This window comes from Streptomyces sp. NPDC001787, from assembly GCF_040297465.1.
Classification (GTDB): domain Bacteria; phylum Actinomycetota; class Actinomycetes; order Streptomycetales; family Streptomycetaceae; genus Streptomyces.
The window spans coordinates 54,925-137,360 of the sequence record NZ_JBEOZE010000025.1; the positions used below are offsets into that span (position 1 = coordinate 54,925).

An 82,436-nucleotide genomic window follows, 5' to 3' on the forward strand; every position below is an offset into this window, starting at 1 on the left:
TCTTCTGGATCTGGTCGAAGCTGAGCTCGACCGGGGTCTCGCGACCGAAGATCTCGACCAGGCCCTTGACCTTCTTCGAGTCGGCGTTGATCTCGTTGATCGTCGCCTGCAGCGTCGCGAACGGGCCGTCGGTGACGGTGACCGAGTCGCCCACCTCGAAGTCCAGCACCTGGACCTCGACCTTGCGGGACGGAGCCGGCTTGCCCTCGGCCTCGGCCGCCTCGCGGGCCGCCTTCTCCTCGGCCTCGGGGGCGAGCATCTTGACGATCTCGTCCAGGGTCAGCGGGTACGGGTCGTAGGCGTTGCCCACGAAGCCGGTGACGCCGGGCGTGTTGCGGACGACGCCCCAGGACTCGTTCGTCAGGTCCATGCGCACCAGGACGTAACCCGGGAGCTTGTTCTGGCGGACGTTCTTGCGCTCACCGTTCTTGATCTGGACGATCTCTTCCTCGGGCACTTCGGCCTGGTAGATGAAGTCCTCGACGTTGAGCGAGACGGCGCGCTGCTCCAGGTTGGCCTTCACGCGCTTCTCGTATCCGGCGTACGTGTGGATGACGTACCACTCGCCGGGAAGACCGCGGAGCTCGTCGCGCAGGGCGGTGACGGGGTCGACGGCGGGGGCCTGCTCGGCCTCTTCCTCGTCGGACTCGTCGGCGCTCTCGTCGTCGGAGGCCTCGGCCTCGTCGTCCTCGTCCGCCTCGGCGCCGTCCTCCTCGGACGGTGCCTCGACATCGTCGGACTCCTCCGACTCGACGTGCACGGCGGCCTGCTCGGCGGGCTCGCCCGCGGCCTCGTCGGCCGCTTCGGCCTGGTCCGGCTCCACGGAATCAGCAGCCTCAACGATGTCGAGCTCGTCCTTGGCGGACTCGAAGGCGCCAGCCTCGGGCTCGACGGCGTCGTTCAGGTTCGGGTCAGACACGATGGCTGCTTCTTCCTGGATACAAAGGGGTGGAACATGCGAAAGGGGCGCCGGTTCGGACGCCTTCCGCGGATCAGCCGAAGACGTACTTGATGACCCGCGCGAATCCCATGTCAATGACGGTAACAAGACCAATCATGACAACGACGAACACGATCACCACGGTGGTGTAGGTCGTCAGCTGGTTGCGAGTCGGCCAGACAACCTTGCGGAGCTCGGCGACGATCTGGCGGTAGAACAGCGCGAGGCGCCCCAGAGGGCCCTTCTTGCCGCGCTTGCCGCCCTTCCGGGTCTTCTTCTTCGACTCGGGGACTTCATCCTCGGCATCAGGCATGTCGATGGAGCCCACGGCGTCCGTCACGCTACTCACCTGATTCCGGGTCGTGGCCGTGCCGCGCCCGGTGGAGCCGCACGGCTGTGCAATGAAGTACGTACATGCGCACACATCCTGGCGAAGGAGTGTGTAGCAGGGCCGGAGGGACTTGAACCCCCAACCGCTGGTTTTGGAGACCAGTGCTCTACCAATTGAGCTACGACCCTTTGTGGTTTCCACCAACCTACCGCATGCTCCCGGGTGACCGGATGCGTGAACGGTGCGGCTGGTGAAGGCCAACGACAGGTGAGTGTACGTGCTCGGGGCCGTCGCGTCGAACAGAAAGGAACCGACCGGTCCCGTCCGCATGCTGTCCACGTCCTGTCCGGTCCCTGAAACCCCTGTGCCGACGGCGATTCCTGTCTGGGACCATGGGGGCATGAGCGCTGCAACTTCTCCCTCCGAGCGCCGGGTTTCCGCCCGCATCGGTGCGATTTCCGAGTCCGCGACCCTCGCCGTCGACGCCAAGGCCAAGGCCCTCAAGGCCGCCGGGCGCCCGGTGATCGGCTTCGGCGCCGGTGAGCCGGACTTCCCCACCCCCGGCTACATCGTCGACGCCGCGGTCGAGGCCTGCCGCAACCCGAAGTACCACCGCTACACCCCGGCGGGCGGGCTCCCCGAGCTCAAGGCCGCCATCGCGGAGAAGACGCTGCGCGACTCCGGCTACGAGGTCGACGCCTCCCAGGTCCTGGTGACCAACGGCGGCAAGCAGGCCATCTACGAGGCGTTCGCCGCGATCCTCGACCCGGGCGACGAGGTCATCGTCCCCGCCCCGTACTGGACCACCTACCCCGAGTCGATCCGTCTCGCGGGCGGTGTCCCGGTCGAGGTCGTCGCCGACGAGACCACCGGCTACCGGGTCTCCGTCGAGCAGCTCGAAGCCGCGCGCACCGAGCGCACGAAGGTCGTCCTGTTCGTCTCGCCGTCCAACCCGACCGGCGCCGTCTACAGCGAGGCCGACGCCGAGGCGATCGGCCGCTGGGCCGTCGAGCACGGCCTGTGGGTGCTGACCGACGAGATCTACGAGCACCTCGTCTACGGGGACGCGACGTTCACCTCGCTCCCGGCGATCGTGCCCGAGCTGCGCGACAAGTGCATCGTGGTCAACGGCGTCGCCAAGACGTACGCGATGACCGGCTGGCGCGTGGGCTGGATCATCGGCCCGAAGGATGTCGTGAAGGCCGCGACCAACCTCCAGTCGCACGCCACCTCCAACGTCTCCAACGTGGCCCAGGTCGCCGCACTGGCCGCCGTCTCCGGCCCGCTGGACGCCGTCGACGAGATGCGCACCGCCTTCGACCGCCGGCGCAACCTCATCGTGCGGATGCTCAACGAGATCGACGGCGTGCTCTGCCCCGAGCCCGAGGGCGCGTTCTACGCCTACCCGTCGGTCAAGGAGCTGCTCGGCAAGGAGATCCGCGGCAAGCGCCCCGCCACCTCGGTGGAGCTCGCCGCGCTCATCCTGGACGAGGCCGAGGTGGCCGTCGTACCGGGCGAGGCCTTCGGCACTCCGGGTTACCTGCGGCTTTCGTACGCCCTGGGCGACGACGACCTCGTCGAGGGCGTCTCGCGGCTCCAGAAGCTGCTGGGCGAGGCCAAGGCCTGACCGGCACGCCCACCCCATGAGAAGTGCCCCCCGGCCGCGGCCGGGGGGCACTTTTTGTTCGATCGGTGCCCCAGGAGGGAAAGCGGCTTCCGCTCCGGGCCGCCCGTGCGGCAGGATCTTCCAATGGAGCGTGATGTACGTCTGTTGCCCAAGGCCCACCTGCACCTGCACTTCACCGGGTCAATGCGGCCCACCACCCTGCTCGAACTAGCCGACAAGTACGGCGTGCACCTGCCCGAGGCGCTGACCGGCGGCGAGCCGCCCAGGCTGCGGGCGACCGACGAGCGGGGCTGGTTCCGCTTCCAGCGGCTCTACGACATCGCCCGGTCCTGTCTGAGGTCGCCGGAGGACATCCAGCGGCTCGTGCGCGAGAGCGCCCAGGAGGACGTCGTGGACGGCTCCGGGTGGCTGGAGATCCAGGTCGACCCCACCTCGTACGCCCCGCTGCTCGGCGGACTGATCCCGGCCATCGAGATCATCCTGGACGCCGTGGACAGCGCCTCCCGGGAGACCGGTCTCGGGATGCGGGTGGTGATCGCCGCGAACCGGATGAAGCACCCGCTGGACGCCCGGACCCTGGCGCGGCTCGCCGTGCGGTACGCGGACCGGGGCGTCGTCGGCTTCGGACTCTCCAACGACGAGCGCCGGGGCATGGCCCGCGACTTCGACCGCGCCTTCGCCATCGCCCGTGAGGGCGGTCTCCTCGCGGCCCCGCACGGCGGTGAGCTGTCGGGGCCGGCCAGTGTGCGCGACTGCCTCGACGACCTCGGCGCCGCCCGGATCGGACACGGTGTACGGGCCGCCGAGGACCCCCGGCTGCTGCGCAAGCTGGCGGAGCGCGGGGTGACCTGCGAGGTCTGCCCCTCCTCCAACGTGGCGCTCGGGGTCTACGAGAAGCCCGCGGACGTACCGCTGCGCACCCTGTTCGACGCGGGAGTCCCGTTGGCCCTCGGGGCGGACGACCCGCTGCTGTTCGGTTCCCGGCTGGCCGCGCAGTACGACCTCGTGCGCCGCCACCACGGCTTCACCGACGAGGAGCTGGCTGAGCTGGCGCGGCAGTCCGTACGGGGGTCGGCGGCACCCGCGGACGTGGCGCAGAAGATGCTGACCGGGATCGACGAGTGGCTGACGGCTGTCCCGTAGCTAACCGATTCCGCCCAGCAGGGTGCGGGCGATCGAGGCGGCGAATTCATCGAGCGGCTGCGGCGGCGTGCGGCCGGGTGCCATCTCGTAGACGAAGGCGCGCTGGGCGCAGGCGCCCAGCAGCAGCGAGGCCGCGGCATAGGTGTCGGCGTCGCCGCGGACACGGCCCACCCGCTGTTCGGCCCGGAGATAGGCGTCGAGGCCCTGGATCGGCTTGTGCGGCCCGGTGTCCATCTCCCGCATGGCCTCCTCGTGGCGGCGCTTGAGCTGGGGCTCGGCGTACAGCGACGCGGCCATCGGGAAGCTCTGCTGGTAGAACAGCGCCGCCTGGCGGGCGATCTCGGTGAGGTTGTGCTCGATGTCCCCCTCCCCCGGTTCTGCCTCCAGGGCGCTCAGGAGGCTGCCGAGCTTGGGCAGCCTCTCGCCGAGCACCGTCACGAACAGCTCCTCCTTGCCGGAGAAGTACTTGTACAGCGCCGCTTCCGAGCAGCCCGCGGCCTTGGCGATCTCCTTGGTGGTGGTCCGGGCGAGGCCTATGCCGAGCATCAGTTCATGGGCGGCGTCGACGATGCGGACACGGGTCGGCCTCTGTTCCATGGGTGCTCCAACCAACCTTGACGAGAGGGTGAGTATCCACTCACCCTATGGGTGAGTGAGTACTTACCCACCCGAGGAGTGCACCATGAGGATCACCGTGTTCGGCTCGACGGGCGGCATCGGCCAGGAGCTCGTGCGCCAGGGGATCGAGACCGGCCACGAGGTGACGATCGTGGTCCGTGACCCGGAGAGACTCCCGGAGGGGCTGGCCGGGGCGGCGGTCCACGGCATCGTGCGGCTCGACGACCCCGACGCGGTGCGCGCGGCGGTGGCGGGCCGGGACGCGGTGCTCTCCGGGCTGGGGTCGCGCGGCCGGAGGGCCGGCGGGGTCGCGGAGCGGCTGACCGGGCTGGTGCTGGCGGCGATGGAGGCCGAGGGGGTGCGGCGGCTGCTGGTGGTGAGCGCGGCGCCGGTCGGGCCCGAGGCCGCCGGTGACCCATGGGTGGACCGGCTGGCGCGCAGGGCGGTCGGGGCGGTCCTCAGGGAGATCTACGCCGACCTGACGCGGATGGAGGAGGCCCTCGCCCGGTCCGCGACGGACTGGACGTCCGTACGGCCGCCGAAACTGACGGACGGGCCGCGCACGGGGGCCTACCGGACGGTCATCGGCGGCACCCCGCGCAGCGCCCGGTCCCTCTCACGGGCCGACGTGGCGCACGCGATGCTGGCGCTGATCGACGATCCGGCGGCCGTGAAGCAGGGCGTGGGTGTCGCCTACTGAGCGCCCGTCGGCTCCCCGTGCCGCCCCGCCCCGCTCCTACAGGCTCACGCCGACGGTCACGGGTTCGTTGACCAGGGTGACGCCGAAGGCCTCGTGGACCCCGGCGACGACCTCCCGGGCCAGGGCCAGCAGGTCCTCGGTGGTCGCCCCGCCCCGGTTGGTGAGGGCGAGGGTGTGCTTGGTGGAGATACGGGCCGGGCCGGTGCCGTAGCCCTTGGTGAAGCCCGCCCTGTCGATCAGCCAGGCCGCCGACGTCTTCGTACGGCCGTCCCCGGCGGGGAACGCCGGGGGCACCGTGCCGTCGCCGAGCCGTTCCCGTACACGGTCCAGGAATGCCTCGTACTGGGCCGGGCCGAGGATGGGGTTGGTGAAGAAGGAGCCGGCCGACCAGGTGTCGTGGTCCTCGGGGTCCAGCACCATGCCCTTGCCCGCGCGGAGCCGGAGCACCGTTTCGCGGGCGGCCGAGGCGGGAACGCGTTCGCCCTGCTCCACGCCCATGGCGCGGGCCGTTTCGGGGTACCTGAGGGGCGCGGACTGGCCTGCCGCCTCTTCCAGCTCGAAACGGACACGGAGCACCACGAAGCGATCGGGTTCCGCCTTGAACCGGCTGTGCCGGTACGAGAAGGCGCACTCCGCGTTCGGGATCGTGACCGTTTCACGCGTGTACCGGTCGTAGGCGACGACCTCCGTGATCGTGGAGGACACCTCCTGGCCGTACGCGCCGACGTTCTGGATCGGCGTCGCACCCGCGGAGCCCGGGATACCGGCCAGGCACTCGATTCCCGCGAGACCGGCCTCGACCGTACGGGCGACGGCGTCGGTCCACACCTCACCGGCCGCCAGCTCCAGCGTCGTACCGGACAGGGTGAAGCCCTCGGTCGCGATGCGCAGGGCGGTGCCGTCGAAGCCCTTGTCGCCGATGACCAGATTGGATCCGCCGCCGATGACCAGGAGCGGGGTGCCGCTCCCGTCGGCCTCGCGCACGGCGGCGATCACCTCGGCGTCGGTGGTGGCCGTGAGAAGGCGGGCCGCGGGGCCGCCGAGCCGGAAGGTGGTCAGGGGGGCGAGGGGGGCGTCGTGGATTTCCTGCACGGGGACAAGGGTACGGTCCGCGCCCCCGCCTCCTCGGCCGGGCCACGGACCGTACGTACGCGACGGGCTCTCAGGCGAGCCGGACGACCGCCCGGGACATGCCGAGCACCTTCTTGCCGTCGCACACGGCGACCAGATCGACCCGCACCTGGCGGTCGTCCAGCTTCGCGGCGACCTTGCCGCTGACCTCGATCAGCGCACCCTTGTCGTCGTTCGGCACGACGACCGGCTTGGTGAACCGCACCCCGTAGTCGACGACCGCACCCGGATCCCCGGCCCAGTCCGTGACCACGCGGATCGCCTCGGCCATCGTGAACATGCCGTGCGCGATCACATCCGGCAGCCCGACCTCGCGCGCGAACCTCTCGTTCCAGTGGATCGGGTTGAAGTCGCCCGAGGCACCCGCGTACTGCACCAGCGTCGCCCGCGTCACCGGGAACGACCGCGCCGGCAGCTCCGTGCCCACCTCGACCGACTCGTAACTGATCTTCGCCGTCATCACGCCTCCTCGGCGGCGCGCGCCACCAGCTTCGTCAGCGCCGTCACCACGAGCGCACCGGACTCGTCGTGCACATCGCCCCTGATGTCCAGGATGTCGTTGCCCGCCAGGGACTTGATGCCCTCGATCGTCGACGTGACCGTGAGCCGGTCCCCCGCCCGCACCGGGCGCACATAGGTGAACTTCTGGTCGCCGTGCACCACGCGGCTGTAGTCCAGCCCCAGCTGCGGGTCCTGCACGACCACTCCGGCGGCCTTGAACGTGATCGAGAAGACAAAGGTGGGCGGCGCGATCACATCGGAATGCCCGAGCGCCCGTGCGGCCGCCGGATCGACGTACGCCGCATTGACGTCGCCCACCGCCTCGGCGAACTCGCGGATCTTCTCCCGGCCGACCTCGTACGCCGGAGTGGGCGGATAGGTCCGCCCCACGAAGGACTGGTCGAGCGCCATGAGCTCGCTACCTCCTGATGAAAGACGAATAACAGCGGGGAACAGCCCCATACAACGACACGAGGCCGCCCCCCAAGGGGGACGGCCTCGTGTACGAGCCTGATTCAGCGCGTTTCGCGGTGCGCGGTGTGCGAGTTGCAGCGCGGGCAGTGCTTCTTCATCTCAAGACGGTCCGGGTTGTTACGCCGGTTCTTCTTGGTGATGTAGTTCCGCTCCTTGCACTCCACGCAGGCCAGCGTGATCTTCGGGCGGACGTCGGTGGCAGCCACGTGAGTGCTCCTTGGACGGACGGATGGACGGATGAACGCATAAAAGAGTAGCCGATCGAAGGACCGACCCCACAATCGGCTACCGTTAGTAGCGGTGACCGGACTTGAACCGGTGACACAGCGATTATGAGCCGCTTGCTCTACCGACTGAGCTACACCGCTTTGATGACGAGTCCCCCCGCCGAAGCGGGGTTTCCCGATCACCAGAGCCCCAATGCGGAATCGAACCGCAGACCTTCTCCTTACCATGGAGACGCTCTACCGACTGAGCTATTGGGGCGAGCGATGAAGACATTACACGGTCCTCCGCCGATCGCCCAAATCCGTTTCGGCGACCCGCGCCGGGCCCCGGAACCGCGCCCCGCCGAGCCCCCCGGGCGGGCCGTGAACAGCGCCGTGATCAGGGCCTTGATCGAGTTCCCGGCACCGCCCCGCCACAGCCTCGTAGCGGCACTCGGCACGCCCCACGAGCCACACCGGTACGACTATTCCGCTCCTCCTCGAAGCGGGCCCGGAGCCCCCCTAGGCTCGACCCACTCCAAGTGATCTTGTACCCCTCCCAGGAGCGCGATGCCCGACAGCCAGCCGCGGCGGCCCGACGACAACGTGCCCGGCGGCGCCGACGCGGCCACCGATGACGCCACCACCGGCGACACCCCCGCGCTCGTCCTCTCCGGCGCCCGGCTCACCGACGGCCGCACCGTGGACGTACGCCTCGGTGGCGGCCGTATCGAAGCCGTCGGCACCACGGGCAGCCTCGGCGCCCGTGGGCCCCGTGTGGACCTGCGCGGGTACCTCCTGCTCCCGGCCCCCGCCGAGCCCCACGCCCACAGCGACACCGCGCTCACGGCCGACAGCACGGGCCCCGGCAGCCCCGGCCCCGCCTCCCACCGCGCCGAGGACATCCAGCGCCGCGCCACCGAGGCCGCCCTGCTCCAGCTCGGCCACGGCGCCACCGCCCTGCGCTCCCACGTGCGCATCGGGGACGTCCAGGGCCTGGCCCGCCTCGAAGCCGTCCTCCAGGCCCGGCGGGCGCTGCGCGGTCTCGCCGATCTCACCGCCGTCGCCGTTCCCCGCCTGCTCACCGGCGTCGCGGGCGCCGACGGCCTCGCCATGCTCCGCGACGCCGTGAAAATGGGCGCCGGGGTCGTCGGCGGCTGCCCCGACCTCGACCCCGACCCCACCGGCTACACCGAGGCCGTCCTGGAGATCGCCGCCGAGCACGGCTGCCCCGTCGACCTGCACACGGACAGTGACGATCCCGCCCGGCTCGCCCGCCTCGCCGCCATGGCCGGCGGACTGCGCCCCGGCGTCGCCATCGGGCCGTGCGCCGGCCTCGCCCAGCTCCCCCACGACGCCGCCACCCGCGCCGCCGACCAGCTGGCCGCCGCCGGAGTCACCATCATCTGCCTGCCCCAGGGCGGCTGCTGCGGCGCGGAACGGCGCGGCACCACGCCCGTACGCCTCCTGCGCGCCGCCGGCGTACGCGTCGCGGCAGGCAGCGGGGCGCTGCGCGACGCCTCCAACCCCGTCGGCCGGGGCGACCCCCTCGAAGCCGCCTACCTCCTGGCCTCGCAGAACGGCCTGCGCGCCGAACACGCCTACGACGCCGTCTCCGTCACCGCCCGGGAGGCCATGGGCCTGCCCGAGGTGCGGGTCGAGGCCGGCTTCCCCGCCGAGCTCCTCGCCGTCCGGGGGGACACGGTCGCCGGGGTGCTCTCGCTCGCCTACAGCCGGATCGTGGTGCACCGGGGCCGGGTGGTCGCCCGTACCAGTGCCGTACGCGAGTACTGCGACTCCGAGACCACGGTCGCCCTCGGCCTTCCCCGCCAGGGCCGTCCCGACTCGCAGCCCGGCGGCAGGCCTTGAGCGCGCCGCCGCACTCCGGCGTACGGTCGTGAGTATGCGCATTGTCATCGCAGGTGGACATGGTCAGATCGCGCTGCGGCTGGAGCGTCTGCTCGCCGCGCGCGGAGACGAGGCCGCGGGCGTCATCCGTAACCCGCAGCAGAGCGAGGACCTGCGGGCGGCGGGCGCCGAACCGGTCGTACTGGACCTCGAATCGGCGTCCGTGGAGGAAGCCGCGGAAGCCCTGCGCGGCGCCGACGCGGCGGTCTTCGCGGCCGGGGCGGGCCCGAACAGCGGCTCGGAACGGAAGAACACCGTGGACCGGGGCGCGGCGGTGCTGTTCGCGGACGCGGCCGAAAGGGCCGGAGTGCGGCGCTACATCGTCGTCTCCTCCATGGGCGCCGACCCCGAACACCCGGGCGACGAGGTCTTCGACGTCTACCTGAGGGCGAAAGGGGCCGCCGACGCGGACGTGCGGTCCCGGGACGCACTCGACTGGACGATCCTGCGCCCCGGGATGCTGACGAACGACGCGGGCACCGGGCAGGTGCTGCTGGCCGCCTCTACCGGGCGTGGGCCGGTGCCCCGCGACGATGTGGCGGCGACGCTGCTGGAGCTTCTGGACACCCCGGCGACGGCCGGCCTGACGCTGGAACTGATCGCGGGAAGCGTGCCGGTGACGGTCGCGGTGAAACACGTCGCGGGCAACTGACCGGGCCACCGGGCACGGCCGCGAAAGGTGCGGCGCACCTGAACGGAAACGAAAGAGCCCCCGACCAGACGTGCTGGTCGGGGGCTCCGTTCGCGTGGCGGCGCCAGGGTTCGAACCTGGGTAGGCTGAGCCGGCAGATTTACAGTCTGCTCCCTTTGGCCACTCGGGCACACCGCCTCGAACGACGCGTCGGAACTCCACTCGGGTGCTCCTTGGCGACGACGTAAACGATACCCGATGCGTAGGGGTGCTCCGCCACCTGATTGATCAGCACTCGGGGCGGGCGGCGATAGCTAGGCTTTGGGCTGTATCCCAACGCATCGACACAAGGAGCCACACGTCATGGCCGACTCCAGTTTCGACATCGTCTCGAAGGTCGAGCGGCAGGAGGTCGACAACGCCCTCAACCAGGCCGCCAAGGAGATCTCCCAGCGTTACGACTTCAAGGGCACGGGCGCCTCGATCTCCTGGTCCGGCGAGAAGATCCTGATGGAGGCGAACGGCGAGGAGCGGGTCAAGGCCATCCTCGACATCTTCCAGTCCAAGCTGATCAAGCGCGGCATCTCGCTGAAGTCGCTGGACGCCGGAGAGCCGCAGCTGTCCGGCAAGGAGTACAAGATCTTCGCCACGATCGAGGAAGGCATCTCCCAGGAGAACGCCAAGAAGGTGGCGAAGATCATTCGCGATGAGGGTCCGAAGGGCGTCAAGGCGCAGGTCCAGGGCGACGAGCTGCGGGTCAGCTCGAAGAGCCGGGACGACCTTCAGGCGGTCCAGGCGCTGCTCAAGGGCCAGGACTTCGATTTCGCGGTGCAGTTCGCCAACTACCGGTAGACGGCTCACGCGGTTGTCCGGTCCGCGGCGGGCCGAGGGCGGGGCGGGCGTGCCGGTCGGCGCGGACCGCCCCGCGGGCGTTCCGGAGGCATCCCGGTCGCGGGGCCGGGTGGTGCGTCCCGGTGGAGGCCCTGGACGCGATGTCCGAATACCGCCAGTGGGGGTGCCGTGCACGGCGCAGACTGGTCGGTGCGGGCTTCGTGGCACAGGCCTCGGTTCGCCGGGCGAGGAGGAAGACACATCATGACGACCGTGTACGCGAAGGTCGGCAGCCCGCTGGGCGAGCTGCTGCTGGTCGGCGAGGTGCCGGCGGGCGCGGAGAACGCCGCGGCGGTGGGTACGGCGTCGGCGGCGGCGGGCGGTGTCGGACTGGTTTCGCTGTCCCTGCCCGGCCAGAAGGGCGGCGCGGTCGTCCAGGACGGCTGGCGGGAGGCTCCTGAGCTGTTCGACGGGATCGCCGCGCAGCTGGAGGCGTATTTCGCGGGCCGGCTGACACGCTTCGACATCCCGTACGCGGAAGGGGCGGGTACGCCCTTCCAGCGGCGGGTCTGGCGGGCGCTGGACGCGATTCCGTACGGCGAGACGGTGTCGTACGGGCAGATCGCCGAGCGGGTGGGTTCCTCCGGCGCGGGGGTGCGTGCGGTGGGGACGGCGATCGGGCGCAATCCCCTGCTGGTCGTGCGGCCGTGTCACCGGGTCATCGGGGCGGACGGGGCGCTGCGCGGGTACGCGGGCGGGCTGGAGCGCAAGGAACGGCTGCTGGAGCTCGAAGGCGCGTCGGCCCCGGGGCCCCGAGCCGCGGACCGCTGAGCCGTGGCCCGGTGAGCTGGCCGTTTTCGCCGTGCTCCGGTCGCCGTGCTCCGGGGGCCGCCGGGCTCCGGGGCCGCCGGGCTCCGGGCTGTGGTTCTGCGAGTGGTGTGGTGCGAGTGGTGAGGATGGTGGGGTGAGTGGTGTCGCGCGTGGATCCCCCACCGTCCGACGGTCTCTTTCCCCGGCCGCGGAGGGTCGTCGCACCGGGCGCCGTTCACGTACCGGAGTGGCTGTCACCGGACCTGCGGCGGGAGTTGGTGACGGCGTGCCGGGAGTGGGCGCTGGGGCCCGTTCCGCTGCGGCGTACGGTGCTGCCCGGCGGTGGGGTGATGTCGGTGCGGACGGTGTGCCTGGGGTGGCACTGGCAGCCGTACCGGTACGGGCGTACCGCCGATGATGTGAACGGCGCGCGGGTCGCCGGATTCCCGGAGTGGCTGGCGGATCTGGGGCGTGCGGCGGTGGCCGAGGCGTACGGGGACGCGGACGCCGCCGCCTCGTTCGCGCCCGACACCGCGCTGATCAACTTCTATGACGGCGCGGCGAGGATGGGCATGCATCAGGACCGGGAGGAGCGCTCCGGTGCTCCTGTGGTGTCGCTGAGCATCGGGGACACATGTGTGTTCCGGTTCGGGAACACCCGGGACCGGGGGCGGCCGTACACCGACGTGGAGTTGGCGTCCGGGGACCTGTTCGTGTTCGGCGGACCGTCACGTCTCGCCTTCCACGGAGTGCCGAAGGTGTACGCGGGGACGGCCGGCCCGGAGACGGGGCTGCGGGCCGGCCGGCTCAATCTGACGTTGCGCGAGACGGGGCTGGGCGATCGGTGAGGCACCGAGCGCCGCGGACCACGCCGCGTGTGCCGTGCGGACGGCTGGGTGTCAGCGGCGTCCGCGTGAGTTGCCGAAGAGCAGCCGGTAGGCGATGAGCAGGACGAGGGAGCCGGCGACGGCGGCCACCCAGGTCGCGGTGTCGTAGAAGTCGTTGCTGATGGGGCGGTCGAGGAACCGGCTGGACAGCCAGCCTCCGACGAAGGCACCCACGATGCCGATGAGGGTCGTTCCCACGATGCCGCCCGGGTCCCGGCCCGGGAGCAGGATTTTGGCTATGGCGCCCGCGAGCAGCCCCAGAATGATCCAACCGACAATGCTCATACCGCCGCACCTACCCCTTGCCTCGTCCTGGAATCCAAGACGCGGCCGAGGTGCTGCGGGTTGCCTGGCGCGGGCACGCGGTCCAAGGGCTATCCCAGGACGTGTTCGGGCGCTCCGGCGACACGGCGGGGTGCCGTGGCTGTCGTCGCGCGCCCGCCAGGGATGGCGGGCCGGCCCTCAGCGGCCGGCGAAGGGCTGGTCGGTGCGGACGATCTCCTTGCCGAAGGGCATGAGGGAGACCGGGATCAGCTTGAAGTTCGCGATGCCGAGCGGAATGCCGATGATCGTGACGCACAGGGCGATGCCGGTGAAGATATGGCCGAGCGCGAGCCACCATCCGGCCAGGATCAGCCAGAGGACGTTGCCGACGCAGGAGGGCGCCCCGGAGTCGCGGCGGTCCACGACCATGTAGCCGAAGGGCCACAGGGCATAGACGCCGATCCGGAAGGCGGCCAGACCGAAGGGGATGCCGATGATCGTGATGCACAGCAGGAGGCCTGCGGCGAGGTAGCCGAGGAACATCCAGAAGCCGCACAGGACGAGCCATATGACGTTCAGGATTGTCTTCACGGGCGATGACCTGCCATCTGCTCGAGTCGGGCGATGCGCTCCGCCATGGGCGGGTGCGTCGAGAACATCCTGGCCATGCCCCGGCCGGGGCGGAACGGGTTCGCGATCATCATGTGGCTCGCCGTCTCGATCTTCGGTTCGGCGGGCAGCGGAAGCTGCTTCGTACCGGCGTCGAGCTTGCGCAGGGCGCCGGCGAGTGCGAGGGGGTCGCCGGTGAGCTGGGCTCCGGAGGCGTCGGCCTCGTACTCGCGCGAGCGGCTTACGGCCAGCTGGATGACGGAGGCGGCGAGCGGGCCGAGAATCATGATCAGGAGCATGCCGAGGATGCCGGGGCCCTCGTCGTCGTTGGACCGGCCGACAGGGATCAGCCAGGCGAAATTGACGAGGAACATGATGACGGAGGCCAGGGCTCCGGCGACGGAGGCGATCAGGATGTCGCGGTTGTAGACATGGCTGAGCTCGTGTCCCAGGACTCCTCGCAGCTCTCGTTCGTCCAGGATCTGGAGGATGCCGTCGGTGCAGCAGACCGCGGCGTTGCGAGGATTGCGGCCCGTGGCGAAGGCGTTGGGTGCCTGGGTCGGCGAGATGTAGAGCCGGGGCATGGGCTGGCGGGCCTCGGTGGAGAGCTCCCGCACGATGCGGTAGAGCTGTGGCGCCTCGAATTCGCTGACGGGGCGGGCCCGCATGGCCCTGAGTGCCAGCTTGTCGCTGTTCCAGTACGCGTAGGCGTTGGTGCCGACGGCTACCAGGAGCGCGACGATCAGGCCCGTACGTCCGAAGAAGCTGCCGATGACGATGATGAGTGCGGACAGTCCCCCGAGGAGTACGGCGGTCTTCAGCCCGTTGTGCCGGCGGTGCACGGTACGCCCTCCAAGTGGTGCAGCAGGGGAACCCTTTGCTTGGTGGTGCTCCACTCTCCAGTGGAGCCTCCCGTACTGGTCAACGCCAGGCGAGGGGAGCTAGTTCCCTTGTGCGCACGGCCGGAGGGCGGGGTGTTCCCGGCCGCTCCGGCCTCTCTTCGGGCACCGTCGCCCGTACGGGACGGCCTTTAGGCCGTACGGGTGTCCCGGGGGGCCTGCGGGGGCCACGGGGGGCTTGCGGGGGCTGCGGGGGGCCTGCGGGGCCGCAGGGGGGTCAGCGCTGCGCGGGCAGCCCGGCGAGGGCGAGTGCCTCGGGGTCGGGCTGGACGTCACTGGTGCAGTGCCCGCAGCGGGAGGCGATGGCGGGGATCTCCGTGTAGCAGCGGGGGCAGTCGCGCACGGCGGCCTTGATGTCGGCCTTCTCGTCGTTCTTGGACGTGAAGCGGTTCTGGACCTTGGCCATGGGGACGACGACGCAGAAGTAGAGGACCGCGGCGGTGATGAGGAAGGCGATGGCGGCGGCGAGGAACTTGCCGTACGGGAAGATGGCGCCCTGGACCGAGAACTCCGCCGCGCTGAAGTCACCGACCGAGCCGGTGGCGAGGCCGATCAGCGGGGTGATGAAGGCGGTGCTGAAGCCGGTGACGACGGCGGTGAAGGCGGCTCCCACGGCGAGCCCGATCGCCATGGAGATGACGTTTCCGCGCAGGATGAAGTCCTTGAACCCGTTCAGCACTGCTCTTCGCTCCTCTGTACCCGCTACGTGACGTCCTTTACGTGACGTATGCAGGCATGAACCCTGCCCTGTGGGGGCCGCCGCGGGCAAACCGATCTTGGGGCTTCCGGGCGGCTCCCCGGGGGCGTCAGAAGAGACTGACCGCGGCGAACCTGAGGACGAGCTGCGGGGCACCCGAGAGGACCACGCCCGCGAGCGTGGTGAGAGCGATCGCGGTGACGAGGGGCGCGGGGGCGCGCAGCCGGTGCGGGGCGGGCCCCGGGGCGCCCTCGCCCGCCGTTTCGCCGGTCCCGGTCGCGGCATCCGCCCCGGCGGGGGCGGCGGCGTCGGTGGCGGCCGTGGCGGCGGTTTCCGGGCTCCGGAAGAGGACGGCCGTCCACTGAAGGTAGTAGTAGAGGGCGATCACGACGTTGACGGCCATGACCACGGCGAGCCAGCCGAGCCCCGCGTCGACGGCCGCCGAGAAGACGGTGACCTTGGCGAAGAGGCCGATGATGCCCGGCGGCAGCCCGGCCAGGCAGAGCAGGAAGAAGCCCATCGCCAGGGCGGCGAGGGGGCGGGTGGCGTACAGGCCCCGGTAGTCGGTGATCCGGTTGCCGGGGTTCGTACGCGCCACGAGGGCGGCGACGGCGAATGCGCCGAGGTTCACCACGGCGTACATGAGGGCGTACGCGACGGTGGAGCCGATCCGCTCGTCACCGGCGTACGCGGCGGCGGCGATCGGGACCAGGAGGTAGCCGGCCTGCGCGACGGACGACCAGGCCAGCAGGCGGACGGCGCTGCGGGCGCGGGTGGCGTTCTGGCGCAGCGCGGCGACATTGCCGATCGTCATCGTGAGTGCGGCGAGGACGGCGAGGGCCGGTCCCCAGACGTCGGCGTAGGCGGGGAACGCGACCACGGTGACGAGGATGAGGCCGGAGAACCCGACGGCCTTGCCGACGACGGAAAGATAGGCCGCGATCGGCAGGGGCGCGCCGACATAGGTGTCGGGGACCCAGAAGTGGAAGGGTGCGGCGGCCGTCTTGAAGGCGAAGCCGACGAGCGTGAGGGCGACGCCCGCCTTGGCGAGGGTGTCCAGCTGACCGGGTACGCCGTCGAGGCGGGTGGCCAGCTCGGTCAGGTGCATGGTGCCGGTCGCCGCGTACACGAAGCTGACGCCGAGGAGCATCACGGCGGTCGCGACGACGGAGGAGAGGAAGAACTTCAGGGCGGCTTCCGAGGAGCGCCGGTCGCCGCGCTTGATGCCGACCAGGGCGAAGGCGGGGAGCGAGGCGACTTCGAGTGCGACGACGAGCGTGGTGAGGTCGCGGGCGGCGGGCAGGAGCGCCGCGCCCGCCGCCGAGGACAGCAGCAGGAACCAGAACTCGCCCGCCGGGAGCTTACGGGTGTCGTCCAGGGAGAGCAGCGCGGTGAGGAGGGCTCCGCCGAGTACGAGTGCCTGGATGACGAGGGCGAAGTGGTCGGCGGTGTAGCTGCAGGCCCGGGTGGTCTCGGTGACGCAGAAGGTGGAGCGGTCCCCGGCGCGCAGCGGGACGAGGAGGGCGAGGGCCGCGAGGAGTCCGGCGATGGTGCCGTAGCCGAGGTACTGCTTGCGGTGCTCGGGGAGGAAGAGGTCGGCGACGAGGACGATCAGGGCGCAGGCGGCCACGATGACGGGCGGTGCGATGGCGAGCCAGTCGATGGACTGGACGAGGCTGGGGGTGCTGTCGGCCGCGGCGGTGAGCAGCCCCGGGACTCCCGCGCCTGCGCCCGTGCCTGCGCCCGTGCCTGCTGCTCCTGCTCCTGCTCCTGCTCCTGCGTCGATTGCCGGGCGGACGGCCCCGGCTGCTGTGGTCACGAGGTCCGCGGTCACGACTTGCCTCCTGCGAGGAGCTTCTGCACGGCCGGGTCGGTGAGGCCGAGGAGGACGGCGGGCCAGAGTCCGGCGAGGACGGTGAGGGCGGCGAGCGGGGTCCAGGCGGCGAATTCGTACGCCTGGATGTCGGCGAGCTGCCGGGTGCCGCCGGGGTGCTGGGCCTCGCCGGGATGCCGGGTCTCGGTGGGCTCACCCATGCAGACGCGGCGTACGACGAGGAGCATGTACGCGGCCGTGAGCAGGGTGCCGAACGCGCCGATGGCCATGAAGGTGCGGAACGCGGGGCGGCTGAGGCCCTCGGCGGGGTCGAACGCGCCGAACAGGGTGAGCATCTCGCCCCAGAATCCGGCGAGTCCGGGCAGCCCCAGCGAGGCGACGGCGGCGAAGGCGAGCAGGGCGCCCAGGCGGGGGGCCCGGCCGTAGAGCGCCGCTCCGGTGGCACCGGCGAGGGTGTCGAGGTCGGCGGTGCCGTACCGGTCCTTCACCGCGCCGACCAGGAAGAAGAGCAGGCCGGTGATGAGGCCGTGGGCGATGTTGGCGAAGAGCGCGCCGTTGACGCCGGTGGGGGTCATGGTCGCGATGCCGAGGAGCACGAAGCCCATGTGGCCGACCGAGGAGTACGCGATCAGGCGCTTGAGGTCGCCCCGGGAGCCGGGGCGGGCGAGGGCGAGGCAGGCGAGGGATCCGTAGATGATTCCGGCGACCGCGAAGGCGGCGAGGTAGGGCGCGAAGGTGTGCATCCCGTCGGGGGTGATGGGGAGCAGGATGCGGACGAACCCGTAGGTGCCCATCTTCAGCATGACCCCCGCCAGGAGGACGGAGCCGACGGTCGGGGCGGCGGTGTGGGCGTCGGGGAGCCAACTGTGCAGCGGCCACATCGGGGTCTTCACGGCGAGGCCGATGCCGATCGCCAGGACGGCGATGACCTGCACGGACGAGGTGAGACCACGGCCGTTGTCAGTGGCGAGTGCCACCATGTCGAAGGTGCCGCTCTTCAGTCCGATGAGGAGCAGGCCCAGCAGCATGACGACCGAGCCGAGCAGTGTGTAGAGGATGAACTTCCAGGCGGCGGCCTGCTTCCGGTCGCCGCCCCAGCGGGCGATGAGGAAGTACATCGGGATGAGGACCATCTCGAAGGCGAGGAAGAACAGCAGCAGATCGAGGACGGCGAAGGTCGCGAGGGTGCCGGACTCCAGGACGAGGATCAGGGCGACGAAGGCCTTCGGGGAGGGGCCGGAAGGCATGGAGAAGTAGCTGTACAGCGCGCAGAGGAAGGTCAGGAGCGCGGTCAGTACGAGAAGGGGGAGCGAGATGCCGTCGATGCCGAGGTGGATCCGCACGTCCAGCGCCGGGATCCAGCTGATGTCGGTGGTGGCCTGCATCTTCGACGGGTGGTCGTGGTCGAAGCCGGCGGCCAGGACGATCGCGGCGATGAGGACGACGCCGGTGACGGTCACTCCGTGGCGGAGCACCGCCTGGTCGGGGTTCCTGCCCCGCAGTCCGGGCGGTGCCGGGAGAAGGGCCGCGACGGCGCCGAGGAGCGGGGCGACGACGATGAACGCGAGAAGGAACTGCATCACGGATTCGCTGATATCGATCACGGCTCACGACCCGGCGTTGACGGTGGCAAAGACGACGGCGGCGATCGCCAGGACAAGGGAACCGGCGAGCAGTGCGCTGAGGTAGGTCTGCACGTTGCCGGTCTGGGCGCGGCGGACGGCGGTGCCGAGCCAGCGTGCGCCGGTGCCGGAGCCGCGTACATAGGTGTCGACGACCTCACGGTCCAGGAAGCGGACGACGCGGGCCGCGGCCAGCACGGGGCGGACGAAGAGCGTCGCGTACAGGGCGTCCAGGTGGAAGCCGGCGGCCGCGTGGCGGTGGAGCGGGCCGAGGAGCAGACGGCCGGGGTCGGCGGGATCGGGGGCGTCCCCGTCGTGGCCGTAGGCGGCGGTGTGCGAGGTCATCGCCTCGACCTCGACCAGGGCGGGCTCGGCGTCGGGGTGGGCGACGACCGCGCCCATCGGGGTACGGGCGGCCAGCGCCGTGCGGTGCCGCCAGGCGGCATAGGTGACCAGACCGCCGACGAGGCCGACGCCCGTGGAGAGGACGGCGGTGGCGAGGGAGGGGGTGAGGCTGTTGCCGTCGAACCAGTCGGAGATCGTGCCGACGGTGAGCCCGAAGGCGATGGTGGGGACGGCCAGGAGCCACAGGACCGAGGTCATGGCGACGGGCTGCCTGCCGTGGTCGGGGGCCTCGGCGCCGCGGCCCCGGAAGGCCAGCAGCCACAGGCGGGTGGCGTACGCGGCGGTGAGGACGGCGGCGAGGAGTCCGGCGACGAGGATCGTCCAGCCGGCGGCGGCCGGGGCGACGTCGCGGTCGCCGAAGGCGGTGTGCTCGGCGGCGACGAGGACGGCTTCCTTGGAGAAGAAGCCGGCGAACGGCGGGATCGCGGCGAGGGCGAGGAGGGCGACGGTCATCGTCCAGTAGGCGTCCGGGATGCGCTGGGACAGCCCGCCCATACGGGACATGGCGGCCAGTGAGTTCGTCCCGGCGGCGTGGATGACGACCCCTGCGGCGAGGAAGAGGACGGCCTTGAACGCACCGTGCGAGAGGAGGTGGAAGACGGCGGCACCGCGGTCGCCGACGGCCAGAGCACCGGACATGTAGCCGAGCTGCCCGATCGTCGAGTAGGCGAGGACCCGCTTGATGTCGTCCTGTGCCAGGGCCGCGATTCCGGAGCCGATCATCGTGACGGCGGCCATCACCGCGAGCACGACGAGGGCCGCGCCGGAGGCGGCGAAGACGGGGAGGAGCCGGGCCACGAAGTAGATACCGGCGGCGACCATCGTCGCTGCGTGGATGAGCGCCGATACGGGCGTGGGACCGGCCATCGCGTCGGGCAGCCAGGTGTGCAGGGGGAACTGCGCGGACTTGCCCGCGACGCCCGCGAGGAGCAGCAGGGCGATGAGGGTCGGGTGGTCGAGTCCGCCGTTCGCGACGGCTCCGAGGATGCCCGTGATGCGGAAGGTGCCGGTGTCGGCGGCGAGCGCGAACAGGCCGATGAGGAAGGGGACATCGCCGAGCTTGGTGACCAGGAAGGCCTTGAGCGAGGCCGCCCGCGCTTCGGGCGTCTCCCAGTAGTGGCCGACGAGGAAGTACGAGCAGATGCCCATGATCTCCCAGCCGACCAGGAGCACCATCAGGTCGCCGGAGTAGACGACGAGGAGCATCGCGGCGGTGAAGAGGGAGACGAGGGCCGCGTACGAGGGGTAGCGGGGGTCGTCGCGCAGGTAGGCGGTCGAGTAGATCTGCACGCAGGTCGCGACGAGCCCGACCAGAACGGCGACGAGGACGGCGAAGCCGTCGAGGTGCAGGGCGAGGTCGATGGGGACCGAGCCGGTGGGGGTCAGCTGGGTCGCGGCGTCGATGGCCCGGCCGCCGCCCTGGCGTGCGGCGACGATCACGGCGATGACGGCCGCGCCGAGGGTGGGGAGGATCGCGAGCGGGCGTACGTAACCGGGGGCGGTGCGGCCCAGGAGCAGGCCGGCCGCCGCGCCCAGGAAGGGGAGCAGGGGAACGAGGGCGGCGAGGGTCGTGGTGGTCACGCGGTGGCCTCCGCCTTCTTTGCCTTCCCTGCCGGAGCAGTGGCCTGGTCTGCGTCTTCGGCGGTGTCCGCCCGGTCCGCTTCTTCGGCCGCGTCCGTCTCGGCGGTGTCGCGGAGGCGGTCGATGTCGGAGCTGCCCCGGTTGCGGTAGACCGCGAGGACGATCGCCAGGCCGATGCCGATCTCGGCCGCGGCGATGGCGATGGTGAAGAGGGTGAGGGCCTGGCCGGAGTGGAGTGCGTCGCGGAGCCAGACGTCGAAGGCGACCAGGTTGAGGTTGACGGCGTTGAGCATCAGCTCGACGGACATCAGGACGAGAATCGCGTTGCGCCGGGCAAGTACGCCGTACAGCCCGGTGCAGAAGAGGAGGACGGCGAGCACGGCGGGATAGGCGAGGTGCATCAGCTCTTGTCCTCTCGGGCCGTGTTGTCCTTGCGGGACAGGACGATCGCGCCGACGAGGGCGGCGAGCAGCAGGACCGAGAGCGCTTCGAAGGGCAGCACCCAGTGCCTGAAGAGGAACTCGCCCGATGCCCGGGTGGAGCCCTGGGCCGGTCCTTCCAGGTCGATCCAGGTGGTCCGGAAGGCATCCACGACCACCCAGACGAGGGCGGCAGCGGCAGCGGCGGCCACGCCGAGGGCGACCCACCGGTTGCCCGAGTCGGCGTCCGGGGAGCGGCCGATGGGCGCTCTGGTCAGCATCAGTCCGAAGAGGAGCAGGACGACGACGGAACCCACGTAGATCAGGACCTGGACCCAGGCGATGAACTCCGCGGTGAGCAGGAGGTACTCGACCGCCAGACCGCCGAGTGTCACGACCAGCCAGAGGGCGGCGTGGACGAGCTGCTTGGTCGTGACGGTGAGGAGTGCCGCGCCGAAGGTGGCGAGGCCGACCAGGAGGAAGGCGATCTCGACACCGGTCGGGGAGAGGAAGCCGGGGTGGTCCGCGGCGGTGGTGACGGTGGCAGCCGTCGTGGCGGCGGTGGCGGCGGTGGCGGCGAGGGTCACTGATCCCCCTCCTGCGTCGGTGTCTGCCGCGCTTCCCGCGTGGCCTGTGCTTCCTGCGCCTGCTGGGACTGCTGCGCTTCCTGGGCTGCCTGGGCTTCCTGTGCTGCCTGGGCGCGTTGGGTTTCGAGCTTCTCCGCGGTCTTGCGGGCCGCGGCGATCTCCTTCGGCTCCTCGGCCCCCGGGTCGAGTGCGGGCGGCTCCGGCACGGTCCACATCCACTCGCGGAGCTTGTCCCGCTCGTGGGTGAGTTCGTGGATGTCCGTCTCCGCGTACTCGAACTCCGGCGACCAGAACAGCGCGTCGAAAGGACAGACCTCGATGCAGATACCGCAGTACATGCAGAGCGAGAAGTCGATCGCGAAGCGGTCGAGGACATTGCGGCTGCGTTCACGGCCGCCCGGGGCCGCCGCGGGCACCGTCTCCTTGTGGGAGTCGATGTAGATGCACCAGTCGGGGCACTCCCGGGCACAGAGCATGCAGACCGTGCAGTTCTCCTCGAACAGGCCGATGACGCCGCGGCTGCGGGGCGGCAGCTCGGGCTGGACGTCGGGGTACTGCGCGGTGACGGTCTTCCTCGTCATCGTGCGCAGGGTGACGGCGAGGCCCTTGGCCAGGCCGGAGCCAGGGATCGGAGGCACTAGTTGATCGCCACCTTCACGATGCCGGTGAGCGCGATCTGCGCGAGAGCGAGCGGGATGAGCGTGGTCCAGGCGAGCTTCTGCAGCTGGTCCTCGCGCAGGCGGGGATAGCTGACGCGCAGCCAGATGACGACGAAGGCGAGGATGCCGGTCTTGAGGAGGGTCCAGACCCAGCCGAGCCCGTCGGCCCCGAGCGGACCGTGCCAGCCGCCGAGGAACAGCACCGTGGTCAGGCCGCACAGGACGACGATGCCCGCGTACTCGGCCAGGAGGAACAGGGCGAAACGGAGCCCGGTGTACTCGGTGTACGCGCCGAAGATGATCTCGGAGTCGGCGACGGGCATGTCGAACGGGGGACGCTGGAGTTCGGCGAGTCCGGCCACGAAGAAGACCAGGGCTCCGACGATCTGCCAGGGGAGCCACCACCACTCGAAGGCGTTCAGGATGCCGGGGAGCGAGACGGTGCCCGCCGCCATGGCCACGGAGGCGGCGGCGAGCAGCATCGGCAGTTCGTAGGCGAGCAGCTGGGCGGCGGTCCGGAGTCCGCCGAGCAGCGAGAACTTGTTGGCCGAGGCCCAGCCGGCCATCAGCGAGCCGAGCACCCCGATGCCCATCACCGCGAGGACGAAGAAGATGCCCGCGTCGACGACCTGGCCGACCGCGCCCTCACCGGGGCCGATCGGGATGGCGACGAGGACGAGGAGGTACGGCAGGAGCGCGACGGCGGGCGCGAGCTGGAACACCCGGCGGTCGGCCTCGGCCGGGACCACGTCCTCCTTCTGCGCGAACTTCACGCCGTCCGCGACGAGCTGGGCCCAGCCGTGGAAGCCACCGGCGTACATGGGGCCGAGGCGTCCCTGCATATGGGCCATCACCTTGTGCTCGGTCTGGCCCACGACGAGCGGGACGACCATGAACACGGCGAAGACGATGACGAGCCGGAGGGCGACGTCGAGTACGTCGTTCACGCGGAATCCCCTCCGGCGGGACGGTCGGGACGGTCGGCCTGATCGGGACGGTCCGGGCGGGTTTCTGTGCCGGGGTCCGGCTCGGCGTCCGGCTCGGCGTCATGCTCGGGAGCGGGCGTGCCGCCGGTCGACCGGGACGTACCGGCCCCGCCGCCGTCGGTGTCGTCGAACGCGGGGCGGGCGTCGTGCCAGGGGGCGTCGGTGCTGCGCGGGGGGCGCGGGGCGCGCGGGGGCGTGGCCCCGGGAGCGCTCGCCGTGTCGTCCTGCGCGGACGCAGTGCTCGGCCCGGCCCCGGTGTCCTGCCCTGACGCGGTGTCCGGTTCAGGGGCCGGGGGTGTCGCCGCGCGCTGCTGGCTCGCCGAGCCCTCGGACACGCTGCGCGAACGCCGCGGCCGGGCGGCGGGAGCCGCAGGGGCCACGGGAGCCGCAGGCGTCGCGGACTCTCCGGCCGCACCCGCCGCCGTGTCCGCCGCCGCCTCCGTGCCCGTCGCCGCGCGCTGGGCGGCCGAGCCCTCGCTCGCGCTGCGGGCCCGGCGTACGGGGCGGTCGCCCGCCGCGGCGCGGGCGCCGCGGGCCGGGCGGGAGGGGGCGGGCGGGAGCTGGCCCTTGAGCGGGCCCCATTCGTTCGGGTCGGGGACGCCGGGCGGCAGCATCGTGCGGCGCTTGGGACCTCCGTGCTCGGACTCGCCCGGCTCCTTGGCCCCGGGCCATGCCTTGGCGACCCGGGCGGCCAGGACGAAGTCCTTGCGCAGCGGGTGGCCCTCGAAGCCCTCGGGCAGCAGGAGCGGGACGAGATGAGGGTGGCCCTCGAAGCCGATGCCGAACATCTCGTGGGTCTCGCGCTCGTGCCACTCCGCGCCCGCGTAGACGCCGATGGCGCTGGGCAGGACCGGGGCCTCGTGCGGAACGGTCGTACGGATCAGGAGGCGGCGGACCGTACCGGTTCGCGGGGCCGCGACATGGGCGCAGACGCGGAAGCCGGTGCCGGGTTCGTCGACGGCGCTGAGCCAGTCGAAGTAGCCGCAGCCCAGTCGGTCGCGGGCCGTTTCGAGGGCGTCGATCCACGAGGCGGCGGGAACGTCGACGGTCAGCAGGTCGTAGGCACGCTCGGCGGTGGCGTCCGCGCCGAAGATCTCGGTGACGGCGTCCGGCAGCCGGTCGTACGCCTCCGGACCGGCCGGGACCGCCGGAGTCGTGTCGGCGGGCGGGGCCGCTGACGTCGCGTCGGCGGGCGTGGCTCCGGAGGCGGGATCGGGGTTGGTCACTTCCCCTCCTCCCCCGGTGCGGTGGGGGCGGCGACCGGTGCGCTGCGCAGCGCGGCGGTGGACGCACGGCCCGTACCGGCGCCCTCGGGGGCGTCCGGCCCGGTGGCGTACCGCTCGGCGAGCGACTCGCGGGCGATCTTCTCCTGGAGCTTGAGGATGCCCTGGAGCAACGCCTCGGGCCGGGGCGGGCAGCCGGGTACGTACACATCGACCGGGATGATCTGGTCGACGCCCTTCGTGACGGAGTACGAGTCCCAGTAGGGGCCGCCGCAGTTGGAGCAGGCGCCGAAGGAGATGACGTACTTCGGCTCGGGCATCTGCTCGTACAGGCGCTTGACGGCCGGGGCCATCTTGTCCGTCACCGTGCCGGACACGATCATGAGGTCGGCCTGGCGGGGGCCGGGCGCGAACGGGATCACCCCGAGCCGGATGAAGTCGTGGCGGGCCATCGAGGCGGCGATGAACTCGATGGCGCAGCAGGCGAGTCCGAAGTTGAAGACCCAGAGGCTGTAGCGGCGGCCCCAGTTGAGGACCACCTTCATCGGCTCGGGGGCGAGCCGGGAGAGCACTCCGAGCCGCTTGGGCTCCGGCAGCGGGACCGGCTGCGCGACCGGCGTCGCGACCGGAGCCGAGGCCGGTGGCGAGTCCGGGGTGGATGCCTGTCGCGGCGTCGGACCGGGCTGCGGTTCCGGGGTCGTCCGGCTCGTCACGCCCATTCGAGGACGCCCTTCTTCCATGCGTAGAGCAGTCCCACGGCCAGGAAGCCGAGGAAAATGAACATTTCCACCAGCGTCGTCGCACCGTATCCGGGGGCCGCGAATACCGTCGCCCACGGAAAGAGGAAGATCGAATCGACGGCGAAGATCACGTACAGGAAGGCGTAGACGTAATAGCGCACCTGTGTGTGCGCCCATCCCTCCCCGACGGGGTCCACGCCGCACTCGTAGGTAAGGAGTTTCTCCGGCGTCGGAACCACGGGCCTGAGCAGTCGGCCGGCCCCGAAGGCGACGGCGACGAACAGCACGCCGATCAGGGCGAGCAGTCCGACCACTGAATAGCTCTGGAAGTACTCCGACGCGAGAACGGTCGATTCGGTCCTCACGTCCGCCCCTCGCTCCCTCGAACACACCGGTCCGGCCATCTGTACGCACGGGAGTCTAGGCCCTGTTAAAGAACTGGTAAGCAGCCGCGTCGGGCAACGGGGTGGGGTTATCCCTACTTCACGCCGCCCACGAGCCCCATGGCGTGCGCGTGCGCGGCCCGGCAGGCTGGTCGTATGACCATGAGCCCCTCTGTACCCGACAACGACCGGCCGCCACCCGCGCGCTTCGCCTTCGACCGGTGGACCTGGAAGGAGATCGCGTACCTCCTGGCCAACCTGCCCATGACGATTGCCGGTTTTGTCTACGCGGTGTTCATGCTCGGTGTCGGCGTGGGGTTCTCCGTCACGGTGATCGGCCTGCCCCTGCTCACCGTCGGGCTCCAGGGCGCCCGGCTGCTGGGACGGGCGGAACGGGGCCGGGCGCGGGCCCTGCTGGGTCTGCACGTCGAGGAGCCGAGCTCGATGGCGCGCAGCCGCCGGGACGCCGGGTTCCTCTCCTGGCTGTGGACGGGGCTGAAGGATCCGGTGGGCTGGCGGGCGCTGCTGTTCGCGTTCGTCCGGCTGCCGTGGGGCATCGTGACGTTCGTGGTCACCCTGGTGAGTCTGTTCGTCCTGTGGCCGGTGCTGCCCTTCATCGCGCGGGCGCTGAGCAACGCGGACCGGGCGATGGTACGGGGGCTGCTCTCGCCCTCCGACGAACTGGAACGCCGAATCGCGGAGCTGGAGTCGGACCGGGGGGTCGTCGTGGACACCGCGGCGGCCGACCTGCGCCGCATCGAACGCGACCTCCACGACGGCGCACAGGCCCGGCTCGTCGCCCTCGCCATGGACCTCGGCCTCGCCAAGGAAAAACTCACCGCCGACCCCGAAGCCGCCGCCCGCATGGTCGACGAAGCCCACGGCGAGGTCAAAGTCGCCCTCCAGGAACTCCGCGACCTCGCACGCGGCATCCACCCCGCCGTCCTCACCGACCGAGGACTCGACGCCGCACTCTCCGCCATCGCCTCCCGCTGCACCGTCCCCGTGAACGTGTCGGTCGAGCTGCCGGGGCGGCCCGCCGAGGCGATCGAGGGGATCGCCTACTTCACCGTGTCGGAACTCCTCCAGAACGTCAGCAAGCACAGCGGCGCCCGGTCGGCGTCCGTCGAGGTGTGGCGGGCGGCGGACCGTCTGATGCTCCAGGTGCGCGACGACGGGTCGGGCGGCGCGCGGATGGACGGCGGTACGGGAATGGCGGGTCTCGCGGAGCGCCTGGGGGCGGTGGACGGGCTGTTCGTCCTGGACTCCCCGGTGGGCGGACCGACGACCGTCACCGCGGAGCTGCCCTGGCGCGACCGTACGGAGCCCGCGAAGGCGGTGTGAAGGCGGCTGCGGCGCGGAGGAACCGGGCCGAGGCCGGCTTACGGGCGCTACGGGCACGGAGGGCGCCGAGGGCGCCACGGGCGCGGCCAAGGCCGTTACGGCGCGGACGCGTTGCGGCTCCACCACGCCATCCGCCCCCGGGGGGTGGGGAAAACCCCCGGGCGGATACGGAGACCCCCCTCATGGTGCGAGACCCCCGCGGCCCCGCACCCTGGTACCAGTTGAGAAGCCACATGCCGCGGAGAACGAGCCGCTGCGACAGAGACGGAACGGACGGACCTCATGGCCACGGCATACGGACCGGACACGCGGGACCTCCAGAGGTCCGGTTCCGGCGCCGGGGACCACCCCCCGGTCAAGCACTTCCTCCCGGCCGCGCTGCGTGCGCCGCTGGAGGCTCGGGCGTGGCGCGAGCTTCTGTACCTGGTGCTGAGCCTCCCGATCAGCATCACGCTGTTCGCCCTCTCGATCACCATGATCTCGATGGGCTTCGGCCTGCTGATCACATTCCTCGGCATTCCGGTACTCGCGGTGGGGCTGGCGATGTGCCGGGGCTTCGGCGCGCTGGAGCGGGTCCGGGCGCGCGGGCTGCTGAAGCTGGACGTGGCGTCCCCCGCGCCGGCGCGGGGGAAGACCGGCGGCATGATGTCGTGGGTCGGCGCGGTACTGAAGAGCGGGGTGTCCTGGCGGCACCTGCTCTACTCGCTCCTGCACTTCCCGTGGGCGATCTTCGCCTTCGTCGTGGCCATCACGTTCTGGTCGGTCGGGTGGACGATGTTCACCTATCCGCTGTGGCACTGGGTCTTCCCGGCGTACACGGGTGCCGGCGGGATCCAGCTGTACGGCGACGACAACCACCAGATCTACCTCGACTCCCCCTACGAGCTGGCCGTGACCAGTGCGATCGGCCTGGCCGTGGTGCTGGTCACGCCGTGGGTCGTGCGGGGCCTGGTGTCCGTGGACCGGCTGCTGGTCTCCGGTCTGCTCGGCCCGTCCCGGCTGGCCACCCGCGTCACCGAGCTGGAGTCGGACCGGGGGGTCGTCGTGGACACCGCGGCGGCCGACCTGCGCCGCATCGAACGCGACCTCCACGACGGCGCACAGGCCCGGCTCGTCGCCCTCGCCATGGACCTCGGCCTCGCCAAGGAAAAACTCACCGCCGACCCCGAAGCCGCCGCCCGCATGGTCGACGAAGCCCACGGCGAGGTCAAAGTCGCCCTCCAGGAACTCCGCGACCTCGCACGCGGCATCCACCCCGCCGTCCTCACCGACCGAGGACTCGACGCCGCACTCTCCGCCATCGCCTCCCGCTGCACCGTCCCCGTCAAGGTCGAGGTGGACCTGACGACGAGGCCCGCCCAGGCCATCGAGGGCATCGCCTACTTCACCGTGTCCGAGCTCCTCCAGAACGTCAGCAAGCACGCACACGCGACCCGTGCCACGGTCGACGTGTGGCGGGCGGCGGACCGCCTGATGCTCCAGGTCACGGACAACGGACGGGGCGGCGCCGATGTGACGTCGGGCAGCGGTCTGGCCGGGCTGACGGAGCGGCTGGACGCGGTGGACGGCATCCTCGTGGTCGAATCCCCGGTGGGCGGCCCGACCACGGTCACGGCCGAGCTGCCCTGGCGCGGCTGAGCCCGCCCCGCAGCCCCCCGCAGCCCCCCGCACCGCCCGCAGCCCCCCGCAGCCCCCGCACCGCCCGTCAGCCAAGGCACCGCACAGCGGTGGCCCCCGCTCCGCCCCGGACGCCCGGTCCGTGGCGGAGCGGCGGGCTGTCCCGCCCCGGACCGCGCGGCCCCACGTCCAGCCCCGCGCCCGTCCCCCACGTCCGTCCCCCACGTCCAGCCCCGCGCGTCCGGACGCTCCGTCGGACCGGCCGGACCCCAGCCCGCCGCCGGGCGGCCTCCCCGTGATCGCCTGCCCGGTCACCCGTACCACCACCTGGTGAAACTCCCGACACGCTGCGTGTCCACCCCCGAATCGGGGAAACCTCACCAAGTCGTACCCCCTTCCCGGCGCCGTCCCATCCGCCCGCCGGTCCTGGGATGCTGGGGACGACAGAAGCTGGACACACATCAACAACAGTGGGGGGACACAGCGTCGTGGAGGACAGGGTGCGGGTGGTCATCGCCGAGGATTCGGTACTGCTCCGGGAAGGACTCACCCGGCTGCTCACCGATCTCGGGCATGACGTCGTCGCGGGGGTGGGGGACGCCGAGGCGCTGATCAAGACCGTGGCCGACCTCGACGCGCAGCAGGCGCTGCCCGATGTGGTGGTGGCCGATGTGCGGATGCCGCCCACCCACACCGACGAAGGGGTGCGGGCCGCGGTGCAGCTGCGCAAGGACCACCCCGGGATCGGGGTGCTGGTGCTCTCGCAGTACGTCGAGGAGCAGTACGCCACCGAGCTGCTGGCCGGAAGCAGCCGGGGCGTGGGCTATCTGCTGAAGGACCGGGTGGCGGAGGTCCGGGAGTTCGTGGACGCCGTCGTACGGGTGGCGCAGGGCGGGACGGCGCTGGACCCGGAAGTGGTCGCGCAGCTGCTGGGCCGGAGCCGCAAGCAGGACGTCCTGGCCGGGCTCACACCGCGCGAGCGGGAGGTCCTCGGTCTGATGGCCGAGGGCAGGACGAATTCCGCGGTGGCCAGACAGCTGGTGGTGAGCGACGGCGCGGTGGAGAAGCACGTCAGCAACATCTTCCTGAAACTGGGCCTCTCCCCCAGTGACGGAGATCACCGGCGCGTTCTGGCCGTCCTGACCTACCTCAGATCCTAGAGAACTGACACTCTGTCAGATCTGCCGGGGATGTCGAGGACCTAGCACCAAAGAATGAGCACGCAGCGTTTCGGGCGAACGACTGGGGGGCTTGGAAATAATGTCAAATCGGGCCAAATGGGTGTCTCAAAAGGGCGTCCACCATATGACCGGTCCCTGGAGGGCGACCCCTGCGGAAGTAGGGTGGGCCCTGGGACCACCGGCGGACCGGACGGTCCCGAACCGCCGCCCCGAGGGAGGTCCAGTTCAGTGACCAGCCAGGTCAGTAGCCCGGCCGAAAGGGCCGATGAAGCCGGCGAGGCCGTCGTCGGGGAGCAGCGAGCCCCCCTGTCAGGAGCCACAGGCGCCGGCGGGAAGGAGGTCCGCCGCCTGGACCGGGTGATCATCCGCTTCGCGGGCGACTCCGGCGACGGCATGCAGCTCACGGGTGACCGGTTCACCTCCGAGACGGCCTCCTTCGGGAACGACCTCTCGACCCTGCCGAACTTCCCCGCCGAGATCCGGGCCCCCGCCGGGACCCTGCCGGGCGTCTCCTCCTTCCAGCTGCACTTCGCCGACCACGACATCCTCACGCCGGGCGACGCGCCCAACGTGCTGGTGGCGATGAACCCCGCCGCGCTGCGGGCGAACATCGCCGATGTGCCGCGCGGCGCCGAAATCATCATCAACACCGATGAGTTCACCAAGCGGCCGATGGCGAAGGTGGGGTACGCGACCAGCCCGCTGGAGGACGGCTCGCTGGAGGCGTACAACGTCCATCCGGTGCCGCTGACCACGCTCACGCTGGAGGCGCTGAAGGAGTTCGGGCTCCCCCGCAAGGAGGCCGAACGCTCGAAGAACATGTTCGCGCTGGGCCTGCTGTCGTGGATGTACCACCGGCCGACCGAGGGCACCGAGAGGTTCCTCCGGCAGAAGTTCGCGAAGAAGCCGGAGATCGCCGAGGCGAACGTGGCCGCGTTCCGGGCCGGTTGGAATTTCGGTGAGACCACCGAGGACTTCGCGGTCAGCTACGAGGTGGCGCCCGCCACACAGGCGTTCCCCACCGGGACGTACCGCAACATCTCCGGGAACCTCGCGCTGTCGTACGGGCTGATCGCCGCGAGCCGGCAGGCGGACCTGCCGCTCTACCTCGGCTCGTACCCCATCACCCCGGCCTCGGACATCCTGCACGAGCTGAGCCGCCACAAGAACTTCGGCGTGCGGACCTTCCAGGCCGAGGACGAGATCGCGGGCATCGGCGCCGCGCTGGGTGCCGCCTTCGGCGGTTCGCTGGCGGTCACCACCACCTCCGGTCCGGGCGTGGCGCTGAAGTCGGAGACCATCGGGCTCGCCGTCTCCCTCGAACTGCCGCTGCTGATCGTCGACATCCAGCGCGGCGGACCGTCGACCGGGCTGCCCACCAAGACCGAGCAGGCCGACCTGCTCCAGGCGATGTACGGGCGCAACGGCGAGGCCCCGGTGCCGATCGTGGCCCCGCGGACCCCGGCCGACTGCTTCGACGCCGCGATCGACGCCGCCCGGATCGCGCTGACGTACCGGACTCCGGTGTTCCTGCTCTCCGACGGCTATCTGGCCAACGGTTCCGAGCCGTGGCGGATCCCCGAGGTCGACCTGCTCCCCGATCTTCGGGTGCGGTTCGCCACCGGACCCAACCACGAACTGGCCGACGGCACCGAGGTGTTCTGGCCCTACAAGCGCGACCCGCAGACCCTGGCCCGCCCCTGGGCGGTGCCCGGCACCCCGGGCCTCGAACACCGTATCGGCGGCATCGAGAAGCAGGACGGCACGGGCAACATCTCGTACGACCCCGCCAACCACGACTTCATGGTCCGCACCCGCCAGGCCAAGATCGACGGCATCGAGGTCCCGGACCTGGAGGTCGACGACCCCTCGGGGGCGCGGACGCTGGTGATCGGCTGGGGCTCGACCTACGGGCCGATCACCGCCGCCGTACGCAGGCTGCGCGGCGACGGGCACTCCATCGCCCAGGCGCACTTGAGGCACCTCAACCCCTTCCCGAAGCACCTCGGCGAGGTGCTGGGGCGCTACGACAAGGTGGTCGTACCGGAGATGAACCTCGGGCAGCTCGCCATGCTGCTCCGGGCGAAGTATCTGGTCGACGCCCACAGCTACAACCAGGTCAACGGAATGCCGTTCAAGGCCGAGCAGCTCGCGACGGCTCTCAAGGAGGCCATCGATGCCTGACACCAACGAGCTGTTGCAGCTGGTGCCGAAGGCCGAGGCGAAGCAGTCCATGAAGGACTTCAAGTCCGACCAGGAAGTGCGCTGGTGCCCCGGCTGCGGCGACTACGCGGTCCTCGCCGCCGTGCAGGGGTTCATGCCCGAGCTGGGCCTGGCGAAGGAGAACATCACCTTCGTCTCCGGCATCGGCTGCTCCTCCCGGTTCCCGTACTACATGAACACCTACGGGATGCACTCCATCCACGGCCGCGCCCCGTCCATCGCCACCGGGCTCGCCACCTCGCGCCGGGATCTGTCGGTGTGGGTCGTCACCGGTGACGGCGACGCGCTGTCCATCGGCGGCAACCACCTGATCCACGCGCTGCGCCGCAACGTGAACCTGAAGATCCTGCTGTTCAACAACCGGATCTACGGGTTGACGAAGGGTCAGTACAGCCCGACCTCCGAGGTCGGCAAGATCACCAAGTCGACGCCGATGGGTTCGCTCGACGCGCCCTTCAACCCGGTGTCGCTGGCGATCGGCGCGGAGGCGTCGTTCGTGGCCCGCACGGTCGACTCCGACCGCAAGCACCTGACCGGTGTGCTGCGCGCGGCGGCCGACCACCCGGGCACGGCGCTGGTGGAGATCTACCAGAACTGCAACATCTTCAACGACGGCGCGTTCGAGGTCCTCAAGGACAAGGAGAAGGCGCAGGAAGCGGTGATCCGGCTGGAGCACGGGCAGCCGATCCTCTTCGGCGCCGAGGACACGAAGGGTGTCGTTCGGGATCCGGCGACCGGTGATCTGCGGGTGGTCGCGGTCACCGAGGAGAACCGTTCGCAGATCCTGGTCCACGACGCGCACGCCGCCTCGCCGACCACGGCGTTCGCCCTCTCCCGGCTCGCCGACCCGGACACCCTGCACCACACCCCCATCGGGGTGCTGCGCAGCGTCGAACGGCCGGTCTACGACAGCCAGATGTCCGACCAGCTGGACTCCGCGGTCGAGCGCAACGGCAAGGGCGACCTGGCCGCGCTGCTCGCGGGCAACGACACCTGGACGGTCATCGGCTGACGACGGCCGGCCGGCACGCCGGCCCCTCCACCGCGGACAGCGGCACCCCGACGAGGCCCGGACCCGAACCCTCAGGTCCGGGCCTCGTCGTAGGCCTCGCGTGCCGCCCGCACCGCGTCCACCCGGCGCTCGGTCCAGCGCGCCAGCTCCCACACCTGCTGGGCGGCCTCCCTGCCCAGCTCGGTGAGCGAGTAGTCCACCCGCGGCGGGATCACCGGTTTGGCGTCCCGGTGGACGAAGCCGTCGCGCTCCAGCGTCTGAAGGGTCTGGGCCAGCATCTTCTCGCTGACGCCGCCGACCGTACGGCGCAGCTCGCTGAAGCGGTACGAGCGCTCCAGCAGCGCGGCCAGCACGAGGACACCCCAGCGGCTGGTGACGTGTTCCAGCACCAGGCGGGAGGGGCACATCGCCTGGTTGACGTCCGGGTCCCGCCTCATTTCACTTACTCCCATGCCAGTACCTTACTTCAAAGTGGGTACTTTCTCTTGGTTAGTGCACATCGTAGGGTGAGTTCCAGACGGCCCGGAAGCGGACCGAACCCCCCGAACAGGAGAAACCCCCATGAGCATCGTCGTCACCGGAGCCACCGGAGAGCTCGGCCGCCTCGTCGTCGAGCAGCTGCTGACCTCGGTCCCCGCGGACCGCATCGCGGCGGTCGTCCGCGACAAGGAGAAGGCCGCCTCCCTCGCCGCCCGCGGCGTCGAGCTGCGCATCGCGGACTACGACCGCCCCGAGACCCTCGCCGGGGCCTTCCGCGCGGGCGACCGGGTGCTGCTGATCTCCGGCAGCGAGGTGGGCAGGCGGGTGCCGCAGCACACCGCCGTCATCGACGCGGCCCGCACGGCCGGCGTCGCCCGGCTCGCGTACACCGGAGTCCTGGGCGGCCCCGACGCCGACTTCGACCTGGCCGCCGAACACAAGGTCACCGAGCGGCTGATCCTCGACTCGGGGCTGCCGTACACCTTCCTGCGCAACGGCTGGTACACCGAGAACTACACGGCCAACCTCGCCCCGGTCCTGGAGCACGGCGCGGTCGTCTCCAACGCGGGCGACGGGCGCGTCGCCTCCGCCACCCGGGCCGACTACGCCGCCGCGGCGGCGGCCGTGCTCACCGGCGAGGGCCACCTGAACACCGCGTACGAGCTGAGCGGCGACACCGCGTGGTCGTTCGCCGAGTACGCCGCGCTGCTCTCCCGGGCGACCGGCAGGGAGATCGCGTACAACAACGTCCCCGCCGCCGTCCACCAGGAGATCCTGGTCGGCGCGGGACTGCCCGAGGCCTTCGCGGCAATCCTCGTCGACGTCGACGAGGCGATCGGGCGCGGCCGGCTCGCCCCGACCGGCGGCGACCTGGCCCGGCTGATCGGCCGCCCGACGACACCGCTCGCCGAGACGGTGACCGCGGCCCTCGCCGCCGCCTGAACACACCCCCGTACCGCGGCCCGGCCCGAACGCTCCCCTGTCATGAGCGTCTCCCTGAGACGGCTATGACACCGGGGCCTTCCGGCGCTACCTTCGTGCAGTCGGCCGATCCGTCGACACACGTACGCCGGGAGGGCCCGTGCAGGGGAAGAACGAACAGCGGGCAGGTCTGCTGTACGGAATCGGCGCATACGGGATGTGGGGCGTCGTCCCCCTCTTCTGGCCGCTTCTGAAGCCGTCCGGGGCGATCGAGATCCTCGCCCACCGGATGGTCTGGTCACTGGGCGTCGTCGGCGTCGCCCTGCTCGTCGTGGGCCGCTGGGCCTGGCTGGGCGAACTGATCCGCAACCCCCGCAAGCTCGGCCTGATCGCCCTGGCGGCGGGGGTCATCACGGTCAACTGGGGCCTGTACATCTGGGCCGTCAACAACGGCCAGGTCGTCGAGGCCTCGCTCGGCTACTTCATCAATCCGCTGGTCACCATAGCCATGGGCGTCCTGCTGCTCGGCGAGCGGCTGCGCCCCGTCCAGTGGGTCGCGGTCGCGACCGGCTTCCTCGCCGTGCTGGTGCTGGCGATCGGGTATGGACGCCCGCCCTGGATCTCGCTGGCGCTGGCCTTCTCCTTCGCGGCGTACGGCCTGGTGAAGAAGAAGGTCAACATGGGCGGGCTGGAGTCCCTGGCCGCCGAGACCGCCGTACTGTTCCTGCCCGCGCTCGGGTTCCTGCTCTGGCTCGGGGCGAGCGGCGGGGCGACGTTCACCGCCGGGGGCGCGGACCACGGGGTGCTGCTCGCCGCGACGGGCGTCGTCACGGCGGTGCCGCTGGTCTGCTTCGGCGCGGCGGCGATCCGGGTGCCGCTGTCCACGCTGGGGCTCCTGCAGTATCTGGCCCCGGTCTTCCAGTTCGCGCTCGGCATCGTGTACTTCCACGAGGAGATGCCGCCCGAGCGGTGGGCCGGGTTCGCGCTGGTCTGGCTGGCGCTGTCCCTGCTGACCTGGGACGCGTTGCGCACGGCGCGGCGGAACCGGGCGGAGGCGGTGCGGCTGGCACGTACGGTCGCGGCACAGACCGGAACGCGAGCCGGGGCCCCGGCAGGCGCTCAGGCCGGTACACACCCCGGGACGCACTCCGGGACAGAGCCAGCGGCGGCGGTGCCGGAGGCGAGGACGCCCGGCAGCGAGATCGCCGCCGCCCGCGCCTCGTACGACGCGCGGGCGACCGAGAAGGACGGCTGACCTCCCTCCCCACTGCCCACCCGCCGACAGAACCCGCCGACGGAAACCCACCCACCCATAAATACCGTTACTCGGTTGCTTTTTTAACTCGGTTGCGATTTCCTTGGTCTCCGGAAACGCGGACCGAGGAGCAGGCATGACCGACGTACTGATCGTGGGCGCGGGCCCGACCGGGCTGACCCTGGCGTGCGATCTCGCCCGGCGCGGCACCGCCGTACGGATCGTCGACAAGTCCCCCGCGTACCCGCGCAGTTCACGGGCGAAGGGCCCCAACCCCCGCTCCCTCGAAGTCCTGGCGGACCTGGGCGTCGTCGATGAGGTGCTGGCCGCCGGTTCGGCGCCCCTGCCGATGCGCAAGTACCGGGGCGGGCTGCCGGTCGCGGACACCGACCCCTACGCGGAGTGCGCCCCGACGCCGGACGCGCCCTACGACCGGGGCTGGCTGATCCCCCAGTGGCGGCTGGAGGAGATCCTGCGCGACCGCCTGGACACGTACGGCGTCCGGGTCGAACCGGGCACCGAGGCCGTGGCGCTCGGCGACACGGACGGCGGCGGGGACGGACGCGTGGGCGTGACGTTCGCCGCCGGGCCGCCCGTCCGGGCGCGGTACGTCGTCGGGTGCGACGGCGCCCACAGCTCCGTACGCAAACTGCTCGGCATCGCCTTCGAGGGGGAGAGCGACGCCGGACTGGCGATGGTCTGCGGGGATGTCGCCCTCACGGACGGTGTGCTGGCCCGCGACCGCTGGCACCAGTGGTTCGACGAGGACGGCGCGGTCATGCTCTGCCCCATCCCCGGCACGCCCTCGGGCTGGTGGTTCCAGGCCGGGCCCGAACGCGACCGTGAGGGCCGGCCGCTGGCCCCCTCCCAGGAAGGGTTCAGACGGCTGCTCACCCGGCACACCGGCATTCCGGGCAGCCACCTCACCGACGCCACCCTCCTGTCGATGTACCGCGTCAACGTCCGCATGGCCGACCGCTACCGGGCGGGCCGGGTCCTCCTCGCCGGGGACGCGGCCCATGTGCACCCGATCGCGGGCGGACTCGGGATGAACACCGGCATCCAGGACGCCTTCAACCTGGGCTGGAAGCTCGGGCAGGTGCTGGCGGGCCGGGCCGCGCCGGAGCTGCTGGACACCTACGAGGAGGAGCGGCTGCCGGTCGCCGCGTGGACCCTGGACATCACGTCGGAGAGCCTGCGGGCCACCCTGACGGCGATCAGGGAGCCCGGCGGCGGCCTGGACTCCGCGATCACCCCGGAGACGGCCGGACTCGGCGTGGGCTACCGGTGGAGCTCACTGGCCGCCGCCGCGGACGCGGACACCGCCCCGGACGCCGGCGCCGGGGGCGGCGGTCCGTGCTCCGGGGACCGGGCGCCCGACGCGCCCTGCCTCGACGCCGCGACCGGCGCGCCGACCAGCCTGTTCCGCACCTTCGCCGGACCGCACCTCACGGTGCTCGGCTTCGGTCCCGGGAGCGCGCGGGCCCTGCGGGAGACGGCCGCGGCGTACGGGGACGCCGGCACGGTACGGACCTGCCGGGTGTACGGGGCGGACGAGGTGCCCGGGGACGGCGCCGCCGGGGTGATCGACGACCGCGGGCACGCACGGGCCGCGTACGGTACGGGCGGCGCGGACACGGTCGTGGTGATCCGGCCCGACAACCACGTGGGGATCGTCGCCCCGGCGGATGCCGTACGTCCCGTACGCGAGTACCTGGGCCGGCTGCACCGGCCGGACGGTGCCGTCGGCATGGTGGACGCGGTGGGGCAAGGCTGATTGAGTGCCCGGATGGGGACTGTTCTCAAGGGCATGGGCGATGTTCGCTGGCACGATCTCCGGCATGCGTACGGTTCCGCCTCCCAGGTCCCCGGCACACTGTCGCGGATCGCCTGGGGGGACGCCCCGAACGCCGAGGACGCCCTGAACGACCTCGGGCACTGGATCGGTTCGATGGCGGTCTTCGACTCGACCGTCGCCGCGGTGCCGTTCCTGTGGGAGCTGGCCGGGACCGAGACGGTCAAGGACCGGGCCGGGGTGCTGGAGCTGCTCGGCGCGATCCTCGCCGCCGGGCACGCCCACCACCCGGAGTGGGCGCGCGGTGCGCACGACGCGGTCGTGGCGGGCCGGGCGACGGCCGAGCGGCTGGCCGCCGCGGCGAGGACCGAGGCGAAGGCCGCGGCCGAGCTGCTGGCGGCGATCGACGGGCACGCCTGCGCGGCCTGTCCCCCGAGCGGCACCGGCGAGGGCCGACCGGCCTGATTACCGGAACCCTCCGGTTCGCACAAGGGGCCATCCGTGTCCCTTCTAGGCTGGGCCCATGCCCATGCCACCCGCCCCTGCCCTGGTCGCCACGGACCTGGACGGCACGCTGCTGCGTCCCGACGACACCGTGAGCCCGCGCTCCCGTGCCGCCCTGGCGCTGGCCGCCTCGGCCGGGAACTCCGCGCGGCGGCCGACGAGGTGACGCTGTCGAACGAGGACGACGGCGTCGCGGTGGTGCTGGAACGGCTGTTCGGCTGAGCGCCGGAGGGCCTTGCGCTCCACGCGGCCCGGCCGAGGGGGCGGGTCGGAGGGGCGGGGCGGGGCGGTCTCAGTCCGCCGGGGCGGGGAGGCCGATGTCCTGCTCGGTCCACAGCGTCTTGCCCCGCGGGCCGTGCCTGGTCCCCCAGTGCGAGGCGAGCTGGGAGACGATGAACAGTCCCCGGCCCCCCTCGTCGGCCGACCGGGCGTGGCGCAGGTGCGGTGACACCGCGCTGCTGTCGTGGACCTCGCAGGTCAGCGTGGGGCCCAGCAGCAGGCGCAGCCGCAGCGGCGGGGTGCCGTAGCGGACGGCGTTGGTGACCAGTTCGCTGACGATCAGTTCGGTCGCGTCGATCGTCTCCTCGTCCAGGTTCCAGCCCTGGAGCCGGTCGCGTACGAGCACCCGCGCGGTGGAGGGCGTCGTGCGGTCGTGCGGCAGGTCCCAGGTCGCGACGCGGTGCGCCGGAACGGTGCCGGTGCGCACGAGGAGCAGGGCGGCACCGTCGGCGTGGGTGTCGGCCGGGAGTCCGTAGACGACGGCGTCGCTCAGGTCGTGAAGGCTTCGTTCCGGGGAGGCGAGCGCGCGGCGGATACGCGCGACGGCCTGTTCGTCGGGGAGCAGGGCCTCGGTGCAGAAGGCCAGGAGGCTGCCCTCCTCCAGGGTGAGAACGGCCGTCGCGAACGGCGCGCTGTCGGGGGAGAAGAGCCGGGGCCCCTCGGGCACGTCGACGGGCGGCGCGCTCCCGTCCGGCGCGATGACCACCGGCGCCGGGTTTCCGGCTCTCGCGAGGGTGCAGGTGCGGGTGAACGGGTCGTAGATCGCGTACACGCACGCCGCCGACAGCGGTTCGCCGTACAGGGCGTCGGCCCGGGGCAGGCCGGTCCGTTCGGCGGCGAGGCGTTCGGCGGTGTCGTTCAGCCGGGCCAGCATCTCGTCCGGCTCCAGGTCGAGACCGGCCAGCGCCTGGATGACCGTACGCAGCTGGCCCATGGCGATGGCCGTCTCCAGGCCCTGCCCCGCCACGCTGCCGACGACGAGGCCCGTGCGGGCTCCGGACAGCGCGATGGTGTCGAACCAGCAGCCGCTGTTGCGTCCGGGCAGCAGGACGTGGGCCGTCTCCACGGCGGCCTGGCCGCCCTCCTGCTGCGGGAGGAGCCGGCGCTGGACGGTCGAGGCGATCACATGGCTGCGCTCGTAGCGGCGGGCGTTGTCGATGCTCAGCGCGGTACGGGCGGCCGCCGTCCGCGCGACGAGCGTGTCGTCCTCGTCGAACGGCTCGCTGTCCCCGCACCGGTAGAGGCTGACCAGACCGAGGACCGCGCCGCGCAGCGTCAGGGGAACCACGATCAGCGAGTGGGCGCCGGCCGACTCGATCAGACGGGCGCTGTCGGGGTCCGCGGCCAGCCACACGGTGTCCGGACCGAGCTGGACGAGCCGCGGCCGGAGGTCCGACACCGCCAGCGCGTACGGCGTACGGAAGGGCAGCCGGCGGGTCCCGCCCTCCGGGTCGGCCCGGCGCAGCGGCACCTCGGGGCCGAGCGGGCCCACCGGCGGGTCCGCGCCGCGCAGGACGTCGTCGACCACCTCGACCACGGCCAGATCGGCGAACCCCGGCACCACGGCGTCCACGAGCGAACGGCAGGTCTCCGCGACATCCAGCGACCCGCCCACCCGCTCGCGCACAGCGGCCAGACAGCTCTCCCGCGCTCGCGCCCGTTCCCGTTCGGTGACATCGACGACCGCCGCCAGTACGCCCCGGGGCGCTTCGTCGGGGCCGTCGAGCCGGTACACGGACACACTGAAGCTGCGGTCCGGTCCGGGCAGCCGGCGCAGCCTGCCGCGGATCAGCCGGTCGCGTACGGGCCCCTCGCCCTCCAGCACGCTCCGCAGCACCTCGGCCGCCTGGTGCGGTTTGTCGAGGCGGTACACCTCGGTGAAGTGATCGCCGATCATCTCCCGGACGTGGGCGGCGTCGACGAGGGAGTTGGCCCGGACCACCCTCAGTTCGGGATCGAGCACGATCAGGCCGACCGCGGACTGGGCGAACAGCGTGTCCAGGAGGGCCGCGTCCAGACCGGCCGGGCCGCCGTCCCTGCCGTCCCCGGTGCCTCTGCCGCCTCTTCCGCCCCCGGCGCCTCCGCCGTCCTGGCCGCCCCCGGCGCCTCGGCCGTGCCGGTCGTCCGGCTCCGTCCCGGCAGCAACCGTTCCCTCGGTGTCCGACACGGTTTCACCCCGCCCTCAGGCTCTCCGGCACGCCGGGGAACCGCCGCGCGCCAGACCAGCATCACCCGGCGCACGCGCCCCGGCGACCGGATGGCGGCAGCCGGGTGGCGCCGGGCCGTGCCTCCGGCCCCGTCACGGCCGCCCCTCAGACGGGCGGCAGCATGGCGCGCCGGCCCGGGACGGCGGGCGACTGGACGGTCATGCCGCCGTCGACCACCAGGAGTTGGCCGGTCAGGTAGCGGGACTCGTCGGAGGCGAGGAAGACCATCGTGTGGCCGATGTCCTCGGGGGTGCCGAGGTAGGGCAGGGCGTTGTAGCCCTTGAGCGCCTCGATGACATCGGCGGGCAGGTTGTCCCGCAGGGCGGGGGTCATGACCGCTCCGGGGGCCACCGCGTTGCAGCGCACACCGTGCGGGCCGTACTGGACGGCGATCGACTTGGTGAGGTTGACGACGGCGGCCTTCACCGCGCCGTACGAGATCTGGAGGACGTCGCCGACCAGCCCGGCCACCGAGGCGGTGTTGATGATGGAGCCTCCCCCGGCCTCGATCATGTGCGGGACCGCGTGCCGGGAGCCGAGCAGGGTGCTGCGTACGTTGAGGGCGACGGCCCGCTCGAACTCGTCCATGTCCAGCCGCAGCAGGTCCAGGTCCTTGCGGGGATCGCTGCCGCCCACGTGGTTGCAGAGCACGTCCAGGCCGCCGAACTCCGCGACCGTCGCAGCCACCGCGTCGGCCATCGAGGCGTCGTCGGTGACATCGACGGTCACCGGGAGGGCCCGGCCGCCGGCGGCCTCGATCAGCCGGGCGGTCTCCTCCGCCGCGGCCGTGTCGTAGTCGGCGGCCACGATACGGGCGCCCTCCCGGCTCATCAGCCCGGCGGCGGCCCGGCCGATGCCGCTGCCGGCCCCGGTGATGAGTGCGGTCCTGTCCTTGAGACGGTCCATGGTCCTCTTCCTCGCTCGCTCGTCCAAAGTTGTCATCATTGATGACAACCGTAAGTCATCTATGATGACTTTCCCAACGAGCAACGGAGACCCCAGCCGTGACCGAGCCGCAGCGGGCCCCCAGGCCGCGCCGATCCGCAGCCCTGACCAGGCAGGAGATCCACGACGCCGCCCGGGAACTGTTCACGCGCGAGGGCTTCGGCTCGGTCGGCATCCGGGCGGTCGCGGCGCGGGCCGGCGTCGACGCGGCTCTGGTGATCCGCCACTTCGGCTCCAAGGAGCAGCTCTTCGTCGAGGCGATGGCCGTCGACCTGCCCGCGACCCGGATCATGGAGGGTCCACTGGAAGGGATGGGCCGGGCTCTGGTGGAGCATGTGGTGGGACTCTCGTCGTCCACCGCGGGGGCACTGGCCGTGGCCTCGCTCGCCGCGCTCTTCCGGGCCTCCGACCGGGCCGAGGTCCAGCGGACCCTGCGGGCGACGATCGAACGCTCCTTCGCCGCCCCGCTCGTGCACCGGCTCGACGGGGCGGACGCCGAACTGCGCGCCCACCTGGTGGCGGCCCAGATCGGCGGCCTGCTCACCTCCCTGCACGTGGTGGAGGACGCCGTGCTGACGGGAGCCGGCCCAGCGGCCCTGACCGCGCACTACGGCGACGCCGTCCAGCGGCTGATCGACGGCTGACCGGCGGCTGACCGGCGGCCGGCCGGTGGCCGGTCAACGGCAGGCCGGCACCACGACCGGCCCCACGACCGATCGGCCGGAACGCGCGACCGCTCACGCGGCGGCCCTCAGCGGCCCTCCGCCCCCAGCGCGCGCAGCACATGCGCCACCAGCGCGGCGACCGTCGCCTCGTCGTGGACCGGCCTGCGCAGCACATGGCGGTAGTAGACGGGGCCGTAGAGCATCTCCACCGCCAGCGGGAGGTCCGCGCCCGCCGGGATCTGCCCCTGCTCCTGAGCGCTCCGCAGCCGCGCCACCGCGGCCTCGAACCGGGGGTCGACCAGCTGCTCCCGCACCGCCTGCGCCAGCACGTCGTCGTGGTGGACCTCGGAGAGGATGCCCGCGTACGCGGGTCCGAACGGCGGTGTCGAGAGCAGCTTCACCGCGGCCGTCACATGGCCCCGCAGGTCGGCGCCGATGTCACCGGTGTCGACGAACGGGGTGGCGTCGACCAACGCCTCGGTGAACGCCTCCAGCAGCACCGCGCTCTTCGACGGCCACCAGCGGTAGATGGTCTTCTTGCTCACACCCGCGCGGGCCGCGATGGCCTCCACCGTGACCCGGCCGTACCCCTTCTCCGTACACAGGTCGAGCGCGGCCCGAAGGGTCGCGCGTCGTGATCTCTCGCTGCGGCGCAGGGAACTCGGCGATGTGATCATTCGGTGAGCATAGGGGTCTTCAAGCCATCTCTTGTTGACAGGTCGTCGCCAGAAGTCGAACAATACCGAGGCGGAAACGGAACGTACCGTGTCGTGTCGTTCCCGTTGTCCGCACCGTTCGTGCCGTTCGCGCCGCGACGAGCCGATCGGGGGACGGCTCGCCCGGCCGACGGTGCGGGCGGGCCCGTACCGTCCGGATCAAGCCAAGACCGCCTCGGGCACCCTGCGGCACTCCGCCCCTCCCGCCCGGCCGCCCGGCGCTTCCCGGGCCGTTCAGGCAGTGATGTCCTTGGCGGTGAAGCGGGCCCAGGCCGCCGAGCCGAACACCGCCGCGTACACCCCCTGAAGGCCCAGGTTCCTGACGATCTCGTCCCCGTGGACGGGGTCGCGCAGCAGGTCCGCGAAGGACAGCCAGTAGTGCGGGAAGAGATACGGGTGGACGGCGCTCAGCTGCGGGATCGAGCCCAGGATCTGCACCGTGATCAGCAGGCCGACCGTGGCCGCCATCGCCGCTATCCCGCTGCCGGTCAGCGTCGAGATGAACAGGCCCAGCGCCGCGAAGCCGGTCAGTGACGCGGCGACCACCACCGCGATCAGTCCGGCCCGCACCAGCCCCTCGCCGAAGCCGATCCGGGTCCCGGAGATCGTGGTGACCTCGCCGAGGGGGAAGAGCAGCGCGCCCACGGCCAGCGCCGACGCCGCCACGACCAGCGTCGCGACCAGGCAGAAGACGAGCACACTGGCGTACTTGGCGAGCAGCAGCCGGGTGCGGCCGGCCGGGGCGACGAGCAGATAGCGCAGGGTGCCGCCGTTCGCCTCGCCCGCGATCGAGTCACCCGCGACGACGCCGACGGCCATCGGCAGGAAGACCGGGAGCGTCGCGGCGAGGGCGGCGAAGACCAGGAAGAGGCCGTTGTTGGTGACCTGGGTGAGGAAGGCCGGGCCCGCCGGTCCCCCGGCCCCGCCCGAGGCGCCGTCGCCACCGCCGCCCGTCTCGATCCTGACCGCGATCCCGATCAGTACGGGTACGGCGGCGAGCACGCCGAGCAGGGCGAGGGTCCGCCAACGGCGCAGGGTGGTGGTGACTTCGGAGCGCAGGATCCCGAACGTCCACAGGAGGTTGCGGGCCCCCCGCACGCCGGTGGCATCAGTCGGTACGCCGGTGGCATCGGCCCGTACGCCGGTGGCATCGGCCCGTACGCCTGTCGGTTCAGCCCGCGACATCGAATCCCTCTCCGGTCAGTGCGACGAAGGCGTCCTCCAGCGAGGCCCGTTCGACGCCGAAGGCCCGTACCCGCACCCCGGCGCCCACCAGTGCCGCGTTGAGGTCGGCGAGTTCCGTACCGCCGGGCGGGGCGTCACCGGTCAGCCGGTCGCCGTCCGTCCGCAGTCCGGTGATCCCGTGCTCCTCAAGGACCCGGGCGGCGTCGCCCGGGTCCGGAGTGGTGACCGTGAGCCGGCCCCGGGTGCCCGCGGCGAGCTCGGCGACGGGTCCCTGGACGATCAGCCGGCCGCGGGCCATCACCGCGGCGTGCGTACAGACCTGCTCGATCTCGTCCAGGAGGTGGGAGGAGAGGAAGACCGTGGTGCCTTCCGCCGCCAGCTCCCGGACGAGGGAACGGATCTCCCGCATGCCCTGCGGGTCCAGGCCGTTGGTGGGTTCGTCCAGGACGAGCAGGCGGCGCGGCCCGAGCAGGGCGGCGGCGAGCCCGAGGCGCTGTTTCATGCCGAGGGAGTACGCCCTGGCCTTCTTGCCCGAGGCTGCCGCGAGTCCGACCCGGTCCAGGGCGTGCGCGACGCGGGCGCGACGGGTGCGGGGGTCGGCGGTCGGGTCGGCGGAGTCGTAGCGCAGCAGGTTGTCCCGGCCGGTCAGGAAGCCGTACGGCGCCGGGCCCTCGATCAGCGCGCCGACCTGCGGGAGCACGGTGCGGGCGCCGCCCGGCATGGGGCTGCCGAGCACCCGGGCGGTGCCGGACGTCGGGTCGATGAGGCCCATGAGCATCCGGATCGTGGTGGTCTTCCCGGAGCCGTTGGGGCCGAGGAAGCCGAAGACGCTGCCGCCGGGGACGGTGAGGTCCAGGCCGTCGACGGCGAGCCGGCCGCCTCGGTAGCGCTTGGTGAGACCGCGGGTCTCGATCACGGCCTCCGCGGTCCCGCACCCGGCCACACCCCCGCCGGCCACTCCCCCGGTCCCGCCACCGGCCGGACCCGCCGTCCCGCCACGGGCCGCCGCCGCGTTCATCGCCGTACCGCCACCGGCCGTACGTGCCGTCCCGGTCATGCACACCTCTCGCACCTCGGCCCGGCCCGGACCAGCCCGGCCCGGCTCAGCGGGCCGCCCCGCCGCGCGGTGCGCACGGCGGGGCGGCTTCGTTCACCGTGGGTACTGAAGCACCCGGGCGCCTACTCGGCGCCGTTGGCCGCCTGTACCAGCGCGTCCTTCGTGACGGCTCCGACGTAGACGGTGCCGTCGTCCGTCAGCAGGGCGTTCACCAGGCGGGTCTTGAAGACCGTGCCCGAGCCGAACTTCCCGGTGACCTTGTCGCCCAGGGCGTCCAGGAAACCCTGGGCCTCGGCCGGCATGCCCTTCGCGTCCGCCGGGCCGCCGGTGGGCAGACCCGAACCGCCGGGGGTCTTGATCCGGGCGACCGAGGTCCAGCCCTCCCCGATCACGTTCACCCCTTCGACGTCCTCCAGGGCCTTCATTCCCTCCGGCCCGGCGAACCGCTCCGGCGCGCTTCCGGCCCCGCCCCGTTTCTCCGCCCCGGCCTTGAGGTCGTCCGCCTCGGTCACCTTCGCGCCCTTGGGCGGGGTGAAGGAGAACAAGGAGGCATCGGGCCTGCCGAAGTCGACCTTGGTGAAGCCCGCGTCGACCACGGCCTTGCCGCCGCCGCTCGCGGACAGGGTGAACTTCAGGGGCACACCGTTGGCCGCGTCCACCGCGACCCGGATCGAGCCGACCGTCGAACCGGACTGCTTCGGCTTGATCAGCAGCTGGTACGCGTCACGCCCCGCCACCCGCGAGGTGCCGTCGACGGTGACCGAGGTGGTGTCCCCGGCCGCCGCGAGAGCCTGCTCGGCGAGCGCCTTCGGTGTGGCCGGGACACCCTCGGGTGCCCGGTCCCGCTGCTCCCGCTGCTTCTGCTGCCCGGCGTCCGCCGCGGCGTGGTAGACCTCGCCGGACTTGCTGTCGTACGCCCAGACCTCGCCCTTGTTGTGGATGAGGCTGTACTCGGCGGCTTCCCCGAGGATCGAGAGCCGCTGCTTGTCGGGACCGTCCGCCGCCACCCGCAGCGTGTGCGTACCGGAGGTCAGCTCCATGAGCTTGTCCTCCGGGGCCGCGCCGGAGCCGCCGTCCGTACCGCCGCCGCCCGGGGCGAAGGAGCCGGCGAGACCGCCGAGGGACGGGATGCCGAGGTCGGTGCTGATCTTCAGCGTGCCGGAGAGCCGCTGCTCGTCCGAGGACGCGATCTTCTCGATGAGTTCCTGGGCGCTGATCTTCGGCAGCTCGGGATCACCGGAGTCCGCGAGGGCCGGGACGAGTCCGATCGTCGCGGCCGCCACCCCCGCCACTGCGACGGGGACGATGTATCGCGCCGCCTTCCGGCGGCCCACGACAGTGCCCGTGGCCTTGCCGGTGGTCTCTGCGCTGTCGTTCGGTGCCATGTGTGCCCTACCTCCGTGGTCGGCGGCGTCCGTCCGTTGCTCACGTCCACTCCCTGCCGCCATTCTCACCCGATGTGGTCAGGAGTGGTTGTTCTCCATCTGACCAAACCGGGCCCCCCGAAGCGTCAGCCCCCGGGATCAACTGCGCCTACTGCTGCGGTATGACAACCGAGGGGCGGGGGCCGGCCGTCCATTAGGGGTACGCGCGGCGTGCGGGGCCGGCGGAAGCAGTGCCGCGACGGCGGGATCCCCCGAACGGTGCGTCAGCCGGCGCGGTGCACCACGGCGTCGCACAGCTCCGCCAGCGCGGACTTGGCGTAGCCCTCGGGCAGCGGCGCCAGCGTGGCCCGCGCCTCCTGCGCGTAGCGGACGGTGTCCTGGCGGGCCTGCTCCAGCGCCGGGTGGGCACGCAGCCTGCGCAGCGCCTCGGCCAGCCGGTCGTCGTCACTCAGATCGCCGTCCAGCAGCTCCACGAGCTCCAGGTCGTCGGGCTTGCCGTCGGCCGCCGCCTGCGCCCGCAGCCGCAGGACCGGGAGTGTGGGAATGCCCTCACGCAGATCGGTGCCGGGGGTCTTGCCGGACTCGTGGGAGTCGGAGGCGATGTCGAGGACGTCGTCGGCGAGCTGGAAGGCGATGCCCAGGCGCTCCCCGTACTGGGTGAGGATGTCGACGACCCGCTCGTCGGCGCCGGACATCAGGGCCCCGAACCGCCCGGACACGGCGATCAGCGAGCCGGTCTTGCCGCTCAGGACGTCCAGGTAGTGGTCGACCGGGTCGCGGCCGTCGCGCGGCCCCGCCGTCTCCAGGATCTGGCCGGTGACCAGACGTTCGAACGCCTCCGCCTGGATGCGTACGGCCTCCGGGCCGAGGTCGGCCAGGATGTGCGAGGCACGGGCGAAGAGGAAGTCACCGGTCAGGACGGCGACGGAGTTGCCCCAGCGGACATTGGCGCTGTCGACCCCCCGGCGTACGTCCGCCTCGTCCATCACGTCGTCGTGGTAGAGCGTGGCCAGATGGGTCAGTTCCACGACCACGGCCGAGGGAATGATCCCGGGCGCGTCCGGGTCACCGAACTGGGACGCCAGCATGACCAGCAGTGGCCGAAAACGTTTGCCGCCTGCACGGACGAGGTGCTGCGCGGCCTCCGTGATGAAGGGGACGTCGCTCTTGGTCGCTTCGAGCAGCCCCGCCTCGACAGCGGCCATACCCGTCTGGACATGGGTCTCAAGAGCCTGGTCCCGCACGCGCAGTCCGAACGGCCCGACGACGGTCACGAGGGGGTCTCCTGTCTACTGACGATCACATGGATTGTCGATGTGTCGCTGTCATCACTCAACTCAGCGTATCCGGTCCTCTTTGGATCACCGTGGGCGCCTTCCCGCCACCGCCGGTATGTTCGGGATCAGCTCATACGATCAGGAGTTGCCGTTTTGTCGCACACTGCCAACGACACCGAGTCGACACAGCCCCCGCCCGGGGACGACCACGCCTTCTTCGGCCAGCCACGGGGGCTGATGACCCTCTCCGGCCTGGAGGTCTGGGAACGCTTCTCGTTCCTGGGCATGCAGGCGATCCTGGTCCTCTTCTTCGCCGACACGGTGTCGAACGGCGGCATGGGGATGGACGCCGGCACCGCCGCCTCCGTCTCCGCCGCGTACGGCACCCTGGTCTATCTGGTCTCCGTGGCCGGTGGCTGGCTCGCCGACCGCATTCTGGGCTCGTACCGCGCCGTCCTGTACGGCGGCGTCCTCATCGCCTGCGGCCATTATTCGATGGCCGTGCCCACCGACACCATGACCTGGGTCGGCCTGGGCCTGATCAGCGCCGGAACGGGTCTGCTCAAGCCCAATGTCGCCTCCATGGTCGGCAAGCTCTACCGCACCGACGACGAGCGGCGCGACGCCGGGTTCGCCCTCTATTACATGGGCATCAACATCGGCGCCTTCGCCGGTCCGCTGATCACCGGCTGGCTCGGTGACCACGCGAGCTGGCACTGGGGCTTCTCGGCCGCCGCCGTCGGTATGACGCTCGGCCTCATCCAGTACGTGGCGGGCCGGCGTCACCTGGCCGGGCGTAAGCACGGCGCGGAGTTCCCGCTCGCCCCCGCGCCGATGCGCCGCGCCGTGCGGCTGATCGTCGTCGGGGCCGTCGTCGTCGCCGCCCTCGCCACCGCGCTGGCGCTGGCCGGCTGGCTCACGATGGACCGGTTCGTCGATGTGCTCACCGGGATCTCGGTGATCGCCCCGGTCGTCTACTTCGTGGTCATGTTCAGGAGCCCCCGGGTGACCGCGGAGGAACGCGGCAGGCTGCGCCCGTACGTGGTGCTGTTCCTGGGTTCCGTCGTCTTCAACTTCATCCTCTTCCAGGCGTACTCGACGATGATGCTGCTCGCGTCGACCAACGCCCGTACCGAGATCTTCGGCTTCCACTTCCCGGCCAGCTGGTACGCCTCCGCGCTCGGCGCCTTCGAGGTCGCGCTGGCACCCGTCGTCGCCGCCGTCTGGGCCCGGATGGGTCCCCGCCAGCCGCACGCCTCCAACAAGATCGCGTTCGGCGTGATCCTCGGCGGGCTCTCGTTCCTGCTGATGGTCCTGCCCACGTCCGGGCACGCCGACGACACGTACAAGATGGCCGCCTGGTGGATCGTCGGCTCGTACCTGCTGCTGGGGCTCGGCGACATCCTGCTGGAGACCTCCGGCATGTCCGCCACGACGAAGCTCGCCCCGGCGGCCTTCTCCAGCCAGACGATGGCGCTGTGGTTCCTGTCGCTGGCCCTCGCCAACGGCATCCAGGCGCAGATCGTGAAGCTGTACGGCGAGGTCTCCAACCCCGCCTACTTCGGTGTCAACGGTGCGATCGCGGTGGTGGCCGGTGTGGCGATGATCGCCGCCGCCCCCTGGCTCAAGCGCACCATGCACCCCGTCCACTGAGGTACCGCCATGCACATCAGCACCGAGTTCCCGTACGAGACGACCCGCGAGGACGTCCACATCCCGCTGCCGGACGGAACGCGGCTGTACGCCCGGATCTGGCGGCCGCTGACCGACGAGCCCGTCCCCGCCCTCCTGGAGTACCTGCCCTACCGGCTGAGCGACTGGACGGCGCCCCGCGACTGGCAGCGCCACCCCTGGTACGCGGGCCACGGCTACGCCTCCGTACGGGTCGACGTCCGGGGCCACGGCAACAGCGAGGGCCTGCCGGGCGACGAGTACGACGCGACCGAGCTGGACGACGGGGTCGCCGTCATCCACTGGCTGGCCCAGCAGGAGTGGTGCTCCGGCCGCGTCGGCATGTTCGGCATCTCCTGGGGCGGCTTCAACTCGCTCCAGATCGCCGCGCTCGCCCCCGAGCCGCTGAAGGCGATCGTCACCGTCTGCTCGGCCGACGACCGCTACGACAACGACGTCCACTACATGGGCGGCTCCGTCCTCGCCGTCGACATGCACGCCTGGGCGGCCACCATGCTCGCCTTCGTCTCCCGGCCGCCGGACCCGGCCCAGGTCGGCGACGGCTGGAAGGCCATGTGGCTCAAGCGGCTGGAGGCGGTCGACCCCTTCATCCACACCTGGCTGGCCCACCAGACCCGCGACGACTACTGGAAGCACGGCAGCGTCTGCGAGGACTACGGCGCCATCAAGGCGAACGTCCTCGCGGTGGGCGGCTGGCACGACCCGTACCGCGACACCGTCCTCCGGCTCGTCGAGCACCTCGACCCGGGGCAGGTCCGCGGGCTGATCGGGCCGTGGTCGCACCAGTACCCGGACCGCGGGCTGCCGCCGGGACCGGCGATCGGCTTCCTCCAGGAGACGCTGCGCTGGTGGGACCAGCACCTCAAGGGCAAGGACACCGGGGTGATGGCGGAGCCACTGCTGCGGTCCTGGATCAGCGGCTCGCACCCGCCCGCCACGGTGTACGAGACGCTGCCCGGCCGCTGGGTCGGTGACGCGAGCTGGCCCTCGGAGAACGTGGCGCCGGTCGCGTACGCCCTCCAGGGCGGCGCCCGGATCGTGCGCTCGCCGCAGCAGACCGGGGTGGACGCGGGCCGCTTCTTCCCGTTCGGCAATGACGCCGACCTGCCGCCCGACCAGCGCGACGAGGACGCCAAGTCGGTCTCGTTCGAATTCCCCGTCGAGGACGCCCCCATCGAGATCCTGGGCCGCCCCCGGGTGAAGCTCCGGATCCGGATGGACGTGCCGCACGGCCAGGCCATCGCCCGGCTGTGCGATGTGGCCCCGGACGGCTCCTCCACGCTGGTCACCCGCGGCGTCCTCAACCTGTCGGCCCGCCACGGGCGCGACCGCTGCGAGGACTGGCCCGTCGGCGCGACCGAGGACGTGACCTTCGAGCTGAACGGCATCGGGCACACCTTCCCGCCCGGACACCGGATCAGGCTCGCGGTCTCCTCCTCGTACTGGCCCTGGATCTGGCCCCGGGCCGGCTCGGCGGGCTTCACGCTCGACGCGGACGGCAGCTTCGTCGAGCTCCCGGTGCGCCGCCGCACGGAGGACCCGGCGATCGTCTTCGGGGCACCGGAGCAGTCCGAACCGCTGGGCGTCGTCTACCCGGTGACCCTCGACGAGCAGCGCCCCGAGCGTCTGGTGGTCCGCGACGTCGCCAAGGGCGAGTGGCGGATGGAGGTCGACCCGCGGTACGGCGGCACCCGGGTCTACCCGGACGGGCTCGAATTCACCGAGGACGCGGTCGAGACGTACACGATCCAGGAGGACGACCCGCTCTCCGCCCGGACCCGCTCCGACTGGACGATCCGGCTCCACCGGCCCGAGATGGCCTGGGACGTGCGGATCGAGACCCGCTCCGAGATCAGCGCGGACGCGGACGACTTCATCACCTCCGACGAGGTGGTCTGCAAGGACGGTGACGAGGTCGTTTTCCACCGCACCTGGGAGAAGCGCATTCCGCGCACGGCGGGGTAAGCCGCCCGGAGGTACGCGTGGGGCACCCGGATTTCCGGGTGCCCCACAGAACTTTCCGGGCATTGCGCATAGTTGGGGCACTGCCGCGGGGTGGGCGCACCGACGTAACGTGTCCCCCAAGCGACCTGGAAAGCGAGGCAGCAACACATGTCCGAGCAGAGCAGCCCGCTCGATCTGGCCGAGGGCGATCCCTTCGGCCCGCACAACCTTCCGTACGGAGTGTTCTCCACCCCCGACCACCCCGACGACCGCCGGGTCGGCGTCCGCATCGGCAACCATGTGCTGGACGCCGGAGCGGCCGCGCACGCGCTCGGCTCGCCCTACGCCCAGCTGCTGGCCCAGCCCAGCCTGACCCCGCTGCTCGCCGCCGGACGCACCGCCTGGCGTGACGTACGGCGGGCGCTCACCGCCTGGGTGAGCGTCCCGGCCCACCGCGCGGACATCGAGCCGCTGCTGCACCCCGTCGACTCGGTGACGCTGCACCTCCCCTACGAGGTCGCGGACTACGTCGACTTCTACGCGAGCGAGCACCACGCCACCAACGTCGGCCGGATCTTCCGCCCGGACGGCGACGCGCTGACGCCCAACTGGAAGCACCTGCCGATCGGTTACCACGGCCGGGCGGGAACGGTCGTCGTCTCCGGTACGGATGTGGTGCGGCCCGCCGGCCAGCGCAAGGCCCCCTCCGACCCGGCGCCGGTCTTCGGCCCCTCGGTGAAGCTGGACATCGAGGCCGAGGTCGGTTTCGTGGTGGGCGTCCCCTCGGAGCAGGGCACCCCGGTCCCGCTCGGCGACTTCCGCGAGCATGTCTTCGGGCTCTCGCTGCTCAACGACTGGTCGGCGCGCGACATCCAGGCCTGGGAGTACGTGCCGCTGGGCCCGTTCCTCGGCAAGTCCTTCGCCACCTCCGTATCGGCGTGGGTGACCCCGCTGGAGGCCCTGGACGCGGCCCGCACCGCGCCGCCCGCCCGTGACTTCCCGCTCCTGCCCTACCTCGACGACGCGCGGGAGGAGGAGCCGGGCGGCATCGACCTGCGGATCTCCGTCGCGATCAACGGACAGCTGGTCGCGGAGCCGCCGTTCTCCTCCATGTACTGGACGGCGGCCCAGCAGCTGGCGCAGATGACGGTGAACGGCGCCTCGCTGCGCACCGGCGATCTGTACGGCTCCGGCACCGTCAGCGGCGCCGAACCGGGCCAGCGCGGCTCCCTGCTCGAACTCACCTGGAACGGCCGCGACCCGCTGGACCTGCCCGAGGGCAAGCGGACCTTCCTGGAGGACGGCGACACGGTGACCCTGACCGCGTGGGCCCCGGGCCCGGACGGGACGCGCGTCGGCCTCGGCGAGGTGACCGGCCGGATCGTTCCCGCGCCATGACCCCGGACACACCCGGACCGGCGCTCCCCGGGGCGCTGCCGCCGGCCGGCCCGGTCCGGGTGTGACGGTGCCCGCCGAACCCCGCACGGGCGGGGGTGCCGGGGAGCGGGTGCGGGGCGGGCAGGACCGGTGGTCAGCGGCGCGCGATGCGTTCACACGTTCGGGGGAGCCGCGTCCGGTTCCCGGCGGATACGCTGGTCGGACCCGCGAGACTCCGTCCCATGGGAGCACTGATGAGCGTCGAACCCGAGGCCCCCGAGCCGCGGTGGGCGGTTCCGCCCGAGGGCGGCTGGACCGCCGATGACCTGGACACACTCCCGAATCTGCCTCCGCACACGGAGCTGATCGACGGGAGCCTCGTTTTCGTGAGTCCGCAGACCTTGTTCCATTCACGGGCAGTCAGCTTTTTCGAATGGCAGCTGCAGTCGCTCGCCCCGCCCGAGCTGGAGGTGGTGCGCGAATTCACCATCGACATCGACCGCTACAACCGGCCCGAGCCCGATGTGATCGTCATCGACGGTGAGATCATCGGTGATCCGGACCAGACCCGGTTCCCCGCCGAGTCCGTGCGTCTGGCCGTCGAGGTCGTCTCCCCCGAGTCCCGGTCGCGCGACCGGGAGACCAAGCCCGTGAAGTACGCCCGAGCGACCATTCCCCACTACTGGCGGGTCGAGAACCACGACGGGCGGGCCGTGGTCTATGTCTTCGAGCGGGAACCGGCCACCGGCGCCTACACCTCGACCGGGATCTTCCACGACCGGATGAAGGTGTCCGTGCCCTTCCCCGTCGATCTGGACCTCACCGCGATCACCCCTCGCCGACGGGCGGTGGACCTGGGTTAGGTCCACCGCCCCGCCCCGAACCGCCCGGTACTCACTCGTACTCGGGCGGTTCCTCGTCCCAGCCGAACTCCGGATCGCTGTCCGGGACGGCCGGACGGGCAGCGGCCGGACGAGCGGCGGAAGCGGCGGCCCGGGTCGGTGCGGGGGCCGGGGCGGCGGCCGGTACCGCGGCGGGGGCGGGGGACGCGGGCTCCGGCTCGGCCGGTGCCGGGCCCAGCTCCGCCAGTACGGCCAGCACCCCTTCCCCGTACGTCGCCAGCTTCTTCTCGCCGAGGCCGCTGATGCTGCCGAGCTCGGCCGGCGAGCCGGGGCGCAGCACGGCGATCTCCCGCAGGGTCGCGTCGTGGAAGATGACGTACGCCGGGACGCCCTGCTCCTTCGCCGTCGCGCCGCGCCAGGCGCGCAGCGCCTCGAAGACCGGGACGGCCGACTCGGGCAGCTCGGCGACGGCCGCCGCCGCCTTCGAGGAGCGCTCGCTCTTCGTGGACCGGGAGGTGGGCTTCTTGGGCTCCTTGCGCAGCAGCACCTCGCGCTCCCGGCCGAGCACGGTGGCGCTGTCCTCGGTGAGCACCAGCGTGCCGTACTCCCCCTCGACCGCGAGCAGCCCCTGGGCCAGCAGCTGGCGCACGACGCCCCGCCACTCCGCCTCGGCCAGCTCCTCGCCGATGCCGAAGACGGAGAGCTGGTCGTGGTCGAACTGGATGACCTTCGCGGTCTTGCGGCCCAGCAGGATGTCGATGATCTGTCCGGCGCCGAACTTCTGCCCGCGCTCGCGCTTCAGCCGCACCACGGTGGACAGCAGCTTCTGCGAGACGACCGTGCCGTCCCAGGTCTCGGGCGGGGTGAGGCAGGTGTCGCAGTTGCCGCAGGACTCCGCCGTGGGCTCCTGGCCGAAGTACGTCAGCAGCTGGGCCCGGCGGCACCGCACGGTCTCGCACAGCGCCAGCATCGAGTCCAGGTGGGAGGCCGCCCGGCGGCGGAACGCCTCGTCGCCCTCCCCGCCCTGGATCAGCTTGCGCTGCTGGACGACGTCCTGGAGTCCGTAGGCCATCCATGCCGTGGACGGCGCCCCGTCACGGCCGGCGCGGCCGGTCTCCTGGTAATAGCCCTCGACGGACTTCGGCAGGTCGAGGTGGGCGACGAAGCGCACGTCCGGCTTGTCGATGCCCATGCCGAAGGCGATGGTCGCGACGACGACCAGGCCCTCCTCGCGCAGGAAGCGCGCCTGGTGGACGGCGCGCGTCCCGGCGTCCAGTCCCGCGTGGTACGGCACGGCCTCGATGCCGTTGCGGCAGAGATACTCGGCGGTCTTCTCGGTCGAGTTGCGCGACAGGCAGTAGACGATGCCCGCGTCCCCGTCGTGCTCCTCCTTCAGGAAGGTGAGCAGCTGCTTCTTCGGGTCGGCCTTCGGTACGACGCGGTACTGGATGTTGGGCCGGTCGAAGCTGGCGACGAAGTGCTTGGCGTCGGGCATCCCCAGCCGCTGGGTGATCTCCCGGTGGGTGGCGTCGGTCGCGGTCGCCGTCAGCGCGATCCGCGGAACGTCCGGCCAGCGCTCGCCGAGCACGGACAGGGCCAGGTAGTCGGGGCGGAAGTCGTGGCCCCACTGGGCCACACAGTGCGCCTCGTCGATCGCGAAGACGGAGATCTCGCCGCGGGCGAGCAGGGAGAGCGTGGAGTCCAGGCGCAGCCGCTCCGGGGCCAGGTACAGCAGGTCGAGTTCGCCGGCGAGGAACTGGGCCTCCATCGAGCGGCGCTCGTCGAGGTCCTGGGTGGAGTTGACGAAGCCGGCCCGCACCCCGAGCGCCCGCAGGGCGTCCACCTGGTCCTGCATGAGGGCGATCAGCGGCGAGACCACGATGCCGGTGCCGGGCCTGACCAGCGCCGGGATCTGGTAGCAGAGGGACTTGCCACCGCCGGTCGGCATGAGCACGACCGCGTCGCCGCCCGCCACCACATGCTCGATGACCGCGCCCTGCTCACCGCGGAACGATTCGTATCCGAATACGCGATGCAGTGTGCGTTGCGCATCGCTCTCGGTCACATCCATGGTCATGCCCGTTCCGCTCATCGCTCTGTCCCTGGGTTCCGTCGCGCTACGCCCGCACCGTCCCCTGCCACGATAGGCGCCCCCGGTGACAACGCCGGACGGGCCCGGAAATCGGGCCCGCCCGGCGGGTGGGTCGGTGACGGCCTGCCGCTCGCCGCCTACCGCGCGAACACTCCCGCCTGACCGGCCAGGTCCAGGAAGTACTGCGGGGCCAGGCCCAGCACCAGCGTGACCGCGACACCGACACCGATCGTCGTCATCGTCAGCGGGGACGGGACGGCGACCGTCGGGCCGTCCGCCTTCGGCTCGCTGAAGAACATCAGGACGATGACCCGGATGTAGAAGAACGCGGCGATGGCCGAGGAGATCACACCGACCACGACCAGCGCGCCCGCGCCGCTCTCCGCCGCCGCCTTGAAGACCGCGAACTTCCCGGAGAAGCCCGAGGTCAGCGGGATACCGGCGAAGGCCAGCAGGAACACCGCGAAGACCGCGGCGACCAGCGGCGAGCGCCGGCCGAGCCCGGCCCACTTGGACAGGTGCGTGGCCTCGCCGCCCGCGTCGCGGACCAGGGTGACGACGGCGAAGGCGCCGACCGTCACGAAGGAGTACGCGGCGAGGTAGAAGAGGACCGAGGAGATGCCGTTCGGGTTGGTCGCGATGACACCCGAGAGGATGAAGCCCGCGTGCGCGACCGAGGAGTAGGCCAGCATCCGCTTGATGTCGGTCTGGGTGATCGCGACGATCGCCCCGCCCAGCATCGTGAGGATGGCCACGCCCCACATGACCGGGCGCCAGTCCCAGGTGAGCCCCGGCAGCACCACGTACATCAGGCGCAGCAGCGCACCGAACGCGGCGACCTTCGTGGCCGCGGCCATGAAACCGGTGACCGGCGTCGGGGCACCCTGGTAGACGTCCGGGGTCCACATGTGGAACGGGACCGCGCCGACCTTGAAGAGCAGTCCGGTCAGGACCATCGCGCCGCCGATGAGCAGCAGCACGTCGTTGCCCATGGTGTCGGCGAGGGCCGGGTCGATCTCCAGGACGGAGCCGTCGACCACCTCGGCGATCCGGGCGTACGAGAGGGAGCCCGCGTACCCGTACAGCAGGGCGATCCCGAACAGGAAGAACGCCGAGGAGAACGCGCCGAGCAGGAAGTACTTCACCGCGGCCTCCTGCGACATCAGCCGCTTGCGGCGGGCGAGGGCGCACAGGAGGTAGAGCGGGAGCGAGAAGACTTCGAGGGCGATGAAGAGGGTCAGCAGATCGTTGGCTGCCGGGAAGACCAGCATGCCCGCGATGCAGAAGAGGACCAGCGGGAAGACCTCGGTCGTGGTGAAACCGGCCCTGACCGCGGCCTTCTCGCCGTCACTGCCCGGTACGGCGCCGGCCTGTGCGACGAAGGAGTCGACCCGGTTGCCGTGCGACTCGGGGTCCAGCCGGCGCTCGGCGAAGGTGAAGACCGCCACCACCGAGACCAGCAGGATGGTGCCCTGGAGGAACAGCGTGGGGCCGTCGATCGCGATGGCCTTCATGGCCGCGAGGTGCGGCTCGGAGGCGTACCCGTCGGCCGCGAGGGCCACGACCGCGGCGAACGAGGCGGCGAGGGCCACGACGGTCAGGAAGACCTGCGTGTAGTAGCGGGCCCGGCGCGGCACGAATGCCTCGACCAGGATGCCGAGGACGGCGGCGCCGATCACGATCAGTACCGGCGCCAGTTGGCCGTACTCGATGGTCGGCGCCTTGAACGTCTGGTCCGCGGCGGCCGTCGTCCACCCGCCCGCCGTCGTCCACAGGCTGTGGACAGCTGTTGCGCTCACTTGGCGGCCTCCACCTCGGGCTGGGGGTCCTTCTTCTGTACGTCATGCATGGTGTGCTGCACCGCGGGGTTGACGACCTCGGTGAGCGGCTTCGGGAAGACCCCCAGGAGGACCAGCAGCGCGATCAGCGGGAGAGCCACCACGAGCTCCCGCGCCTTGAGGTCCGGCATCCCCTGGACCGAGGCCTTGACCGGGCCGGTCATGGTGCGCTGGTAGAGGACCAGGACGTAGAGCGCGGCGAGCACGATGCCGGAGGTGGCGACGATGCCCGCCACCGGATACGCGCTGAACGTGCCGACCAGCACCAGGAACTCGCTGACGAACGGGGCGAGGCCGGGCAGCGAGAGCGTGGCCAGACCGCCGATCAGGAAGGTCCCGGCCAGCACGGGTGCCACCTTCTGCACCCCGCCGTAGTCCGCGATGAGCCGCGAGCCGCGCCGGGTGATCAGGAACCCGGCGACCAGCAGCAGCGCGGCCGTCGAGATGCCGTGGTTGACCATGTAGAGCGTGGCGCCCGACTGGCCCTGACTGGTCATCGCGAAGATGCCCAGGATGATGAAGCCGAAGTGCGAGATCGAGGCGTAGGCGATCAGCCGCTTGATGTCGCGCTGGCCGACCGCGAGCAGCGCCCCGTACACGATGGAGATCAGCGCCAGGACGAGGACGACGGGCGTCGCCCACTTGCTGGCCTCCGGGAAGAGCTGGAGGCAGAAGCGGAGCATCGCGAACGTGCCGACCTTGTCGACGATCGCGGTGATCAGCACGGCGACCGGCGCGGTCGCCTCGCCCATCGCGTTGGGCAGCCAGGTGTGCAGCGGCCACAGCGGGGCCTTCACCGCGAAGGCGAAGAAGAACCCGAGGAACAGCCACCGTTCGGTGCTGGTCGCCATCTCCAGCGAGCCGTTGGCCCGCGCCTCGGCGATCTCGGAGAGCGAGAAGCTCCCCGCGACGACGTACAGGCCGATGACCGCGGCCAGCATGATCAGGCCGCCGGCCAGGTTGTAGAGGAGGAACTTCACCGCGGCGTACGAGCGTTGCGTCGCCGCGTTCTCGTCGCTGCCGGCGTGGGCCCGGTCCCCGAAGCCGCCGATGAGGAAGTACATCGGGATGAGCATGGCTTCGAACAGGATGTAGAAGAGGAAGACGTCGGTGGCCTCGAAGGAGAGGATCACCATCGCTTCGACCATCAGGATCAGGGCGAAGAAGCCCTGGGTGGGCCGCCAGCGCGAGGAGCGCGTCTCCAGGGGGTCGGCGTCGTTCCAGCCGGCCAGGATGACGAAGGGGATCAGCAGGGCGGTGAGCGCGAGGAGCGCCACCCCGATGCCGTCCACGCCCAGTTCGTACCGGACCCCGAAGTCGGCGATCCAGGCGTGCGATTCGGTGAGCTGGTAGCGCTCGCCGCCGGGTTCGAAGCGGAGGAAGACGATGGCCGCCAGGACGAACGTGCCCAGCGAGAAGAGCAGCGCGAGCCATTTGGCGGCGGTGCGCCGCGCGGCCGGGACGGCGGCGGTGACGATCGCACCGATCGCCGGGAGCGCGGCCGTCGCTGTCAGGAGAGGAAAGGACATGGTGATCAGACCGCCCTCATCAGCAGGGTTGCGGCGATGAGCACGGCCGTACCGCCGAACATCGAGACCGCGTAGGAGCGGGCGTAGCCGTTCTGCAGCTTGCGCAGCCGGCCGGAGAGCCCGCCGACCGAGGCGGCCGTGCCGTTGACGACACCGTCGACCAGGGTGTGGTCGACATAGACCAGGGAGCGGGTGAGGTGCTCGCCGCCGCGGACCAGGACCACATGGTTGAAGTCGTCCTGGAGCAGGTCGCGGCGGGCGGCCCGGGTGAGCAGCGAGCCGCGCGGGGCGACGACGGGGACGGGCTTGCGCCCGTACATCAGCCAGGCGATGGCGACACCGATGACCAGGACCACCATGGTGGCGCCGGTGACGGTGGCCGCGCTGACCGGGGCATGGCCGTGGTCGTGTCCGGTGACGGGCTCCAGCCAGTGCATGAACCGGTCGCCGATGGAGAAGAAGCCACCGGCGAAGACCGAACCGAAGGCCAGCACGATCATGGGGATCGTCATCGACTTCGGGGACTCGTGCGGGTGCGGCTCGTGCCCTTCGGCGTCCGGCTGCCAGCGCTTCTCGCCGAAGAACGTCAGCAGCATCACACGGGTCATGTAGAACGCGGTGATCGCGGCGCCCAGCAGGGCGACCGAGCCCAGGATCCAGCCCTCCGTGCCGCCCTTGGCGAAGGCCGCCTCGATGATCTTGTCCTTGGAGAAGAAGCCGGACAGACCGGGGAAGCCGATGATCGCGAGATAGCCGAGTCCGAAGGTGATGAAGGTGACCGGCATGTACTTCCGCAGGCCGCCGTACTTGCGCATGTCGACCTCGTCGTTCATGCCGTGCATGACCGAACCGGCACCGAGGAAGAGCCCGGCCTTGAAGAAGCCGTGCGTCACCAGGTGCATGATCGCGAAGACGTAGCCGATGGGGCCGAGGCCCGCGGCCAGGATCATGTAGCCGATCTGCGACATCGTCGAGCCGGCGAGCGCCTTCTTGATGTCGTCCTTCGCGCAACCGACGATCGCACCGAACAGGAGCGTGACGGCACCGACGATGACGACGACCATCTGCGCGTCCGGGGCCTCGTTGAAGATCGCGCCGGACCTGACGATGAGATAGACACCCGCGGTCACCATGGTGGCGGCGTGGATGAGGGCGGAGACCGGGGTCGGGCCCTCCATCGCGTCACCGAGCCACGACTGGAGCGGCACCTGGGCCGACTTGCCGCAGGCGGCGAGCAGCAGCATCAGGCCGATGGCCGTCAGCTTGCCCTGGCTCGTCTCACCGGTCGCCTCCAGCACCGGGCCGAAGGTGAAGGTGCCGAAGGTGGTGAACATCAGCATGATGGCGATCGACAGGCCCATGTCGCCGACCCGGTTGACCAGGAAGGCCTTCTTGGCGGCGGTGGCCGCGCTGGGCTTGTGCTGCCAGAAACCGATCAGCAGGTACGACGCCAGGCCGACGCCCTCCCACCCGACGTACAGCAGCAGGTAGTTGTCGGCGATGACGAGCACGAGCATCGCCGCGAGGAACAGGTTCAGATAGCCGAAGAAGCGGCGCCTGCGCTCGTCGTGCTCCATGTAGCCGATGGAGTAGATGTGGATCAGCGTGCCCACACCCGTGATCAGCAGCACGAACGTCATCGACAGCTGGTCGAGCTGGAAGGCGATGTCGGCCTGGAAGCCCTCGACCGGAATCCAGCTGAACAGCTTCTGGTGCAGGGCCCGGTCCTCGGCCCCCTTGCCCAGCATGTCGAGGAAGAGTACGACTCCGACGACGAACGAGGCGGCGGCGAGCAGTGTGCCGAGCCAGTGTCCGGCGCGGTCCAGCCGACGGCCGCCGCACAGCAGCACCGCCGCTCCGAGCAGGGGCGCCGCGACGAGCAGCGCAATCAGGTTCTCCACGATTTCCGACCCCTTACAGCTTCATCAGGCTGGCGTCGTCGACCGAGGCCGAGTGGCGGGAGCGGAACAGCGACACGATGATCGCGAGCCCGACGACGACTTCCGCGGCGGCGACGACCATCGTGAAGAACGCGACGATCTGCCCGTCGAGATTGCCGTGCATCCGGGAGAACGTGACGAACGCGAGGTTGCACGCGTTGAGCATCAGCTCCACACACATGAACACCACGATCGCGTTCCGCCTGATCAGCACCCCGGACGCGCCGATGGTGAACAACAGGGCCGCGAGGTAGAGGTAGTTGACCGGATTCACTTGGCGACCTCCTCTTCTTCGTTGTCACGGCCGAGCCGTTCCTCCGAGCGCTGCTCCAGCGCCTTGAGGTCGGCGAGCGCCTCGTGCGACACATCGCGGATCTGGCCGCGCTCGCGCAGCGTCCGCATGACGGTGAGCTCGGACGGGGTGCCGTCCGGGAGCAGACCGGCGATGTCCACCGCGTTGTGCCGGGCGTAGACGCCGGGGGCGGGCAGCGGCGGGAGCTGGCTGCTGCGCACGCGCTCCTCGGACATCTCCCGCTGGCTCTTGGCCCGTTCGGTGCGCTCGCGGTGGGTGAGCACCATCGCGCCGACGGTCGCGGTGATCAGCAGGGCGCCGGTGATCTCGAACGCGAAGACGTACTTCGTGAAGATCAGGTTGGCGAGCCCCTCGACATTCCCGCCGTGCTTGGCGTTGGCGGCGCCGAGCCCGTTGAAACTGTTCAGGGAGGCGTTGCCGATGCCCGCGACGAGCAGGACACCGAAGCCGAGTCCGCAGCCCGCGGCCAGCCAGCGCTGCCCCTTGAGGGTTTCCTTGAGCGAGTCCGCGGCCGTGACACCGACGAGCATGACCACGAAGAGGAACAGCATCATGATCGCGCCGGTGTAGACGACGACCTGGACGATGCCCAGGAAGTACGCGCCGTTGGCGAGGTAGAAGACGGCCAGGACGATCATGGTCCCGGCGAGCGAGAGAGCGCTGTGCACGGCCTTCTTCATCAGGACGGTGGACAGCGCGCCGATCACGGCGACGGTGCCCAGCACCCAGAACTGGACGGCCTCGCCGGTCGAGGTGGTCGAGGCCACCGCTGCCAGGCCGGTCATGCGTCCACCGCCTTGTCCTGCCGGCCGACTCCGCCGTCGGCGGATTCGGCGGACTCCGAGGACTTCCCGTCCTCGCCCTTGGACACGGCGCGCTGGCGCTCCGTACCGGGGGCGGCCTCGGTCACCAGGCCGCGGTAGTAGTCCTGTTCGTCCATGCCCGGGAAGATCGCGTGCGGGCTGTCGACCATGCCTTCCTCCAGCCCCGCGAGGAGCTCGTCCTTGGTGTAGATGAGGCTCTCGCGGGTGGTGTTGGCGAGCTCGAACTCGTTCGTCATCGTCAGCGCCCTGGTCGGGCAGGCCTCGATGCACAGTCCGCAGAGGATGCAGCGCGCGTAGTTGATCTGGTAGACGCGGCCGTAGCGCTCCCCGGGGGAGTAGCGCTCCTCCTCGGTGTTGTCCGCGCCCTCCACGTAGATGGCGTCCGCCGGACACGCCCAGGCGCACAGCTCGCAGCCGATGCACTTCTCCAGGCCGTCCGGATGACGGTTGAGCTGGTGGCGGCCGTGGAAGCGGGGCGCGGTCACCTTCTGCGTTTCCGGGTACTGCTCGGTCAGCCGCTTCTTGAACATGGCCTTGAAGGTCACACCGAAGCCGGCCACGGGGTTCTGGAACTTGTCCCCCGAGGACCCCGAGGACCCTGTGGGTTCGCTCGAACCCCTGGGCTCTGATGACTCAGACACCGTCAGCCTCCTTTCCGTCACTCGCATTTCCGTCACTCTGAGTATCCGGCCCACCACTGACAACGAGCTCCCGCTCGCGTCGTGGCCTGCGGCGCGGCACGGTCGGCAGGGTCTGTCCGGGCAGCGGCGGCACCGGGAATCCGCCCGCCATCGGGTCGAACGCGGGCTCCGGTCCGGCCGCCGCCTCCTCGGCCTTCGCCTTGCGGTCGCGGAAGATGTCGACGACGAAGGAGATCAGCAGGACCGCGATCACGGCCCCGGCGACGTACAGCACGATCCGGGAGAAGTCGTAGCCCTCGTTGCGCAGCGCGCGGACCGTGGCGACGAGCATCAGCCAGACCACGGAGACCGGGATCAGGACCTTCCAGCCGAGCTTCATCAGCTGGTCGTAGCGGACACGGGGCAGCGTGCCGCGCAGCCAGATGAAGAAGAACAGCAGCAGCTGGACCTTGATGACGAACCAGAGCATCGGCCACCAGCCGTGGTTCGCGCCCTCCCAGAAGGTGCTGATCGGGTACGGAGCCCGCCAGCCGCCGAGGAAGAGGGTCACGGAGACCGCGGAGACGGTGACCATGTTGACGTACTCGGCCAGCATGAACATCGCGAACTTGATCGACGAGTACTCGGTGTTGAAGCCGCCGACGAGGTCGCCCTCGGACTCCGGCATGTCGAACGGGGCGCGGTTCGTCTCGCCGACCATCGTGACGATGTAGATGATGAAGGAGACCGGCAGCAGGATGATGAACCAGCGGTCCTCCTGCGCCTCCACGATCTTCGATGTCGACATCGACCCGGAGTAGAGGAAGACCGAGGCGAACGCGGCACCCATCGCGATCTCGTAGCTGATCATCTGGGCGCAGGACCGGAGCCCGCCGAGCAGCGGGTACGTCGATCCGGAGGACCAGCCCGCCAGCACGATGCCGTAGATGCCGACCGAGGCGACCGCGAGGATGTACAGCATCGCGATCGGCAGGTCGGTCAGCTGCATCGTCGTACGGTGGCCGAAGATCGAGACCTCGTTGCCGGACGGGCCGAACGGGATCACGGCGATCGCCATGAACGCCGGAATGGCCGCGACGATCGGCGCGAGGACGTAGACGACCTTGTCCGCCCGCTTGACGATGACGTCTTCCTTCAGCATCAGTTTGACGCCGTCGGCGAGCGACTGGAGCATGCCCCAGGGTCCGTGCCGGTTGGGCCCGATGCGCAGCTGCATCCAGGCGACGACCTTGCGCTCCCACACGATGGAGAACAGCACGGTCACCATCAGGAACGCGAAGCAGAAGACCGCCTTGATGACGACGAGCCACCAGGGGTCGGTGCCGAACATCGAGAGATCCTCGGCGGCGAGAGGGGCACCGTGCGGTGCCGTCGCGAGTGCGGCGAGGCCAGTCACGCTCGTACCTCCGATGGTTCGACGGGAGCACCGGGTGCGGCGGCGGGGCCGATCCGCACCAGGCCGCCGGGGCGTGCGCCGGTGTCACCGGGGATGCCTCGCCCGACGGAGTTCAGCGGCACCCAGACCACCCGGTCCGGCATGTCGGTGACCTTCAGGGGAAGTTCGACGGTGCCGGTGGGTCCGGTGACGGCCAGCAGGTCGCCGTCCTTCACCCCGGACTCGGCCGCCGTGGTGGCCGAGAGCCGGGCGACGGCCGCGTGCCGGGTCCCGGCCAGCGCCGTGTCGCCCTCCTGGAGGCTGCCCAGGTCCAGCAGCATCCGGTGGCCCGCGAGGACCGCCTCGCCGTCGCCGGGCCGGGGCAGCGGCTGCGCCGGCTCCCTCGGGTCCTGGGCGTGACCGCCCTGCCCCCCGCCGAGCCGGTCCAGCTCGCGCCGGGCCGACTTCAGGTCGGGCAGTGCGAGATGTACGTCCATGGCGTCGGCGAGCATGTGCAGCACCCGGGCATCGCTCGGGCAGAGCGTCCGGGGCATCTGCTCGGGCTTCAGCGCCGCCTCGAACAGCCGGGCCCTGCCCTCCCAGTTGAGGAAGGTGCCGGGCTTCTCGGCCACCGCGGCGACCGGGAGGACCACGTCCGCCCGCTCCGTGACCTCGCTGGGCCGCAGCTCCAGCGAGACCAGGAAGCCGACCCGGTCCAGCGCCTGAAGGGCGCGCTCCGGGTCGGGCAGGTCGGTGACCCCGACACCGGCGACGAGCAGTGCGCCCAGTTCGCCGGTGGCCGCCGCCTCCACGATCTGGCCGGTGTCGCGGCCGTAGCGGGCGGGGAGTTCGGCGACGCCCCAGGCGCGGGCCACCTCGTCCCTGGCCCGCGGGTCGGTGGCCGGGCGTCCACCGGGCAGCAGCGACGGGACCGCGCCCGCCTCCACCGCACCGCGCTCGCCGGCCCGGCGCGGGATCCACACGAGCGCGGCGCCGGTCGCGGCAGCGGTCCGTACGGCGGCGCTCAGCGCACCGGGTACCCCCGCCAGCCGCTCGCCCACCACGATCACGGAGCCCTCACCGCGCAGCGCCTCGGCCGCCGCGGAACCTTCGCCGTCCAGCCCGACCCCGCCCGCGAGCGCGTCCAGCCATTCGGTCTCGGTACCGGGGGCGGCGGGAAGCAGCGTGCCGCCCGTCTTCTCCAGACCGCGTGAGGCGTGCGAGGCGAGGGCGAAGGTGCGCTGGCCGTGCTTGCGGTGCGCCTTGCGCAGCCGCAGGAAGACTCCGGGGGCCTCCTCCTCGGACTCGAACCCGGCCAGCAGCACGGCCGGGGCCTTCTCCAGCGAGGTGTACGTGACCCCGTCGCCGTCCAGGTCGCGTCCGCGTCCGGCGACACGGGCGGCCAGGAAGTCGGCCTCCTCGCTGCTGTGGACACGGGCCCGGAAGTCGATGTCGTTGGTGTCGAGGGCCACCCGGGCGAACTTGCTGTAGGCGTAGGCGTCCTCGACGGTCAGCCGGCCGCCGGTCAGGACCCCGGTCCTGCCGCGCGCGGCGCCGAGACCGGCGGCCGCGGCGGCCAGCGCCTCGGGCCAGCCCGCCGGTTCCAGCACACCGTCCGCGTTGCGCACGAGCGGGTGGGTGAGCCGGTCGCGCTGCTGGGCGTAACGGAAGCCGAACCGCCCCTTGTCGCAGAGCCATTCCTCGTTGACCTCGGGCTCGTTGGCCGCGAGGCGCCGCATGACCTTGCCGCGCCGGTGATCGGTACGGGTCGCGCAGCCGCCCGCGCAGTGCTCGCACACCGAGGGCGTCGACACCAGGTCGAAGGGGCGGGAGCGGAACCGGTACGCCGCCGAGGTCAGCGCGCCGACCGGGCAGATCTGGATGGTGTTGCCGGAGAAGTACGACTCGAACGGGTCGCCCTGCCCGGTGCCGACCTGCTGGAGCGCGCCTCGCTCGATCAGCTCGATCATCGGGTCGCCCGCCACCTGGTTGGAGAACCGGGTGCAGCGCGCGCAGAGCACGCACCGCTCACGGTCCAGCAGTACCTGGGTGGAGATCGGGACGGGCTTCTCGAAGGTGCGCTTCCTGCCGTCGAAGCGGGAGTCGCTGTCGCCGTGCGACATCGCCTGGTTCTGGAGCGGGCACTCGCCGCCCTTGTCGCAGACGGGGCAGTCCAGCGGGTGGTTGATGAGCAGGAGCTCCATCACCCCCTTCTGGGCCTTCTCCGCGACCGGCGAGGAGATCTGCGACTTCACGACCATGCCGTCGGTGCACGTGATGGTGCAGGACGCCATCGGCTTGCGCTGGCCCTCGACCTCGACGATGCACTGGCGGCAGGCGCCGGCCGGGTCGAGGAGCGGGTGGTCGCAGAAGCGCGGGATCTCGATGCCGAGGAGCTCGGCCGCCCGGATGACCAGGGTGCCCTTGGGGACGCTGATCTCGATGCCGTCGATGGTCAGCGTGACAAGGTCCTCGGGCGGGAGAGCCGCCTCGCCGCCCCCGGAGGGCGCACTCGTGGTGACTGTCATGCGTTCACCCCCCGGTGAGTGTTCTTGTCGTCGGCCCAGACGGTCGACTTGGCGGGATCGAAGGGGCAGCCCTTGCCCGTGATGTGCTGCTCGTACTCCTCGCGGAAGTACTTCAGCGAGGAGAAGATCGGCGAGGCGGCGCCGTCGCCGAGGGCGCAGAAGGACTTGCCGTTGATGTTGTCGGCGATGTCGTTGAGCTTGTCGAGGTCGGACATCCGGCCCTTGCCGGCCTCGATGTCGCGCAGCAGCTGGACGAGCCAGTACGTGCCCTCGCGGCAGGGTGTGCACTTGCCGCAGGACTCATGGGCGTAGAACTCGGTCCACCGGGTGACGGCCCGTACGACACAGGTCGTCTCGTCGAAGCACTGGAGCGCCTTGGTGCCGAGCATCGACCCGGCGGCGCCGACGCCCTCGTAGTCCAGGGGGACGTCGAGGTGTTCGTCGGTGAACATCGGGGTGGAGGAGCCGCCCGGGGTCCAGAACTTCAGGCGGTGACCGGCCCGGATGCCGCCGCTCATGTCGAGCAGCTGACGCAGGGTGATGCCGAGCGGGGCCTCGTACTGGCCGGGACTGGTGACGTGCCCGCTCAGCGAGTACAGCGTGAAGCCCGGGGACTTCTCGCTGCCCATCGACTTGAACCAGTCCTTGCCCTTGTTCAGGATCGCGGGAACCGAGGCGATGGACTCGACGTTGTTCACCACGGTGGGGCAGGCGTACAGACCGGCGACGGCGGGGAAGGGGGGACGCAGCCGGGGCTGGCCACGCCGTCCTTCGAGCGAGTCGAGCAGCGCGGTTTCCTCACCGCAGATGTACGCGCCGGCACCCGCGTGCACCGTGAGTTCCAGGTCGAGACCCGAACCCAGGATGTCCTTCCCCAGATACCCCGCCTCGTAGGCCTCGCGCACGGCCTCGTGCAGGCGCCGCAGCACGGGGACCACTTCACCGCGCAGATAGATGAAGGCGTGCGAGGAGCGGATCGCGTAGCAGGCGATCACCATGCCCTCGATGAGGCTGTGCGGGTTGGCGAAGAGGAGCGGGATGTCCTTGCAGGTCCCGGGCTCCGACTCGTCGGCGTTGACGACCAGGTAGTGCGGCTTGCCGTCGCCCTGCGGGATGAACTGCCACTTCATCCCGGTGGGGAAGCCCGCGCCGCCGCGTCCGCGCAGACCGGAGTCCTTGACGTACGCGATGAGGTCGTCGGGCGACATGGCCAGCGCCTTGCGCAGTCCCTGATACCCGTCGTGGCGCAGGTAGGTGTCCAGCGTCCAGGACTCGGGCTCGTCCCAGAAGGCGGAGAGTACGGGCGAGAGCAGCTTCTCGGGGCTGGTCCCGTTCTCGTTGATCTCGGCGGCCAAGGTCATCACTCCCCCTCCTCGGCTGCGGGCCCGGCCGGGTGCTCCGGGTCGGAGGCCGAGGTCTGCTGTGGTGCGTCATGAGAGCTGAGGTGCTCGGACGGCGAGGCGTCGTGGGGCTGCGCGCCGCCGGGGGCGCCGCCGTGCGTCTCGCCGCGCGGCGAGACGACCCGGGCCTGCGGGGCGGCCTCGCCCTTGGCGAGCCTGAGCCCGATCAGCGAGGCGGGGCCCGCGCCGCCGCTCGCGCCGACGGCTCCCGGGCGCTCGTCGGGAAAGCCGGCCAGGATGCGCGACGTCTCCTTGTACGAGCAGAGCGGGGCGCCGCGGGTGGGTTCGACGGTGCGTCCGGCGATCAGGTCGTCGACGAGCCGAGTCGCGCTCTCGGGCGTCTGGTTGTCGAAGAACTCCCAGTTGACCATCACGACGGGGGCGAAGTCGCAGGCCGCGTTGCACTCGATGTGTTCGAGCGTGACCTTGCCGTCCTCGGTGGTCTCGTCGTTGCCGACCCCGAGGTGGTCCTTCAGCCGGTCGAAGATGGCGTCGCCGCCCATGACGGCGCACAGGGTGTTGGTGCAGACGCCGACCTGGTACTCACCGCTGGGCCTGCGCCGGTACATGGTGTAGAAGGTCGCGACCGCGGTGACCTCGGCGGTGGTGAGGCCGAGCAGTTCGGCGCAGAAGGCCATGCCCGTACGGGAGACGTACCCTTCCTCGGCCTGCACCAGGTGGAGGAGCGGCAGCAGCGCGGAGCGGCTGTCGGGGTAGCGGGCGATCACCTCCTTCGCGTCCGCTTCGAGCCGGGCGCGCACGTCGGCCGGGTAGGCGGGGGCGGGGAGCTGCGGCATCCCCAGACTGACCTCTTGGTTTGCGGTCACCGGTCGACGCCTCCCATCACGGGGTCGATGGACGCGACGGCGACGATGACATCGGCGACCTGGCCGCCCTCGCACATCGCCGCCATGGCTTGCAGGTTGGTGAAGGACGGGTCGCGGAAGTGGACCCGGTAGGGGCGGGTGCCGCCGTCCGAGACGACATGCACACCGAGTTCACCCTTGGGCGACTCGACCGCGGTGTACGCCTGCCCGGCCGGGACCCGGAAGCCCTCGGTCACCAGCTTGAAGTGGTGGATCAGGGCCTCCATGGAGGTGCCCATGATCTTCTTGATGTGGTCGAGCGAGTTGCCGAGTCCGTCCGGCCCGAGCGCGAGCTGCGCGGGCCAGGCGATCTTCTTGTCGGCGACCATGACCGGGCCCGGCTCCAGCCGGTCCAGGCACTGCTCGACGATCCTGAGCGACTGCCGCATCTCCTCCAGGCGGATGAGGAAGCGGCCGTAGGAGTCGCAGGTGTCCGCGGTGGGCACGTCGAACTCGTAGTTCTCGTAGCCGCAGTACGGGTCGGTCTTGCGCAGGTCGTGCGGGAGCCCGGCGGAGCGCAGCACCGGCCCGGTGGCGCCGAGCGCCATGCAGCCGGCCAGGTCGAGGTAGCCGACGTCCTGCATACGGGCCTTGAAGATGGGGTTGCCGGTGGCGAGCTTGTCGTACTCCGGCAGGTTCTTCTTCATGGTCTTGATGAACGCGCGCAGGTGGTCGACCGCGCCCGGGGGCAGGTCCTGGGCGAGTCCGCCGGGACGGACGAACGCGTGGTTCATCCGGAGGCCGGTGATCAGCTCGAAGAGATCGAGAACCAGTTCACGATCGCGGAAGCCGTAGATCATGATCGTGGTGGCACCGAGCTCCATGCCGCCGGTCGCGATGCAGACCAGGTGCGAGGAGAGGCGGTTGAGCTCCATCAGCAGGACGCGCAGGACCGTGGCCCGGTCGGGGATCTGGTCCTCGATGCCGAGCAGCTTCTCGACGCCGAGGCAGTACGCCGTCTCGTTGAAGAACGGCGTCAGATAGTCCATGCGCGTGACGAACGTGGTGCCCTGGGTCCAGTTCCGGAATTCGAGGTTCTTCTCGATGCCGGTGTGGAGGTAGCCGATGCCGCAGCGGGCTTCGGTGACGGTCTCGCCGTCGATCTCCAGGATCAGCCGCAGCACGCCGTGCGTGGACGGGTGCTGGGGGCCCATGTTGACGATGATGCGCTCGTCGTCGGACTTGACGGCCGACTCGACGACTTCGTCCCAGTCTCCGCCGGTGACTGTATATACAGTCCCCTCGGTCGTGGCACGGGGCGTTGCGTGGGGAGTGGTCATCAGGAGTACGACCTCCGCTGGTCCGGAGCCGGGATCTGGGCGCCCTTGTACTCGACGGGGATGCCGCCGAGCGGGTAGTCCTTGCGCTGCGGGAAGCCCTGCCAGTCGTCCGGCATCATGATCCGGGTGAGGGCGGGATGCCCGTCGAAGACGAGCCCGAAGAAGTCGTAGGTCTCGCGCTCGTGCCAGTCGTTGGTCGGGTAGACCTCGACGAGGGACGGGATGTGCGGGTCGCTGTCCGGGGCGGACACCTCCAGCCGGATGAGCCGGCCGTGGGTGAGGGACCGCAGGTGGTAGACGGCGTGCAGTTCGCGGCCCTTGTCACCGAGGAAGTGGACGCCGCTGACTCCCGTACAGAGCTCGAAGCGCAGCGCGGGGTCGTCGCGCAGGGTGCGGGCGACCTGGAGCAGATGCTCGCGGGCGATGTGGAAGGTGAGTTCCGCGCGGTCGACGACGGTCTTCTCGATGGCGTTCTCGGGAAGCAGTCCCTGTTCGTCCAGGGCGCCTTCGAGTTCGTCGGCCACCTCGTCGAACCAGCCGCCGTACGGGCGCGAGGAGGCGCCGGGCAGGGCCACGGTACGGACGAGGCCGCCGTAGCCGGAGGTGTCGCCGCCGTTGTTCGCGCCGAACATGCCCTTGCGTACGCGGATGACCTCGGCCTGCTCGCGGGGTGCGGGGACGCCGTTGCCGTTGGCGCCGTTCTGGTCGTCGGTCACCGCAGCAGCCCCTTCATCTCGATCAGGGGGAGCGCCTTGAGCGCCGCCTCCTCCGCCTCGCGGGCGGCCTCCTCCGCGTTGACCCCGAGCTTGGAGCCCTGGATCTTCTGGTGGAGCTTGAGAATGGCGTCGATCAGCATCTCGGGGCGCGGCGGGCACCCCGGCAAATAGATATCAACCGGAACAATGTGGTCAACACCCTGAACAATGGCGTAATTGTTGAACATCCCGCCCGATGATGCGCAAACCCCCATGGAGATCACCCACTTCGGGTTGGGCATCTGGTCGTAGACCTGCCGCAGGACGGGCGCCATCTTCTGGCTGACCCGTCCCGCGACGATCATCAGATCCGCCTGCCGCGGCGATCCGCGGAAGACCTCCATCCCGAACCGGGCCAGGTCGTAACGGCCCGCGCCGGTCGTCATCATCTCGATGGCGCAGCAGGCGAGGCCGAAGGTGGCCGGGAAGACGGAGGACTTCCGCACCCAGCCGGCGGCCTGCTCGACAGTGGTCAGCACAAAGCCGCTAGGCAGCTTCTCTTCGAGTCCCATGGTGTGCCCCTCAGCCCCTCAGTCCCATTCCAGGCCGCCGCGCCGCCACACATACGCGTAGGCGACGAAGACGGTGAGCACGAAGAGCAGCATCTCCACGAGCCCGAAGATCCCCAGGGCGTCGAAGGTGACCGCCCAGGGATAGAGGAAGACGATCTCGATGTCGAAGACGATGAAAAGCATCGCCGTCAGGTAGTACTTGATCGGGAAGCGGCCGCCTCCGGCGGGAGTCGGGGTGGGTTCGATACCGCACTCGTACGCTTCGAGCCGTGCTCGGTTGTACCGCTTGGGGCCGATAAGCGTGGCCATGACCACGGAGAAGATCGCAAACCCTGCCCCGAGGGCGCCGAGCACGAGGATGGGCGCGTAGGCATTCACGCTCCTCGCTCCTTCCAGTCGTCCTTGACCGTTGGACCGCATCGGGCGACCGGCTCGCCACCTCACCAAGATCGTGCACATGTGAGGCAGTTCACAAGCCCGACTGCCCCGCATCCTATGCCCGCCATCCTGTGATCTGCGACACGGGGTACAACAACGCCTTTGTGATCTCCACCACCTGACGAAGGATCATGAAGTCGGATGAGCGGTGATCTTCGTACGCGAAGCGGCCGAGTGATCACGAGACGTGACATTCAGCGGTGTTACCCCTGGTCAAAGGGGTGTCGCGCTATCAATCGACGGCACGTACAAGCAAATTGGCGATGGACAGAACCAGGTGATATAGGAATCGCGCCTCCCCGGCACTCACCCGGAAGAGGGGGGACGGGGAGCGATGTGGACATGTGCACGCATTCACGATCTTCCGGACGGAGCCGCCGAGGGTCCGGCGAGAGGTTCCGGCGAGGGTGCGCCCGAGGGTCGGCGCGCCCCGCGGACGAACGTCGGCACCCGTCGCACCGAACGGACATGACGCCCCAATAGGTCATCTCGCCCCACGGCCCGAATCCGGCCGCACCCGCACCCGCGACCCATGCGCGCAGTTGCCCGCCGAGGCCGATTCACGCTGTGACCTGCGCCACTCCACCCCCGCTTCAGCGAAAGCGGGCTTGGCCAACGGTGTGAACGGATGGTAAGCGCCGGGCAATTCGGGCGTATTGCCGAAAGTCAATGATCACAGCCCTGATCAGGCGTGCCCGGTTTGCCCGTTACGGCGTCAATAAAGGCTCTCAGAAAGCGGATTCACAGATTCCGAACGTAACTGTGTCGCAACACACGTTTCTTGATGGGACCCCTACAGCCCTGATAGCGCTAGTACTCATGTCCCTCACCGCTCACATACCCAGCCACCGGAAGCCCCGCCAGAGTGCCTCGAAGACGGCACTGCGGGCCGGAGTTGCCGGTGGCGTCCTCAGCACCATCGCGGTCGCAGGCGCCGCCGGTCCGGCCCAGGCCGAGCCGGTGACCCAGACCATCGAGATGCCCACCATCACCTCGGGGCTCTCCACCACCGTCGCCGCTTCCGCACAGGCCACGCAGCAGGTCGCCCTCGACCTCGAAACGCAGGCCAACGAGGACGCCGCGGCCGAGAGCGCCGCGAAGAAGGCCAAGAAGGCCAAGGCCGAGGCAGTCCGCAAGGCGGAGGCCGAGAAGAAGGCCGAGGCAGCCGCCAAGAAGAAGGCGGAGGCCGCCGAGCGCGCGTCCCGCACCTCCGTGCGCACGACGCTCAGCGCCTCCTCCGGCGGCTCGGGCTCCTCCGCGTCCTCCTACTCGGCCTCGTACTCCTCGTCGAACGCCACGGGCTCCGCGGCGGCCGTCGTCGCGTTCGCCAAGGCGCAGGTCGGCGACGCGTACGTGCCCGGCGGCACCGGCCCCAACTCGTGGGACTGCTCCGGCCTCGTCCAGGCCGCGTTCCGCACGGTCGGCGTCGACCTGCCGCGCGTCTCGCAGGCCCAGTCGACCTTCGGCACCCAGGTCTCCCTGAACAACCTTCAGCCGGGCGACATCCTGTACTGGGGCAGCGCGGGCAGCGCCTACCACGTCGCGGTCTACATCGGCGGCGGCCAGTTCGTCGGCGCGCAGAACTCCAACACGGGTACCGTGCAGCGCTCCCTGGACTACGACCGGCCGACCGGCGCGGTCCGCGTTCTCTGATTCACAAGCGTCCCGGTCCCACCCCACCGGGCGCCGCTGAACACGGCTGAGGGCCGTCACTCCCCCGCTCGGGAGTGACGGCCCTCAGCCATGCCCGGGGCCCTGCCCGTCGCCGGGGCTCATTCCCCGTGCAGCGACCTGTCCGCCGGCCCCGTCGTGAAGCCCGTGAAGCGGACCTCCAGTCCCTCGCGCTGCGGCGAGCAGCAGAACGGACCGGCCAGCGCGACCGCATCCGGGTCCAGCGGGGCCAGCCTGACCATCCGCCAGGGCCCGTCCTCGCACCGCGCGCGCACGGTGAGGGCGTCGCCGGCACGGCTGGCCCGTACGGTCACCCCTCGCCCGGCCCACTCCGGGACCGGCGCCATCGACCAGTCCGACACCTCGCGCGTGACCACGGCCCCCAGATGCGGAACGCCGTCGGTCAGTTCGATGCCGGCCTTGATCCAGTTCCGTTCGTCCACCCGGACCATGACCCCTGCCTGGTCGTACAGGGTGTCGAAGTCCGCCACGAACGTCACCTCGACCGCCGAACCGCCGGGCAGCGGGGTCAGGAGCGCGTGCCCGTCGTCGTGCACGAAGCCGTAGCTGGTGGTGCGCCAGAAGTCCCCTCGGTCCCGGGTGGTCACGAGCAGGTCCGCGCCCCGGGCCACCGAGGCCCGCGGCGGGTTGAGCCAGGTGGCCCGCGACCGGTCGACCGTCCGCTGTCCGTCCATCGGCGTCTCCTTGATCCTCGGCCTTTGATCGTACGAGGCCGGGCCGCACCCGCATTCCGGTGGGCGCGGCCCCGCTCGGATCGTCGGACACCCCGGTCCGGAGCCCTTGCCCCGGAGCCGCCCGCAGCCCGTGCCCGTAACCCCGCAGCAGCGGTTCCGCACACAAAAAAGCCCCGGATGAATTGGCGTCCGGGGCCGGTTCCTGCGTATATTCAATTCTTCATGTCTTCGCGAGGAAAGACATGAAAAGAAGTCTTCTTCCAGAAGCATATCGCGCCAGGAGTGGAATTGTCAACCGAGGAAATGCGGCAGGAACAGCAATTCATCACCGACCTCTATGCCCGGCTCGATCAGCTCAGGGAGCAGGCCGAGGCGTCGGTGCGCGACGCGCTGGTGCAGGTCGGGACCGGTCTTCAGGCCCGGCTTGAGCGGGATGTGCTGGTGGCGGAGCAGTCCGGGCTGCTCAGTGCGATCCGCTCGGGAGAGAATGGGCTCTGTTTCGGGCGCATCGACTTCCGGGACGGCCGGACGCATCACATCGGACGTATCGGAATTCGGCAGGACGATACGTCCCGTACGCCTCTGGTGATCGACTGGCGGGCGGACGTGGCGCGTCCCTTCTATCTGGCCACCGGCCATTCCCCGATGGGCCTGCGGCGAAGGCGCCACATCACCACCGAGGGGCGCACCGTCACCGCGCTCCACGACGAACTGATGGACCTCGCGGACCCGACCCGCACCGGCCATGAGGGCACGGACGCCGACGAGGTCCTGCTCGCCGCGCTCGACGCGGCCCGCACGGGACGGATGCACGACATCGTCCGGACCATCCAGGCGGAGCAGGACCGCATCATCCGGGCACCCCACAAGGGCGTCATGGTCGTCGAGGGCGGCCCCGGCACCGGAAAGACGGTCGTCGCGCTGCACCGGGCGGCGTTCCTGCTGTACGAGTACCGGGAACTGCTGGCCCGCCGCGCCGTACTGATCGTCGGCCCGAACCCGGCCTTCCTGAGCTACATCGGCGACGTACTGCCGTCCCTGGGCGAGACCGGCGTACTGCTGGCCACCCTCGGTGAGCTCTTCCCCGGGGTGCGCGCCACCGGCACCGACAGCCCGGCCGCCGCCGAGGTCAAGGGAAGCGCCGCGATGGCCGACGTGCTGGCGCAGGCCCTGCGGGACCGGCAGACCGTGCCCGAGCGGGCGACGGAGATCGTCCACGACGGCTACGGGACGCTCCAGCTGGACCGGGCCATGGCCGAGGACGCCCGCTGGCGGGCGCGCGAGAGCGGACTGCCGCACAACCTGGCCAGGCCCGTCTTCGCGTTCCACATCATCGACGCGCTCACCGCGCAGCTGACCGAGCGGATCGGTGCCGACCCGTTCGGCGGGCCCAATCTCCTGGGCCCGGACGACATCGCCCAGATGGGCAAGGAGATCGCGATGAGCCGGGAGGTGCACGCGGCCGTCGACGAGCTGTGGCCCCAGCTCACCCCGCAGGAGTTCCTCGCGGACTTCCTCGCGGAGCCGGTCCACCTCGACGACGGACCGGCCGGGCTGATCCGGCGGCAGGGCGGTGAGTGGACCGAGGCCGACGTACCGCTCCTGGACGAGGCCGCCGAGCTGCTGGGCGAGGACGACAGCGCGGCCCGTGCGGCGGCCGAGGCCGAGCGCCAGGAGCGGATCGCCTACGCACAGGGCGTACTGGAGCTGTCCGCCGGCTCGGAGACGTACGAGTTCGAGGACGAGGAGTCCGAGGTCCTCGCGGCACACAACATCATCGACGCCGAACGGATGGCCGAACGGCACGAGGAGGCCGACCTCCGCAGCGCGGCCGAGCGGGCGGCGGCGGACCGGACCTGGGCCTTCGGCCACATCGTGGTCGACGAGGCCCAGGAACTCTCCGCGATGGCCTGGCGGCTGCTGATGCGGCGCATTCCCACGCGTTCCATGACGCTCGTCGGCGACCCGGCGCAGACCGCCGAAGCGGCGGGTCTCGGCTCCTGGGAACGCATCCTGGAGCCGTACGTCGGTGACCGCTGGGAGCACGTACGGCTCGGGGTCAACTACCGTACGCCCGCCGAGATCATGGAGGTCGCGGCCGGGTTCCTGCGGTCGCACGACCCGTCGTTCGAGCCGCCCGGATCGGTGCGGTCCACCGGGGTGCGGCCCTGGTCGCTGCGGGTCTCCGCGGACGGCCTCGCCGCAGCGGTGGCGCGGGAGGCCGCGGCGGCCCGCGACGGCGGCAGGGTCGCGGTCGTCGCCCCCGCGGCACTGCACACCTCACTCCTCGCGGAGCTGCCGGACGCGGGCCACGGCCCCGCACCCGACCTCACCCGGGACGTGGTGCTGCTGAACGCGCGGCAGGCGAAGGGGCTGGAGTTCGACACGGTGCTGGTCGTGGAACCGGCCGCGTACGGAGTGAGCGACCTGTACGTCGCGCTGACCCGAGCCACCCAGCGCCTCGGGGTACTGCACACCGTCGATCTACCCGAGGCGCTCGGCGGACTGGAGGAGGCGGGGGCCGCGGGGGCTGCCGACGCTCCGGCCTGCTGACAGCCCCCGGCGGGTCACTCCGGCAGCCGGTCCATCAGCCAGGTGCACAGCTCCTCGGTGATGGCGGTGTGTCCCGTGGTCTCCGAGGAGCACACGTAGTCGTCGAGCTCGCTCTCCTCCGGAGACAGCTCGTCGATGTTCGCGTACAGATCCGCCGGCTGGTCGATGTCACGGACGGCCACCGCGCTGACGGAGGGGACGAAGCAGACGTCCGGGTGGTTCAGCTCCACGGTGGCGCCGAACTTCTTCAGCATGTTGCCGAGGATGCCGTAGGAATTCAGCGAGCCGCCCGGTGCTCCGTCGAGCGCCGGGAAGCCGCTGGTCGTGATCGTCTTCTCGGCCTTGGGGAAGAGGCGCTTCAGCTCCGCGACGACCACCTCGTGGCCCTCGGCCTGGGTGAAGAACGTGGTGCCGGGGTAGACCAGCTTCCCGGTGCTCGCCAGGGCCACCTGGCCGGGCGGGACATCGAGGCCCGTGCCGTCACCCCGGCCGTTGGCGACGGCGACCTTGAGCGGGGTCATCGGCCACCCGCCGACCTCCCGGAGCGCCTCCAGGAACTTCTCGCGCTCCGGGTCGATCCGGACCGTGCCGTCCTCGTTGTTGTAGTGGCGCCACAGCATCTGCCGCGCGGCCGAACTGTTCATCTGCCGGGCGAAGTTGTTGGCGACCGGGATGAAGTGCGAGAACGCCTGGAGCCCGATCGGGATGACAGCACCGCGGTGAGGACTGTCGTAGGAGAAGTAGAGCCGCGTGCGGTGGTCCATGCGCTGGTATTCCATTTTGGCGAGCGCGTAGCGGGTGACGATCCCGCCCATGCTGAAGCCGCCCACGGTCAGGGGGGCATCGCCCAGCTGCTCGGCACTCGTCCGGAGGACGGCCGCGATGACCGCCTCGGCGTTCTCCAGGATCGAGGCGCCGCGGTCGTCGTAGCCGAGCAGGATGATGTCCCTGCCCCGCCGCCGCAGTTCGGAGAGGAAGGGGAAGTCCCCGTCCAGGCCCCGGTAGAGCGCGTCGAGGTCGCTCCTGCCCAGGTTGAATCCGTCGGCCATGACCACCGGCCGCACGATGCCCCTGTTGCCCTCGCCGTAGTAGACGCGGGCGAAGCCGTGGGGCAGGTCCCATTCCTCGTCCGGCCGCGGAACCTCCGCCTCGGCCGTACGCGCGGCACCCGGTGAACCGGCGAGAGTGAACTCGCCGATGCTCTGCTCCGCCGTCTCGCCCTGCTGTCCGGACAAAGTGTCGCTCCTCGTTCTGCGCCCATGCCGCAGCGGCCCGAAGGACTCGGGCTCGATGACCGCGGAGGGGGTGGGTACCGGCACATCATGGCCGGACGCGCGGCGGCCGGATCGCCGATCGGGCCGCCAAGTCATCCATGCGGGTGGGATCACGCCCTGGTGTGTTTACCCCGTCGGGGAGTGGGTCCGGCGCGTCCGTTCCGGCCGGGATGTCCCCCGTACCGCCCGGACCATCCCCGGCGCGGTGCCCGCACGGTGGGGCCACGGGCGGGGCCGGTGGACACGGATCGGGGCCGGCCCGGGGACGCGTTTCCGGTGCATCACGATCACGCCATTGCCCCGTCCCCTTCCCCGTCGCCCCGTCCCCTTCCGCGTCCCTTGTCCCCTTCCCCCGTCACGTCTCCCGTTCGACGAGGACGAACCAGACCGTCTTCGCGTGCGGCGAACTCCCGCCGTGCGTCGTGGTCCCCCACCGCCCGGCCAGACTGTCCACGATGAGCAGCCCCCGCCCGTGCTCCGCGTGCGGATCTCCACCAGGCGCCTGCGACTGCGGCCCGGTGCCGGGCAGCGGTCCGGGCTTCAGCGGCGGTCCGGGCTCGTCGTCGGTGACGTAGACGAGAACCTGATGCCGGTTCACCGTCACGTCCACACGGATGCGTACCGACCGCGTGTGGGAGTGCGCGTTGGACACCACCTCGCTCACGCACAACCGGCCGTCGTCCATGAGCGCGGGGTGCGCGCTGTTGCGCAGCACGGTCCCCAGGAAGTCCCGCGCGATCCGGGGTGCGGTGGGGGCGTTCGGCACGACGAGCCGGTAACGCTCGCCGCGTTGGGGGAGGTACGGGGCGGGTGGAGGCGAAGCGGTTACGGAGGTCATGACGCGGTCTCCCTACGTGAGTGGGTCTCCGATGCGGCGACTCGTCCCGGCGATCCGTGGCATTGGCCGACCCGAGACGACGTCAACTCGCCCGTGGGTGACTGCACTTCGGCGCACAGAGCGAGCTGTCCGACTGAACGGGACGCTAGGGCACAACAATGGGACGGCGCAACAGTGGGACGGCCGTAGCACCCATACGGGTGGACCAGTGACACAGTTGGGCGGCACACTCGTACCGCACGAAGGGGAGGCCGATGCCGCCAAGGAGCTATCCGACCGCCAGGCAGAAGCGGTTGGGCGCGGAGCTTCGCAAGTTGCGCGAGCGCGCCGGCATGTCCGGGAGTGAGGCCGCCGCATTCCTGGGCGGCGAACGCGCCCAGATCAGCCACATCGAATCCGGTCGCTACGGCGTGAGCGACCAACGGGTCCGTCGGCTCGCCGCGCATTACTCGGCCGGCGACAAGCACTTGGTCGACGCACTGGCGAGCATGGCCGAGGAACGCACCAAGGGGTGGTGGGACGACTATCGCGGGATACTCTCACCGGGCTTTCTGGATCTGGCCGAACTGGAGCATCGCGCAACATACATCCGCGCCATTCGGATGCTGAACATCCCAGGGGTGTTCCAGACCGAGGCGTACGCGAGGGACCTGATCCGCAGTGGGGTCTCCCACCTCCCGGCGGCAGAATTGAACGCCCGCGTCGAACACCGGACACGGCGGCGCGACATCTTCGACCGCCCCGTGCCCACCCCGTTCGAAGCGTTCATCCATGAGGCGGCCCTGCGCATGCGCTACTGCGACGCCGACGCGATGCGGGAGCAACTCGACTTCCTGCACACGGTGTCCACCTGGCCCTCTGTCACCATCCGCGTCATCCCGTTCACCGCACAGATCACAGGTTCAGTGCATTCGATGCTGTACGCCGGAGCCAGCATCACGGCGCTCGACACCGTACAGATCGACAGCGCCTTCGACGCCGGATTCCTGGATGCCGAAGCCCAGCTTGCCAGGTATCGAGAGCTCCTTGATTCCATCGAGTCGATCTCCCTCGGTTCGGAGGAGTCCGCCCAATTCATCCAACACATCGCACAGGAAATGTGAGCCAAGCGACATGACCGATGCAATCAACTGGCAGAAGTCCTCATTCTCGGGAGCAGACAACAATCAGGACTGTATCGAGCTGGCCCCCGTCGACGGCGGGATCAGAATGCGCGAGAGCGATGATCCCGACGTGGTCGTCACGACGAGCGTCGCCAAGCTCCGCGCCTTCGTCCTGGGCGTCAAGGCAGGCGAGTTCGACCACCTGATCTGACCAACTACCGCGAACGCCCTCCGCCCGAACCGGCAGGTGGAGGGCGTTCGACATGATGCGGCACAACTTAGGGACGTCCCACTGTTGCACCCAGCGATTCGTAGCGCTACCGTCACCGTGCGTCGCCAACACGGCCGGGTTCACCACTGAGCCTCACCGGCCGGCAACGTAACCACGCCTGCCCGCACGCACGTTGAGGGCGGCGCACCCAAGCCGCCCCCGCCCCGCTGTTCGTCACACAACCCCGGGGCGGGGGCTCCGGCACCGCACCGCACCACCACCACACGCTGCGATCGGACGGTCGACCATGCGTACGTCACCCCACACCCCACCCATCGACGCCCGCGTCGAATACGGCCTCCGGCTCGAAGTGCTCCGGTACGGGCCCGAGACCGGCTTCGCACCCCAACCGGTCGACCTCCGCGTCCTGACCACCCCCCGCGATGCCATCCGCGTGATCCGCGTCCAGCTCCGGGCGAGCCACGTCCTGGGGCTGACGCCGCACGAGGCGACACGGGCCCAGTACTGGGCCGACCGGGGCGGCTGGGTTCAGGCGCTCGGCGCACTCCATCGCGGCGAGCCCTGCGGGTTCGTTCTGCGGCCGAGCGAGGGGCGCCACATCGAGTGGACCGTACGCCCGCTGCGCCACCTGGAAAAACCGGTGGAACAGCTTCGTTGAGCGCCACTACCGTGCTGCCCGAACCACGTCGTCCAGGCAAGGGCATGCCGTTGTACACCCTTTGAGACCTCCCGAGCGATGAATCGTCGCGCGTCGCACCTCTGCGCCGCGCTCCTTTTTGCTGCGGATTTCTCACTGGAACCGGTGTACTTCTGTGCTCAAAATCTGGGTGGTCATACCCACCTGCCTGCCGCTCGTCCTCCGCCGTTGCCACGCCTGCGGGTCCGAGCGCTTCCGGGCGAACGGCAAGTTTCGCGTGAACGCGAACCACAAGCTCATCGACGCCTGGCTCCTCGCGCTCTGTACGGGCTGCGGGGAAACCACAAAGCTCACGGTCCTGGAGCGGATGAACGTGCGCTCCGTACGGCCCGAGCTGCTGGACCGGCTGCACGGCAACGACCCCGGCCTGGCAGCCGAACTGCTCCAGGATCCGGTCGTGCGGCACCGCAATCGCATCGCCCTCGACTGGGACAGCGCCTGGCGGCTCGACACCGGCGGACCGGATCACCCGGACCACGAGGTGATCGACGTCTCGGTCCGCTTCGCGGCCCGGATCCCGCTCCGGCCGGCGCGGCTGATCGCTGAAGGCTGCGGCCTTTCGCGGGCCGAGGTCGAACGGTTGATCATGGAGGGGAAGCTCGTTTCTGCGGTCCGGCTGAGCGGCAAGCTCTCCGGCGACTTCACCTTCACGCTCAAGCGCTGAGCCCCGCCCGCGACCAGGGGCCTGTCCGGCACGATGCGCCGGGCGGGCCGCCCTGGACCACTGGACGAACTCGGCGACCGGCGATCAGTTCTGTCCCTGTCGCACGGATCCGGGCCGCGCCCTCATCACCCACATGTACCCGGCCAGACCTACTGCTCCGCGCACCACGGCGTCAGCCCACGCTGTCAGGATGCCGCTGCCCCCGGCGTTCCACCCCAGGCTCCACAGGAGGAGCAGACTCAGTGCGCTTGCCACGAGGACCGCGCTCCCGTACTTGACCGGCGTCGTGCCGTTCCTTCCCAGCCAGGCCCCCAGAATCCCCGCCGGGATCTGCACCATCACATGGAAGCTCGCACAGGCCAGCGGCACAGCGATGAGGAGGGCGAAGGGGGCATCCGCGGTGGGATCGCCCGGCGGGGTCGCGTAGCCGGCGTCCAGCATCCACATCGGAGGTACCAAGAACGTGAGCAGGAGTACGGCTCCGCTCAGATGCATAGCGGCAAGGTGCCGCAGTGCGGAATGCGAAGCCCCGGCGTTTCGTACCCCGACAGTCGGACCATCGGTTCGCTCGCCCATGTTCCTCTCCCACCGCCGTATGCAGGCGTAGGCCATGGTAATCAGGCGCTTGACCCGTCCGCGCACGGCGTCGCGCGTCCCGCACGGGAGTCGTCATGATCCGCGGACGGGCCCCGGGCCGGTACGCGTGAGCCTGTCCGAGTCGGCTGCCCCGTCCTGGTCAGCCGCCCTGGCCGGCGCTGCCGATGGGGCCGACCGTCACCGGGGAGCCGGAGCCGTCGGTGACGGGGAGCGTGGGGGCGCCGGGCCAGTC

The 82,436-nt window shown here is 70.8% G+C and carries 76 protein-coding genes, 4 tRNA genes and 2 pseudogenes (1 of these 82 running past the window's edge); 29 read left to right on the top strand and 53 right to left on the bottom strand.

The genetic code is table 11. From position 1 onward, the window contains the following. From nusG to ABT170_RS29045, 3 genes are all read right to left on the bottom strand, one after another. Positions 1-919 carry the 5' portion of a transcription termination/antitermination protein NusG gene (nusG, locus tag ABT170_RS29035; protein ID WP_351872262.1) on the bottom strand. It extends 5 nt beyond the left edge of the window, so 919 of the gene's 924 nt are visible here — the first part of the coding sequence; the start codon lies at positions 917-919; its stop codon lies beyond the left edge, outside the window. 73 nt (positions 920-992) lie between these two features. Further along, the gene (secE, locus tag ABT170_RS29040; RefSeq protein ID WP_266931770.1) at positions 993-1,280 is read right to left on the bottom strand and encodes a preprotein translocase subunit SecE; all 288 of its coding nucleotides are present in this window, start codon (positions 1,278-1,280) and stop codon (positions 993-995) included. A 106-nt stretch (positions 1,281-1,386) separates the two neighbouring features. After that, positions 1,387-1,459: transfer RNA gene (locus tag ABT170_RS29045), tRNA-Trp, on the bottom strand. A 212-nt stretch (positions 1,460-1,671) separates the two neighbouring features. On the opposite strand from ABT170_RS29045, the gene ABT170_RS29050 reads away from it, so the two are divergent. Both ABT170_RS29050 and ABT170_RS29055 read left to right on the top strand, forming a co-directional pair. After that, positions 1,672-2,898, top strand: coding sequence for a pyridoxal phosphate-dependent aminotransferase (locus ABT170_RS29050; RefSeq protein ID WP_266931771.1), 1,227 nt, complete (start codon positions 1,672-1,674; stop codon positions 2,896-2,898). A 123-nt stretch (positions 2,899-3,021) separates the two neighbouring features. Further along, complete coding sequence (locus ABT170_RS29055; protein ID WP_329940689.1) at positions 3,022-4,041, top strand: adenosine deaminase; 1,020 nt, start codon at positions 3,022-3,024, stop codon at positions 4,039-4,041. Here the strand turns inward: ABT170_RS29055 and ABT170_RS29060 are convergent, their stop codons facing one another. After that, positions 4,042-4,638, bottom strand: coding sequence for a TetR/AcrR family transcriptional regulator (locus ABT170_RS29060; protein WP_329940690.1), 597 nt, complete (start codon positions 4,636-4,638; stop codon positions 4,042-4,044). 85 nt (positions 4,639-4,723) lie between these two features. Between ABT170_RS29060 and ABT170_RS29065 the strand changes: the two genes are divergently transcribed. Continuing rightward, positions 4,724-5,359 (top strand): NAD(P)-dependent oxidoreductase, encoded by a 636-nt coding sequence (locus ABT170_RS29065; RefSeq protein ID WP_329940691.1) that lies wholly within the window; start codon positions 4,724-4,726, stop codon positions 5,357-5,359. 36 nt (positions 5,360-5,395) lie between these two features. On the opposite strand, the gene ABT170_RS29070 is transcribed toward ABT170_RS29065, so the two are convergent. The 6 genes from ABT170_RS29070 to ABT170_RS29095 form a co-directional block, all read right to left on the bottom strand. After that, positions 5,396-6,451 carry a UDP-N-acetylmuramate dehydrogenase gene (locus ABT170_RS29070; RefSeq protein ID WP_351872269.1) on the bottom strand — a complete coding sequence of 352 codons (1,056 nt, stop codon included), beginning with the start codon at positions 6,449-6,451 and terminating at the stop codon, positions 5,396-5,398. A 70-nt stretch (positions 6,452-6,521) separates the two neighbouring features. After that, entirely contained in the window at positions 6,522-6,950 is a 429-nt protein-coding gene (locus ABT170_RS29075) for a MaoC family dehydratase (RefSeq protein WP_329940693.1), read from the bottom strand. Further along, the gene (locus tag ABT170_RS29080) at positions 6,950-7,402 is read right to left on the bottom strand and encodes an FAS1-like dehydratase domain-containing protein (protein ID WP_329940694.1); all 453 of its coding nucleotides are present in this window, start codon (positions 7,400-7,402) and stop codon (positions 6,950-6,952) included. Before ABT170_RS29080 ends, ABT170_RS29075 begins: the two co-directional genes overlap by 1 nt. Before the next feature lie 104 nt (positions 7,403-7,506). After that, positions 7,507-7,671: a 50S ribosomal protein L33 gene (gene rpmG / locus ABT170_RS29085; protein WP_003956487.1), complete on the bottom strand. Its 165-nt coding sequence runs from the start codon at positions 7,669-7,671 to the stop codon at positions 7,507-7,509. A gap of 89 nt (positions 7,672-7,760) precedes the next feature. Beyond that, a tRNA-Met gene (locus tag ABT170_RS29090) sits at positions 7,761-7,833 on the bottom strand. A gap of 45 nt (positions 7,834-7,878) precedes the next feature. After that, positions 7,879-7,951 (bottom strand) — tRNA-Thr (locus ABT170_RS29095). 290 nt (positions 7,952-8,241) lie between these two features. On the opposite strand from ABT170_RS29095, the gene ABT170_RS29100 reads away from it, so the two are divergent. Further along, complete coding sequence (locus ABT170_RS29100; RefSeq protein WP_351872274.1) at positions 8,242-9,540, top strand: amidohydrolase family protein; 1,299 nt, start codon at positions 8,242-8,244, stop codon at positions 9,538-9,540. Between the two features lie 34 nt (positions 9,541-9,574). Beyond that, a complete protein-coding gene (locus ABT170_RS29105) occupies positions 9,575-10,231 on the top strand; it encodes an SDR family oxidoreductase (RefSeq protein ID WP_329940696.1) in 657 nt (218 codons plus the stop codon). A gap of 95 nt (positions 10,232-10,326) precedes the next feature. Here the strand turns inward: ABT170_RS29105 and ABT170_RS29110 are convergent. Further along, positions 10,327-10,408, bottom strand: a tRNA-Tyr gene (locus tag ABT170_RS29110). A gap of 165 nt (positions 10,409-10,573) precedes the next feature. Between ABT170_RS29110 and ABT170_RS29115 the strand changes: the two genes are divergently transcribed. From ABT170_RS29115 to ABT170_RS29125, 3 genes are all read left to right on the top strand, one after another. Further along, entirely contained in the window at positions 10,574-11,062 is a 489-nt protein-coding gene (locus tag ABT170_RS29115) for a YajQ family cyclic di-GMP-binding protein (RefSeq protein ID WP_266931780.1), read from the top strand. A 243-nt stretch (positions 11,063-11,305) separates the two neighbouring features. Beyond that, the gene (locus ABT170_RS29120) at positions 11,306-11,872 is read left to right on the top strand and encodes a methylated-DNA--[protein]-cysteine S-methyltransferase (RefSeq protein ID WP_329940697.1); all 567 of its coding nucleotides are present in this window, start codon (positions 11,306-11,308) and stop codon (positions 11,870-11,872) included. Between the two features lie 149 nt (positions 11,873-12,021). Continuing rightward, positions 12,022-12,699 carry an alpha-ketoglutarate-dependent dioxygenase AlkB family protein gene (locus ABT170_RS29125; RefSeq protein WP_443034210.1) on the top strand — a complete coding sequence of 226 codons (678 nt, stop codon included), beginning with the start codon at positions 12,022-12,024 and terminating at the stop codon, positions 12,697-12,699. A 51-nt stretch (positions 12,700-12,750) separates the two neighbouring features. Here ABT170_RS29125 and ABT170_RS29130 read toward each other — a convergent pair whose 3' ends face one another. The 14 genes from ABT170_RS29130 to ABT170_RS29195 all read right to left on the bottom strand — a co-directional run bounded on the left by ABT170_RS29130 (position 12,751) and on the right by ABT170_RS29195 (position 25,667). Further along, a complete protein-coding gene (locus ABT170_RS29130) occupies positions 12,751-13,023 on the bottom strand; it encodes a GlsB/YeaQ/YmgE family stress response membrane protein (protein WP_329940698.1) in 273 nt (90 codons plus the stop codon). Between the two features lie 177 nt (positions 13,024-13,200). Then, entirely contained in the window at positions 13,201-13,593 is a 393-nt protein-coding gene (locus ABT170_RS29135; RefSeq protein WP_329940699.1) for a YccF domain-containing protein, read from the bottom strand. Next, positions 13,590-14,453 (bottom strand): zinc metalloprotease HtpX, encoded by an 864-nt coding sequence (htpX, locus tag ABT170_RS29140; protein ID WP_329940700.1) that lies wholly within the window; start codon positions 14,451-14,453, stop codon positions 13,590-13,592. Before htpX ends, ABT170_RS29135 begins: the two co-directional genes overlap by 4 nt. 274 nt (positions 14,454-14,727) lie before the next feature. After that, positions 14,728-15,189, bottom strand: coding sequence for a large conductance mechanosensitive channel protein MscL (gene mscL / locus ABT170_RS29145; RefSeq protein WP_329940701.1), 462 nt, complete (start codon positions 15,187-15,189; stop codon positions 14,728-14,730). A 127-nt stretch (positions 15,190-15,316) separates the two neighbouring features. Next, a complete protein-coding gene (locus ABT170_RS29150; protein ID WP_502970580.1) occupies positions 15,317-17,041 on the bottom strand; it encodes an NADH-quinone oxidoreductase subunit N in 1,725 nt (574 codons plus the stop codon). After that, the gene (locus ABT170_RS29155) at positions 17,038-18,621 is read right to left on the bottom strand and encodes a complex I subunit 4 family protein (RefSeq protein ID WP_351872364.1); all 1,584 of its coding nucleotides are present in this window, start codon (positions 18,619-18,621) and stop codon (positions 17,038-17,040) included. The genes ABT170_RS29150 and ABT170_RS29155 overlap by 4 nt, the downstream gene beginning before the upstream one ends. Positions 18,622-18,648: 27 nt before the next feature. Continuing rightward, positions 18,649-20,649 (bottom strand): NADH-quinone oxidoreductase subunit 5 family protein, encoded by a 2,001-nt coding sequence (locus tag ABT170_RS29160; RefSeq protein WP_351872281.1) that lies wholly within the window; start codon positions 20,647-20,649, stop codon positions 18,649-18,651. Further along, on the bottom strand, positions 20,646-21,050 hold the full coding sequence (gene nuoK / locus ABT170_RS29165; protein ID WP_329940703.1) for an NADH-quinone oxidoreductase subunit NuoK: 405 nt from the start codon (positions 21,048-21,050) through the stop codon (positions 20,646-20,648). The genes ABT170_RS29160 and nuoK (ABT170_RS29165) overlap by 4 nt, the downstream gene beginning before the upstream one ends. Beyond that, on the bottom strand, positions 21,050-21,655 hold the full coding sequence (locus tag ABT170_RS29170; RefSeq protein WP_329940704.1) for an NADH-quinone oxidoreductase subunit J family protein: 606 nt from the start codon (positions 21,653-21,655) through the stop codon (positions 21,050-21,052). The genes nuoK (ABT170_RS29165) and ABT170_RS29170 overlap by 1 nt, the downstream gene beginning before the upstream one ends. Continuing rightward, positions 21,652-22,293 (bottom strand): NuoI/complex I 23 kDa subunit family protein, encoded by a 642-nt coding sequence (locus ABT170_RS29175; RefSeq protein WP_351872285.1) that lies wholly within the window; start codon positions 22,291-22,293, stop codon positions 21,652-21,654. Before ABT170_RS29175 ends, ABT170_RS29170 begins: the two co-directional genes overlap by 4 nt. Further along, positions 22,293-23,261: a complex I subunit 1/NuoH family protein gene (locus ABT170_RS29180; RefSeq protein ID WP_329940706.1), complete on the bottom strand. Its 969-nt coding sequence runs from the start codon at positions 23,259-23,261 to the stop codon at positions 22,293-22,295. Before ABT170_RS29180 ends, ABT170_RS29175 begins: the two co-directional genes overlap by 1 nt. Continuing rightward, a complete protein-coding gene (locus ABT170_RS29185; RefSeq protein WP_351872367.1) occupies positions 23,258-24,415 on the bottom strand; it encodes an NADH-quinone oxidoreductase subunit C in 1,158 nt (385 codons plus the stop codon). Before ABT170_RS29185 ends, ABT170_RS29180 begins: the two co-directional genes overlap by 4 nt. Before the next feature lie 107 nt (positions 24,416-24,522). Further along, positions 24,523-25,242 (bottom strand): NADH-quinone oxidoreductase subunit NuoB, encoded by a 720-nt coding sequence (locus ABT170_RS29190; RefSeq protein WP_329940707.1) that lies wholly within the window; start codon positions 25,240-25,242, stop codon positions 24,523-24,525. Continuing rightward, positions 25,233-25,667 (bottom strand): NADH-quinone oxidoreductase subunit A, encoded by a 435-nt coding sequence (locus ABT170_RS29195; RefSeq protein ID WP_399960927.1) that lies wholly within the window; start codon positions 25,665-25,667, stop codon positions 25,233-25,235. The genes ABT170_RS29190 and ABT170_RS29195 overlap by 10 nt, the downstream gene beginning before the upstream one ends. A gap of 135 nt (positions 25,668-25,802) precedes the next feature. Here ABT170_RS29195 and ABT170_RS29200 point away from each other — a divergent pair, with 135 nt between their 5' ends. From ABT170_RS29200 to ABT170_RS29220, 5 genes are all read left to right on the top strand, one after another. Then, the gene (locus ABT170_RS29200) at positions 25,803-26,990 is read left to right on the top strand and encodes a sensor histidine kinase (RefSeq protein ID WP_351872290.1); all 1,188 of its coding nucleotides are present in this window, start codon (positions 25,803-25,805) and stop codon (positions 26,988-26,990) included. Positions 26,991-27,272: 282 nt separating this feature from the next. After that, positions 27,273-28,628, top strand: coding sequence for a sensor histidine kinase (locus tag ABT170_RS29205; protein WP_351872292.1), 1,356 nt, complete (start codon positions 27,273-27,275; stop codon positions 28,626-28,628). A gap of 479 nt (positions 28,629-29,107) precedes the next feature. Beyond that, the gene (locus ABT170_RS29210) at positions 29,108-29,767 is read left to right on the top strand and encodes a response regulator (protein ID WP_329940770.1); all 660 of its coding nucleotides are present in this window, start codon (positions 29,108-29,110) and stop codon (positions 29,765-29,767) included. Between the two features lie 249 nt (positions 29,768-30,016). Further along, complete coding sequence (locus ABT170_RS29215) at positions 30,017-31,972, top strand: 2-oxoacid:acceptor oxidoreductase subunit alpha (RefSeq protein ID WP_351872295.1); 1,956 nt, start codon at positions 30,017-30,019, stop codon at positions 31,970-31,972. After that, the gene (locus ABT170_RS29220) at positions 31,965-33,023 is read left to right on the top strand and encodes a 2-oxoacid:ferredoxin oxidoreductase subunit beta (RefSeq protein ID WP_329940763.1); all 1,059 of its coding nucleotides are present in this window, start codon (positions 31,965-31,967) and stop codon (positions 33,021-33,023) included. The genes ABT170_RS29215 and ABT170_RS29220 overlap by 8 nt, the downstream gene beginning before the upstream one ends. A 71-nt stretch (positions 33,024-33,094) precedes the next feature. Here ABT170_RS29220 and ABT170_RS29225 read toward each other — a convergent pair whose 3' ends face one another. Continuing rightward, positions 33,095-33,475 carry a winged helix-turn-helix transcriptional regulator gene (locus ABT170_RS29225; RefSeq protein WP_329940762.1) on the bottom strand — a complete coding sequence of 127 codons (381 nt, stop codon included), beginning with the start codon at positions 33,473-33,475 and terminating at the stop codon, positions 33,095-33,097. Positions 33,476-33,584: 109 nt separating this feature from the next. Between ABT170_RS29225 and ABT170_RS29230 the strand changes: the two genes are divergently transcribed. The 5 genes and pseudogenes from ABT170_RS29230 to ABT170_RS29250 form a co-directional block, all read left to right on the top strand. Next, positions 33,585-34,445, top strand: a complete 861-nt coding sequence (locus ABT170_RS29230) for an SDR family oxidoreductase (protein ID WP_329940761.1) — start codon at positions 33,585-33,587, stop codon at positions 34,443-34,445. A 139-nt stretch (positions 34,446-34,584) separates the two neighbouring features. Then, positions 34,585-35,679 carry an EamA family transporter RarD gene (gene rarD / locus ABT170_RS29235; protein WP_351872299.1) on the top strand — a complete coding sequence of 365 codons (1,095 nt, stop codon included), beginning with the start codon at positions 34,585-34,587 and terminating at the stop codon, positions 35,677-35,679. Between the two features lie 136 nt (positions 35,680-35,815). Continuing rightward, the gene (locus ABT170_RS29240; RefSeq protein WP_351872302.1) at positions 35,816-37,456 is read left to right on the top strand and encodes an FAD-dependent monooxygenase; all 1,641 of its coding nucleotides are present in this window, start codon (positions 35,816-35,818) and stop codon (positions 37,454-37,456) included. Between the two features lie 12 nt (positions 37,457-37,468). Beyond that, positions 37,469-37,939 (top strand): hypothetical protein, encoded by a 471-nt coding sequence (locus ABT170_RS29245; RefSeq protein WP_329940758.1) that lies wholly within the window; start codon positions 37,469-37,471, stop codon positions 37,937-37,939. A gap of 58 nt (positions 37,940-37,997) precedes the next feature. Beyond that, positions 37,998-38,117, top strand: a pseudogene (locus ABT170_RS29250) (HAD hydrolase family protein); the annotation flags it as partial. A 153-nt stretch (positions 38,118-38,270) separates the two neighbouring features. On the opposite strand, the gene ABT170_RS29255 reads toward ABT170_RS29250, so the two are convergent. Both ABT170_RS29255 and ABT170_RS29260 read right to left on the bottom strand, forming a co-directional pair. Further along, positions 38,271-40,274 (bottom strand): SpoIIE family protein phosphatase, encoded by a 2,004-nt coding sequence (locus tag ABT170_RS29255; protein ID WP_329940769.1) that lies wholly within the window; start codon positions 40,272-40,274, stop codon positions 38,271-38,273. Between the two features lie 295 nt (positions 40,275-40,569). Then, a complete protein-coding gene (locus tag ABT170_RS29260; RefSeq protein ID WP_351872305.1) occupies positions 40,570-41,370 on the bottom strand; it encodes an SDR family NAD(P)-dependent oxidoreductase in 801 nt (266 codons plus the stop codon). A 98-nt stretch (positions 41,371-41,468) separates the two neighbouring features. On the opposite strand from ABT170_RS29260, the gene ABT170_RS29265 reads away from it, so the two are divergent. Beyond that, on the top strand, positions 41,469-42,053 hold the full coding sequence (locus tag ABT170_RS29265) for a TetR/AcrR family transcriptional regulator (protein WP_329940756.1): 585 nt from the start codon (positions 41,469-41,471) through the stop codon (positions 42,051-42,053). 107 nt (positions 42,054-42,160) lie between these two features. Here ABT170_RS29265 and ABT170_RS29270 read toward each other — a convergent pair whose 3' ends face one another. The 5 genes from ABT170_RS29270 to ABT170_RS29290 all read right to left on the bottom strand — a co-directional run bounded on the left by ABT170_RS29270 (position 42,161) and on the right by ABT170_RS29290 (position 47,691). Further along, positions 42,161-42,751 carry a TetR/AcrR family transcriptional regulator gene (locus ABT170_RS29270; RefSeq protein WP_351872308.1) on the bottom strand — a complete coding sequence of 197 codons (591 nt, stop codon included), beginning with the start codon at positions 42,749-42,751 and terminating at the stop codon, positions 42,161-42,163. 273 nt (positions 42,752-43,024) lie between these two features. Further along, positions 43,025-43,975 (bottom strand): ABC transporter permease, encoded by a 951-nt coding sequence (locus ABT170_RS29275; RefSeq protein WP_351872311.1) that lies wholly within the window; start codon positions 43,973-43,975, stop codon positions 43,025-43,027. Continuing rightward, positions 43,962-44,993 carry an ABC transporter ATP-binding protein gene (locus ABT170_RS29280; protein WP_502970582.1) on the bottom strand — a complete coding sequence of 344 codons (1,032 nt, stop codon included), beginning with the start codon at positions 44,991-44,993 and terminating at the stop codon, positions 43,962-43,964. Before ABT170_RS29280 ends, ABT170_RS29275 begins: the two co-directional genes overlap by 14 nt. A 161-nt stretch (positions 44,994-45,154) precedes the next feature. After that, a complete protein-coding gene (locus tag ABT170_RS29285) occupies positions 45,155-46,417 on the bottom strand; it encodes a LolA family protein (RefSeq protein WP_351872317.1) in 1,263 nt (420 codons plus the stop codon). A gap of 263 nt (positions 46,418-46,680) precedes the next feature. Next, complete coding sequence (locus ABT170_RS29290) at positions 46,681-47,691, bottom strand: polyprenyl synthetase family protein (protein WP_351872320.1); 1,011 nt, start codon at positions 47,689-47,691, stop codon at positions 46,681-46,683. 156 nt (positions 47,692-47,847) lie between these two features. Between ABT170_RS29290 and ABT170_RS29295 the strand changes: the two genes are divergently transcribed. From ABT170_RS29295 to ABT170_RS29310, 4 genes are all read left to right on the top strand, one after another. Next, the gene (locus ABT170_RS29295; protein WP_329940750.1) at positions 47,848-49,347 is read left to right on the top strand and encodes a peptide MFS transporter; all 1,500 of its coding nucleotides are present in this window, start codon (positions 47,848-47,850) and stop codon (positions 49,345-49,347) included. A 9-nt stretch (positions 49,348-49,356) separates the two neighbouring features. Next, complete coding sequence (locus tag ABT170_RS29300; protein WP_329940749.1) at positions 49,357-51,351, top strand: CocE/NonD family hydrolase; 1,995 nt, start codon at positions 49,357-49,359, stop codon at positions 51,349-51,351. 147 nt (positions 51,352-51,498) lie between these two features. Continuing rightward, positions 51,499-52,728 carry a fumarylacetoacetase gene (gene fahA, locus ABT170_RS29305; RefSeq protein ID WP_329940748.1) on the top strand — a complete coding sequence of 410 codons (1,230 nt, stop codon included), beginning with the start codon at positions 51,499-51,501 and terminating at the stop codon, positions 52,726-52,728. A gap of 233 nt (positions 52,729-52,961) precedes the next feature. Then, positions 52,962-53,570, top strand: a complete 609-nt coding sequence (locus tag ABT170_RS29310; RefSeq protein ID WP_351872325.1) for a Uma2 family endonuclease — start codon at positions 52,962-52,964, stop codon at positions 53,568-53,570. 31 nt (positions 53,571-53,601) lie between these two features. Here ABT170_RS29310 and recQ read toward each other — a convergent pair whose 3' ends face one another. From recQ to ABT170_RS29385, 15 genes are all read right to left on the bottom strand, one after another. Continuing rightward, complete coding sequence (gene recQ, locus ABT170_RS29315) at positions 53,602-55,641, bottom strand: DNA helicase RecQ (RefSeq protein ID WP_502970581.1); 2,040 nt, start codon at positions 55,639-55,641, stop codon at positions 53,602-53,604. Between the two features lie 137 nt (positions 55,642-55,778). Further along, entirely contained in the window at positions 55,779-57,440 is a 1,662-nt protein-coding gene (nuoN, locus tag ABT170_RS29320) for an NADH-quinone oxidoreductase subunit NuoN (RefSeq protein ID WP_351872328.1), read from the bottom strand. Beyond that, positions 57,437-59,008 carry an NADH-quinone oxidoreductase subunit M gene (locus tag ABT170_RS29325; RefSeq protein WP_329940745.1) on the bottom strand — a complete coding sequence of 524 codons (1,572 nt, stop codon included), beginning with the start codon at positions 59,006-59,008 and terminating at the stop codon, positions 57,437-57,439. The genes nuoN and ABT170_RS29325 overlap by 4 nt, the downstream gene beginning before the upstream one ends. A gap of 5 nt (positions 59,009-59,013) precedes the next feature. Then, complete coding sequence (gene nuoL / locus ABT170_RS29330) at positions 59,014-60,909, bottom strand: NADH-quinone oxidoreductase subunit L (RefSeq protein ID WP_329940744.1); 1,896 nt, start codon at positions 60,907-60,909, stop codon at positions 59,014-59,016. A gap of 13 nt (positions 60,910-60,922) precedes the next feature. Further along, entirely contained in the window at positions 60,923-61,222 is a 300-nt protein-coding gene (gene nuoK, locus ABT170_RS29335; protein WP_073718458.1) for an NADH-quinone oxidoreductase subunit NuoK, read from the bottom strand. Beyond that, complete coding sequence (locus ABT170_RS29340; RefSeq protein WP_329940743.1) at positions 61,219-62,046, bottom strand: NADH-quinone oxidoreductase subunit J; 828 nt, start codon at positions 62,044-62,046, stop codon at positions 61,219-61,221. The genes nuoK (ABT170_RS29335) and ABT170_RS29340 overlap by 4 nt, the downstream gene beginning before the upstream one ends. Further along, positions 62,043-62,726: an NADH-quinone oxidoreductase subunit NuoI gene (gene nuoI, locus ABT170_RS29345; protein WP_443034212.1), complete on the bottom strand. Its 684-nt coding sequence runs from the start codon at positions 62,724-62,726 to the stop codon at positions 62,043-62,045. Before nuoI ends, ABT170_RS29340 begins: the two co-directional genes overlap by 4 nt. After that, positions 62,719-64,122 (bottom strand): NADH-quinone oxidoreductase subunit NuoH, encoded by a 1,404-nt coding sequence (gene nuoH, locus ABT170_RS29350; RefSeq protein WP_266931819.1) that lies wholly within the window; start codon positions 64,120-64,122, stop codon positions 62,719-62,721. The genes nuoI and nuoH overlap by 8 nt, the downstream gene beginning before the upstream one ends. After that, positions 64,119-66,629 carry an NADH-quinone oxidoreductase subunit G gene (locus tag ABT170_RS29355; RefSeq protein ID WP_351872335.1) on the bottom strand — a complete coding sequence of 837 codons (2,511 nt, stop codon included), beginning with the start codon at positions 66,627-66,629 and terminating at the stop codon, positions 64,119-64,121. Before ABT170_RS29355 ends, nuoH begins: the two co-directional genes overlap by 4 nt. After that, positions 66,626-67,990 carry an NADH-quinone oxidoreductase subunit NuoF gene (gene nuoF / locus ABT170_RS29360; RefSeq protein ID WP_329940740.1) on the bottom strand — a complete coding sequence of 455 codons (1,365 nt, stop codon included), beginning with the start codon at positions 67,988-67,990 and terminating at the stop codon, positions 66,626-66,628. Before nuoF ends, ABT170_RS29355 begins: the two co-directional genes overlap by 4 nt. After that, entirely contained in the window at positions 67,990-68,826 is an 837-nt protein-coding gene (nuoE, locus tag ABT170_RS29365) for an NADH-quinone oxidoreductase subunit NuoE (RefSeq protein WP_329940767.1), read from the bottom strand. Before nuoE ends, nuoF begins: the two co-directional genes overlap by 1 nt. A gap of 26 nt (positions 68,827-68,852) precedes the next feature. Further along, a complete protein-coding gene (locus tag ABT170_RS29370) occupies positions 68,853-70,175 on the bottom strand; it encodes an NADH-quinone oxidoreductase subunit D (RefSeq protein WP_329940739.1) in 1,323 nt (440 codons plus the stop codon). After that, entirely contained in the window at positions 70,175-70,891 is a 717-nt protein-coding gene (locus ABT170_RS29375) for an NADH-quinone oxidoreductase subunit C (RefSeq protein WP_329940738.1), read from the bottom strand. The genes ABT170_RS29370 and ABT170_RS29375 overlap by 1 nt, the downstream gene beginning before the upstream one ends. Then, complete coding sequence (locus ABT170_RS29380) at positions 70,888-71,442, bottom strand: NuoB/complex I 20 kDa subunit family protein (protein WP_073718467.1); 555 nt, start codon at positions 71,440-71,442, stop codon at positions 70,888-70,890. The genes ABT170_RS29375 and ABT170_RS29380 overlap by 4 nt, the downstream gene beginning before the upstream one ends. Positions 71,443-71,460: 18 nt before the next feature. Then, on the bottom strand, positions 71,461-71,820 hold the full coding sequence (locus tag ABT170_RS29385; protein ID WP_030420561.1) for an NADH-quinone oxidoreductase subunit A: 360 nt from the start codon (positions 71,818-71,820) through the stop codon (positions 71,461-71,463). A gap of 879 nt (positions 71,821-72,699) precedes the next feature. Here ABT170_RS29385 and ABT170_RS29390 point away from each other — a divergent pair. Next, positions 72,700-73,533 (top strand): C40 family peptidase, encoded by an 834-nt coding sequence (locus tag ABT170_RS29390; protein ID WP_351872341.1) that lies wholly within the window; start codon positions 72,700-72,702, stop codon positions 73,531-73,533. Positions 73,534-73,652: 119 nt separating this feature from the next. Here the strand turns inward: ABT170_RS29390 and ABT170_RS29395 are convergent, their stop codons facing one another. Next, complete coding sequence (locus tag ABT170_RS29395; protein ID WP_351872344.1) at positions 73,653-74,246, bottom strand: DUF1349 domain-containing protein; 594 nt, start codon at positions 74,244-74,246, stop codon at positions 73,653-73,655. A gap of 303 nt (positions 74,247-74,549) precedes the next feature. On the opposite strand from ABT170_RS29395, the gene ABT170_RS29400 reads away from it, so the two are divergent. Next, positions 74,550-76,799: a HelD family protein gene (locus ABT170_RS29400; RefSeq protein WP_351872375.1), complete on the top strand. Its 2,250-nt coding sequence runs from the start codon at positions 74,550-74,552 to the stop codon at positions 76,797-76,799. Positions 76,800-76,813: 14 nt separating this feature from the next. Here the strand turns inward: ABT170_RS29400 and ABT170_RS29405 are convergent, their stop codons facing one another. Together ABT170_RS29405 and ABT170_RS29410 are read right to left on the bottom strand one after the other, a co-directional pair. Continuing rightward, positions 76,814-78,034 (bottom strand): esterase/lipase family protein, encoded by a 1,221-nt coding sequence (locus ABT170_RS29405; protein WP_351872347.1) that lies wholly within the window; start codon positions 78,032-78,034, stop codon positions 76,814-76,816. 394 nt (positions 78,035-78,428) lie between these two features. Beyond that, positions 78,429-78,911, bottom strand: coding sequence for an ATP-binding protein (locus ABT170_RS29410; RefSeq protein ID WP_351872350.1), 483 nt, complete (start codon positions 78,909-78,911; stop codon positions 78,429-78,431). Positions 78,912-79,165: 254 nt separating this feature from the next. Here ABT170_RS29410 and ABT170_RS29415 point away from each other — a divergent pair, with 254 nt between their 5' ends. The 4 genes from ABT170_RS29415 to ABT170_RS29430 all read left to right on the top strand — a co-directional run bounded on the left by ABT170_RS29415 (position 79,166) and on the right by ABT170_RS29430 (position 81,607). After that, on the top strand, positions 79,166-80,014 hold the full coding sequence (locus tag ABT170_RS29415; protein ID WP_351872353.1) for a helix-turn-helix domain-containing protein: 849 nt from the start codon (positions 79,166-79,168) through the stop codon (positions 80,012-80,014). A gap of 10 nt (positions 80,015-80,024) precedes the next feature. Next, positions 80,025-80,225 carry a DUF397 domain-containing protein gene (locus ABT170_RS29420; RefSeq protein WP_266931831.1) on the top strand — a complete coding sequence of 67 codons (201 nt, stop codon included), beginning with the start codon at positions 80,025-80,027 and terminating at the stop codon, positions 80,223-80,225. 307 nt (positions 80,226-80,532) lie between these two features. Then, the gene (locus ABT170_RS29425; RefSeq protein WP_351872356.1) at positions 80,533-80,904 is read left to right on the top strand and encodes a hypothetical protein; all 372 of its coding nucleotides are present in this window, start codon (positions 80,533-80,535) and stop codon (positions 80,902-80,904) included. A 154-nt stretch (positions 80,905-81,058) separates the two neighbouring features. Next, entirely contained in the window at positions 81,059-81,607 is a 549-nt protein-coding gene (locus ABT170_RS29430) for a DUF1062 domain-containing protein (RefSeq protein WP_329940731.1), read from the top strand. 84 nt (positions 81,608-81,691) lie between these two features. On the opposite strand, the gene ABT170_RS29435 is transcribed toward ABT170_RS29430, so the two are convergent. Then, on the bottom strand, positions 81,692-82,102 hold the full coding sequence (locus ABT170_RS29435; RefSeq protein WP_329940730.1) for a hypothetical protein: 411 nt from the start codon (positions 82,100-82,102) through the stop codon (positions 81,692-81,694). Positions 82,103-82,343: 241 nt separating this feature from the next. Then, a pseudogene (locus ABT170_RS29440) lies at positions 82,344-82,436 on the bottom strand (DUF4232 domain-containing protein); the annotation flags it as partial.

Excerpts from the sequence above, each read along its gene's own strand:
- ABT170_RS29120 (WP_329940697.1), top strand. The coding sequence starts at position 11,306 with ATGACGACCGTGTACGCGAAGGTCGGCAGCCCGCTGGGCGAGCTGCTG.
- ABT170_RS29410 (WP_351872350.1), bottom strand. The coding sequence starts at position 78,911 with ATGACCTCCGTAACCGCTTCGCCTCCACCCGCCCCGTACCTCCCCCAA.
- ABT170_RS29340 (WP_329940743.1), bottom strand. The coding sequence starts at position 62,046 with ATGACCGGCCTGGCAGCGGTGGCCTCGACCACCTCGACCGGCGAGGCC.
- ABT170_RS29400 (WP_351872375.1), top strand. The coding sequence starts at position 74,550 with ATGCGGCAGGAACAGCAATTCATCACCGACCTCTATGCCCGGCTCGAT.
- ABT170_RS29260 (WP_351872305.1), bottom strand. The coding sequence starts at position 41,370 with ATGGACCGTCTCAAGGACAGGACCGCACTCATCACCGGGGCCGGCAGC.
- ABT170_RS29270 (WP_351872308.1), bottom strand. The coding sequence starts at position 42,751 with ATGATCACATCGCCGAGTTCCCTGCGCCGCAGCGAGAGATCACGACGC.
- ABT170_RS29190 (WP_329940707.1), bottom strand. The coding sequence starts at position 25,242 with ATGGGCGTGACGAGCCGGACGACCCCGGAACCGCAGCCCGGTCCGACG.
- ABT170_RS29080 (WP_329940694.1), bottom strand. The coding sequence starts at position 7,402 with ATGGCGCTCGACCAGTCCTTCGTGGGGCGGACCTATCCGCCCACTCCG.
- ABT170_RS29285 (WP_351872317.1), bottom strand. The coding sequence starts at position 46,417 with ATGGCACCGAACGACAGCGCAGAGACCACCGGCAAGGCCACGGGCACT.
- nuoF (WP_329940740.1), bottom strand. The coding sequence starts at position 67,990 with ATGACCTTGGCCGCCGAGATCAACGAGAACGGGACCAGCCCCGAGAAG.
- nuoE (WP_329940767.1), bottom strand. The coding sequence starts at position 68,826 with ATGCCGCAGCTCCCCGCCCCCGCCTACCCGGCCGACGTGCGCGCCCGG.
- ABT170_RS29380 (WP_073718467.1), bottom strand. The coding sequence starts at position 71,442 with ATGGGACTCGAAGAGAAGCTGCCTAGCGGCTTTGTGCTGACCACTGTC.
- ABT170_RS29100 (WP_351872274.1), top strand. The coding sequence starts at position 8,242 with ATGCCCGACAGCCAGCCGCGGCGGCCCGACGACAACGTGCCCGGCGGC.
- ABT170_RS29435 (WP_329940730.1), bottom strand. The coding sequence starts at position 82,102 with ATGCATCTGAGCGGAGCCGTACTCCTGCTCACGTTCTTGGTACCTCCG.
- ABT170_RS29105 (WP_329940696.1), top strand. The coding sequence starts at position 9,575 with ATGCGCATTGTCATCGCAGGTGGACATGGTCAGATCGCGCTGCGGCTG.
- ABT170_RS29370 (WP_329940739.1), bottom strand. The coding sequence starts at position 70,175 with ATGACCACTCCCCACGCAACGCCCCGTGCCACGACCGAGGGGACTGTA.
- ABT170_RS29075 (WP_329940693.1), bottom strand. The coding sequence starts at position 6,950 with ATGACGGCGAAGATCAGTTACGAGTCGGTCGAGGTGGGCACGGAGCTG.
- ABT170_RS29115 (WP_266931780.1), top strand. The coding sequence starts at position 10,574 with ATGGCCGACTCCAGTTTCGACATCGTCTCGAAGGTCGAGCGGCAGGAG.
- ABT170_RS29415 (WP_351872353.1), top strand. The coding sequence starts at position 79,166 with ATGCCGCCAAGGAGCTATCCGACCGCCAGGCAGAAGCGGTTGGGCGCG.
- ABT170_RS29130 (WP_329940698.1), bottom strand. The coding sequence starts at position 13,023 with ATGAGCATTGTCGGTTGGATCATTCTGGGGCTGCTCGCGGGCGCCATA.
- ABT170_RS29050 (WP_266931771.1), top strand. The coding sequence starts at position 1,672 with ATGAGCGCTGCAACTTCTCCCTCCGAGCGCCGGGTTTCCGCCCGCATC.
- ABT170_RS29425 (WP_351872356.1), top strand. The coding sequence starts at position 80,533 with ATGCGTACGTCACCCCACACCCCACCCATCGACGCCCGCGTCGAATAC.
- ABT170_RS29225 (WP_329940762.1), bottom strand. The coding sequence starts at position 33,475 with ATGGGAGTAAGTGAAATGAGGCGGGACCCGGACGTCAACCAGGCGATG.
- ABT170_RS29195 (WP_399960927.1), bottom strand. The coding sequence starts at position 25,667 with ATGGCCGGACCGGTGTGTTCGAGGGAGCGAGGGGCGGACGTGAGGACC.
- fahA (WP_329940748.1), top strand. The coding sequence starts at position 51,499 with ATGTCCGAGCAGAGCAGCCCGCTCGATCTGGCCGAGGGCGATCCCTTC.
- ABT170_RS29355 (WP_351872335.1), bottom strand. The coding sequence starts at position 66,629 with ATGACAGTCACCACGAGTGCGCCCTCCGGGGGCGGCGAGGCGGCTCTC.
- nuoK (WP_329940703.1), bottom strand. The coding sequence starts at position 21,050 with ATGCACCTCGCCTATCCCGCCGTGCTCGCCGTCCTCCTCTTCTGCACC.
- ABT170_RS29280 (WP_502970582.1), bottom strand. The coding sequence starts at position 44,993 with ATGAACGCGGCGGCGGCCCGTGGCGGGACGGCGGGTCCGGCCGGTGGC.
- ABT170_RS29420 (WP_266931831.1), top strand. The coding sequence starts at position 80,025 with ATGACCGATGCAATCAACTGGCAGAAGTCCTCATTCTCGGGAGCAGAC.
- ABT170_RS29325 (WP_329940745.1), bottom strand. The coding sequence starts at position 59,008 with ATGTCCTTTCCTCTCCTGACAGCGACGGCCGCGCTCCCGGCGATCGGT.
- ABT170_RS29155 (WP_351872364.1), bottom strand. The coding sequence starts at position 18,621 with ATGCAGTTCCTTCTCGCGTTCATCGTCGTCGCCCCGCTCCTCGGCGCC.
- ABT170_RS29065 (WP_329940691.1), top strand. The coding sequence starts at position 4,724 with ATGAGGATCACCGTGTTCGGCTCGACGGGCGGCATCGGCCAGGAGCTC.
- ABT170_RS29395 (WP_351872344.1), bottom strand. The coding sequence starts at position 74,246 with ATGGACGGACAGCGGACGGTCGACCGGTCGCGGGCCACCTGGCTCAAC.
- ABT170_RS29245 (WP_329940758.1), top strand. The coding sequence starts at position 37,469 with ATGGGGACTGTTCTCAAGGGCATGGGCGATGTTCGCTGGCACGATCTC.
- recQ (WP_502970581.1), bottom strand. The coding sequence starts at position 55,641 with ATGAGCGGAACGGGCATGACCATGGATGTGACCGAGAGCGATGCGCAA.
- ABT170_RS29240 (WP_351872302.1), top strand. The coding sequence starts at position 35,816 with ATGACCGACGTACTGATCGTGGGCGCGGGCCCGACCGGGCTGACCCTG.
- ABT170_RS29275 (WP_351872311.1), bottom strand. The coding sequence starts at position 43,975 with ATGTCGCGGGCTGAACCGACAGGCGTACGGGCCGATGCCACCGGCGTA.
- ABT170_RS29055 (WP_329940689.1), top strand. The coding sequence starts at position 3,022 with ATGGAGCGTGATGTACGTCTGTTGCCCAAGGCCCACCTGCACCTGCAC.
- ABT170_RS29060 (WP_329940690.1), bottom strand. The coding sequence starts at position 4,638 with ATGGAACAGAGGCCGACCCGTGTCCGCATCGTCGACGCCGCCCATGAA.
- ABT170_RS29310 (WP_351872325.1), top strand. The coding sequence starts at position 52,962 with ATGAGCGTCGAACCCGAGGCCCCCGAGCCGCGGTGGGCGGTTCCGCCC.
- ABT170_RS29300 (WP_329940749.1), top strand. The coding sequence starts at position 49,357 with ATGCACATCAGCACCGAGTTCCCGTACGAGACGACCCGCGAGGACGTC.
- ABT170_RS29230 (WP_329940761.1), top strand. The coding sequence starts at position 33,585 with ATGAGCATCGTCGTCACCGGAGCCACCGGAGAGCTCGGCCGCCTCGTC.
- ABT170_RS29390 (WP_351872341.1), top strand. The coding sequence starts at position 72,700 with ATGTCCCTCACCGCTCACATACCCAGCCACCGGAAGCCCCGCCAGAGT.
- ABT170_RS29220 (WP_329940763.1), top strand. The coding sequence starts at position 31,965 with ATGCCTGACACCAACGAGCTGTTGCAGCTGGTGCCGAAGGCCGAGGCG.
- ABT170_RS29205 (WP_351872292.1), top strand. The coding sequence starts at position 27,273 with ATGGCCACGGCATACGGACCGGACACGCGGGACCTCCAGAGGTCCGGT.
- ABT170_RS29200 (WP_351872290.1), top strand. The coding sequence starts at position 25,803 with ATGACCATGAGCCCCTCTGTACCCGACAACGACCGGCCGCCACCCGCG.